The following is a 114,049-nucleotide window of genomic DNA, read 5'->3' as shown; positions in this document are numbered from 1 at the left end:
GAACTTGATGTTGCCCCGGGTCGCATTGGAGTACGGGCAGACCTCGTGCGCCTTCGCGACCAATTCCTCGGCGGCTGCGCGCTCGAGGGTCGGCAGGCTGACGACCAGGGCGACCTCGAGGCCGTAGCCGGTGCCGCCGTTGATCGGGCCGATGCCCACCTCGGCGGTGACGGTCGAGCCGTCGACGTCCTGCCGGGTCTTGCGCGCGACGGTCTTCAGCGCGCTGTGGAAGCACGACGCGAAGCCGGCGGCGAACAACTGCTCGGGGTTCGTCCCGTCGCCGGTGCCACCCAGCTCCTTCGGCGGCGCGACGGTGACGTCGAGCTTGCCGTCGTCGGTGGCGGTGCGGCCGTCCCGGCCGCCCTCGGCGGTCGCGCGGGCCGTGTACAGAACCTTCTCTACTGCAATCGTCATCTGTGGTGTCCTTGTCAGTGGGGCGGGTGTCAGTGGGGCGGGTGTCAGCGGGTCGGGTCGAGGGTGAGCTTGCCGACCGTCCGGCGGGCGCGCATGTCCTCGTGAGCAGTGGCGATGTCGGACAGCGCGTAGTCGCCGCCGACGATCGGGCGAAGCTTGCCTTCGGCAGCGAGGCCGAACAGTTCCTTCAGCGGATCGCCGAGCAGCGCCGGGGTCTTGAAGCAGTCCGCCAGCCAGAACCCGGCGATCGTCTTCGAGCCCTTCATCAACCGGCCGGGCTCGATCGCCTTCGCCGCCTGGCGCGAAGCCGAACCGAACGTCACCAGCCGGCCGAACCGACCCAGCGCGTCGAACGACTCGTCGAAGGTCGGCCCGCCGACCATCTCGAGCACGATGTCGACCGGCTTACCGCCGTTGGCCTCGATGATCCGGTCCTTCAGTCCCTCGGGCTCGCCGTCGATCGCGGCATCGGCACCGAGCTCCAGCGCCAGCTTGCGCTTCTCCTCCGACGACGCGGTGGCGATGACACGACCGGCGCCCCAGAGTTTCGCGAGCTGGATGGCGAGCGTGCCGACACCACCGGCACCGGCGTGAACGAGAACCGACTCGCCCGGCTGCAAGTGGGTCGAGGTCTTCAGCAGGTGCCACGCGGTCGTGCCCTGCAGAACCAGAGCGAGCGCGTCGCCGTCCTTGACGCCCTCCGGCACGTCGAACGCGTACGGCGCGTGTGCGACGGCCTTTTCGGCGTACCCACCCGAGCCGACCAGCGCGACCACCCGGCGACCGTCCGCGGTGTGACCGACGACCTCACCGCCAGGGATCAACGGCAGCTCCGTCTTCGACAGGTAGCTGTTCTCCACCTGGTGGGTGTCGGCGTAGTTGACGCCGGCCCGGTCGACGGTGATCAGAACCTGTCCGTCACCCGCGACCGGCTCGTCGACGTCGCTGACCTTGAGGACTTCCGGGCCACCGAACTCGGTGATCTGTACGGCTCGCACGCTGATCTTCCCTTCACGGTCTGATTTGCTTCTCTACGGTGTACTATACACCGTACGTTAGCGATTCCGATCGAGACCCTTTGTGACGTGGGAGACAGACCGATGCCAGCCAGCCGGGCCAGGACGCCGCGCAACACGCTCAGCCCCGAGCTGATCGTGCGCACCGCACTCGAGCTGATGGAGTCCGACGGCACCAGCGCCTTCAGCCTCCGCGGCCTGGCCGCCGAGCTCGGCGTCGGGCCGATGGCGCTCTACACCTATTTCCGCAACAAGGACGACCTGTACGACGCCGTCCGCAATCACCTGATGGGACTGCTTCCCCCGGTGCCCGACGGGGTGCCGTGGCAGGACCAGGTGCGCGCGGTGTGCCGGAGTCTGCGCTCGCTGATGCTCCAACATCCTTGCCTCGCGCAACTACTCGCCGGCCGGCCGCTGAGCGGCCAGGAGACCGCGCGGGTGGCGGAGGGCCTGCTCGGCGTACTGCGTTCTGCCGGCTTCGACAAGGAGACCGCGGCGCGAACGCACACCACCCTCTTCACCTACGTCCTCGGCTCGACCTCCTGGGAAATCCAGATGGCCGCCGAACGCCGAGACCCCGAAGCCTGGCGCCGCCTCCGCACCACCATGGAGTCTCTCTCAGCCACCGAGTTCCCCACCGTCGTCGAGCTAGCCCCCGAACTCTCCCGCACCACAGGCGGCGACCCCCAGTTCAACTACGGCCTCGACCTCCTCATCACCGGCCTAGAACCCCACACCACCTAACTCGTACGACAAGCACCCGCTCCGCCCCTCCTACGTCGGCGCTCGACCCACCCACACCACCACGCCGCTCCCCCGTCGCGGCTGAACAGCGAACGCGCACCGGATGGGTCGTGATCGCGTGGTTGCCCGTAGTTTGCGCCGCCCCATTCACCCATCGGTCCCGCCAGCCTCGCCCATCCGGCGTGCCCGCTCCGCCCATCCGGTCTGCCCGCTTCGCCCGTCCGACCTTGGCAGCTCCACCGGCCGCCGTCCTCCGCCTCGACCCCGTCTTCGAACCGTGGGCCGAGCGCACCTTCCCGGATGATCGTGTGATGGTCACCGGGTAGGCCCGCGTTGCAGCGCCTCCAGCCCGTCGAGGATGGCCTGGAGGCCGAGCTGGAAAGTGTTGTCGGGCGCCGCGCCGTAGTCGGCGCCGTCGGTGTCCAGGCGGGCGCGCAGCCGAGGGAATTGTGCGGCGATCTCGCGAGCCTCGGCCTGGGCGTCGCCGATGGCCTGTTCGGCGTCACCGCTACCTTCGCGCCGCAGTTTGCGGGTGAGCGAGGCTGTCGCGGCTGTGCCGAGGGCGTTGCCGAGGACGAAGGTGAAAACGGCGGCCGCGGCCTGGTCGGCTGCGGGGCCGGCGAATCCCGCGGTTTCGTAGATGGCGAGGAGGTGGTCGTCATGGCGGGCCTTGCCGGGGCCGAACATGAGGAGGGAGCCAAAGGCCTGCAGCAGCCAGGGGTGGCGGGTGAGCATCGCGTACAGGTCGCTGGCCATGACGGTGGCCGCCGTGCGCCAGCCGACCTCGTCGGGGGCGGGCAGCGCGATTTCGTGCCACAGTTGGTCGCCGGCGAGGGCGATGAGGTTGTCCTTGCTGCCCACGTGCCAGTAGACCGCAGTGGCCGCTGAGCCCAGCCGCTGGCCCAGAGCACGCATGTTCAGACCCTCCAGCCCTTCAGCGTCCAGCAGGCTGATGGCGGCAGTGAGGATCTGTTCGCGGGTCAGTGTGCTTCGGGGCATGGATTCACGATAGCCCTGGACTTGCACGCCGTTCAAGAAACTCCTTGCACTGTGTTCAAGTCGTTCGCTACTCTCCACTTGAACACAGTGCAAGTCGCCGCGACGCCCGGATGGGCAGCTCGGCGCCGAGCGCGAACCACACCGATCGAGGGGAAATCGAGATGTCACACGATGCGCTGGCGGAGTTCATCGAGGAAAAGGCCAAGGAGCTCGGCATCCCGGGTGCGGCGGTGGCAGTCCTGGTGGACGGACGGGAGTTGACCGTCTGCCACGGCGTGACGAGCATAGACAACCCGCTGCCCGTCGACCGGGACACGCTGTTCGTGCTGGGCTCGGTCACCAAGACCTACACGGCGACCGCGATCATGCGCCTGGTCGAGCAGGGGCGGGTCGAGCTGGAGGCGCCGGTGCGCCGCTACGTTCCCGAACTCCGGCTCCCCGATGAGGGCGCGGCCGCGCAGATCACCATCCTGAACCTGCTCAACCACACCGCCGGGCTGGACACCCGGATGGTCTTCGACAGCGGAGACGGAGACGACGCGCTGGCCCGCGAGGTGACCCACATGGCTGAGGTGGCGCTGATCGGCCCAGTCGGAGGCCGGGCCTCCTACAGCCAGCTCGGCTACAACCTGCTCGGCCGGGTCGTCGAGAACGTCACCGGTGAGACCTACGAGGCCGCTGTCGCCTCACTCGTCCTGGAACAGGCCGGCATGACCGACAGCGTCTTCACCGCCGGACAGGCCATCACCCGCCGGTTCGCCGTGGGCCACAACCTCAGCGAAGGGGCGCTCAAGGTCGCCCGGACGTGGAAGGACACGCGCGGCAACAACCCGGGCGGCGGCCTGGTGTCCTCGATCTCCGACCAGTTGCGCTGGGCCCGGTTCCACCTCGGCGGCGGTGACCTGGCGCGGCGCATGCAGGAGCCGACGGTGGAACTGCACGGCTCCACGCTCGGCGACGCCATCGGCCTCGGCTGGTTCCTGCGCGACGTGGACGGCGTGCGCACCGTCGGGCACGGCGGATCGACCAACGGCCAGTTCGCCAACCTGCTACTGGTTCCGGAGCGGGACTTCGCCGTCGTAGCAGCGTCCAACGCCGGGCCCGACAACGGGCTGGAGTTCAACCAGACCGTACTCCGCTGGACGCTCGAACACTACCTCGGCGTGGTCGAGCGGGACCCCGAGCCGCTCCCGTACGACCCGCAGCGCGCCCATGAGATCACTGGGCACTACGCGAACGAATTCATGACGCTGATCATCGACACCGACGGTGACACGATGACGGTTGAATGCCGGATCAAGCCGGAGATCCGCGCGGCGGCCGACCGGGAACTGCCGGCGGACCTGCCGCCAGCCGGCCTCGGCCTGCTACCCGGTTGCGGCGACGAGTACATCGTCACTGGTGGCGGCCTGATCGGCCAGCGCGGTTTCCTCACTCGCGACGCCGACGGCGCCGTCATCGGGGCCGACATGGCCGGACGGTTCTTCAACCGGGTCCCGACACCCGCCGAGTGAAACCTGGGAACCCCCGGAGAGCACCGTAGGCGGGGCCGGTGACAGCCTCGCCCAGGTCCACAACATTTGACAATTACTCCCGCGCACCTGCGTTGCAGGTGATCCCGATGCGAGCGCGGCGTGAAGTCCCCCGCTTCGAAAACTCAACCCGGTCGTACGACCGGGGGTCGCAGGCCGAGCCATTGTTCGGCGTTCCAGGCCTCGAAACGTTCTACCTCGGTGAAGCCCAGTTTTGCCGCGAGGCGCATGGAGTTGGTGTTGGCGGACTGGGTGGTGAGGACTACCGATTCGCCGGGAAGGGCGTCGGTGAGCCAGTCGAGTGCTGCTGCGCACGCCTCGGCGGCGTAGCCGAATCCCCAGGCCCGCGGCAGGAACAGGTAGCCGAGATCTGCCTTCCCCGCGGCGGCCGGACGACCGTTCGCCGGGTTTCTCCTGAGCAGGACGTGGCCGATCATCGACCCGTCGAGTTCGACGACGAAGCTCCCGGGCCAGTGTGCCGGTGTCTCGGACAGCTCGCGTTCGAGCTCGTCGCGAGCACGCGGGCCGCCGAGGTAGGTGTGTACCTCTGGCGACGCGAGGAGTTCGATGAACGTCGCACGATCCCGGGGCGCGGACTCACGGAGTACGAGCCTCTCGGTCCTGATCGGCTCAGGCGGCCAAGCCACGGATGCCAGCTCTTCCATCCGCCGCACGCTAACAGGTGGTCGCAGGGCGAAGCGGGCGAGACTCAGAAGACCATGGTGACGATGGCGGCTATGCCTATGACGACTATGAGGGCGCGGAGGGCGGCTGGGGGGAGTTTGCGGCCGTAGCGGGCGCCGGCGAAGCCGCCGATGGTGGAGCCTACGGCGATCAGGGCGGCGGCTAGCCAGTCGACGTCGGCGACGATGATGAACAGAATCGCGGCCACGGTGTTCACGACCGTGGCGAGGACGTTCTTGAGGGCGTTCATTCGTTGCAGGTTGGCGTCCATGCCGATGCCGAGGATCGCCATCAGCAAGACACCCTGCGCCGCGCCGAAGTAGCCGCCGTACACGCCGGTCGCGAAGACGGCGGGCATCACCCACCACGCGCCGCGATGGGCGTGGTCGGGGAGGTTGATCCGCTTCGAGAGCCACGGTTGCAGGGCGACGAGGACGCAGCCGAGCAGGATCAGGCCGGGGACGACAGCCTTGAAGGCCGAGTCGGGGAGTTTGAGTAGCAGTACTCCCCCGACGATGCCGCCGACGAGGGACGCGGGGATCAGGCGGATCAGACGGCCGCGTTGGCCTTCGAGTTCGCGGCGGTAGCCGATCGCTCCGGCCGCAGTACCGGGTGAGAGGCCGACGCTGTTGCTGACGTTCGCCAGGACGGGTGGGATGCCGACAGCAAGCAACGCCGGGAAGGTCAGCAGAGTGCCCGAACCCACCACCGCGTTGATCGTGCCCGCGCCCATGCCCGCCAGCAGGACGAACAGCGCCTCGAACCATGTCATCGCTGCCAGACTCTACGCACCTGACACGGCACGCGCTCACCGGTCCGACCCGTGAACGCCCAACTGCAGCCAACATCACACCGCACAAACAGCACGCGGGCCTCCCCGACCGGTACCGCGAACAGCACGCGGCCCGGCTCCAATGAGCCGGGCCGCGTGGCGTACGTAGTACTGGTTGTCAGCGCTCCTGCGTCGGACCGTCCTGCACCGGCGCGGTCTGCTCCGGAGCGGAAGTGACCGCCGGAGGAGCAGCCGCCTGGCTGCGCGAGCTGACGGCCGCGTTCTGCGCTGCGGCGATCGCTTCCTGTACTGCGTTGTCGGCCTCGGCTACCGCGGCGTCGGGAGTCACCGACGAGCCGCCACCGCTGTCGACCTCCACCGCGTGCGAGTCGCCCAGGTCCGGCTCCGGGAACGGGCCTTCGGCCTTCTGGGTGATGCCGGCAATCTGGCCGACGGCGCTGCCGAGACCCTCCATCGCCTTGCCGATCTCGCTGGGGATGATCCACAGCTTGTTCGAGTCGCCCTGCGCGATCGACGGGAGCATCTGCAGGTACTGGTACGCCAGCAGACCCTGGTCCGGCTTGCCGGCGTGGATCGCGTTGAACACCGTGGTGATGGCCTGCGCCTCACCCTGCGCCTTCAGGATCCGGGCTTCCCGCTCGGCCTGCGCGCGGAGGATGCGCGACTCGCGGTCACCTTGCGCGGTGAGGATCGCGGACTGCTTCTGACCTTCGGCCGACAGTACGGCGGACTGCCGCATGCCCTCCGCGGTCAGGATCGCCGCGCGCTTGTCACGGTCGGCGCGCATCTGCTTCTCCATCGAGTCCTGGATGGAGGGCGGCGGGTCGATCGAGCGGAGCTCGACCCGGTTGACCCGGATGCCCCACTTGCCGGTCGCCTCGTCCAGCACGTAACGGAGCTTCTCGTTGATCTCCTCGCGGCTGGTCAGCGTCTGCTCCAGGTCCATGCCACCGATGATGTTTCGCAGCGTGGTCATGGTCAGCTGCTCGATCGCCTGGATGTAGTTCGAGATCTCGTACGTCGCCCGGACCGGGTCGTTCACCTGGAAGTAGATGACGGAGTCGATCGACACCATCAGGTTGTCCTCGGTGATGACGCCCTGCGGCGGGAACGCGACCACCTGCTCGCGCATGTCGATCGTGTAGCGCACCTTGTCGACGAACGGAGTCAGCAGGTTCAGGCCGGGCTGCAAGCCGACCTTGAACTTCCCGAACCGTTCCACGATACCGACGGTCTGCTGTTGCACGACCCGGACTGACTTGATCAGTGTGACGACCACCAATAAGGCGACCAATGCCAGCACTACGAGGAACGCGGTCACTTGACCCTCCCACTCGACAGAACCCTCAGGACGGACAGTCTTTCCTATCGACGGGCCACTGACGACAACGGTTCCCTCACGATCCGGCTCCCTGATTCGGCAGCTTTCCAAGAATGCGCAGGGTCGTTGTCGGCAGAGTCGCCGGCGGCAACAAATGTCCGTACTTCCGACAGTACTTCGCGGTAACACCCGCACAACCCGCGCCACACCGCCACACCGGCGGAGTTGGCGGCTGTTCAGGAAGCGGGGTCGGGTTCGGTGAGGTGAATTCGGACGGCGCGGGCATCGACGCCGGCTTGTTCCAGAACCTTTTGTTTGGGGTCGGCCACGCCCAGGAAAGGCGGCCGAACCAGCGGGACGAGCGCTTTCAAGCGAGGGTCCTCGAGAACAGTGTCGACAGCTTTTCGGTCACCGCCGCAAACCAGTACGTCGAGTTTCGCAGGAGCAAGGATTCGTACGGCGACTTCGGTGGCGGCCGCGAATGCCTCGCGCGCCTGATTGTCCCGGCGACGGGCGAACCGCTGCTGCGACCATCCGCCCGCCTTCGTCGTTCCCTGCACGTGCCGCGACCCGACCTTCGAGGCCTCCAGCACTCCCCCGGCGAAAACGCCCGCGCCGTACCCACCTCGCCGTACCAGCAGCAGCCCTAGTCGGCGGTCCGCCAGAACGTGCGCGATCAACCCGGCCGGCGTGAGCTCGGACAGCGGGCCGAACGGCACCTCGATCTCAGCGACCGCCCCGTCCTCAGCCGACGCGGTCACCCGGAGCGGCGTCACGTCGTACGAGGTCGGCCCGTGACGCTCGCTGAAGCCGGTCAGCCAGCGCTCGAGGCGGTTCGGGCCGACGGAGAGGATGCGGGTCACCGCACCGACGCTAGTGCATCCGGACATGCGAAAGCCCGGGCCACCTGACCCGGGCTACCGCAGTACTGGAAATCAGCCGCAGTACGGGGAACTCAGACGTTGAAGCCGAGCGCGCGGAGCTGGTCGCGGCCGTCGTCGGTGATCTTCTCGGGACCCCACGGCGGCATCCAGACCCAGTTGATCCGGAAGTCGTTGACCAGGCCGTCGAGCGCCATCCGGGTCTGGTCCTCGATCACGTCGGTCAGCGGGCAGGCCGCGGACGTCAGCGTCATGTCAATGATCGCGGTGGTGGTGTCGTCCACGGTCACGCCGTAGATCAGGCCCAGATCGACGACGTTGATCCCGAGCTCGGGGTCCACGACGTCCTTCAAGGCCTCGGTGACATCTTCGACGGCAACGGTCGAGCCAGCCGGCTTGCCGGCGGCTTCGAGGTCGACCTCGGGCAGCTCGATCTTCTCGTCGGTCTGGTCAGACATTGGTTGCTCCTTCTTTCTTCGCGAGTGCTTGGGCGGTCGCGTCGCGCCAGGCCGACCAGCCCAGCAGCGCGCACTTCACCCGAGCCGGGAACTGCGCGACACCCGCGAAGGCGACGCCGTCTTCCAGAACCTCTTCGTCGGGTTCCACATTCCCGCGACCCTGCATCAGTTCCAGGAACTTCTCGTAGGTCGCCATGCCCTCGATGACCTGCTTGCCGATCACCAGGTCGCTCATCACCGACGTCGCCGCCTGGCTGATCGAGCAGCCGACACTCTGGTGCGTCACGCCGGTCACGACGTCGCCGTCGAGCTCGACCCGGAGGGTGACCTCGTCCCCGCAGGACGGGTTCACGTGGTGCACCTCCACGTCGTACGGGTCCGCCAGCCCCGCGTGGTGCGGGCTGCGGTAATGGTCCAGGATGATCTCCTGGTAAAGGCTGTCGAGCTGCATATCAGTCCACCTTGAAGAATGACCGGACGAATCCGAGGCCGTCGACGAGCGCGTCGATCTCCTCGGGTGTCGTGTACAGGTAGAAAGACGCTCTGGTCGACGATTGCATTCCGAACCGCTCGTGCACCGGCCGCGCGCAGTGGTGCCCGGCCCGTACTGCGATGCCGCGGGTGTCCAGCACCGTCGAGACGTCATGTGGGTGAACGCCGTCCAGCTCGAAGCTGATCGCTCCACCCCGGTCGACGGTGTCGGTCGGCCCGAGAATCTTCAGCCCCGGCACGGTTTGCAACCCCTCCAGCGCGTACGCCGTGATGGCTTGCTCGTGCGCCGCGATCTTGTCCATCCCGATGCCGGCCAGGTAGTCCAGGGCGGCACCGAGCCCGACGGACTGCGCGATCGGCGGCGTACCGGCTTCGAACCGGGCCGGCGGCGGCGCGTACGTCGAACCGGTCATCCGGACGACCTCGATCATCTCGCCACCACCGAGGAACGGCGGCAGCGACGCGAGCAGGTCGTACCGGCCCCAGAGCACGCCGATGCCGGTCGGGCCAACCGTCTTGTGGCCGGTGAAGGCGAGCAGGTCGGCGCCCAGCGTCGAGACGTCCACCGGGAACTGCGGCACGGCCTGCGAAGCGTCGACGACCATCACCGCACCCACCGCGTGCGCCTTCTCCGCGATCGAGGTGATCGGGTTGATGGTGCCGAGCGCGTTCGAGACCCAGGTCAGCGAGACGATCTTCGTGCGCTCGTTGATCAGTTCCTCGATGTTGCTCAGGTCGAGCCGGCCCTCGCCGGTGACGCCGAACCAGCGCAGTGTCGCGCCGGTCCGCTCACAGGCGAGCTGCCACGGGACGATGTTGCTGTGGTGCTCCATCTCGGAGATCACCACCTCGTCCCCCGGCTTCAGCGAGGCACCGAGGGTGTGCGCGGCCAGGTTGAGCGCCTCGGAGGCGTTCTTGGTGAAGACGATCTCGTCGCGGTTGGTCGCACCGATGAAGGCCGCCACCTTGTCCCGACCGCCTTCGTACGCCGCGGTCGCCTCGGCACCGAGCTGGTGCATGGCGCGAGCCACGTTCGCGTTGTGTTGGAGGTAGTGCTCCTCAAGAGCAGCTACCACCTGCCGCGGCTTCTGCGACGAGTTGGCCGAGTCGAGGTAGACGAGCGGGAAGTCGTTCGCCAGGACCCGCGACAGGATCGGGAAGTCCGCCCGGACCGACTGCGTGTCCAGGGGACTGCTGAAGGTCCGGGCGTCGCTCATGCCTTGGCGCCTGTCTTCAGGAAGCGCTCGTAGCCGTTGGCCTCAAGCTCGTCGGCCAGCTCCGGGCCGCCCTCCTCGGCGACCTTGCCGTCGACGAACACGTGCACGAAGTCCGGCTTGATGTAGCGCAGGATCCGCGTGTAGTGGGTGATTAGCAGAACGCCCTTGTCACCCTTCTCGGCGAACCGGTTGACGCCGGTCGAGACGACCTTCAGCGCGTCGATGTCGAGCCCGGAGTCGGTCTCGTCGAGGATCGCGATCTTCGGGTCGAGCAGCTCCAGCTGGACGATCTCGTGCCGCTTCTTCTCACCACCGGAGAAGCCCTCGTTGACGTTCCGGGTGCCGAAGTCGGCGTCCATGTCCAGGTCGGCGAGCGCCTTGTTGACGTCCTTGACCCAGGTCCGCAGCTTCGGGGCTTCGCCGTCAATGGCGGTCTTGGCGGTCCGGAGGAAGTTCGACACGGACACGCCGGGCACCTCGACCGGGTACTGCATGGCCAGGAACAGGCCGGCCCGGGCGCGCTCGTCGACGGACATGGCGAGCACGTCCTCGCCGTCCAGCGTCACGGTGCCGCTGGTGACGTTGTACTTCGGGTGGCCGGCGATCGAGTACGCCAGCGTGGACTTGCCGGAACCGTTCGGGCCCATGATCGCGTGCGTCTGACCACCGGCGATGGTCAGGTCGACGCCGCGCAGGATCTCCTTCGGGCCGTTCTCGGTGTCGACCGACACGTGCAGGTCGCGGATCTCGAGTGTCGCCATGGGTTTTCTTCTATCTCCGTCTGCTTTAGGAAGCTTGATTCAGGGGGTTCTTGACGTCGACCAGCAGGTCCTCGCCGTCCACCCGGACCGGATAGACCGGAACGGGGTCGTACGCCGGCAGGCTGGTCGGCTCGCCGGTGCGCAGGTCGAACCGGGAGCCGTGCAGCCAGCACTCGATCTCGCAGTTGCCGACGTCACCCTCGGACAGCTGGATCTGCGCGTGCGAGCACTCGTCGCGGACCGCGAAGTACTGGCCCTCGCTCTTCACGACGGCCACCTCCACGCCGCCGACCTCGGTGGCGACGACCCCTTCGTCGGGGACATCGGCCACCGCGCAGGCGCGTTCGAACGTGTCGCTCATGCTCAGGCCTTGGCCTGCTCGGTCAGCGCCGCCGTCCGGGCCAGCTTCTGCTCGATCACCTCGTGCAGGTGCTCGGCCACCTCCGGTACGCCGATGCGGCCGATGATGTCGTTGAAGAACCCGGACACCACCAGGCGACGGGCCTCGTCCTCGGGAATACCGCGAGCCTGCAGGTAGAACAGCTGCTCGTCGTCGAACCGGCCGGTCGCCGAAGCGTGCCCGGCGCCCTCGATCTCGCCGGTCTCGATCTCCAGGTTCGGCACCGAGTCGGCGCGCGCCCCGTCGGTCAGGACCAGGTTCCGGTTCAGCTCGAAGGTGTTCGTGCCCTCGGCCGCGGCCCGGATCAGCACGTCGCCGATCCACACCGAGCGGGCGTGGTCACCGGCGAGCGCGCCCTTGTAGAGCACATTGCTCTTGCAGTTGATCGCCTCGTGGTCGACGAAGAGCCGGTTCTCGTGGTGCTGGCCGGACTCGGCGAAGTACACCCCGAGCAACTCCGCGTCGCCACCGGGACCGGCGTACCGGACGTTGGTGGAGAGGCGGACGATCTTGCCGCCGAGCGTGACGGCGACGTGGTTCAGCTTCGCGTCGCGGCCGATCACGGCGTCGTGCTGGCCGACGTGGATCGACTCGGTGTCGCCCTGCTGGATCGACACGACCCGGAGGTCGGCGCCGTCGCCGACGACGATCTCCACGTTGGCGGCGTACTCACCGGCGCCGGTGTGGTCGACGATCACGGTGCCGCGGCTGTGCCGGCCGGCCTCGATCACCAGGTGGCCGAAACCGCGACCGCCGAGCGAGGCGACGTTCACGTGCACGGGCTCGGTGAGCTCGGCGTCGTTCGGGATGCGCACGGCGAGCGCCTCGGCGGCGTGGGTCCACGCGACGGCGGCGATCCGGTCCTGCGGCGTCAACGCCTTCACGGCGTCGGCGGCGATCGTCTCGATCACCACCCCGTCAGGCCCGTGCGCGTCCATCTTGGCGGTCTCGGTGCCGGCCTCGTCGGCGAACAGCGCCTTGAGCGCCTTGACCGGGGTGAAGCGCCACTCTTCCTCACGGCCGTTCGGCACGGGGAAGTCGGCCACGTCGTACGACGTGGTCCGCTCGCTACGGGCCTGCAACGGCACCGGCGAGCCCGGTCCGTGGGAGTGCGCCTGGTTGCCGGTGGCAACCAGGGTTTCGGTGGCTGACATCAGCCGACGGCCCCTTCCATCTGCAGCTCGATGAGCCGGTTGAGTTCCAGCGCGTACTCCATCGGGAGCTCGCGGGCGATCGGCTCGATGAAGCCGCGGACGATCATCGCCATCGCCTCGTCCTCGGCCATGCCCCGGCTCATCAGGTAGAAGAGCTGGTCGTCGCTGACCTTGGACACGGTCGCCTCGTGTCCCATCGCCACGTCGTCCTCGCGGACGTCGACGTACGGGTAGGTGTCGGAGCGGCTGATCGTGTCGATCAGCAGCGCGTCACAGCGGACCGTGGACTTGCTGTGGTGGCTGCCCGGCGCGACCTCGACCAGACCCCGGTACGACGTCCGGCCGCCACCGCGGGCGACGGACTTGGAGATGATCGAACTCGACGTGTACGGCGCGTTGTGCACCATCTTCGAGCCGGCGTCCTGGTGCTGGCCCTCGCCGGCGAACGCGATCGACAGCGTCTCGCCCTTGGCGTGCTCGCCCATCAGGTACACGGCCGGGTACTTCATCGTCACCTTGGAGCCGATGTTGCCGTCGATCCACTCCATCGTCGCGCCCTCTTCGCAGGTGGCGCGCTTGGTGACCAGGTTGTAGACGTTGTTCGACCAGTTCTGGATCGTCGTGTAGCGGCAGCGGGCGCCCTTCTTCACGATGATCTCGACGACCGCGGAGTGCAGCGAGTCCGACTTGTAGATCGGCGCGGTGCAACCCTCGACGTAGTGGACGTAGGCGTCCTCGTCGACGATGATCAGCGTCCGCTCGAACTGGCCCATGTTCTCGGTGTTGATCCGGAAGTAGGCCTGCAGCGGGATATCCACCTTGACGCCCTTGGGGACGTAGATGAACGAGCCGCCGGACCAGACCGCCGTGTTCAGCGCGGCGAACTTGTTGTCGCCGACCGGGATGACCGAGCCGAAGTACTCCTTGAACAGCTCCGGGTGCTCGCGCAGGCCGGTGTCGGTGTCCAGGAAGATGACGCCCTGCTCCTCCAGGTCCTCGCGGATCTGGTGGTAGACGACCTCCGACTCGTACTGCGCGGCGACGCCGGCGACCAGGCGCTGCTTCTCCGCCTCCGGGATGCCGAGCTTGTCGTAGGTGTTCTTGATGTCCTCGGGCAGGTCCTCCCAGCTGGTGGCCTGCTTCTCGGTCGAGCGGACGAAGTACTTGATGTTGTCGAAGTCGATGCCGGACAGGTCCGCACCCCACGACGGCATCGGCTTGCGGTCGAAGAGCTTCAGGCCCTTCATCCGCAGGTCGAGCATCCACTCCGGCTCACTCTTCAGCGTCGAGATGCCTTGCACCACCTCGGCACTGAGGCCGCGCTTGGCGACGGAGCCGGCGGCGTCACTGTCGGACCAGCCGAACTTGTACGTACCGAGCCCGTCGAGCTCCGGGTGAGCGGTTTGCGTCATCGTGCAGTCCTCGCAGATTCGCTGTCGGAAACAGAAGAGGTAACTGGCTGCGCTTTGGTGGCGTGGCCAGGGATGTGCGTAGTACAGACACCGTCACCGTGTGCGATGGTGGCGAGTCGCTGGACGTGCTTGCCGAGCAGGCGGGAGAACACCTCGGTCTCGGCCTCGCACAACTGGGGGAACTGCTCGGCCACGTGCGCGACCGGGCAGTGGTGCTGGCAGAGCTGCTCACCGGCCCCGGCTTGCAGGGTGGAGGCGGCATAGCCGTCGACGCTGAGCGCCTGGGCCAGCACCTCCGCCTTCTTGCCCTCCGGCGCCGCCTCGAGCAGCTGCCGGTATTTCGTCTCCACGTCGGCCACCCGGCGCCGGGCGAACTCCGTCACTGCCGCTTCCCCGCCGGCTTCGGCGATGAACTGCAGCGCGGTGGCCGCCAGGTCGTCGTACGCCTGGTGGAAGGCGTGCCGGCCGGAGTCGGTCAGCACGAACACCTTCGCGGGGCGGCCGCGGCCACGGGGGCCGTAGACGCGCTCCTCGCGGGCCTCGGCGAGGCCTTCCTCGAGCAGGTGGTCCAAGTGCCGGCGGACCGCCGCGGGGGTCAGCTTCAGACGCTCCGCGAGCACCGCGGCGCTGGACGGGCCGTTGGTCAGGATCGACCGAGCGACCCGGTCTCTGGTGGACTCGTCCCGCGCGGCAGCCGTGCCCGAAGGCACCTCACCGGTCGACGCGGAAGTTTTCACAACATCAGTGTCGCGTAATTACCGGGGCCCTTCAAATAAGGCTCCCCTTACCGCTCCCCGGAGCCTCGCTCACGCCCAGGGGTGACCGTGAGCAGCGTCACCCGGGGGCGTTTCCTACACTGCAGTCGTGCCAGTCGCAGTCGAGATCGACAACCTCGTCGTCCGGTACGGCGAGAAGACCGCGGTCGACGGCCTCACTCTCACCGTAACCGGCGGAACAGTGACGTCCGTGCTCGGCCCCAACGGAGCCGGGAAGACCACCACGGTGGAGAGCTGCGAGGGGTTCCGCCGGCCCGACTCGGGTCAGGTCCGGGTGCTCGGCCTCGATCCGATCGCGGACCACGACGAGCTGATGCCGCGGATCGGGGTAATGCTCCAGGAGGGCGGTGCCTGGTCCGGCGTACGCGCTCTCGAGATGCTCCGCTACGTCGCCGGCCTGCACGCTCATCCGCTGGAGCTCCCCGACCTGATCGAGCGGCTCGACCTGGGTACCTGCGGGCGTACGCCGTACCGACGGCTTTCGGGCGGTCAGAAGCAGCGGTTGTCACTGGCGATGGCGATCGTCGGGCGGCCCGAGATCGTGTTCCTCGACGAGCCGACGACCGGGCTGGACCCGCACGGGCGCCGGGAGATCTGGCAGCTGATCCGCGATCTGCGCGACGACGGCGTGACCGTCGTACTGACCACGCACGCGATGGACGAGGCCGAGCAGTTGTCCGACCAGGTGCACGTCGTCTCCGCGGGCAAGCTGATCGCCTCTGGGACGCCCGACGTACTGACGGAGCACGGGGCGAAGTCGCTCGAGGACGTCTACCTGGCGCTCACGGCCAAACCGGCCAAGGAGACTCGATGAGTACTACATATGCTCCGCAGCCGGGTTCTGCGCCCTGGACTCGCAAGGTGTTGTCGCACGCTCGGATGGAGTTCCGGCTGCTGATCCGCAACGGTGAGCAGCTGTTGCTCGCACTGGTGATCCCGCTGGGGCTGCTTTTGCTGCTCGGTGGCACCGGGCTGGGCGATCGGCTCCCGCTCGGCGACGGGCGAGCTGTGGACCTCGCAGTACCGCGTGTGCTCGCACTGGCCGTGCTGTCTTCGTCCTTTACTTCACTGGCCATCGCGACCGGCTTCGAGCGCCGGTACGGCGTGATCAAGCGTCTCGGCGCCTCTCCCCTGTCCCGGACCGGACTGCTCGCGGGCAAGATCGGCTCGGTCCTGGCCATCCAGGTGATCCAGCTCGCCGTACTAGTCGGCACCGGCTTCGCGCTCGGCTGGAAACCCGTCGGCGGCGCTTCGGCGGTCATCGGCGTCGTCCTGATGATCGTGTGCGGCACGGCAGCCTTCGCGTCGCTCGGTTTGCTCATGTCCGGCATCCTCCGAGCCGAAGCCACCCTCGCCGCCGCGAACCTGCTCTACCTGCTGCTGCTCGTCGGCGGCGGCCTGATGACCCCGGTCGACGAATACCCCGCCGGCATGCAGTCCGTAGTACGCCTGCTCCCCAGCGCAGCCCTGGCCAACGGCCTCGCCAACTCCACCATCGAAGGCGTGATCCCATGGGCCGCCGCCCTCTCCCTCGCTCTGTGGTCCGCCCTCCTCGCCTACCTCGTCTCCCGGACCTTCCGCTGGGACTGACGAGGCCTGTATCTAGAGTGTGCCGGTGACCACGGAGACCACGGTGCGTGAGGACGAGGGTGTGACTGGGTTCTGGCGGTTGGTGCCGGAGCCGAGTCTGGATGTCGTTCGGCGGTGGGGCTGGGCGTCGGTGGTGGCCAACATCGGCATCGTGGTGACCGGTGGGCTGGTGCGGTTGACGGGTTCGGGGCTGGGTTGCCCGACCTGGCCGTCGTGTACCGATGCGTCGTACGTGCCGCACAGCGCGCTCGGGATCCACGGGGCGATCGAGTTCGGCAACCGGATGCTCGGGTTCGTGGTCGGGGTGATCGCGATCCTGACCTGGCTCGTGGTCATGCGGTACCGGCCACGGCGTACGGACCTGCGTCGCCTGGCGACCGCGGCCGCGCTCGGGATTCCCTTGCAGGCGGTCATCGGTGGCATCAGCGTGCTGACCGGGCTGAACCCGTGGATCGTCTCCGCGCACTTCCTCGTCTCACCGATCATCATCACGCTGACCGTGTCGATGATGCGCCGCTCCCGCACGAGTCCCTATCCGCACACTCCCCCGGTCGTTCGCGCGCTCGCAACCGCTTGTGTGGTTGCGGTCTGGCTGGCCGTTGCCCTCGGCACCCTTGTCACCGGCGCCGGTCCGCACTCGGGTGATCCCGACACCGGGCGGAACGGTTTCGACGAGACCGTGATCAGTCAGCTGCACGCGGATGTCGTGTTCGGCCTGCTGGGCGTGACGATCGGTCTGGTGATCGCGACGCGAGTGACGGCGACGTCCCGAGCGCTGCGCAAGCTCGCCGCCTGGCTGCTGGCGATGGAGTTGCTGCAGGGCGCGGTCGGCTTCACGCAGTACTTCACGGGCCTGCCGTGGGGCCTCGTGCTCATCCACATGTTCTTCGCCGGCGTCCTGATCGCCCTGGTCACAGCCGTGTACGGCGAACGCGGCACGCCGGCTACCTGACAGTCACCGACGACGCGATCGGGCGTGGTACCCGGGGCGTCCGGCCAGGTGGACCAGACGCCCCGGGGTGTCCGTCAGTACCGGACTCTTGCGACTGAGCCTGGGCCGAAGATGGGCGAGGCGACGTACACGACGCCGCTCCTGCTGACGCCGACGCCGCCTGGCAGGTTGAGCTGCCCCTTCGCCAGCTCGTGCCGGTAGCCGCCGCGCTGGTGACCGCCGCGGTACTGCACGAACAGGGCTCCGGCGGTTGCGCCGTTGAGTTCGAACTGCAGCCAGCTCTTCCGGGCCAGCTCGACCACGTAGATCTTGTTGCCGGGACCGGCACCGAGATCGACGATCGAGGTGTAGCCGTCGGCGTACCGCTGGCAGTTGCCCCGGTACGGGTGGGCCGGGTCGCACACTGCGCCGACCGAACCCGGCTTGATCCGCCAGATCTCCGACGTACCAGGCGTGGCCGGGAACCCGCGCAGCTCACCGAGGTAGTAGTAGCCGTCCGAACCGACGGTCACCGAGGTCGCCACACCTTCGGCGAGGATCGGCGTACCGGCGGGCGGCAGCGGGTTGCCGTCGGGATCCTTGGCCGGCAGACCCGACGGCACCTTCACCATCCGGGGCTTGATCCTGGCGACGGTCTTGATGGAGCCGTTCGGCCACACCCTGAGCAGGTCGTTGCCCGCCGCGTCCGACACCAGCACGGTACGGTCCCGCAGCGCCGCCACGCCGAACGGATTCGACTCCGTCGGAGCGCTCTCCTGGTCGTACGGATCCGGGTCGTGCGCCTGGTACTTCGCGATGTCGGCGACCACCTGAGCAGACCTACCCGGGCGCAGCTTGTAGAGAGTCGCTCCACCAGGCGGGGAATCCCCTTCAGGCCCGCCGCCACCGGTGAGCGCGTACGTCACACCCCAGACGTTGGTGTCGATCGCCGGCGGGAAGCCGCCCGGGACCTGGCCGAGCTTCCGGATGTGCTTGTTCAGCCCGAAAGCCCAAGCCTCGTACACGGAGCCGTCGGTCACGCTGTAGATGACCTTCCGCCCATCGGCGCTGACAGCCACCCCGCGAGGCCCGTCCAGCCCGGTCACCACCGGCTGAAGACTGCTGTGACTCCCACCCGCATCGGCCGGCCCGACCGACAACGTCGTACCGAGCAACGCCACCACCGATACCGCTGCTATACGTGCTTTTCTGACCCCCACTGCGTCCCCCTGACGCGCCGTCCGCCCCAGCTGGAGCCACTCCACGGACTTCCCCCATGGCAACACTCACGCCGCACAAGGTCAACGGGACAACTCCCAGCCACCAGCTGTTCACTGGCAGAAACGGGTACCTAGGCAACTATCTGTGCCTCGCCAGCCACAACGCGTGCTTTCTCAGGCGAAATGGGCTCGATGCCGTTAGCAACTACTAGCGGAGAAGTGGGTCGATGGCTGCTGCGATGAAGAGGAGTGCCAGGTAGATGTTGGAGAAGTGGAAGAGGCGCATCGGGCGGAGGGCTGCGCCTTCGGCGCCGGTGTTGGCTCGGGCGAGGAGGGCGAAGGCTTCGCGGAGGAAGACGACGCCGAGGACGACGGCTGCGAGCGGGTAGACGAGGCCGGTGCCGCCGATCGGCCAGAGGGCGATCGAGGTGGCCACCATGACGAGGCTGTACGCCAGGATCTGGCGGGCGGTGGCGACCGGGGTGGCGACGACGGGGAGCATCGGCACGTCGACCGAGGCGTAGTCCTCGCGGTACCGCATTGCCAGGGCCCAGGTGTGCGGTGGGGTCCAGAAGAAGACCACGCCGAAGAGCACCAGCGGGGTCCAGGCCAGCGAGTTGGTGACGGAGGTCCAGCCGATCAGGGTCGGGAAGCAGCCGGCGATGCCGCCCCAGACGATGTTCTGCACGGTCCGCCGCTTCAGCACCATCGTGTAGCCGAAGACGTAGAAGGCGTTCGCGGCCAGCGCGAGCAGCGAGGACAGCCAGTTGACCAGCAGGCCGAGCTCGAGGGTGGCGAGAATCCCCAGCACGACGCCGAAAACCGTCGCCGAACGCGGGCTGACCGCGTGCCGCGGCAGCGGGCGACGGCGGGTCCGGCGCATCTGCTCGTCGATGTCGCGGTCGAGCACGCAGTTGATCGTGTTCGCGCTGCCGGCGGCGAGGATGCCGCCCAGCAGGGTCGCCGCGACGACACCGAGTCCTGGCACCCCACCCGCGGCCAGGAACATCACCGGCACGGTCGTGATCAGCAGGAGCTCGATGATGCGCGGCTTGGTCAGACCGACGTACGCCTTGATCACGTCGCGCACCGACGGGCCCGGAACCGGAGACTGATCGATCTCCAGGGCTGGGTCGGTCGGCAGCGGCGCCGGGTACGACGTCGTCGCGGCTGGACGCGGGTCGACGGCCGTCACGAACACCTCGAACTGAGTGGGTTGACGCCGGGTTCCGGCGCTGACGGTTCGACAGTCTACGACGCCCCGTAGGACTCCCCTGCACCCACCCGCACCGAGGTGTCGGCCGGGGTACCGGTGTGAGGTCCGAGACGTTCGGGAACAAGCAACCCGGATGTCCGGTTGGCGAGGTATGAAGGGCCTGAGACGGCCGGGCGAGTAGGCTCGCACACGGTGCAGCGCGGGGGCGCTCACGGCACGGGACCCACGGGTCCGGCCGGTCCCTCGGACACCGACAGAGCAGTGTTCGCAGCCATCGAGAGGAGCGCCGCCGGCGTGACGGAGAAGACCAGCCCCAAGCTTGACTGGACCGAGCTCGACAAGCGTGCGGTCGACACCGTACGCGTGCTCGCGCTGGATGCTGTGGAGAAGGTCGGTAACGGCCACCCCGGTACGGCGATGAGCCTCGCGCCGGCCGCCTATCTGCTGTTCCAGAAGGTGATGCGGCACAACCCCGCCGACCCGCACTGGGCCGGGCGGGACCGTTTCGTGCTGTCGGCCGGGCATTCCAGCCTGACGCTCTACATCCAGCTCTACCTGGCCGGCTTCGGCCTGGAGCTCGACGACCTGAAGTCCCTGCGGACGTGGGGCAGCGCGACGCCGGGCCACCCGGAGTACCAGCACACCCCGGGCGTCGAGACGACCACCGGTCCGCTCGGCCAGGGTGTCGGCAACGCGGTCGGGATGGCGATGGCCGCCCGCCGCGAGCGTGGCCTCTTCGACCCGAACGCCGGCGCCGGCCAGAGCCCGTTCGATCACCGCGTCTACGTGATCGCCTCGGACGGCGACCTGGAGGAGGGCGTCTCGTCGGAGGCCTCCTCGCTCGCGGGTCACCAGAAGCTCGGCAACCTGACGGTGATCTACGACGCCAACAAGATCTCCATCGAGGACGACACGAACATCGCGTTCTCCGAGGACGTGGCGGCGCGCTACGCGGCGTACGGCTGGGATGTCCACGACGTCGACTGGACCAACGGCGGCACCGGCTACGAGGAAGACGTGCAGGCGCTGTACGACGCGATCGAGGCCGGTCACGCGGTCACCGACAAGCCGACCTTCATCCGGCTGCACACGATCATCGGCTGGCCGGCCCCGAACGCGCAGAACACCGGCAAGATCCACGGCTCGGCCGCGGGCGCCGCCGAGGTCGCCGCGACCAAGAAGATCCTCGGCTTCGACCCCGAGCAGAACTTCGAGGTCGCAGCGGACGTCATCGAGCACACCCGCAAGGCCGTCGAGCGTGGCAAGGCGCTGCAGGACGAGTGGACCACCAAGTTCGACGCGTGGAAGACCGCGGCGCCCGAGGAGGCCGAGCTGTTCGACCGGCTGGGCAAGCGGGAGCTGCCGAAGGGCTGGCGGGACGCGCTGCCGAGCTGGGAGGCCGATGCGAAGGGCGTCGCCACCCGCGCGGCCTCCGGTGAGGTGCTGACCAAGATCGCGCCGGAGCTGCCCGAGCTGTGGGGCGGTTCGGCCGACCTGGCGGGCTCGAACAACACCACCCCGAAGGGGCAGCCGTCGTTCATCCCGGCCGAGCACGCCACCAAGGAGTTCCAGGGCAACGAGTACGGCCGGGTCCTGCACTTCGGGATCCGCGAGCACGGTATGGGCTCGATCCTGAACGGCATCGCCCTGCACGGCCGCACCCGCCCGTACGGCGGCACGTTCCTCGTCTTCAGCGACTACATGCGTCCGGCGGTCCGGCTGGCCGCGCTGATGAAGCTGCCCGTGACCTACGTCTGGACGCACGACTCGATCGGCCTCGGCGAGGACGGTCCGACGCACCAGCCGGTGGAGCACCTGGCCGCGCTGCGCGCGATCCCCGGCCTCGACGTGGTCCGGCCTGCCGACGCGAACGAGACGGCGGCCGCGTGGGCGACGATCCTCGAGCACACCGATCGTCCGGCCGGCCTGGTGCTGACCCGGCAGAACGTGCCGACCTACCCGCGCGGTACGGACGGCTACGCGACCACGGAGAACGTGCACAAGGGTGGTTACACGCTGCTCGACACCGAGGGCACCCCGGACGTGATCCTGATCGGCACCGGGTCGGAACTGCAGCTCGCCGTCGAGGCCCGCAAGACGCTGGCCGACGAGGGCATCAAGGCCCGGGTCGTGTCGCTGGTCTCCCGCGAGTGGTTCGACGAGCAGGACGACGCGTACCGCGAGTCGGTCATCCCGGCCGGCGTACGGGCCCGGGTCTCGGTCGAGGCCGGGATCAAGCTGGGCTGGCGCGAGATCGTCGGTGACGCCGGGCGGACCGTGAGCCTGGAGCACTACGGCGCCTCGGCCGACTACCAGCGGCTGTACACGGAGTTCGGCATCACCGCCGAGGCCGTCGTACAGGCAGCCAAGGACAGCATCGCGGCGGCCGCCGAACTCGGTGGCAGCGGTGTTGCGCCGAGCCGGGCAGCAGCCGGGCCGGTCGGACCGGCCGACACCTACGCCGCGCCCAAGAACTGAACATCCACAACAGAACATTTCGGAGGGCTTCGGACATGACCGATCGTTTGAAAGACCTCGCCGACGCCGGGGTTTCCATCTGGCTCGACGACCTCTCCCGGCAGCGGCTCACCAGCGGCAGCCTGGAAACCCTGATCCACGACCAGCACATCAGCGGGGTGACCACCAACCCGACGATCTTCGCCAAGGCCATCTCCGACGCGAACGCGTACGCCGACCAGGTGCACACCCTGGCTGCCGACGGCGTCTCGACCGACCAGGCGATCCGGGTGATCACCACCGACGACGTCCGGAACGCCGCCGACCTGTTCAAGCCGGTCTACGACGACTCCGAGGGGGTCGACGGCCGGGTCTCGATCGAGGTCGAGCCCGGGCTGGCCCGCGACACCGCCAAGACGATCGCCCAGGCCAAGGAGCTGTGGGACACCGTCGGCCGGGAGAACGTGTTCGTGAAGATCCCGGCCACCAAGGAAGGCATCCCGGCGATCGCCGAGACGCTTGCCCAGGGCATCAGTGTGAACGTGACGCTGATCTTCTCGCTGGAGCGCTACAAGGCGGTCGTGGACGCGTTCCTGACCGGCGTCGAGAAGGCGATCGACAACGGGCACGACGTCACCAAGCTCGGCAGCGTCGCCTCGTTCTTCGTCAGCCGGGTGGACACCGAGGTCGACAAGCGACTCGATGCCATCGGCACCGATGAGGCGAAAGCCCTGCGGGGCAAGGCGGCGATCGCGAACGCCCGGCTCGCCTTCGAGGCGTACGAGGAGATCTTCTCGTCCGACCGCTGGCGCGAGATCGAGACCGCCGGCGCCAAGCCGCAGCGCCCGCTGTGGGCCTCCACCGGCGTCAAGGACCCGGCGTACAAGGACACCATGTACGTCGAGCAGCTGATCACCAACGGCGTCGTCAACACGATGCCGCAGGCAACGATCGAGGCGTTCGCCGACCACGGCGAGGTGCCGGGTGACACGGTCCGCGGCGACTACGACGCCGACCGTAAGGTGATCGCCGACCTCGAGGCGCTGGGCATCTCGTACGACGAGGTCGTGCAGGTGCTCGAGGACGAGGGTGTCAGCAAGTTCGACGCCTCCTGGACCGAGCTGCAGGACACCGTCACGTCGGCCCTCAAGGCGGCCGCCAAGTGAGCACTCCGACCGTCACCGCAGTCAACGGCGAGTGGGCCGAGACGATCGAGCGGCTCGTCGCGGAGAAGATCGCCTCCCGGATCGCGGCCAAGGACGCCACCATCTGGGGTCCGGAGGCCGAGTCCGAGTCGGCGATCCGGCTCAACTGGGTCGACCTGCACGACACCTCGCGGCCGCTGCTGGCCGAGATCGAGGCGCTGCAGGCCGACCTGCGCGCCGAGGGCCTGGATCGGATCGTGCTCGCGGGCATGGGCGGTTCCTCGCTCGCTCCCGAGGTCATCACCAAGACGGCCGGCGTCGAGCTCGTCGTCCTGGACTCGACCAACCCGAGCGTGATCGCGCGGGCGCTGGCCGGCGACCTGCAGCGCACGGTGATCGTCGTGTCGAGCAAGTCGGGCGGCACGGTGGAGACCGACAGTCAGCGGCGCGTGTTCGTCAAGGCGTTCAAGGATGCCGGGATCGACGCGGCTTCGCGGGTCGTCGTCGTGACCGACCCGGGCTCGCCGTTCGAGAAGCTCGCGGCCGACGAGGGTTACCGCAAGACCTTCCTGGCCGACCCGAACGTCGGTGGGCGCTACAGCGCGCTCACCGCCTTCGGGCTCGTCCCGTCGGGGCTTGCGGGCGCCGACATCGCTGAGCTGCTGGACCAGGCGGCCGAGGCCGCTCCCGCGTTGCAGGCCGACTCTGCGGACAACCCGGCGCTCCTGCTGGGCGCAGTACTGGCCGGCAGTGCGGGCCGGGACAAGGCGATCATCACTGCCGACGGCACTGACATCGTCGGGTTCCCGGACTGGGCCGAGCAGTTGATTGCCGAGAGCACCGGTAAGAACGGCACGGGGGTGTTGCCCGTCGCAGTGAAGGGCCTGCACGCACCGGAGCTGCACAGCGACGCGCCCGACATCGTCAACGCGCTGCTGGCCGACAAGGCGACCAGCGACGTACCGACTGCTCTGACCTCCGGTTCGCTCGGCGGACAGATGCTGTTGTGGGAGACGGCCACTGCTGTGGCCGGTTACCTGCTCGGGATCAACCCGTTCGACCAGCCGGATGTAGAGAGCGCCAAGAAGGCCGCTCGTGGGCTGCTGGACGCGCAGCCGGAGCCCGAGGCCGCTGCCTTCACCGACGGAGCTGTAGAGGTTCGGGCGACCGAGGACCTGCTCGACGGCGTCGACACGGTCAAGGGTGCGCTCGACTCGCTGCTGAGCAAGCTCGGCGACGACGGCTACCTCGCCGTGATGGCCTACTTGGACTCCGAGCGCGACGAGAACCTGATCGCCATCCGGCCTGCTCTGAGCAGCCGTACCGGCCGTCCGGTCACATTCGGCTGGGGACCGCGATTCCTGCACTCCACCGGTCAGTACCACAAGGGTGGCCACCCGCAGGGCGTGTTCCTGCAGATCACCTCGTCGGAATCGGCCGACGTCGAGATCCCCGACCGCCCGTTCTCGTTCGGCACGCTGATCTCGGCCCAGGCCGCGGGCGACGCCGGCGTACTGGCCGACCGTGGCCGGCCCGTACTACGGCTGCACCTCACCGATCCCGCCGCCGGCGTGGAGCAGCTGATCTCCCTACTCGACGCACCTGACAAATCGGAGGACGGCGGCGCATGACCGCAGAGCTCGACGAGGAGCCCACCGCCCCGGTGAACCCGCTGCGGGATCCCCAGGACCGACGGCTCCCCAGGATCGCCGGGCCTTGCAGCCTGGTGATCTTCGGCGTCACCGGAGACCTGGCCCGCAAGAAGCTGATGCCGGCCGTGTACGACCTGGCGAACCGGGGCCTGTTGCCGCCCGGTTTCGCCCTGGTCGGCTTCGCCCGGCGTGACTTCAGCAACCAGGACTTCGCCCAGATCGTGCACGACTCGGTCAAGGAGCACGCGCGGACGCCGTTCCGCGAGGAGGTCTGGCAGCAGCTTGCCGAGGGATTCCGGTTCGTTCCGGGTGACCTCACCGACGACGAGGCGTTCAAGCGGCTGAAGGAAACCGTGGACGAGCTCGACGTCAACCGCGGTACGGGTGGCAACCACGCCTTCTACCTGTCCATCCCGCCGGGGCTGTTCCCGCAGGTCGTGCAGCAGCTGAACGAGCACGGGCTGACCAAGGAGACCCCGGGCTCGTGGCGCCGGGTGGTGATCGAGAAGCCGTTCGGGCACGACCTGAAGAGCGCCCGGGAACTGAACCGGGTGGTCGAGTCGGTCTTCCCGCCCGAGGCGGTCTTCCGGATCGACCACTACCTGGGCAAGGAGACCGTCCAGAACATGCTGGCGCTGCGGTTCGCCAACGCCATGTTCGAGCCGGTCTGGAACAGCCACTACGTCGACCACGTGCAGATCACGATGGCCGAGGACATCGGCATCGGCGGCCGCGCCGGATACTACGACGGCATCGGCGCCGCCCGGGACGTGATCCAGAACCACCTCCTCCAGCTGCTCGCGCTGATCGCGATGGAGGAGCCGGTCAGCTTCGACGCCTGGTCACTGCGCCAGGAGAAGAAGAAGCTGCTGGCAGCCGTCAAGCTGCCGGAGCGCCTCGACCTGCACACCGCCCGCGGTCAGTACGCCGCAGGCTGGGCCGGCGGCACCAAGGTGAAGGGCTACCTGCAGGAGGACGGGATCCCTGCCGACTCCGCGACAGAGACCTTCGCCGCGCTGCGCGTCGACGTGGACACCCGCCGCTGGGCCGGTGTTCCGTTCTACCTGCGGACCGGCAAGCGGCTGGGACGTCGCGTCACCGAGGTGGCCGTGATGTTCAAGCGCGCGCCGCACCTGCCGTTCACCAAGACGGAGACCGAGGAACTCGGCCAGAACGCCCTGGTGATGCGGATCCAGCCGGACGAGGGCATCACGATGCGGTTCGGGGCGAAGGTCCCCGGCACGATGATGGAGATCCGCGACGTGAACATGGACTTCGCGTACGGCGGGTCCTTCACCGAGTCCTCCCCCGAGGCGTACGAGCGGCTCATCCTCGACGTACTGCTCGGCGACCCGCCGTTGTTCCCGCAGCACACCGAGGTGGAGCTCGGCTGGAAGATCCTCGACCCGGTGATCAACTACTGGGCCGAGCACGGCAAACCGGAGCAGTACGCTTCCGGTGCCTGGGGACCCGACTCCGCTCACGAGATGCTCGCCCGCGACGGACGCGCCTGGAGGCGGCCATGATCATCGACCTCACCAGCACCACGTCGGCCGAGATCGCCTCGGCCCTGCTGAAGGCCCGCCGCAACGCCGGCTCCCCGGCGATGGGCATGGTCGGCACCATCGTGGTCGTCGTCGACGAGGCCTCCCACCACGACGCGATGAAGGCGGCGAACGAGGCCGGTCGCGAGCACCCGTCGCGGGTGCTCGTGGCGATCCTGCGGCCCGGGCGGGGCGCGGGTGGCCTCGACGCCGAAGTACGCGTCGGTGAAGGGATTCCGGGCGAGGCGGTGTTGCTGCGGCTGCACGGCGAGCTGGCCAAGGTGCCCGAGTCCGTCATCACCCCGCTGCTGCTGCCCGACTCCCCCGTCATCGTCTGGTGGCCAGGAGGCGGGCCGAAGGTTCCGAACGAGGACCCGCTCGGCGCACTCGGCCGTCGCCGGGTCACCGATGCGGCCGCGACCCGGCGAGGCTCGGCGGACTTCACCGCGCGGGCTGAGGGCTATGCGCCAGGCGACACCGACTTCGCGTGGAGCCGGTTGACGCCGTGGCGGGCCTTGATGGCCGCGGCGCTCGACCAGTACCCGACGAAGGTGACCGGTGCCGAGGTGGTGTCGGCCAAGGGCAACGCGAGTGCCGATCTGATGGCTGCCTGGCTGCAGTGCCGCCTCGGCGTACCGGTGGAGCAGCGGAACTCGCGAGGACCCGGCATCACCGCCGTACGGATGTTCACGCCGGCGGGTCCGATCGCGTTGACGCGACCGGACGGTGCGGTGGCGACGTTCAGCATTCCTGGCCAGCCGGACCGGCCCGTCGCGTTGAAGCGGCGGAACACCTCGGAGCTGCTGAGCGAGGAGCTACGGCGGCTCGACCCGGACGACGTGTACGCGCAAACGCTCGGATGCCTCGTCGAGCGGGAGAAGATGCCCGCGTCGGCGAAGACTGTCAGCGACGTCGACCGGCGATCCGCCCAGACCGCGGCCGAGAAGGCAGCGGCCCGTACGACGAAGGTCTCGGGCAAGGCCGCCTCGCCGGAGCTCGAGGCCGCCGCCCGGTCGGGTGGGGGCCAGGCGTCCTCGTCCGCTCAGAAGTCTTCTGCCGCCAAGAAGACGGCCGGACGGAAGACCGCGGCCAAGAAGACGCCTGCCAAGAAGGCCAGCGCGGCGGCGAAGTCGGCGCGCAAGTCGGTCACCGCCAAGAAGGCCGTCGCGAAGAAGGCGCCGGCCCGGAAGGCGGCGGCGAAGAAGGTGGCGGGCCGCTGATGAGTTCGCCCGAGATCCTGCTCAACCGCGACGCCGAGGGCCTGGTCCACGCCGTCGCGGCCAGGCTGATCACCCGGCTGATCGACGTCCAGGCCGCCGGCGACATCGCGCAAGTGGTGCTCACCGGGGGCCGCGTCGCGGCAAAGGTCTACGGAGCCGTGGCGGAGTCGCCGGCACGGCACGCGATCGACTGGCGCCGGGTGGAGTTCTGGTGGGGTGACGAACGCTTCTTGCCCGACGGCGATCCGGAGCGCAACGAAACCCAGGCTCGGGACGCCCTGCTGTCGCACGTCGACGTCGATCCGGCGCGGGTGCACCCGATGGCAGCTGACAGCGGCCAGGGGGCGGAGGCGGCGGCTGAGGCCTACGCATCCGAACTGGCGGCCAGCGGAGTGCGGACTTTCGACGTACTGATGCTGGGCGTCGGGCCGGATGGGCACGTGGCGTCGCTGTTCCCCGGCTACCCGGAACTGGCCGAGAAAGACCGGTGGGCGGTCGCGGTCCACGACTCCCCCAAGCCTCCGCCAACGCGAGTGTCACTGACCTTCGCGACGCTGGCCCGGGCACGCGAGGTCTGGTTCGTGGTGTCCGGCGAGGACAAGGCCGAGGCCGTCGCCAAGTCCGTCTCCGGTGCGGACCTTCCGGCTGCGATCCCAAAGGGCCACGACCGGACCCTGTGGCTGATCGACGACGCGGCAGCTTCCCAGCTGTCCTGACGATACCGGCTCACAAACTGCCCTTGAGGAGCAACAGGAACCCCGGGTGGGGGTTGGCCACGGTCGTCACGTTGGCGACCACGGCCAACAGCATGACCACGGCTGGCACTGCCGTGAGCAGGCTGACCCAGCGACGTCTGCGCCACGCCGCCACCGACAGGCCGATGAGCACGGCGCCCACGATGCAGGCCAGCACGGCCTTCACCACGTGCCACCGCACGTACTCGTCGAGCATCACGTCCAGGGCGGGCGACAGCCGGCCGGTCGAGAGCTGGTCGCGCACCTGGGTCAGGACGGCGGCCAGCTCGTCGGCGGGGCCGGACGCCAGATTCGGCAGCAGCGTGCCGAAGGGCGATACGAATCCCTGGACGTTCTCGATCAGCAGCACGGCCGTGACGAGCGCGAGCGCCCCGAGCGGCAGCCGGAACCGCCGGAGCCGGACCGCCGTTGCCACCAGCACCGCGAGCAGCGGCAGGGCGATCAGCACGCGCACAAGGTGGTAGCGGAACTGGTGGTCGACGAGGTGTTGGAGGTCAGGAGGGAAGTCCTTGCCACCGCCCGACGACCAATAGGCAGCAAATGCGCGAGGGAAATCGTCCACCCGGCCGGGGGCTAGCAGCGGCGGGACGATGAAGAACGCGACGACCAGCAAACCTGCGATCACGAGGAGCCCAGCGTCACGCCGCCGGGCGGTGGTGGTGATCACAACAGGACTCTTGGTCGGATCGGCACTGTCGCCGCCTGGAGCAGTGGCTGTCATGCGCTCAAGTTAGGCGACCGCCGACAGCCCCGACAGCGCGCTGGGTGTACCGCTGGGGTAGCGCAAGCGCTACCTGATCGGTGTCGTTCTCGATCAGCCCGGGTGCTCTCGGAGACACATCAAAAGCCCGGGTCTTCCTGAGGCACAACGAAACCCGGGCGGCCCTTCTCCAGGGTGCCCGGGTTTTGTCGTTGCTCAGAAGATGACTTCGCCGCGGGCGCGGCGAGCGCGGAGCTTCTCGAGGGCCTCTTCGAGGATCTCGGCCGCTTCGGTCTCGCTGCGACGCTCCTTCACATAGGCGAGGTGCGTCTTGTACGGCTCGATCTTGGTGGGCGGCGGCGGGTTGTTGACGTCGGTGCTGGTCGGCAGACCACACCTCGGACAGTCCCAGGCCTCCGGGACCGCTGCCTCGACCGCGAAAACCGTCGCGGTCTCGTGTCCGTTGGCACAGAAGAACACGACGCGCTGCCGGGGCGCGGTGTCGCCGCGCTCCGCCTCGCCCATCGGTCCGGCGCCGACCCGGCTACCTCGAATCGCACTGCCACCACCAGGCATGGGAGCTACTCCCCTCTCAGCCGAGCTTGTACAGCAGGCCGAGCGCGACGATGGCCGCGAACCAGATCAGGCCGACGCCGATCGTGATCCGGTCGAGGTTCCGCTCGGCGACCGAGGAACCGCCCAGGCTGGACGAGACCCCACCACCGAACAGGTCGGAAAGGCCACCACCGCGGCCTTTGTGCAGCAGCACGAGCAGCGTGAGGATCAGGCTGCAGATGACGACGACGATCTGAAAAGCGAGAATCACGAGGAGTAGCCTAACTGAAGGTCCAGGTAACGGCAGATACCGGCGAACTCGTCCACCTTAAGGCTTGCACCGCCCACCAGGCAGCCGTCGACATCCGGCTGGGCCATGATGCCACCTGCGCTGCTCATCTTCACCGACCCCCCGTACAGAATCCGTACCGAATCGGCCACGGACGGCGAGAAGGTCTCCTCCAGCCGGGCCCGGATCGCGGCGCAGACCTCCTGTGCGTCCTCCGGGGTGGCGACCTCGCCGGTACCGATCGCCCAGACCGGCTCGTACGCGATCACCAGTTTGCGCACGTCGTCCGCCTTCAGCCCGGCGAACGCGCCGTCGATCTGCTGCACGCAATGCGCCACGTGCCCGTCGGCCTTGCGGACCTCCAGCCCCTCACCCACGCAGACGATCGGCGTGATGCCGGCGGCCAGTGCCTTGACGGCCTTGGCGTTCACCAGCGCGTCGTCCTCGCCGTGGTACTGCCGGCGCTCGGAGTGCCCGACCAGCACGTAGCTGCAGCCGAGCTTGGCCAGCATCGCCGCCGAGATCTCGCCGGTGTAGGCGCCCTCGTCGTGCTGGGAGATGTCCTGCGCGCCGTACACGATCTTCATCCGGTCGCCGTCGACGAGCGTCTGCACGCTGCGGATGTCGGTGAACGGCGGCAGCACGGCTACCTCGACCCGCTCGAAGTCGTGCTTCTTGTCCTGCAGCGTCCAGCTCAGCTTCTGCAGCAGGTGCACGGCCTCGACGTGGTTGACGTTCATCTTCCAGTTGCCCGCCATCAACGGCGTACGGGCAGCGTTATCAGCCATCTTTAGTTCAGTCCTCTTCCAGCACAGCAAGACCGGGGAGCTCTTTGCCCTCCAGGTATTCGAGCGAAGCGCCACCGCCGGTGGAGATGTGCCCGAACTGATCGTCGGCGAAGCCCAGCTGCCGTACGGCGGCGGCCGAGTCGCCACCACCCACCACGCTGAGCCCGTCCACCTCGGTCAACGCCTGCGCGACGGCCTTGGTTCCACCGGCGAACGCCTCCAGCTCGAAGACGCCCATCGGGCCGTTCCAGAACACGGTCTTCGCAGCCGCGATCTGGGCGGCGAACGCGTTGCCGGAGTCCGGGCCGATGTCCAGGCCGAGCTGGTCGGCCGGGATCGCGTCGGCAGCGACCACGGTCGCGGGCGCGTCGGCCTTGAACTCGGGCGCGACCACGATGTCGGTCGGCAGCACGATCTCGACGCCCTTGGCCTTCGCCGTCTCCAGGTAGCCCTTGACCGCGTCGAGCTGGTCGTCCTCGAGCAGGCTCTTGCCGACCTCGTGGTCCTGCGCCTTGAGGAACGTGAAGACCATGCCGCCACCGATCAGCAACTTGTCGGCCTTGGCGATCAGGTTGTCGATCACGGCGAGCTTGTCGGAGACCTTCGCGCCACCGAGGACGACGACGTACGGACGGGCCGGGTCCTCGGTGAGCTTCTTCAGCACCTCGACCTCGGCGAGCACCAGGCCACCGGCGGCGTGCGGGAGCTTGCGGGCCACGTCGTACACGCTGGCCTGCTTGCGGTGTACTACGCCGAAGCCGTCACTGACGAACACGTCGGCCAGACCGGCGAGCTCGTCGGCCAGCGCACCGCGCTCGGCCTCGTCCTTGCTTTCCTCGCGCGGGTCGTACCGGACGTTCTCCAGCAGCAGGACCTCGCCCTCGTCCAGCTCCTGGACGGCTTCCTGCGCGCTGTCGCCGGTCACGTCGGCGGCGAAACGGACGGTGATGCCCTCGGGCTCCAGCAGCTCACCGAGCCGCTTGGCCACCGGGGCCAGCGTGAACTCCGGGTTCGGCTTGCCCTTGGGGCGGCCCAGGTGCGCGGTGACGATCACCTTGGCGCCCGCCTTGGCCAGCTTCACCAGGGTCGGCAGGCTGGCCCGGATGCGGCCGTCGTCACCGATCTTGTCGCCTTCGATCGGCACGTTGAGGTCGGAGCGCACCAGCACCCTGCGGCCCGCTACGTCACCGAGGTCTTCGATGGTCTTCACAGTTGCTGCTTCCTTCGCCAGAAATCGCTAACGTCCGAAGAACTGTGGGTCAGAGGGCACAGTTCTTCGGACGCAACGTCAGGAGTGGAACGTCAGAGCGAGGCGCCGACGTAGTTGACCAGGTCGACGAGGCGGTTGGAGTAGCCCCACTCGTTGTCGTACCAGCCGACGACCTTCACCTGGTTGCCGAGCACCTTGGTCAGGCCGGCGTCGAAGATGCAGGAGGCCGGGTCGGTGACGATGTCGGTCGACACGATCTCGTCCTCGGTGTACTTCAGGTAGCCCTTGAGCGCACCTTCCGCGGCGGCCTTGACGGCGGCGTTGACCTCTTCGACCGAGGTCTCGCGGCCCACGGTGATGGTCAGGTCGGTGGCGGAACCGGTCGGGACCGGGACGCGCAGCGCGTAGCCGTCGAGCTTGCCCTTGAGCTCCGGCAGCACCAGGCCGATCGCCTTGGCGGCACCGGTCGAGGTCGGCACGATGTTCAGGGCCGCGGCGCGGGCGCGACGCAGGTCCTTGTGCGGGCCGTCCTGCAGGTTCTGGTCCTGGGTGTAGGCGTGGATCGTGGTCATCAGGCCCTGCTGGATGACGAACTCGTCGTGGATGGCCTTGGCCATCGGGGCGAGGCAGTTCGTCGTACAGGACGCGTTCGAGATGACGGTGTGCTTGTCCGCGTCGTACAGCTCGTGGTTCACACCCATCACGACGGTCAGGTCCTCGTTCTTCGCCGGGGCGGAGATGATGACCTTCTTGGCACCGTTGTCGGCGTGCGTCTTGGCCTTGGTGGCGTCGGTGAAGAAGCCGGTCGACTCGATCACCACGTCGGCGCCCACATCAGACCACTTGAGGTTGGCGGGGTCCCGCTCGGCGAACGCCTTGAAGGTGTGGCCGCCGACGGTGATGTCATCCTCGGTGGCGGTCACGTCACCGGGGAAGCGGCCCAGGATCGAGTCGTACTTCAGCAGGTGGGCGAGGGTCTGGTTGTCGGTCAAATCGTTGACGGCGACGACCTCGATGTCGGCACCGGACGCCTGAACGGCGCGGAAGAAGTTACGGCCGATCCGGCCGAAGCCGTTGATACCTACGCGAACGGTCACGGGACTACGTCTCCTCAAACTAGCTTTCGAGCACTGCCGCTACACCCGAAACACTAGCCCAAGTGCCCACCCGGCTCACTGGTGCTATCCACAGCAGACCACCAGGACCGGCGAGTAGCTACCGGACCAGACCACCGAACGCGCGACGGCCCCGGGAATTCCCCGGGGCCGTCACGTGAAGACCAGTTGATGGACTGGTGCCTGCGGATCAGGCAGGGTCGAGCATGTCGGGGGTGAGGTTGGCCTCGGTGTTGGGGATGCCGAGGTCGGCGGCGCGCTTGTCGGCCATCGCCAGCAGGCGGCGGATCCGGCCGGCCACCGCGTCCTTGGTGAGAGCGGGCTCGTGCAGCTGGCCGAGCTCCTCGAGGCTGGCCTGCTTGTGCTCCAGCCGCAGCTTGCCGGCGACCTGCAGGTGGTCCGGTACGTCGTCGCCGAGGATCTCGAGCGCGCGCTCGACCCGGGCACCGGCGGCGACGGCTGCCCGCGCGGAGCGGCGCAGGTTCGCGTCGTCGAAGTTGGCCAGCCTGTTCGCCGTCGCCCGTACTTCGCGACGCATCCGGCGCTCCTCCCAAGCGAGCACCGACTCGTGCGCGCCGAGCCGGGTGAGCAGCGCGCCGATCGCGTCGCCGTCACGGATCACCACGCGGTCCACATTGCGGACCTCACGAGCCTTGGAACCGATCCCCAGACGACGAGCGGCGCCGACCAGAGCCAAGGCCGCCTCGGGGCCGGGACAGGTCACCTCGAGCGACGACGAGCGGCCGGGCTCGGTCAACGAGCCGTGTGCCAGGAACGCACCCCGCCAGGCGGCGACCGCGTCACAGGAGGCACCCGAGACAACCGCGGGAGGCAGTCCGCGTACCGGACGGCCACGGTTGTCGACGAGCCCGGTCTGCCGAGCCAGCGCATCGCCGTCCCGAACAACCCGTACGACGTACTTCGTCTGCTTGCGGATACCGGACGGGGAGATCACCACCACGTCCGACGGGTGACCGAAGATCTCGGCGATGTCCTTGCGAAGCCGGCGAGCCGCTGCGCCGCTGTCGAGTTCGGCCTCCACCACGATCCGGCCCGAGACCAGATGCAGTCCGCCGGCGAACCGTAGTACCGAAGACACTTCAGCCTTGCGGCAGCAGGGTTTCGTGACCTGAATACTGGTCAACTCGGACTTCACCTGTGCTGTCATCGCCATGTAGTGAATCCTCCCACTGCTGTCAAAGACCCTTGTCGATACCACCCGAAACGACCAACGGCGCGGAGACGGCGAGCTGTCAAAGACCCTTGTCGATACCACCCGAAACAACCAACGGCGCGGAGACGGCGAGCTGTCGGAAACCGTCGTGTCCGCATGGTTCCAACTCTTGGGTGCGGTCGCTCGTTACGGGGGGCGGCAACCTTTCCGGTGGGTGGTGTCGTTCCTTGGGGCGATGAGAGGAGTTGCCGAATGCGAAGACGTGACGAGGTGGACTTCACCGAGTTCGCGACCGCGGCCGTCCGCCGGCTCCGGCGTACGGCGTATCTGATGTGCGGCGACTGGCACCGAGCCGAGGACGCGGCCCAGGACGCGCTGGTCCGCGTCTACAAGGCGTGGAACCGCCTGGACCACGGCGGCGGCCTGAACACCTACGCGCACAAAGCCGTGGTGTCGGTCGTGCTCGACCAGGCCAAGAAGCCCTGGCGCCGGGAGCACGTCGTGGACCAACCGGTCGAGGAGTTGCTGGCCGACGCGGTCGGGACGATCGACGACCGCCTCCTGGTGGTGGAGGCCCTGACCCGGCTGCCACCACGCCAGCGCGCTTGCGTGGTGCTGCGGTACTACGCCGACCTCAGCATCGAGGACACCGCGACCGCCCTCGACATCGGCGCCGGTGCCGTCAAGAGCCAGAGTTCCCGCGGTCTTGCCACCCTGCGTCACCTGCTCAACCGTCCGGAGCTCGACGAGCCCGCCAACGACCGGGAAGAGGTCCTGTCATGACCACCGAGATCAAAGACCTGCTGGCCGACGCCGCCGACGACACCGCCCAGCCACTGGAGTACTCCATCGACGACGTCGTACGCCGGGGTCGGCGCGGGCAGCGTCTTCGCCGGGCCGGGGCGGTAGCAGCAGGTGCGGTCACCGCCGGCGCCTTCGTGACCGCTGTCGCCATCTGGACCGGCGGTGACGTGGCGAGGAACAACGGCGGCGGGATCCAGCCCGCCTCCGGCCCGACCGGCATGGTCACCGCCAAGCAGATCACTTGGGTGGCGCAACCACCTGCGGCGACCAACTTCACCACTGCCCAGATCCGGGCGCTCTGCAATGCCCAGGACTCCTCGGCCCGCGATGGGGTCGGGAACAAGGCTGGTGGTGGCACCGATCCCGTGACCAACTGGTCGGTCGAGGTCAGCCAGGGGCAGGCTCACTGGTTCAGAGCGATCCTGCTCTCCCCCGACCGTCTGCGGTACACCTTCTGCGCCTACAACAGTGACAAGGGCGAACCGCACGACACCTACAACCGCGAAGCGACCAAGTGGTTCGCGGAGCAGCCGTACCGGGTGACGACGTGGCCCAACGGCGCATGGGGCAAGGTGCCCGCGGGTGTGGACAAGATCGTTTTCGAGCTGCCTGACGGCACTCGATCCGTGGCCACCACCAAGAACGGCTGGTTCCTGTGGTTCACCCGGGAGCACGTGAACTACCTGCCGAACAAGCCGATCTGGGCGATCTACTACGGCGCCGACGGCAAGGAGATCGCCAGGTTCGACTCGAACCCGGAGAACCCCGCGCCCAAGCCACCGGTCTGCACGGGGAACGCGCACTGCCAGCTCGACCACATCGAGCCGCACCAGCCGGTGTTCCCGAAGTGACCTAGTCGAAGATCTCTCGGTAGACCTTCGCCAGCTTGGTTGGGTCGTGGTGGAGGTGGCGGTCGTCGGCGGCGATGTCGGCGATGACGAGGTCGGCGCCGAGGGAGTTCGCCGTACGGCGAAGGGAGGCCGGGTCGGGGACGTGGCCTTCGTCGGCCAGCACCACGTCGATGCGGAGTTCGGGGGCGTGGGCGGCGAGGACCTCCAGGTGGGTCTCCGGGGAGAAGCCGTCGGTCTCGCCCTTCTGCTCGCCGAGGTTCAGCGTCACCAGGCGGCGCGCGTTCGTCGCCTGCAGGCCGTGCGCGAGCGCCGGGACCAGCAGGTTCGGAATCACCGAGGTGAACCAGGAGCCGGGGCCGACCACCACCCAGTCGGCCTCGGCGATCGCGACCAGTGCCTCCGGGCAGGCCGGCGGATCGGCCGGGTCGAGCGCGACGTCGACCACCTTGCCCTCGGTCGTCGCCACCTCGGCCTGGCCGCGGATCTCGGTGATCACCTCGGGGTACAGCGGGTCGAGGCCGATCACCCGCGCGGTGATGTCGAGCGGAACGGCCGACATCGGCAGCACGCGCCCTTGTGCGCCGAGCAGTCTGCCCACCCAGTCGAGCCCGTCGACGGCTTCGCCGAGCAACTCCCACAGCGCGACGATGAGCAGATTGCCGACGGCGTGGTCGTGCAGTTCGCCGTCACTGCGGAACCGGTGCTGGAGCACGCTGGCCCACGTCCGGCCCCACTCGTCGTCGCGACACAACGCCGCCAGCGCCATCCGGAGATCACCGGGAGGCAGTACGCCGAGCTCGCGCCGGAGCCGCCCGGAGGAGCCACCGTTGTCGGCGACCGTGACGACCGCGGTCAGCTGGTCGGTGACGTGGCGCAGTGCGGACAGCGAGGCGGCCAGGCCGTGCCCACCACCCAGCGCGACGACCCGTGGAGCCCGTGACACTAAGCGTTCACTCCCGCCCGAGATCCCTGTGCACGACCAAGGTCGGTGAACCCTTCTCCCGCAGCCTCTTCGCGATCTCCTCGGCCATCGCGACGCTCCGGTGTTTCCCACCGGTGCAGCCGATCGCGACCGTGACGAACCGCTTGCCCTCGTTCAGATATCCGGTCCGCAGCGTGTCCAGCACGTCCACATAGTTCTGCAGGAACTGCTGGGCCAGCGGATGACCGAGCACGAAGTCTGACACAGGTTTGTCCTGCCCGGTCATCGGGCGCAGGTCGGGCTGCCAGAACGGGTTCGGTACGAACCGCATGTCGGCCACCACGTCGGCGTCGACCGGGATGCCGTACTTGAACCCGAACGACACCACGGTCGCCCGCAGCTCGATCTTCTCCTCGTCGCCGAAGGCGTTCACGATCCGCGCGGCGAGCTGGTGGATGTTCAGGTTCGAGGTGTCGATCACCAGGTCGGCGCCGGCCCGGATGTCGCCGAGCAGTTCGCGTTCGCGCTCGATCCCGGTCAGCAACCGGCCGTCGCCCTGCAACGGGTGCGGCCGGCGGACGCTCTCCTGCCGGCGCACGATCACGTCGTCGGAGGCCTCCAGGAACAGCGTCAGCGGCCGGTATCCCTTGGCCCGCAGGTCTTCCAGCGCCGAGCCGAGCTCGTCGAAGAACATCCCGGTCCGGACGTCGACGACGATCGCCAGCCGCGGCGACGCCCCGGTGCCGACCACCTGCTCGACGATGGTGGTCAGGAACATCGGTGGCAGGTTGTCGACCACGAACCAGCCGAGGTCCTCCAGTACGTCCGCGACCGAACTCCGTCCCGCGCCGGACATCCCGGACACGATGATGAGGTTGCCGCTCGACTCGTCCATCAGTTCTCAGTTCTCCCCGTGTCAATCCCCGTCCGGGCGATCCGCGGTCGCCAGATCCCCGTCGGTCACACCGGCCGGCGTGACGTCGTCGTCCAGTATCTCGCCCGTCGCCGTGTTCACCGACGGCGCCCGCGAGGTGTCGGCCTTCGTTGCCGCCGAGTTCACCGCGAGGACGACCGACTCCGCCGTACGACGTCCGAACCCCGGCAGCTCCGCGACCTCGTCCACCGAGGCCTGCCGCAGTTTCCGCAGCGACCCGAAGTGCCGCAGCAGCGTCTTGCGGCGCACCTCGCCGAGGCCGGGAACCTCGTCCAGCACGCTCTCGACCATCGACTTGGACCGGCGGTTGCGGTGGTGGGTGATGGCGAAGCGGTGCGCCTCGTCTCTCAGCCGCTGGAGCAGGTAGAGGCCTTCCGACGTACGGGAGAAGATCACCGGGTCCTCGTCGTCGGGGAGCCAGACCTCCTCCAGCCGCTTGGCCAGGCCGCAGACCGGGATGTCGCCGAGCCCGAGCTCGTCCATCGCCTGCCGCGCGGCCGCCACCTGTGGTGGACCACCGTCGACGACGACCAGCCCGGGCGCGTACACGAACTTCTTCGCGCGGCCGGTCTCCGGATCGATCAGGTTCGCGGTCGGGTCCTCGCCTTCCGGCGTCGCGGCGCGCTCATCCAGCAGCCGCTTGAACCGGCGGGTCAGCACCTCCGCGATCGAGGCGACATCGTTCTGCCCCTCGACTCCCTTGATGACGAACCGCCTGTACTCCGACTTGCGGGGCAGGCCGTCCTCGAAGACGACCATCGACGCGACCACCTCGGTCCCCTGCAGGTTGGACACGTCGTAGCACTCCAGCCGCAGCGGCGCCTCCGGCAGGTCGAGCGCCGCCTGGATCTCCTCCAGCGCCAGGTTGCGGGTGGTGAGATCGCTGGCCCGCTTGGTCTTGTGCATGGTCAACGTCTGCAGCGCGTTCCGCTCGACGGTCGCCATCAGGTCCTTCTTGTCGCCGCGCTGTGGCACCCGGATCGCGACCCGCGAACCACGCAGCCCCGACAGCCAGTCGGTGAGCGCGTCGAGATCCTCCGGCAACGTCGGCACGAGGATCTCGCGCGGAATGGTGTCGGTGGACTCCCCCGCATACATCTGCTGGATGAACCGCTCCACCAGGTCGGCGGTCGTCGCCGTACCGTCTGCCTTGTCGGCGATCCAGCCCCGCTGGCCGCGGATCCGGCCGCCACGGACGTAGAAGATCTGTACGGCGACCTCTAGCGGGTCTTCCGAAAGCGCGACCACATCCGTGTCGGTGCCATCACCGAGCACGACCGCGTTCTTCGCGAGCGCCTTCTCCAGCGCGCCGAGGTCGTCGCGGATCTTGGCGGCCCGCTCGTACTCGAGTTCGGCCGCGGCCGCCTTCATCTCCTTCTCCAGGCGGCGCACGTACGTCGCGGTCTGGCCGGACAGAAAGGCGGAGAAGTCCTCGACGATCTTGAGGTGCTCCTCCTGGCTCACCTGCCCCGTGCAGGGCGCGGCGCACTTGCCGATGTAGCCGAGCAGACACGGGCGGCCGATCTGGCGGTGCCGATTGAACACACCCTTGCTGCACGAGCGCATCGGGAACACCCGGAGCAGCAGGTCGACGGTCTCCCGAATCGCCCAGGCGTGGCTGTACGGACCGAAGTACCGCACGCCCTTCTTCTTGGGGCCGCGGCCGACCATCACCCGCGGATACTCCTCGTTCATCGAGATCGCGAGCCACGGATACGACTTGTCGTCGCGGTACTTCACGTTGAAGCGCGGGTCGTACTCCTTGATCCAGGAGTACTCCAGTTGCAGCGACTCCACCTCGTTGGCCACCACGGTCCAGTCGACCTTCGCCGCCGTCGTCACCATCGACTGCGTCCGCGGGTGCAGATTCACCAGGTCCTGGAAGTACGACGACAGTCGCGCGCGCAGGTTCTTCGCCTTGCCGACGTAGATCACCCGCCCGGACGCATCGCTGAAGCGATACACCCCAGGCGAATCAGGAATCGACCCCGGCGCCGGGCGATAGGAGGAAGGATCAGCCACGCACCAACCCTAGTTCGCCCCGCCGACAAGCCTCGAGGTGGTTTGCCCGCGCCATCAGTACTCGACGCTGGGGTGGTCGCGACGGTGGACACACGTCGTAGTACCGCTGGACAGCGCGGGCGTTGGGCGAGTGGCACCCGTCGAGCCGCAGTACTGATGGCGTGGAGCTCCGCCCCTTGCTGCCGCGTCAGGCACCGGCGAGCGGCCGGGGCTGGTGCGGTCAGGCGCCGAGGGCGTCGAGGGCGTCGAGGGCGTCGATCGTCGGTAGTGCGGCGCTCATGGCTGGTTCGCTTCTCGGTGGACCACGCGATAGCGCAGGTGGGTGGCGTCGCGACCTTCGAGCCGACGGATGGGCTCCAATTCGACGTGGCCGAGGCCGGTCGGCTCGAACAGGCGGCGGCCGCCTCCGAGCAGTACGGGGACGAGATGCAGTTCGAGCTCGTCGAGCTGATCGGCCGCGAGCAGCGCCCGTGCAGCACCCGCGCCGTGGACCAGCACGGCTCGACCCTTGGCCGCCTCTCGCGCGTCGGCGGCACAGGCATTGACGTCGGTGTAGAACTTCGCGCTGCCGGGTGGCTCGTCGTCCGGGTCGATGTGATGGGTGAGCACGTTGATCGGTACGCCGTCGTGGTGGTCGCCGTTCCATCGCTTGGCGAGCTCGAACGTACGCCGCCCGGAGATCACGGCGCCGGTGGCGACGGCCTCGGCGTACACCTGCCCGTTGACGCGCTCGGACATCCGGTCGTCGAGCCAGTTGAACAGCCGCCCGCCGTCGCGGCCGAGTTCCTGACCCGGCCGGTCGTCCGGCCCGGCGATGTACCCGTCGACCGACATCGACATGTAGAGCCGCAGGGGTGACCTATCCATCCTCGTTTCCCTTCGTCTGGAAGTCCGCGGGGGTCATCCGGTCGCCGTGCCCCGCGGGCCACTGGACGAGCTCGATCCGGCGGCCGTCCGGGTCGGCGATGAACGTGGTCTTCAAGCCGTCGTCGCCTTCGTGTCCAGGAGCGGTCGGCTCGATCCCGCGATCGGCCAGCCGACCGAGCGTGCCGGCCATCGACTCGACCTGTACGACGAGGTGGCTCAGGTCGGTGCCGCGTTCGACCGGCTCGGCGTCGTGAACGAGCTCGAGGGTGACGAACTCGTCGTCGGGGAGCTTGAGCATGGCCAGATGCCCGATCGGCGTTTCCGGCACGGCGCCGACGACCTCGTAACCGATGGCCTGGTAGAACGCCAGCGACAGCTCGAGATCGGTCACGCGCAGTCCTAGGTGCAACATCCTCATCGCGCCATCTCCATTTCGTCCTCCCCATGTGTCGAACAGCCGCGAGGCCTCCGGCGGACCATGATCCGAATCTACGAGCGGAGTGACGGATGGTCTTGAATAAAACGAGCACGGTCAGCCCCTGTTCCCGTGCTGTCGGCGCGTCTCGGGCGAGACCTTGCGATTGCGCGAAGGTCGTGTTGCGGGTTGTCCCATAGTCCTCGTTTGATCCCAGGCTGGGATGAGCGTCGGATCTAGCCTGTCACGCAGGGTGGTTGAGCACGACCGAGCGTGAGGCAACCGGGCCAAGCGCAGACTCGAGGGAGTTGCGCCCATGAACCCTTTGATCTCACCAAGACGAGTACTCGGCATCGCCGCGGCCACGAGCCTGGTTCTGACCGGCTTGGTCGCCACAGCAGCCGCAAGCGAGGCACCACCGGCCGCAGCCGGCGCGATCGTCCGCGGCGCCGGTAGCGCGACGGCGATTCCCGGGAGCTACGTCGTCGTCCTCGCGGGCAACCAGTCGGCCACGCAGACTCGGGTGACCACGCAGAGCCTGGCGACGTCGTACGGCGTGAAGGTGCGGCGGCAGTTCAGCTCGGCTCTCAAGGGCTTCTCGGCGGCGATGTCGGAGGAGCAGGCGAAGAAGGTCGCCGCTGACACCCGGGTTGCGTTCGTCCAGCAGAACCAGAAGGTCACGGCGTACCAGGACGACCCGCCGTGGGGCCTGGACCGGGTCGACCAGCGAGATCTGCCGCTGGACAAGAAGTTCGATCCTTCGGCGACGGCCGACAACGTCACCGTGTACGTCATCGACACCGGCATCTACGCCGAACACAAGGACTTCGGCGGGCGGGCGTCGGTCGGCACCGACACCCTGGGCGACGGCCAGAACGGCGTCGACTGCATGGGCCACGGCAGCCACGTCGCCGGCACCATCGCCGGGACGAGGTTCGGCCTCGCCAAGGGCGCCAAGATCGTCGCGGTCCGGGTGCTCGACTGCAACGGCTCCGGATCGACCGAGAGCGTCGTCGCCGGCATCGACTGGGTGACGAAGAACGCCAGGAAACCGGCCGTCGCCAACATGAGCCTCGGTGGCGGCGCGGACAAAGCGCTCGACGCCGCGGTGAAGGCCTCGATCGACTCCGGTATCACGTACGCCGTTGCTGCCGGCAACGACAATTCCGACGCCTGCACCGCCTCGCCGGCCGACCAGCCGGACGCGATCACGGTCGGCGCCACCGACGACAAGGATGCCAAGGCAACCTTCTCGAACTACGGCAAGTGCGTGGACGTCTTCGGACCGGGCGTCGACATCGAGTCGGTCGGCATCACCGCGCCGGACGCGACAACCAGAATGAGCGGTACGTCGATGGCCACGCCGCACGTGACCGGCGGTATCGCGCTCTACCTGAGCGAGCACCCGGACGCCAAGCCGGCCGAGGTGGCCACAGCGCTCGTCGCCGCGGCCACGCCGGACAAGGTCGCCAACCCGGGCACCGACTCGCCGAACAAACTGCTCTTCGTCGGCCAGGTGGATGCAGCGCAGCGCTGATCCGACAGACAGCACGGAAGCCCTCGGCCACCTGTCCGAGGGCTCCCGCAGTTGAGGGCTTCCGCAGTCGGTGGGTCAGGCCGCTGGGCCGACGATGTTGCCGCCCTTGACCGTAACGTTCACCGCGGCGAGCGGTGCCGGCGCAGGACCGTTCACGACGCTGCCGTCGGTGACGCTGTACTTGCTGCCGTGACAAGGACAGTTGATGGTCTTGTTCTCCACCGTGGCCACCAGACAGCCCGCGTGCGTGCAGACCGCCGTGAACGCCTTGAACTGACCGGCAGCCGGCTGGGTCACCACGATCTTCGCGTCGGTGAAGACCTTGCCGCCCCCGACCGGTACGTCCGAAACCGGACCGAGGACCGGTCCCGCGTCGCCAGTTGCCGGAGCGCTGGAAGACGGCCCGGAGGACGGCGCGGAAGACGGCGCCGAACTGGGCGCTGAGGTCGGATCCGAGGCGGCCTTGCTGTCGTCACCGCAGCCCGCGAGCACCGGCAGGGCGACCCCGGCCAGTCCGGCCACGGCCGCGCCGCGGAGCACCGCTCGCCGGTCCCGCAGGGTCTCGATCGCCCGGCCGAGTTCCGTCGTACTGTCGTCGCTCATGTATCTGGACCTCCAAGAGTCCTGGCCAAAGTAGTTGAACGCTCTGCTATTTGCTGTTCTACCCGAGGCCGCCAAATCGGGCCACGTCAGCAGGAACGTGCGGAACCGCCGATCGGTTCAGCGGGTGGCGCGTTGGACCAGCCGGGCAGCCAGTTCGAGCACCGCCCGGCGGGTGGCGGGCTCGAGGCGCTCCGGCTGGAGCGGCCAGGCGCGCGCCAAGTGGGCGTCGTACGGCAGTACTACGTACCCGAGGCCGCGGTCCGAGACGGCCGACTGCAGCCAGCGGACCGGCTCGGGATCGTCGGGCACGTTCTCGGCGATGATCACGAGACCCTTGTCGACCAGCATGTGCTGGCCGTCCGTCGTCAGTTGGTCGAGCAGGTTGATGCTGCTCAGCGCGTCCTCGCGCGCGGACGGGATGACGAGCGCGACGGCGTGCGCCGCGCCGGCGACGTACCCGGTGGCTTCCTCGAACAGACCTGCCGGGCAGTCGACCAGGGAGAGCGGGATCTGGTTGGCGCCGCCGACGTTCCGGGCGGCGAGGACGTCGCTGATCGCATCGGCGGTCGGTTCGGCGCGGGCGAGCTGGACCCGCGAGCCGGGCGTGTTGGCGATGCTCTGGTCGAGGCGGTGGGTGAGTTTGGCTTCGAGCGGAAAGGCGTCGACGGCGAGCACGATGTCGCCGCGCTGCGACGAGATCGCGTCCGCGAGCAACGCGGTGACGATCGACGTACCGCTCTGCGGAACGGGGCCGATGACGCCGATCATCCGGCCGATGCCGATCGGGCGGCGGATGATCGCGATGTTCTCCACGTCGCGCTGCATCCGGCCGGACGCACCGGCGATGTACGCCGCTTCGGCGGCGAACCGGCCGATCTTGCGGAAGAACCCGCCGGACGGATCCTCGTGCTGCAGGCCGACCGAACCAGTTGCCGCGGGCAACGGACCGGCCAGCGGGTCCTGGTAGGCGGGCGTGTAAGCGTGCGCGGCCGGACCGTCGTCCGCGGCGGGACCGTTCCATCCGCCGGCTTCGGGCTCGGACGGCGCGTTCCAACTGCCGTCTTCGGCCGGCGGTTGTTCCCACTGCTGCTGAGGTTGCTGCCACTGCGGGGGTGGCTGTTGTTCAGTTGCCGGCGGTTGGCCCCATTGCTGGGGCGGTGGCGGTTCGGCCGGTGGCGGCTGCACCCATTGTTGGGCAGGCGCCTGCTGGGGCGGGGGCGGCTGCTCCCACTGCGGCTGCTGGGGAGGCGGCGGCTGGACCCACTGCTGCTGTTGCTGTGGCGGTGGGGGTTGCTGCCAGCCCTGCTGCTGTGCCGGAGGTTCGTAGTACTGCGGTGGTGGCGGTTGGTACTGCGGTGCCTGGTAGGGCTGCGGCGGGTACTGCTCGGCGTACGGCTGCTGGTATGGCGCAGGCGGCACCTGCGGCGGCGGCCCGTACGGCGGCTGCTCGTACGCCGGCGGCGGGTACTGCGGCTGCTGCTGCGCCGGGTACTGCGGTTGCTGGTACGGCGGCGGCTGCTGCGGGTACTGCTGTCCGTACTGCGGCTGCGGCGCGTACTGCTGATACCCAGGCTGCTGCTGCGGGTATTGCTGCTGCGGGCCGGCCCACCCCTCCCCCGTCGCCGGAGGAGGCGGCGGCATCGTCGGCCCAGATGCCGGCGCGGCGGGCCGCGTCGGCACGGCCGACTGAGGCGCGGCCGACTGAGGCGCCGCCGGCTCAGGCGCGGTGGCCTGCGTCGGCTCAGCCGGCTCGGGTGTCGGAGCAACCGGGGCCGCGGCGGCCGGTGTGGGATCCGCCGCGGAATCGTCGTCGAGGCGGTTCATCAGCTCCGCCTGCCAGTTCGGCCCGGTCATACCATCCGATCAGAAGACTTTGAGCAGCCCGCTGAAGACCCCGAACGCTCCGAGGGTCAGCGGTACCAGCGCTACGACGGCCAGTACCTGGATCTGGTCCAGCACTTGGCCGAGCCGGACCTGCACGTGGTCCTGTGGCGTCCAGCTCAGGCCGAACGCACCGACCATCGCCACCACCACGAGTAGCCCGACTGCTACAAGTGTGCCACCCACCGACTTCTGCGACAGATCCTGGACCAGCGCGGCGACGATCACCCCCGCAGCGGTGAACAACCCGAGCACCTCAGCGGCCAACGGGTACAGGCGCGAACGCGCACACAGCAGCAGCGCCAGCAGCGCAGCGATCGACACTGTCCAGACCGACCCATGCAGCGCGAGCACGATCCCGGCAGCGGCGGACCACAGCGCGATCGCCGTCGCGGAGAGCGCCAGACCCACGTGTGCAGCGTTCAGCGCCGACTCGACGTCCGGCCGACCGATCTCGTTGCCGCTCGACCGCCGGTCGTCCAGCGCGGTGAGCCCGGACATCGACAGCGCGAGCCGCGGCAGTACGCCGAGCAGCAGCACCGCCACGACAGCCACCAGCGCGCTCAGCTTCTCGCTGGACACACCAGCTGCCACACCGACGATCCAGATCAGCGCGAAGATCATCGCCGTACCGCCGCCGACCAGACCGCCGCCGGCCAGGCCGGCCATCGCGAACAGCAGCGGACCGAGCGCCAGCCCGAGCGCGACGATCCCGGTCCGCATCGGCGTCGACCAGTCCTCCGAGCTGCCGAGCGACCAGGCCACGATCCCGAGCAATATCGGTGTCACGATGAGCAGAGTGATCGCGGTCGTCTTCTGTCCGGCGCGGCCGAGCACCACTCCACCGAGACCGGTGATGATCGCAACGACCAGCAACACGAAGGCTGCCACGTCACCGTCGACCGCCCGGGCCAGCGCGATCGCACCGGCGAGCAACGCGAAGATCAGCGCGGCACCGGCAGCCCAGTGCCGATGCTTGCGCTGGAAGGTGGTGCCGCGGCGCTCGAGGTCGTCGACGGCCTCCTCGACCACGTCGTACACGGTCGGTGGGGGTGGCACCTCGCCCTCGGCCGCCAGCCGCAGTACGGAACCGTCACCGATCTGCGCCGAGCCCAGGGTGAGCTCGAGCGAGACCGTCTGGCCGGTCGGCGTGGTCAGGTACCGGCGCCGCGGCGACGGGTCGATCGGCTCGCCGAGCATCCGCAACAGGTCCGGCATCAACCGGCCCAGCGGCTCGTCCACCGGCAGGACGGCGTCCATCTGGCGTTGCCGGCCGATGATGGTCACCCGGCTGTAGACCGCAGCCACCTGTACACCTCTCTGATCGTCGTTGCAGCGTTCACTTAGGCGGTCGGCAGACCGGTCGGCGTCCCCGGCGGCAGCAGCCGGCCGAGCAACGCACTGTAGATGTTCCAGTCGAGCTGGTTCTTGCCCTCACCGATCGGGTACCACACCGCCGGCGACGCGGTCGGGCCGATCTTGACCGGCGTGATGTCCGCGACACCCGTCATGTCCAGCGCCTTGGCCATCCCGTCACCGCGCAGCGCGTCGTTGCCGACGGCCATCGCCATCGGAACCGGTACGCCGACCCAGTGCGGCATCGCGTTCGTATCGGTGCCGCCGCGCGCACCCTGCGCGAAGAACGACACCAGCGTGAAGGCGTTCGCCAGCCGCTCGCCGACCTTCTGGATGGCGGCGGGAGTCGGCAGTCCGTCCGGCGTCGCCACGGCGAGGTTGATGATCTCCTCGAGCCCGGCCGGCCGCCGGTGGATCTCCACTGCACCCATCGCGCTCAGCCCGTCCTTGCCGCCGACAACCGAAAGCCAGGTCGGCTTCGGGGCACGCCGCCGGCAGTACGCCGTCAGCTGGCCCACGTTCCACGGCTGCGACACAGGCTCGGCAGTCCCCCACCCGGCCGGCTCGTCACCGGTCAGGTCCTTGAACAGCTGCTCGGCTGCCTTGCCGACGACCGTCGTCTCGAGGGCCTGGTACCGCACCCGCGCAGTGATCAGCAGCTGCGAGGGCAGCTCGAGGTCGACCGCGACGAAGGTCGGGCTCATGTCGACCTTGTCCTGCTCGCCCGCAGCGACGGCCTGGAACATCTGTCCGTCCCACTTGAGCTTCGAGCCGCCCAGCCCGTCGTACGCGCCCTCGCCATTCGGCTCGGTCACCACCCAGCGCGAGTCCCGCCCACTGAACAGAGTGGTCCGTACTGCGAAGGTCAGCCGCGTCGTCGCCGGCGTCACCAGCTGTACGCCGAGTCCCGCCACCTCGGCGGCCGCGAGCGCGTCCACCAGCCACGCGGACATGCCGACCACCGGGCGGTCCTGCATGATCACGACGACCTTGTCGGTGTGCAGGTCGATCCCAGGGCTCAGCTCGACCGGGTTAGGCATTGTTGCCTCCAGCAACATCGGCGACGGCGGGTCCGGTCGGCGGGTCGAACGGCGGCGGGGCGGGCTTCCACACCTGCCCACCGAGCCGCTTGACCAGCTCCGCGGCGTACCGGTCGGCCAGCTCCGGCCCACCGTTCTGCGGGTCGGCCCGGACCTCGGCCCACCACACCGGCGTCGGTACGCCGGCCAGCTCCGGCCCGAGCAGGCGTTCCACCTCGCCGGGCACCTGGATCAGGATCGGCACCTCCAACGAGGCCAGCGGCTCCCCTGCCGGGTTGCACAGCTGCAGTACCGCGCCGTCGGACACATCGCGCACCAGCCAGTCCGGCCCGGCGGCCATCATGCCCGCCAGCACGTCCTGGTACGACGGTCGCCCGTCGATCAGTGCCACCACGTCGTAGCTCACTGCTCTCCTCCGCCATCTGCGTCGTCGGTGGTCGGGGTTCCGTCCGCGAGGGCCGTCTGGATCAGCGACGGGCGTTCACCACGTCGTACGAACAATCCACGGCCGGACGGGAAGTTCCCGGGTGTCGCACCGGTGAACAGTGCGCCCTCTGCCCTGTCACCGGACAGCACCAGGCCGGCGGTGCCGGACTCCGTCACGGTGGTCAGGAACGGTTCGTACAGGGCCCTGCTCGCGCCGGCGGCCCGCCGGGCGATCAGGAAGTGCAGGCTGATGTCCCGGCCCGACGCGATGAACGGCAGGAAGGGATCCATCGGCGCCTGGCCACCAGTGGTCAGCAGGTCGTAGTCGTCGGCGACCACGACCACCCGAGGCCCGGCAACGGGCACCGGTGCGCCTTCGTTCGAGTCGTCCGGCAACCGCTTCTCGAGCTCACCGGCGACGCCCGCGGCCAGCCCAGCGCCGACCCGGCCGCTGGTCGCGTAGCCGCCGAGGTACGCGTCGGGCAGGAAGCCGCGCAGACCACGCCGCGGGTCCATCACCGCGAACACCAGCTCGTCGGAGCTGTACCGGTCGATCAGCTGCTGCATGATCAGTTTGAGCAGGTTGGTCTTGCCGGACTTGGTGTCGCCGAAGATCACCAGGTTGCCGTCGCGGTCGAACAGGTCCAGCAGGACCGGTGCCATCCGGGTCTCGTCCATCCCGATCGGCACGGTGACCGGCTCCTGCTGCGCGTTCGGCAGCGTCTTGCGCTCCAGTCGCAGCGGCAGCACCCGCACCTTGGGCGCGGTCGGTCCTTGCCACGCCGACGCCAGCGCCAAGGCCTGGCCCTGCATCGCCTCGGTCAGGTCGTCGTCCTGCAGCAGGCTGTCGACCCGCGGCAACGCGAGCTGCGCGAACAGCTTGGTGCGCGGCATCAGCACCCGGCCCGGGCCGGCGTTCCGCATCGTCTCCTGCAGCCTGCGCTCGATGTTGGAGTCGGACGGGTCGTTGATCCGCAGCTCCATCACCGTGCCGAACAGGGCCTGCGAGGCCATCCGTACGTCGGTCCACCGGATCATCGTCGTGACCACATGGATGCCGTAGCTGCTGCCCCGGCCGAGCAGGTCGGCGATCGGCTCCTCGAGATCGTCGAAGGTGGTCTTGATCGCGCCGTAGTTGTCCAGCACCAGCACGACGTCGGCCACCGGCAGCTCCGGGACCGCGCCCGCGGCGTGCATCGAGCGAAGCCGTTCCATGGTGTCGATCCCGCGGTCGCGGAACACGATCTCGCGATGGTCGAGCATGCCGCGGACCTCTTCGAGCGTCCGGCGGATCTTCTCCCGGTCGGTCCGGATCGCCACCCCACCCACGTGCGGCAGGTCGGCCAGCGGCTGCAGTCCACCACCGGCCAGGTCGATCGCGTAGATCGCGACCTCCTGCGGCGTGTAGCTGTGCGCCAGCGACGTCACCAGCGACCGCAGGAACGTGGTCTTGCCCGACTGCGGCCCACCGATCAACGCGGCGTGCCCACCGGCCTGGGTGAGGTCGAGCCGCAGTACGCTCTGCGTCTGTTTGCGCGGGTCGTCGATGACACCGATCGCGGGAGACATCGGCGGAGCCGGTACGGCGAACTGCAGCCCGCGCGGGCCGATGTCGACCGGCCCGCCGACCTGGTCCAGCGTGCAGACCTTCGGCAGCGGCGGCAGCCAGACCTGAGGCACCGGTGTGGCCGACGGCTTCACCTGGTCGACGAAGACCCCGAGCACCGTCGGACCGGTCGTCCGCTCGGTCGAGTCGTCCTCGTCCTCCTTCTCCTTGTCCGCGGCGGCCAGCTGGGCCAGCTCCGGCTGCTGGTAAGGCGTCACGAGGTACGGGCGTACGGCGGGACCGTCCTGCTCCTTGTCCTGGGTGAGCGCGACCGCGCCCTTGTACGGGCCGGAGACGTACGCCGCGCGGAACCGCTGGTAGACGGACGTGTCGACCTTGAGGTAACCGAAGCCCGGCAGCGGCGGCAGGTGGAAAGCATCCGGGGTGTTGAGGACGGTCTGACTCTCCTCCTCGGAGAACGTCCGCAGACCGAGCCGGTACGACAGGTAGGTCTCCAGTCCGCGCAGCTTGCCGCCCTCGACGCGCTGGCTCGCCAGCAGCAGGTGCACGCCGATGGACCGGCCGATCCGGCCGATCGACAGGAACAGGTCGATGAAGTCCGGCCGCGCGGTGAGCAGTTCGCCGAACTCATCGATCAGCACGAACAGGTGCGGGTACGGCGGCAGGGCGGGATTCTGCTTGCGCAGCAACCGGTAGTCGGTGATGTTGGCGACGTTGCCCGCGTCCTTCAGCATCTGCTGACGCCGCTGCACCTCGCCGGCGAGGCTGGCGTACGCGCGCTCGGTCAGGCTCGGGTCGTCGACCAGGTTGGTGATGATGCCGGCCACGTGCGGTACGCCGTCGAACGGCGCGAAGGTGGCGCCACCCTTGTAGTCGATCAGCACCATCGCCAGGTCTTCCGGCGAGTGCGTCGCGAGCAGGCCCATCACGAGCGTTCGCAGTACTTCGGATTTGCCGGAACCGGTCGCGCCGATGCAGAGGCCGTGTGGGCCCATACCCAGCTGCGCGGACTCCTTGAGGTCCAGCACGACAGGCTGGCCGGCGCTGTCGAGACCGAGCGGTACCCGCAGGAACGCCCGCTCGTTGCGCGGGGTCCACATCCGGGCCAGGTCGACGTTGCCTGGGTCATCGATCTGCAGCAGGCTCATGAAGTCGACCGTCTTGAGCGAGGCGTCCTCTTCGAGCGACTCCGCCGACAACCGCAACGGTGCCAGCGAGCGAGCCAATCCTTCGGCGGTGGCCAGCGGCGTGTCGTCGAGCTGCCCCTCGGCGGTCAGGTAACCGCCGCCGCGCAGGTCCTCGACCAGCACCTTGCCTTCTTGCACAGTGATCCGGATCGCGACGTTGCCGGGCTCCTGCATCCGGTCCGCGACCAGGTGCAGCACGGTGACGCCCACGTCCCCGACCGACAGCGTCTCGTCGTTGGTGACCACCTCGGTGGCGACCTCGCCGTACGTGTCGTGCAGGACCAGCATCCGCTGGATCATCCGGCGCGCGTCGCCGTTGCCGAGCGAACCCCGCTTCGCCTCACTGGCCAGCGTCGCGCGCGACGCCACGTCCTCGCTGATCAGCCCGGCCAGCTCGTCCGGCTTCTGCGCGATCCGGCGGAACGGGTGCGGGCCTTCCCGACGATCCGGGTCGCACGCATGCGGCAGCCAGCCGATCCACTGCCACTGGTCGAGCGACGCCGGTGGGAAACACGCCGCCAGCTCGAGATCCTCCGGCGCGTGGAAAACAGCCGCCTGCAGCAACAGAGCGCGAGCAATCCGTACGACGCCGTCGCGGTCGCCGACGATGCTGACGTTGCCGGCCAGGTCGAGCGGGATCGTCAGCGGCATGTCCGGCATCAACGCGAACCGGCGGGCCAGCGCCTCGGCCTCGGCCATCATGAACGGGTCCGGCGGATCCATCATCGAACCGGACGCGGCCAGCGTCGCCGGCACGACCGGCATCCGCCCGGTCGCGCAGCGGACCAGCAGGAAGTCGGGGTCGCTGCGGCGACGCTCCCACAGCCGGGCCGGATCGCGGACACAGTCGACCAGCGCGTCGGCCGGCGGGTTCAGCGCCAGCGCGGTCTTGCGGCTGGCACGTTCCATCTTGCCGAACTCCTCGCGGAGCCGTTCCAGGTAGTCCAGGTACCGGTTGCGCTGCTCGCGGCTCTCCTTGCCCGCCCGGCCGCGGGACGAGAACGCCATCCCGAACGTGCCGACCAGCGTGAGAAACAACACGCCGACACCGATCACCGCCGACGTACCGGTCCGCATCGTGCTCATCATCCCGACCGAACCGAGCACGCCGACCGCAGGCATCAAGGCCTGCATCGCATTACCGCCGGCCTTGCCGCGCGCGCCGGGCGGCGGGGTCTCGATCACCCGCGGTTGCCCGGTGTCGATGCTCCTGGTGCTCCGCGCCGGGCGGTGCACAAGTCGGGTCGACACTTTCTCTCCTCAGCTGAGCCGCTCGGCCCCTCGACTGAACTGTGTGAACGCCTCAGATGGCATGCTGCACCCGGACTCTAGTAGAGGCGGAGCTCACTACCGATGACCGATACACCGTTCGACGGCCAGCCACCGTTCGACGGCAGGCAGGTGCTGGACCTGGTCGCCGATCTGCTACCGGTGCTGTTGCCGGACGCCGAACTCGACCCGGCCGGCCCAATCGTCAAGCTGCGTTGGAGTCGCGGCGGATTGTCGTCCAGTGCCGAGGTCGGCCTGGTCGAGCTGATCGACCGATGCCGTGAGCAACCGAATTACCTGTGGCCGCGCACGGTCGACGACTGGCTGCGCGCCGTCGTCGACGAGATCGGTATCGCCACCGACGAACACCTGTACGGCGAAGTCGCCGCCCGGCAACGCGTTACGCTGCGACCGCGCGGCTGGTCCGATCCGAGCGGCAGCGTGCTCGCCGGCCTCAGCGTTCCGTTCGGCCGGTACTTCGAGATCGTGTTCGGCATCCAGAGCGGCTCGGACTGGCAGCGGCTGACCCAGGTCCGCCAGGTGATGCACGGACTGCACCTGCCGGACCGGCCGTCCGGACTCGACATGACGCTGAACGGCCTGACCGGCTTGACGTTCCAGCCCGTACCGGATGCACCCTGGTCCGTACTGCACCGGCCCGGCGACCAGACCGTCGGGATGGCCCTCGTCGACCACGACCGGCTGATGCCGCGAGCAGGCAACGGTCGCGGCACGCTGCTCGCAGTGCCGGCCACTGATCTGCTTGCGGCCTGTCCGGTCGACCGGCGCGAAGACATGCAGACCAGGGCCGACGAGTTCGCCCGCTGGGTCGCCAAGGCGCACGCCGACGCCGCAGACCCTTGTACAGCAGGGGTTTACTGGCTCGTCGGCGAGCTGCTCGCCGAGCTGCCGGTCGACCTCGACCGCTCCCCCGCCGTCGCGCTACCGAAGCCGCTCCGGACGCCCGCCTGGCGCCGCTGGCTGAACCGCTGACGGCTGGTTGCCCTCGGGCGGCCTTGTGACGGCGGACCGGCGCGACGACCTGGTCGTCATCGTCGCCGGGCAGGACTCAGTCGTCGTCCTCGTCGTCGTCATCCTCGTCGTCGTCATCCTCGTCATCGTCTTCGTCTTCGTCCGGGTCCTCCGGGCGGCGGGTCGCACCCGCTGCCTTCAGGGCCCGGGCCTCGGTCAGCGCGTCCTCGTACGACTGCCAGCCGGGTGACTCGTAGACCATCTCGTCGCTGACCAGGAACGTCTGGTTGGTGAAACCGTCCGCGGAGTTGAAGATCAGCCACTCCTCGTACGGCGTGACCTGGTACCCGGCGAACGTCTCAGCCGTCATCGCCGGTAGTCCGTCGGGCAGGTCCTCGTTGTGGTACTCGGCCAGCCGCGCGTACGCACGGTCCAGCGTCTCCTGGTCGATGCCCTCAGGCATGGCCTGTCCTTTCCTTCGCTGCTCTGGAAGTCACTTGGCCACCCAGTCCTGCCAGCGATCGGCGTGGGGCGCGTCCACCGAGGTGTCGGGGGGAAACTCGTGCACCCCACGACCCGGCAGATAGGCGGCGACCAGCCGGTCCAACGTGTGGCAGAGCAGCAGCGGCACGTCCGGGCGGCCCTCCACCAGCAGGTCGAAGACCAGCCTGGCCTCGTGCTCCTGGGCCGGCCCGCGGCCACCCAGCCAGATGTCGATCTGGACCGGGTAGCCGTCGAACGCCTGAACGTCCTCGGGGTCCGGGTCGACCTCGGAGTACGAGTTGGGCCGTACCTCGAAACCGAGCGTTCCGTCGACCGTCCGAGCCGGGCCGCGCAGACCGAACTCGTCGTCGGCCGCACCCGCCTGGTTCGGGATCGGCTCGAGTTCGAGCATCTCCCGCAGCAGCTTGGCTTCGTCCTCGACCGAGGCCGCGGTCTTCAGGAAGAGGATCTCCCGGTCGGCCATCAGCCCTCCTTCCGATAGGTCACGATGCGTCCGTCGCCGAGGATGATATGGACCTCCGCGGCGACCGCGCCCTTCGGCTGGCCGAGTGCCTTCTTGTACGCCCGCAGGACGTCCTCCTCGGTCAGCCCCGGGATGTTGCGGGTGTCGATCACGACCTCGCCGTTCGGCGGCACCTGGTGGCTGGCGTCGTTGATGTTCCGCTTGACCGCGTTCACCGGGTTGGAGCCCTGCTTCGGCGGGTCGAGCGTCTTGAACTCGGTGATCCGGCCGGCGTCGCCCGGGTCCTTGCGGACCATGCACTCGGGGTTCTTCAACCCCTCGACGGTGTGGTCCTCGAGCCGCCCGTCGAGCCGCCAGCCCTTCTCCTCGGCGAACTTGTCCGCGATCGCGCGCTCCTTGTCCTGGAACGCCCCGTCCGGATCGTGCACCCCGGGCGCGAATTCGTCACCGAGCGCCTTGTGATGGAACCCAGGATCGAACCCGTCCTTCCGGCTCTCCCCGAACGACGGATCCCCAGGCTCCCAATCGGACGCCCCAAAACTGTCACCAGCAGGGTGCGCCCCCAACTGCCCATCCCGCCACGCAACCCGCGGATCAACGGGCCGCTCCGGCGCAGGCGGGTCCACGCGATAGCTCTCTCGCGGGTCCACAGGCCGCTCAGGTGCCCGCTGCTCCACCCGATAGCTCTCCCGCGGGTCCACCGGCCGCTCAGGGTTGAGCCGACTGTCAATCCGGCCGGGATCGTGTGGCGCAGGCGGACCGTCCGGGTGCAGCGCGTTCTCGATCCGATTCGGATCATGCGGACGCGACGCAGGCGGCCCGTCCGGGTGCAGCGCATTCTCGATCCGGTTGGGATTGTGCGGCGCAGGCGGACCATCCGGGTGCAGCGCATTCTCGATCCGGTTCGGATCATGCGGCGCCGGCGGACCATCCGGGTGCAACGCGTTCTCAATCCGATTCGGATCATGCGGACGCGACGCAGGCGGACCATCCGGATGCAGCGCATTCTCGATCCGGTTGGGATCGTGCGGCGCAGGCGGACCATCCGGATGCAACGCATTCTCAATCCGGTTCGGATCGTGCGGTGCTGGGTGCTGGGCGTCCATCGGGTGGGCGTCCTTGGGCGGCGGCAGATCCCGGCGGGTCGACGGGTCCGGTGCGCGATCGTGCGCAGCTGGTACGTCGTGCGTCGGCTGATGCTGCGGATGCGCAGGATCAGCATGCGGATGTGCCGGATCCGCCAACGGGTGCGCAGGATCCGACCGCGGATGCGCCGCATCAGCCTGCGGGTGAGCCGGGTCCTGATGCGGATGCGCAGGATCGGAATGCGGCGACCGCGCCTCCGGCGTACCCGGACCATGCTCCGGATTCAGCCGCCGCCCGATCTCACCCTCACCCGGCACCTTCCCATCCTGATGCGGATGGGATGCCGGCGCGTCCGGCACGTGCTGGGTCGGATGCGGCGTGGCCGGCGTACCCGGACCATGCTCCGGATTCAGTCTCTGACCGATCTCACCTTCACCCGGCACCTTCCCATCCTGATGCGGGTGAGGTGCGGGCGCGTCCGGTGTATGGGTCGGATGCGGCGTGGTCGGCGCGTCCAGGACGTGCTGGGTCGGATGCGGCGTGGTCGGCGCCTCCGGGACGTGCTGGGTCGGCTGATTCGGCGCGTGCTGCGGCACCGGCGGCACCTGCTGGGTGGGCTGGTGTGGCGCAGGGTTGTGCGGCCCCGGCTGGTACGGGTTGTTCGGTACCGGCTGTTGTGGGGTCGGGTTGTGCGGGCCCGGCTGGTACGGGTTGTTCGGTACCGGCTGTTGTGGGGTCGGGTTGTGCGGGCCCGGCTGGTACGGGTTGTTCGGTACCGGCTGTTGTGGGGTCGGGTTGTGCGGGCCCGGCTGGTACGGGTTGTTCGGTACCGGCTGTTGTGGGGTCGGGTTGTGGGGCCCCGGCTGGTACGGGTTGTTCGGGACCGGGTGCTGGGGGGGCGGGGGGTTGTAGGGGCCCGGCTGGTGTGGGGGCGGTGGGGTGTGGGTTGGCATGGGCGGTGGGGTGGCGTTGACCGGGTGGCCGGGGGCCGCCGGAGACGTCCACGTACCGCCGGGCTCGCGTGTCATCACCTCGAGCTCGTCGAACGTCGCCTTGCCGTTGCCGTACTTCGGCGGCCACGGGCCGGTGTGCCCGCTCTGCGCGTCGGCCCAGCGGACCCGGCCCTTGTGGTCGACGTACGCGTTGAACCAGTGCCCACCGCCCGGCGGGATGGTGCCGTCCGGCAGCGGACCCTTGTGCCAAGCGCCGCCGACGATCGCGACCGTGCCCGGCGGCTTGCCCTTCAGGCTGTCCTCGATCTCCTTCAGTGCAGCGTCGGTGTACTCGCGGGAGTTCTTTGCCCCCGGCACCTTGATGGACTCCGGCCGTACGCCGGTGTTCTCGTACATCTCCCGCCGTTCGCCCGGCGGGATCTTGAAGTCACCGTTCGCCAATCGCGGCTCGCGACCCTGCAGCGTGTCGGCGAACGCACGGCTGGAGTCACCGCAGTTGTTGCGGAACGCCGGGTGCTTCGTCTTGAAGAACGGGTTCGCCGACTTGATCCATTTCTTGACGTTGCGGACCGGCGGATCGCCGACGGCCCGCTGGTGCCGATCGGTGAGCGAGCCGTCGTCGTCCCGGTTGTGGTACCGGTTCGGCTCGACCTCGTGCCGCGGCTGCCCGGGCGCACCGGACGGACCCTGCGGCGGGTGATGCGGCATCGGCGGCTGCTGCGGGGCATTCGGCTGATGCGGCGCGTTCGGTTGGTGCGGGGCGTTGGGCTGGTGCGGCGCGTTGGGTTGGTGCGGCGCGTTCGGTTGGTGCGGGGTGGTGCCGCGGGGTTCGTTCGCGTTGGTACGTGGCTCGTTCGGCGAACGGTCCGGGCCGTGGCCGCCGGGTGAGTGCGTGCCTGGCGTGTGCCCTGGTGCGTGCACGCCCGGCATGATCGGCGGTGCCATCGGAGGCGTTTCGGCGCCGCGTGGCGTCGTCGGTGCGTCCGGGGTGTGCGTCATCGGGTCGGGGTCGCGCGGGGTGCGCGGGCTGTCCGGGTTCAGGCGGTCGCCGATCCGGTTCGGGTCGTGCGGCGCAGGCGGACCGTCCGGGTGCAGCCGCGAGTCGATGGTGCCCGGCTCGTGCGGACGCCCAGGACCGTTCGAGTTCAGGCGGTCGCCGATCCGGTTCGGGTCGTGCGGAGCCGGCGGACCGTCCGGGTGCAGCCGCGATTCCACGTGCCCGGGCTGGTGCCCGGCCGGATCATGATGGGCCGCCGGGTGGTCCGGCGTGTGCGTGGTCGGGTGGTCCGGCGTGTGCGTGGTCGGGTGGTCCGGCGTGTGCGTCGTCGGGTGGTCCGGCGTGTGCGTGGTCGGACTGTCCGGCGAGTGCGTCGTCGGGTGGTCCGGCGTGTGCGTGGTCGGACTGTCCGGCGAGTGCGTCGTCGGGTGATCCGGCGTGTGCATGGTCGGACTGTCCGGCGAGTGCGTCGTCGGGTGATCCGGCGTGTGCATGGTCGGACTGTCCGGCGAATGCGTCGTCAGGGAATCCGGCGAGTGCGTCGTCGGGGAATCCGGCGTGTGCGTGGTCGGGCTGTCTGGGGTGTGGGTGCCGGGGGTGGTTTGGCCCTCGGGGTGGGTTGGGGTGGCGGGGTCGTGCGGCTGGGTGGGGCCGTCCGGACCGCCATGCGTGGCGGGAGAATCCGGGTGTCCGGTGGGCGCGTCGCCGTGGGACGACGGGGTGTCGCTGTGCCCGGCAGGAGTGTCCGAGTGGGCGGGGTTGTCCGAGTGCGACGCGGGGGTGTCGGAATGCGCGGGGCTGTCCGAGTGCGAGGCCGGACTGTCGGAGTGCGACGGGGTGTCGCTGTGCGGGGCGTCCGGGTTCGGCGCGTCCGAGTGGGCGGCCGGAGCATCGGAATGCGACGCAGGGCTGTCTGAGTGCGACGCCGGAGCATCCGAGTGGGAAGCAGGGCCGTCCGAGTGCGACACCGGGGCGTCAGAGTGAGGCGCCGGGGAGTCCGAGTGAGACGCCGGGGTGGAGTCGCCTGGGGACGACGGGGTGTGGTCGCCGCCGCCGGTGGTCGAGTGGGGTGTGGATGGGGCGTCCGAGTGGCCGGCGCTCGTCGTACCGGGGCTGCTGTCGCCGTGGTACGCGGGTGTGTGGTCGCCGCCGCCCACCGATACGGGCGTGTGGTCCGGTACGTGCGGGGCGTCGACGCCGACGTGGGCGCTGGGTAGGTCGATGCCGCGGCCGACCTTCGGGATGTCGAGGCCGCCGAGTTTGGCGATTCCGCCGATCACCGGTGCGTTGCCGACCTTGATCACCAGGTCGCTGACCTTCGGCAGTTTCAGCGCGAGGTCGAGCGCCGCCTGGCCCGGCCGGACGAACTTGCCGGTGACGTTGACGGCGATTTCGGCGCCCTTGGCAACCTTCGCCGCCACCGCGCCGTACTTGCCGGCCATCGCCGTGGCGCGCACGGCACCACCGGCGCCACCGGTGCCGACCGTGGTGATCACGTTGAAGCCGACCTGGCCGAGCGCGCGGCCCGGGTCCTCGCCCCACATGTCCCACGCGACCATGCCCTTCAGCACGGTCAGGCCGACGTTGTCCAGGTACGCCGCGGTCTCCGGGAAGGCGAGATGCATGAAGCCGGCCGCGCCCGGGATGGAGTACATCGCCGCGGACGCAAGCGTCAGGCCGACACCCTTCCAGGCCTCGCCGCACTTGTTCCAGTCCGGCAGCTCGTGCCCGAAGATGCTCTTCACACCCATCGAGTTCAGCAGTGGCTGGATCGGGATCAGCGTGGTCAGCGCGTCGAGGGTGCCGAGCAGGCCGTCGACGAAAACGCCCTTCAGGACACCACCGGCGAAGTCGAGCGCGTCCTCGTACCACGGCGCGTCGTACTCCAGCGGCTTACCCCACGGCGGCTCTTTGTCCTCGTCGGCCGGCGGCGGTTCCGGGTCGCCGTCGCGGTGGCCGGTCTTCTCGTCCCACTTGCGGCCGCCGTACAGCGAAGCGATCTTGTTCGCGCAGCGGTTCTCGGCCTCGCTGATGGCCTGCATCGAGTCCGAGATGTCCTTGTGGAGCTGGTTCTCTTCCTTGACCCAGTCCTCGTTGTCGTCGATCTCGTCCTCGGGCGTGTCGCCGACCTTGCGCTTCCACGCCTCGGCCCGGCCCTTGACGCCGTTCAGCTTGGTGACGTTGTCGCGGACCTCGTCGACGAACTTGCGCAGCGCGTCGGCGACCTGGCTGAGCTTCGGACCGAAGTCCTCGCCCTCCTTCTTGACCGGCAGCATCGCGTTCAGCAGCAACGGCTTCTCCGGGCCGTCGACGTAGTGCGCGTCCATCCCGCTGCGGAACTTGGACTCCAGGTCCTGCGCGATCGAGACGATGTTGTTGCCCGTCTTCACCAGGTTGTCGGCGGCGGTGATGACGCCGGCCAGATCACCCTCGAACTTCGGGATACCTTCGACCTTGATCATTGACTGGTCTCCCGTCTCAGACCGCGTGCGGCGGCGGCTTGGGCTGCGAGGCCTTGACTTCCGCCTCGTACGCAGCGGCGGCGGAGTTGATGATCGCCTTCGGGTCGACGTTCTCGGCGAGCTGGATGCCGCGCTGGGCGGCCAGCGCCATCTCCGTCTGCCCGTTCTCGAGCGCGGTGAGGGCGTTCGCCGACCCCTGCAGGACGTCGCTGGTGCGTTTGACCATGCCCGGCAGCGAGTTCTTCCACTTGTCGGCGAACTCGCTGATCGCCTGACCGATCACGCCACCCTTGCCGTTCATCGAGGACTTGGTGGCGGCATCCTGCAACGATTGCCCCAGCGTCGTCCCGATGCCCTCGAAGTCGCCCGCGCGGGTCTGAACCTTTGTCAGAGCATCCATCGCGGCAGCACCTTCGATGCTCCACTTGACCATTCTCGACCTCTCCGACGCCCGCGACGATCGGGCTCAACGATGTGTAGCTGGACAGCACGGGACCGCACCAGCGCGCGCCTGGCGCGCTGGTCGTCCGATCCCGGAACAGGCGGTGGCGGATCAGCCGCCGGTCATACCGCGTACGGCGGTGGATGCCGCGCTGTGCGCGGTCTCGCCGATGCCGTCGAACTGCTGCAGTGTCGAGGCCAGCGACTTGATGATGCTCTGTACCTCGGACGCCGCGGCGTTGAACTTCGCCTCGACCGCGTCGTAGTCGTCCATCACCTTGGTCATGCTGGCGTCGGCGCGCATCGCCTTCACGTTCGCCTTGTGCTGCGACAGCAGCGACTCGATCTGGGCGGACAGGTTCTTGATCTTGGTCTGGGTCTCACCGCTGGCGGTGCTGTCGAACCCGGTACGACCTGACATATCAGCTACTCCCCGTCTCAGCGATTGCCGAATTTGGCGGCGTCGAAGTTCGCCGCGCCTTCTGACTTCTTGGCGGCCTGGGTCATGTCGGTCTCCGCCGTACGGACCGCCTTGTCCATCCCCTGCTGGCCCTGGGCGATCGCGGACATCCCGGCGTTCAGGTCCGCGGCGATCTTGTCCACCCGGCCCTTGAAGGCCATGAACGCGTCGTGGCCACCACCTTGGAGCTTGCCCTCCAGCGGCTCGGCGGCCGCGGCGAGCTGCTTGACCAGACCACCGAGGTCCTGCGTGCCGGTCCCCGTCTTCTTGGCCAGAGTGCTCAGGGTGTCTTTACCCATGTCCCAACGTGTGCCCACAGCTGTCCCTTCGAAGATTTCGTTGCCTGCTCTCGACGTTCCCCACGATAGACGTGGCCGGGGTCGCTCCCGGTTCCCTCCGATCGGCGTCAGGAGGTCTTGGAAACAGGCGCTTTGGGTGTTTCGGCCGGCCGGCCGGACGGCGTACCGCTGGGCAGTGGCGTGACCGGGCCGGAGACCGTCGCACTGGGTGCGACCGGACCGCCAGGACCCTTGCCCCGCTGGCTTTGGATGAACGAGTAGCCGACGCATCCCGCGCAGACGACCGCTGCGATCGCGGCGCTGGCGAAGAGCTTCGTCACCCCTTCGTCCAGCGTGTTGCGCGATCGCGCCGAGCCGAACAGCCAGGCTTCCCGCAGCCGTCGACGGCGGACCGCCACCGACTCGATCAGCTGGGTGTCGTACTGGCGCGCCACAGGTATCCCCTCGGTCCGGAACGAACAACGCGCCTAATCTAAACGGTGGGAGGTTCGCCCCGACCCACCCCCACCGCCACAGCGATCAGTCCGTACTACGGAATCTCGCGAGATCAGTCCGTACTGCGGAATCTCGCGGCCAGCTCGTCGGTGAACGCCAGCCCGCCCTCACCGTTGGTCAAGGCAACTATCGCTTCGCCGGCCGCCGGATCGACGAGCGCCAGATGCTTGAAGCCGGGGTTGTCGCCGTTCTGGTGCAGCACGATCGTGCCGTCCACTCGGGACCAGCATCCCCAGCCGAGCGTGCGAGCACCCGCCGGTACGCCGTACGGGCCGGTCATGAGTGCACGGATCCTGCGCGCGGAGGGCGAATCCCAGCCCCAGAAGGCGGACTCCAGGAAGCGGGCGTAGTCGGGCAGGGTGATGTCGAGCGTGCCGTACGCGCCGAGCCGATCCCGCGGCCGCCTGACCAACGGCCGGCCGTCGGCATCGTGAGCTATCGCATACTCCACGGACCCGTCCGGGCGGGCAGCTCCTGCGGGAGAATCCCCAGACGAACTGCCGCCAGCTCCCGTGGGTGGGTCGACGAACGAACTGCTGGTCATCTCGAAACGGTCGAGTAAGTCCTGCAGTTCCGTCGCGACCTTGTCTGCGCCGCGCGTGTTCTGCAGTGACTTAAGCAGGAGCTGGAAGCCTTCGCCGGAGTACACGACCTGCTCCCCCGGTGTCGCCACCAGCCGGAGTGGTTCTCCGTCGGGACGCCAGTTCGGCAGACCGGTCTGATGGGAGAGCACCAGCGCGGGCGTGATCCGGCCGAGCCTGGGATCCGGCGCGGCGCCGATGGTGGCGTAGTCGATGGCGATCGGCGCGTACAGGTCCAACTCGCCCGAAGCGGCCAACTCCAGCACGTACCACGCGAATAGCGGTTTGGTCAGGGAGGCGGAGTCGAAGACGGCTGCGGAACTCATCGGTCGCCCGGCGGCGGCCAAGCCGAAGTACAGCTCGGTTTGCAGCACGCCACCGGTCAGGATCGCCACGGCCGCGCCGGGCGCTCCTGACCGATGCCAGGACTTCTCGAGCCAGTCGACGTCTATCCGGCGGCCCGCCTCGCCGCGACCTTCTTTGCCGGCGCCTTCTTGGCAGCCGCCTTGCCCGCGGTCGACTTCGCCGCAGTCGTCTTGCCCGCCGTTGTCTTTCCCGCAGTCGTCTTAGCCGCTGAGGCCGTCGTGGCGGTTTTCTTGGCGGCAGCTTTCTTGACCGCGGTCGACTTCTTCACCCCAGTGGCGGACGCGGTGATCGCAGCGGCCGTTGCCTTCTTCGCACTCGGCTTGGCAGCGCGACCGTGCAGGATCTCGGCCAGGAACTGCCCCGTGTACGACGCGGGGTTGGCCGCGACCTCCTCGGGGGTGCCCTCGGCAACCAGCGTGCCACCGCGGCGACCGCCGTCCGGGCCGAGGTCGATGATCCAGTCGGCGGTCTTGATCACGTCGAGGTTGTGCTCGATCACGAGCACCGAGTTGCCCTTGTCCACCAGGCTGCCGAGCACGCCCAGCAGCTTGCGGATGTCCTCGAAGTGCAGACCGGTGGTCGGCTCGTCCAGCACGTACACGGTCCGGCCGGTCGACCGCTTCTGCAGCTCCGACGCCAACTTGACCCGCTGCGCCTCACCACCGGACAGCGTCGGCGCCGGCTGACCGAGCCGGACGTAGCCGAGACCGACCTCGTTCAGCGTGGTGAGGTGCCGGGCGATTGCCGGGATCGCGGCGAAGAAGTCCGCCGCCTCCTCGATCGGCATGTCCAGGATGTCCGCCACCGTCTTGCCCTTGTAGTGGACCTCGAGCGTCTCCCGGTTGTACCGCGCGCCGTGGCAGACCTCGCACGGCACGTAGACGTCCGGCAGGAAGTTCATCTCGATCTTCAGCGTGCCGTCGCCGGAGCAGGCCTCGCAACGGCCGCCCTTCACGTTGAACGAGAACCGCCCCTGCTGGTAGCCGCGGACCTTCGCCTCGGGCGTCTCCGCGAACAGCTTGCGGACGTGGTCCCACACCCCGGTGTACGTCGCCGGGTTGGACCGCGGCGTCCGGCCGATCGGCGACTGGTCGACGTGGATCACCTTGTCGACGTGCTCCATCCCGGAGATCTTCGTGTGCCGTCCCGGGATGGTCCGCGCACCGTAGATCTGGCGTGCCAGCGACGTGTAGAGGATGTCGTTCACCAGCGTCGACTTGCCCGAGCCCGAGACACCGGTGACCGCGACGAAGACGCCGAGCGGGATCGTCACGTCGATGTCCTGCAGGTTGTGCTCGCGCGCGCCGTACACGGTGAGCTCGCGGCCCTCGGTGAGCGGTCGGCGTACCGCCGGGATCGGGATCTCCTTGCGACCCGAGATGTAGGCGCCGGTGATCGAGTCCGGATGGTTGCGCAGGTCCTCGACCGTGCCGGAGACGACGACCTGGCCACCGTGCTCGCCCGCGCCGGGGCCGATGTCGACCACCCAGTCGGCGTGGTCGATGGTGTCCTCGTCGTGCTCGACCACGATCAGCGTGTTGCCGAGGTCCTTCAGCCGGACCAGCGTGTCGATCAGCCGCCGGTTGTCGCGCTGGTGCAGACCGATCGACGGCTCGTCCAGCACGTACAGCACGCCGACCAGGCCGGAACCGATCTGCGTCGCGAGGCGGATCCGCTGTGCCTCACCGCCGGACAGCGAGCCGGCCGGCCGGTTCAGCGCGAGGTAGTCCAGACCGACGTCGAGCAGGAACTGCAGCCGCTCGCCGATCTCCTTGACCACCCGCTCCGCGATCTGCTTCTCCCGCGGCGACAGCTCCATGTCGGCGAGGAACGCGTGCACCTCGTCGATCGACATCGCGCCGATCTCGGCGATGTTCTTGCCGCCCATCGTGACCGCGAGCGAGATCGGCTTCAGCCGGGCGCCGTTGCAGGCCAGGCAGGGCACCTCACGCATGTAGCCCTCGAAGCGGTCCCGGCTGGTGTCGCTGGACGCCTCGGCGTGCCGGCGCTCGACGTACGGGATGACGCCTTCGAAGGTGGTGTAGTACGACCTTTCGCGGCCGTAGCGGTTCTTGTACGACACGTGGACCTGGCGGTCGTGGCCGGTCAGCAGCGACTTCTTCGCCTTCGCGGGCAGCTCGCCGAACGGCGTACTGGTCTTGATCTTGAGATCCTTGGCCAGCGCGCCCAGCAGACGTTCGAAGTACTGCGAGACGTTCGCTCCGGCCCAGGGCTGGATCGCGCCCTCGTCGAGGGACTTCGACGGGTCCGGGACGAGCAGCTCCGGGTCGACCTCCATCCGGGTGCCGAGGCCCGAGCAGACCGGGCAGGCGCCGTACGGCGAGTTGAACGAGAACGACCGTGGCTCCAGCTCGTCGATGGCGAGCGGGTGATCGTTCGGGCAGGCGAGCTTCTCGGAGAACCGGCGCTCGCGCAGCGGGTCCTTCTCGTCGAGGTCGACGAAGTCGAGCGTGACGATGCCGCCGGACAGGCCGAGCGCGGTCTCGACCGAGTCGGTCAGCCGCTGCTTCGCCGAGCCCTTCACCGCGAGCCGGTCGACCACCACGTCGATGGTGTGCTTCTTCTGCTTGTCCAGCTTCGGCGGCTCGGTGAGCTGGATCGTCTCGCCGTCCACCCGGGCCCGGCTGAAACCCTGGCCGGTCAGCTGCCGGAAGAGGTCGAGATACTCCCCCTTGCGGCCGCGGATCACCGGCGCGAGCACCTGGAACCGGGTGCCCTCGTCCAGGTCGAGGACCCGGTCGACGATCTGCTGCGGGGTCTGCTTGGCGATCGGCTCGCCGCACTCGGGGCAGTGCGGCCGGCCGGCCCGGGCGAACAGCAGCCGCAGGTAGTCGTAGACCTCGGTGATCGTGCCGACGGTCGAGCGGGGGTTCTTCGAGGTGGACTTCTGGTCGATCGAGACGGCCGGTGACAGGCCCTCGATGAAGTCGACGTCCGGTTTGTCCATCTGCCCGAGGAACTGCCGGGCATACGCCGAGAGCGACTCGACGTAGCGCCGCTGGCCCTCGGCGAAGATGGTGTCGAAGGCCAGGCTGGACTTGCCGGACCCGGACAGCCCGGTGAAGACGATCATGGCGTCGCGCGGCAGGTCGAGCGAGACGTCCTTCAGGTTGTGCTCACGCGCTCCACGCACGATCAGACGGTCAGACACAAGCTCACTCTCAGCCGTTCTCGAGGGTTTCTGGGGCGGACCCGTGGCCTCGCCGAGGCTCCGGTACCCACTCCTGGGACATGCCCGGTCATGCTAACGAGGCCCACCGACAAAAACTTCCTTCGGCGATCCGGACCGGATCCACGGCCTCTTTCGAAAGCATATTCGATACTCTCAGGCCATGGTCGCATCGGAGCAAACGAGCCGGCTGCTGGCGGAGTTACCGTCCGCCGACCGGCGCCTGCTGGACTCGCTCGCCCGGCTCACGGATGCCGACATCGGCCGCCCCTCGCTGCTGCCCGGCTGGACGATCGGGCACGTGCTGACCCACCTCGCCCGCAACGCCGACGCGCTCGTGAACTTGTGCGACTGGGCCCAAACCGGCGTCCGCAAGCCGATGTACGTGTCGCGCGAAGCCCGCGAAGCCGACATCGCCGAGGGGAAGGCGCGGCCGCTCACGGAACAGATCGACGATCTGGTGGCCGCGGAGGCGCGGCTCCGGGAGCGGTTCGAGGATCTGCCCGAGGTGGCGTGGCTCACAGAAGTCTCCTGGCCGAGCGGAGTCGTCCGTACTGCGGACCAGATCGTCGTGGCGCGTCTGAACGAGGTGGAGGTTCATCATGTCGACCTGGGGCTCGGGTACACCTTCGACGACGTGCCGGCTGAGCTGCGCGAGGTGCTGCTCACTTACGTGACGGCGCGCTGGCCGGACGACGTACTGGTCGTACTGCGTAGCTCCGACAGCGAGTGGACGTCGCCCGAGCGGCCGGCTGGTGCAAGGATCGTCAGTGGCGACACTGCGGCTCTGCTGAGCTGGGTGCTCGGCCGCGACGACGGGAGCACGCTCTCGGCGGACGGTGAGCTTCCCGGCGTACCGGCGTGGGGCTGAGAGGACTGACATGGGAGAACACATGACGGAGTACCACGGCAATGTCCACGTCGGTGGGCCGGTGCAGACGCACGAACTGGCCAAGCTGATGATCACCAAGGTCGCCGTGGGGCCGATGGACAACAACGCGTACCTGCTGCGCTGCCGGCAGACCGACGAGCAGGTGCTGATCGACGCCGCCAACGATGCCGAGACACTGCTGAGCGTGATCGGTTCCGGCGGTATCACCCGCGTCATCACCACCCACCAGCACGGCGATCACTGGCAGGCGCTGGCCGAGGTGGTCGCCAAGACGGGTGCGACGACGGTCGCCGGCCGCGAGGACGCGGACGGCATCCCGGTCCCGACCGACGAGGCCGTCGGCGACGGCGACGTGATCAAGTTCGGTGAGCTGGGTCTCGAGGTGATCCACCTCGTCGGGCACACCCCGGGTTCGATCGCCCTGCTGTACGACGACCCGACCGGCGCGCCGCACCTGTTCACCGGCGACTCGCTGTTCCCCGGCGGCGTCGGCAACACCCGCGGCAACAAGAAGAACTTCGAGTCGCTCATTCACGACGTCGAGACCAAGCTCTTCGACCGGCTCCCCGACGAGACCTGGGTCTACCCCGGCCACGGCGCCGACACCACCCTCGGCACCGAACGCCCCCACCTCCCCGAATGGCGAGCGCGCGGCTGGTGATCCCGGTACGCCGTACGCCCGGCCCGCGCATCTCGTACTCCGTGCGCTTCGCCTGAGGCGGCTACGGAGGTGACCCCGGGCCCGGCGAGCTCAGGTCAAGCCGGGCTCAGAGGTGGCGGCGGGGCTCAGCAGGACGCCGGGTCTCAGAGGTGGCGGCGGGCTTCGGTTAGTTGGGTGAGGATGTTGGTGGCGCCGGCGGACTCGGCGAGGGCGGTGGCTTCGTCGGCGAGGAGGTGGGCGTCGGCGGTGCGGCCTTGGGCGGCCGCGAGGTAGATGAGGCCGACCAGGTTGGCGGCGACGCCGGCGTGGAAGCCTAGGCCGCGGCGGAGGGTGGTGGACTCCTCGAGCAAGGTGCGGGCAGTGTCGAGTTGGCCGACTTGCTGGGCGGCGATACCCAGGTGGCGGAGGGCGTAGGACAAGGTCAGCTTGTCGTCTACTCCGCGCGCGAGTTCGGCGGATCGTTCCAGGGCCTCGACGGCTCCGTCGGCATCCTTCCAGACGACCTGGTAGAAGCAGCCGATCCAGAACAGCGCCTCGGCCTCACCACGCTGGTCGCCCAGCTTGCGGTACAGCTCGGCCGCCCGCTGGAACAACGGCAGCTCGGCCGGATCTTCCTTGTCGCAGGCAACGAATCGCCCGTGCAGCACCCGGCCGCGCGCGAGCGCGAGGTCCGCCTCGACGGCATCCAGTTCCGCGTCGGCCTGCGCGAGAACACCTTCTGCGCCGTTGAAGATGGCTTGTTCGTAAAGCTCCCGGGCCCGCACCACCCGCTCGTCCACACTGCCTCCTTCGCGGCTCTCGTCCCGGCGATCCTAGGTCGACCCGGTAACCAACTAGCCGGTCGACAGCGGAGGCGCCTCGTCGATTTGTTCTGTCTCTTACTTGTCCACCGCGATCTAGGCTGCTGCGCATGAAGGGTTTCGCTGACTACCGGCCGGACGAATCGCGGCGGCCCGCTGATACCGCGATCTCGATCCGGGGAGCGCTCTCCGACGATCTCGAGGCGTGTGCGCGACTGATCGTCACTCGCACCGGCGGCAGCGTTTCCGATCGCAGAGAGCGGTTGCTGAGCGATCTCGAGAATCCCGATCGGTACGTCGCTGTGGCGTGCGCGGGCGAGGAGGTCATCGGGTACGGCGGGGTTGTCCGGCACCAGCTGGTGCCCGGGATGCCGGCCGACACCGCGCCGTCGGGGTACTACCTGATCGGGCTGATCGTCGCACCGGCCTGGCGTCGGCACGGGATCGGCGAACTGCTCACCGCCGACCGGTTGCGGTGGACAGCCGAACGCGCCGACGAGGTCTACACCTTCGTGAACCTCGGGAACGCGGCCATCCTCGACCTCCACCAGAGGTTCAGGTTCGAGGAGGTCACTCGCGACTTCAGCTTCCCCAACGCTCCCCTTGAGCCTGGCACTTGCGCACTACTGAGAGCGAGGCTGAACGGTTAGACCCGATCATCGGTCGGTCAGCTCGGCAGGGGCGGCGACGACGTCTACCAGCGCGCCGTTGCGGATGGCGGTGATCTCCGTACGCCGGCCGATCGCGTCGGCGAAGAGCTGACGTTGGAGCGACTGAGCATCTCGTAGAGGTGTGCCGTCGACGGCCAGGACCAGGTCGCCCTCGCGCAAACCGGCGGCGGCCGCCGGGCTCCCGGAGATCACCTCGACGACTCTCAGCGCGGTCCGCTGACCGAAGCGCTCTACCAGCTGCGGCCGCAGCGGAGCGGGTTTCGTCACCAAGCCCAGGTAGGCGCGGCGGACGCGGCCGTCGTGCAGGAGCGCGTAGATGATCCGCCGCGAGGTAGGGTTCATCGGTACGGCGAGGCCGAGGCCGATCCCGGCGACCGCGGTGTTGATGCCGATCACGCGACCGTTGCCATCGGCAAGCGCTCCGCCGGAGTTGCCCGGGTTCAGCGCGGCGTCGGTCTGGATCACGTCCTCGATGATCCGCTGCGCTGAACCCGATCGCACCGGCAGAGAACGCCCGAGAGCGCTCACCACGCCCGCCGTCACGCTCCCGGCCAGTCCCAGTGGGTTGCCCACGGCAACTACCAGGTTGCCGACCTTGAGCCCGTCCGCGTCGCCGTACTCCGGCGGGTCCGGGATCTCGCGGTCGGCCCGCAGTACCGCCAGGTCGGAGAGCCGGTCCACGCCGATCACGGCCGCCTGCGCCGTCGTACCGTCGGCGAACTCGGCGGTGGCGCTGTCGCCGTCGCCGACCACGTGGGCGTTGGTGAGCAGGTGCCCGTCGCCGGTCAGCACGACCGCGGATCCGGACGAGTCACCGCGCCGGCCTTGCACCCGCAGGCTGGCCACCCGTGGGATCAGCTGTTCGGCCACTCCCGAGACCACCCGGGAGTAGGCATCCAGTACGTCGTCTTCCGCCATCTCGCGCCTCCTGATTACATCATTACAGCGCAATCAAGCGGCGGCCGATACAGCCCTGGACACGACAAAGGGGCACCGATCGAAATCGGTGCCCCTGACGTCGGGCTGGCGAGACTTGAACTCGCGATCTCCAGTCCCCCAGACTGGCGCCTTACCAACTAGGCCACAGCCCGAATGCTCACTCCCGAAGCAGCGAGCGGGTAAACCTTACCCCATCCCTAAGGGTGGTTTTTACCAGGTCCGCACGGTCCGGTGGGTCAGTTCTTCGGCTTCTTCACCCGCGGCCGGATCTGGACATGGACCGGGCTGCCGACGAAGCCGAAGTCCTCGCGCAGACGGCGTTCGATGAAGCGCTGGTACGACGGCTCGAAGGCGCCCGAGGTGAAGATCGCGAAGGTCGGCGGCATCGTGGTGGCCTGGGTCCCGAACAGGATCTTCGGCTGTTTGCCGGAGCGGACCGGGTGCGGGTGCGCCGCCACCAGCCGGCCGAGGAACGCGTTCAGCTGGCCGGTCGGGACGCGGGTCTGCCAGCCGTCCAGCGCCGCTTCGATGGCCGGCACCAGCTTCTCCATGTGCCGGCCGGTCATCGCGGAGATGTTCACCCGCGGCGCCCAGCGGAACTGGACCAGGTCCCGGTCGATCTCCTTCTCCAGGTAGTACCGGCGGTCCTCGTCGACCAGGTCCCACTTGTTGTAGGCGATGACGAGCGCCTTGCCCATCTCCTCGACCGTGTTCATGATCCGCAGGTCCTGCTCGGTCATCGGTTCGGACGCGTCGATCACGACGACGACGACCTCGGCCCGCTCGATCGCGCTGTTGGTGCGCAGGCTGGCGTAGTACTCGTGGCCCTGGACGTTCTTCACCTTGCGCCGGATGCCGGCGGTGTCGATGAAACGCCAGTGTTTGTTGCCGAGGACAATCAGTTCGTCGACCGGGTCGACCGTCGTACCGGAGACGTCGCTGACGACGACCCGGTCCTCCTTGGCGACCTTGTTCAGCAGCGAGGACTTGCCCACGTTCGGCTTGCCGACGATCGCCACCCGGCGCGGTCCGCCGACCTCGGGGTCGCGCTCGGCCGGCGCGTCCGGCAACGCGGCCAGGACGGCGTCGAGCATGTCACCGGTCCCCCGGCCGTGCATCGCCGAGATCGGGAACGGCTCACCGATGCCGAGGCTCCACAGGTTCATCGCCTCGGCCTCGACGCGCTGGTCGTCGACCTTGTTCGCCGCCAGGACGACCGGCTTGCCGGACTTGCGCAGCACCCGCACGACGGCCTCGTCGGAGTCGGTGATGCCGACGGTCGCGTCCACGACGAACAGCACGGCGTCCGCGAGGCTGATCGCGATCTCGGCCTGTGCGGCGACCAGCGCCGCGAAACCGACCGCGTCCGGGTCCCAGCCACCGGTGTCGACGAGCGTGAAGCCGCGGCCGGCCCAGTTGGCGTCGTACGAGACGCGGTCCCGGGTGACGCCCGGAGTGTCCTCGACCACGGCCTCGCGGCGGCCGATGATCCGGTTCACCAGCGTCGACTTGCCGACGTTCGGCCGGCCGACGATCGCCACGACCGGCAGCGGGCCGGTGTCGTCGCGGTCGTGGCTCGGCTCCGCGTCGAACTCGTAGCCGGTGGGCAGGTCACTCATCAGGATCCTTCTGGTCTGGCACGCCCGGAAGCGGGTTGCCGGTGGCTGCGACGGCCGCCTGCACATGGGCCCGCAGCACGTCGCCGATCTGGTCGGCAATCACGCGTAAATCCGAGTGCCTCCTCGGAAATGGTACGCGCTCGACGGTGAAAGGTTCGCCATACACCACATCCAGCCTCGTCCCACGGGGTGGAAAGCGCTCCACGTCACCGCCGGGCTGCCTGGTCCCGAGCAGTGCGACCGGCAGGATCGGCGTACCGGTGACGGCGGCCAGATAGGCCACTCCGGTCCGGATCCGGCGGAAGTCCCCTGGTCCGCGCCTGCCCTCCGGATAGATGGTCAGCACCCGGCCCGCACGCAGTACCTGGATCGCCCGGCGGACGGCCAGTACGTCGTACGCCGACCGGTCGATCGGGATCTGGCCGACCCGGACCAGCATCTTGCCCTGCAGTCCGGTGAAGGCCTCGATCTTGCCGAGTTGGTGCACCATCCGGGGCGCGATCGCACCCAGCAGCGGGCCGTCGAGGAGCCCCAGGTGGTTCGGGGCCATCAGGACCGGGCCGGTGCGCGGGAACAGGTCCTCGTGGTGCACGGTCAGGTCGTAGCGCCGACGGAAGTACTGGCGGACCACCAGGCGCAGCGGCACGCCGAGCCGGTACGGCAGCGGGGCCAGGTCGTCGGTCCGGGGCAGCTCCCGGTGCCCGGTGAGTTCGGCGGTCATGACTCCCGGTCGCGAGGGGCGGCCTCGGCCTCCTTCGCCAGGCGGCAGATCACGTCGATGACCTCCTCCAGAGACAGATGAGTGGAATCGACCGTGACGGCGCCGTCGGACGCCACCAGGAACTGGGCCACGGTCGAGTCGTCGGCGTCGCGGCGGACGATCTGGTCGCGAAGCTGCTCCGCCGAGACCGCTCCCTCGGCGAGTTCCGCCTTGCGCCGGGCCATCCGGGCCTCCTGGTCGGCGGTCAGCACGACCTTCAGCTCGGCCTCCGGCGCGACCACGGTGGCGATGTCCCGGCCCTCGACGACGATGCCGCCGGTCTGCTGGGCAGCGGCGATGATCGCCTGCTGACGCCTGATCAGCTCGGCCCGGACCGCCAGGTTGGTGGCGGCCACCTTGCTCACGCTCTCGCTGATCCGCGGATCACGGATGGCTTCGGTGATATCGGTCCCGTCGGCGCCGACGGTCTGGTGCTGCGGGTCCGTCGAGATCGCGAGCTGGAGGTCGCGGGCGCGCGCGGCGGCCGTCTCGGTGTCCGCCGGATCGATCCCGTGCTCCAGCACCGACCAGGTGACGGCGCGGTACATCGCACCGGTGTCGAGATATTGCAGGCCCAACCTGGTGGCGACCCCACGGGCCGTGCTCGATTTACCGGAACCGCTCGGGCCGTCGACAGCGATGATCATGGCCCAGAGGTTACCGGTGTACGGCCCAGCCTCGCTCGGTCAGTACCCGGACCAGCTGGTCGACCGAGTCCGGCTTCACGTCCAGCTCGACCTCACCGACCGGACGGCCGGGGCTGTGGTCGATCCGCAGGTCCTCGACGTTCGCGCCCGAAGCGGCCGCATCGTTGAACAACCGGGCCAGCTGACCGGGCCGGTCGGGGATCGTGACGAGTACGGCGACGAGCTCGATGTGCGGGGCGCCGTGCTTGCCCGGCACGCGGACCGCGCCGGACACACCCCGGTTCAGTACGGCGGTGACCTCGTCCGCGGCTTCTTCCTTGCCCAAGGCAATGAGTAGCCGGTCCAGCTCGTCCCGGATGCCTTCCAGCAGGCCACTCAGGGCCGGCGAGTTGGCCGAGACGATCTGTGTCCACAGTCCGGGATCGCTGGCCGCGATACGGGTGACGTCGCGAACGCCCTGGCCGGACAGCTCCAGATGCGCCGCCGGGGCGTCGACCAGCGTGCCTGCCGCGAGCGACGACATCAGCTGCGGCAGGTGCGAGACGCGGGCCACCGCGAGATCGTGGTCCTCGACGGACAGCTCGACCGTGCGCGCACCGGCCGCCTCCGCGAGCCGACGTACCAGCTCGACGGCGTCCGGGGCGCTGGTCTCGTGCGGGGTGACCGCCCAGGTCGCGCCGTCGAAGAGATCGGCGCGGCCGGCGAGCGGGCCGTTGCGCTCGGACCCCGCCATCGGGTGGCTGCCGACGTACCGGGTCAGGTCCTCGGCCGAACTGAGTGTGCGAGCCTCGGCCAAAGGTTTCGACTTCACGCTGGCCGCGTCGGTGACGATCGCGTCGGTCTGCTTGAGCTGCTCGGCGACGACTGCGCCGACGTGGTCAGGCGGTACGGCGACGACCACGAGCTGCGGCTCGAGCTGCACCAGCCGCGAGCCGGCACCGATCCGCTCGGCCATCAGCGCGTTGTCGGGATCGGCGTCCACCAGCTCCACGACGACACCGAGCCGCGCGAGCGCGAGGCCGATCGACGTACCGATCAGTCCGGTGCCGACGATCCGGACCGGTCCGCGCAGCTCGGTCACTGGGCACCCGTGAGGTCGGGACGCAGGCTGGTGGCGCCGTGCAGGTAGACGTGCTGGATCTTCTCCCGCGACCGCGGCGACTCGGCGTGCACCATCATCCGGACCACCCGCGGCAGCGCGTGCGGCACGTCGATCTCCTGCATGCACATCAGCGGTACGTCGGTCAGCCCGATCTGCCGGCCGGCCACCGCGGGGAACTCCGAGTGCAGGTCGGGCGTGACCGTGAAGAGGATGCTGATCAGGTCCTCGGACTCCAGATCGTTCGCCTCCAGCACTGCCCGGACCAGCTCGGCGGACCGCTCGAGCAAGTGCTCGCGCTCATCCTTCTCGAGCTGGGTGGCTCCCCGGATCGCCCGTACCGCCACAGTGCCTGCCTCCTCGTTCGCGGCCATTTGCCGACAACAACCCTAGCCAGTTCCCCGCGCGGGTGCCCGGTCGTCTCGCATTCTGCCCCTACCGCAGCCGTTCGGCGGCGTCGACAGTCTGCTCGAGCAGGAGTGAGATCGTCATCGGGCCGACGCCGCCCGGTACGGGGGTGATCAGGCTGGCCACCTGGGCTGCCTCCTCGAAGTGGACGTCGCCGACGTTGCCTTCGTTGTATCCGGCATCGATCACGACCGCGCCCGGCTTCAGCCAGTCGCCCCGGACGAAGTTCGCCTTGCCTACCGCCGCTACAACGATGTCTGCCGTGCGCACGATGTCCGCGAGATCGCGGGTCCTGGAGTGCGTGTAGGTGACGGTCGCGTTGGATGCCAGCAGCAACATTCCGACCGGCTTGCCGAGGATCGGGCTGCGGCCGATGACGACGGCGTGCGCGCCTTCCAGCGGTACGTCGTACGCCTCGAGCAGGCGCAGGATGCCGCCCGGCGTACAAGACCGGAAGCCCGGTTCGCCGAAGGCCATCGCCGCGAACGCGTGCATGGTGACGCCGTCGACGTCCTTGGCCGGGGCGATCGCCTCGAACGCGGCCCGCTCGTCGATCTGCGCCGGCACCGGGTGCTGGAGCAGGATCCCGTGCACCTCAGGGTCTTCGGAGAGCTTGGTCAGCTCGGCGACGAGTTCCTCGGTCGTGGTCTCGGCGGGCAGCACGACGCTCCGCGAGCCGATGCCGGCCTTCTTGCTGCGGTTCTGCTTCATCCGGACGTAGGTGGCCGAGGCCGGGTCGTCGCCGACCAGCACGGTCGCGAGGCAAGGCTGTACGCCGGTCTCGTCCTGCAACTTCTTGGCCCGCTCGGCCGCCTTGGCCACCATGTCGGCGGCGAGGTCGGTGCCGATCATCAGCCGGGCAGTGGCTCCGGTCGAGTGGCCGGTGGTTCCGGTCGGCTGGGTGGTGGTTCCGGTCGAGGTCATGCGCGCTCCTTCGGGCGTCGACGAACAGGTCGGTTGCCCAGGCGCGCGGCTTCAGGTCGGCGAGGCCGACGGACCGTTCCCCGGTGGTCTTCCACCTCAACGCCAGTAGCGGTCCGCGACCGAGTTTACCGGTCCTCCCCCGGAGTCGCCGCCGCTGCGCGACCGATGTCAGCCTTGGCAGCCCGGAACACCAGCAATCGCGAGGTTTCAGTCACTGGCTCGCCACGCCAGCCACCGTGTACTTCGATTTCGCCGAAGCCGGCCTGATCGAGAGCGGTGGTGAGTTGGTCGGTGGTCCGGTAATGGAGGATGTTCGTGAACACGGCGTCGCGACCGTCGTCGAAGACGTTGTGCGCGTCGAACACCACCCGGCCGTGATCGACCTCGGTGACCTCGATCCACTCCCGCAGATGACCGGCCGGCGTGTCACGTTCGCCGTACGTCGCTTCGCGGATCCACTGCTCCCAAGCGCGCGTGGTGGGGTTGCGACTCTCGAAGCTGATGACGCCACCTGGCTTGAGGGCTCCATGGAGGGCTCTCAGGGCGGCGGGGAGATCGCTCACGTACATCATCGTGTTGCCGCTGCTCAGCACCAGATCGGCGTCGCCGGACTGCTCGACCACGGTCAGATCACCGTCGATCCAGGTGACGCTGTCCGCACCGGGTTGTCTGCGGGCGTAGTCGAGCATCGTCTTGCTCGGGTCGATGCCGATGACGTCGCGACCGGCCTTCGCCAAGGTGCGAGTCAGCAGGCCCGTGCCGCAGCCGAAGTCGACGATCTTGCTCGCGTCGAGTTCGTCGGCGAGGGCGCGAAAGTAGTCGTGGTCGATGCCGGACGGATTGTCCAGGTCGTACAACTCCACCAGCCGCTCATCTCCGAACGGGTCCTCAGTCACCCACGCACGCTAGAGCGCGCTCACACGATCACACAACGCAATTACGTCCAGGGTCCTCGCGGCTGGTCCAGACGACCCAGTGCGGCGGGCGGCCCAGAGCAGCCGCTGCGGTTCAGAACGACGCCGTACGCCGGGCGGCCCAGAGCGGCCGCTGTGGTTCAGAACGACGCTGTACGCCGGGCGGCCCAGAGCAGCCTGGCCCACTGCGACGTAGTACGCCCGGTGGCTCAGAGGAGGTCGGCGTGGTCGAGGGCGATGTAGGCGGCGTCGGTGCCGGTCATTTGGCCGGGGGTGCGGAGTTCGGCGCGGAACTCTTCGACGGTGAGCTCCACGGGGACGCAGTCCTCGGTCTCGTCGAGATGCTGTTGGCCGTCGGGACGGCAGCCGCGGGCGATCGCCACGTACTTGCGGAAGACCGATGACGAGGCTGCCCAGATCCAGCCGACGACCTCGATGGACTCGCAGGTGTAGCCCGTCTCTTCTTCCAGCTCGCGGCGACCGCCGTCGGCCGGTTCCTCGCCCGGGTCCACCAGACCGCCGGGCAGGTTGGTGACGACCTGATCGGGTCCGGCGCGGAACATCCGGACCGTGACGATCCGGCCCTCCGGCGTCAGCGGCAGCACGGTCACACCCGAACTGAACCCGGCATCGAGCTCCGGACCGAACACGTCCCAGTCCACTTCCCGGCCGTCCGGCAGGCGATACCGCCGGCGCTTGACGGTGAGAAACCCGTCGTATCCCGGCTTCTCCTCCAGCAACACCCACGGCTCAGGATCGGCAGCACGCGGGACCGACGAACCAACTCCCCCGGCAAGATCAGCAGCAGCCGCTGGGGAGGTTGGTTTCGCGGGATGAGCAGGGCCCGCCGGGGAGGTTGGTCGCCCGGCGGGTGTCGGGTCTGCTGTCACAGCGGGTTGCTGGTGTCCGGGTCCTCCGGCGGGGCGACTGGGGTGTCGTCCTCGACCGGCGGAGCGACCGGGGCGTCGTCAGCGGCGTCCGTGGACGAATCCGGTGTGGCGTCACCGCTTTCGTAGTTGCCGCCGTTGACCGACTCGGCCGCGGGCTCGGTGTGGGTGCCGGCGTCCGTCGTCGGCGAGGACTCCGGCCTCGACTCGGACAGGATCCGGGCCAGCGTCTCCTCCGAGATCCGCTTGAACTTGCGCATCTGGCTCCTGGTCCGGTCCAGGACCGCGACCTCGAGCTGATCCGGCTCGAGCTGCCGGACCTCGGTGCCGTCGTGGCCGAGGGCGTCGACCGCGAGGCGGAGCGCCCCGGCCAGCGAGATGCCCTCCGCATAGTGCTCGCCGATGTAGTCGGCGACCTGCTCGGCCGGACCACCCATCACGGCGTACCCACGCACGTCGGCGATCGAGCCGTCGTAGGTGAGCCGGTAGATCTGGTCCTGGGCGGTGTTGTTGCCGATCTCGGCGACCAGGATCTCCACCTCGAGCGGCTTCTCGCCACCGGAGGAGAAGATCGCACCGAGCGTCTGCGCGTAGGCGTTGGCCAGCGCCCGGCCGGTCACGTCGCGCCGGTCGTAGGAGTACCCACGCATGTCGGCCAGCCGCACGCCGGCGATCCGCAGGTTCTCGAACTCGTTGTACCGCCCGACGGCGGCGAACGCCATCCGGTCGTAGATCTCGGCCACCTTGTGCAGGGCTGGTGACCTGTTCTCCGCCACGAACAGGATGCCGTCGGCGTACTGCAGTGCGATCGCGCTGCGGCCCTTGGCGATGCCCTTCCGGGCGAAGTCCGCCCGGTCCCGCATCAACTGTTCGGGAGAGACGTAGAACGGAACGCTCATGGAAATCCTTGTCTTCGAAGCGCGGGCAGACTCAGGTCAGCGAACGGCTCAGGTCAGCGAGGACGCGGGGCCGTCGGGACGCTCGTGCCGCGCGGCCCACACGCTGTCGACGATCGAGGCGACCTCGTCCTCGGGCAACCGCTGGTAGCCGTCGGCGGTGACCACGCCGATCACCGGGAAGATCCGCCGCAACATGTCCGGCCCACCGGTGGCGGAGTCGTCGTCGGCCGCGTCGATCAGGGACTGGACCGCGACCGTCGCGCACTCCGTCGCCGACAGGTCCTCGCGGTACAACTTCTTCAGCGCGCCCCGGGCGAACAACGACCCCGAACCGACGCTGTGGAAGTGGTGCTCCTCGTAACGACCACCGGTGGCGTCGTAGGAGAAGATCCGGCCGCCCTTGATGTCCTCGTCGTAGCCCGCGAACAGCGGAACCACGGCCAGGCCCTGCATCGCCATCGCCAGGTTGCCCCGGATCAGCGCGCTCAGCCTGTTCGCCTTGCCGTCCAGGCTGAGCGTGGTGCCCTCGAGCTTCTCGTAGTGCTCCAGCTCGACCTGGAAGAGTCTGACCATCTCTATCCCGAAACCGGCCGAGCCCGCGAAGGCGACCGCGGAGTACTCGTCGGCGGGGAAGACCTTCTCGATGTCACGCTGGGCGATGATGTTGCCCATCGTGGCCCGCCGGTCACCGGCCATCACGACGCCACCGGGGAAGGTGGCCGCGACGATCGTCGTACCGTGCGGGACGTCGGCGGAGAAATCTGCCGATCCCAGGGAGCGTCGTCCGGGCAACAGGTCGGGCGCGTGCCCGGCCAGGAAGTCCATGAAGGACGAGCCACCTGGGACCAGGAAGGCTTCCGGCAACCGGCCGGAGGCATCGAATGTCATCTAGCGGTTCACTCCCCACCCTTTTGCACGAAACCGCGGACGAACTCTTCCGCGTTCTCCTCCAGCACCTCGTCGATCTCGTCGAGGATCGAGTCCACGTCGTCGTCGAGCCGTTCCTTGCGCTCGGCGGCGTCCTCGGTCGACTTGACCTCGGTGACCTCTTCCTCGGTCGTCGAACGCTTCGGCTGCTTGTGCTGCTGTCCGCCGTCCTTCGCCATGGCACACACCTCCTAGAACCGCAGTGGAGAGCCGCCCAACCGACCCTCTAGTGCGACCCTACCCGGCGGCGCCCCCAGTAATGGTGCGAACCAGGTCACTCGCGGTGTCGCACTGGTCAAGTAAGGCCCCAACGTGAGCTTTGGTACCGCGCAGCGGGTCCAAAGTAGGGATGCGTTGCAACGATTCCTTGCCGGGCAGATCGAAGATCACCGAGTCCCAGGACGCGGCGGCCACCTGGCCGGCGTACTGCTGCATGCAGCGGCCGCGGAAGTACGCCCGGGTGTCCGTCGGCGGGTGCGAGACGGCCATCCGGATCTCCTCGTCGCTGACCAGGCGCTGCATCCGGCCGGCCTTGACCAGCTTGTAGTACAGGCCCTTGTCCGGGCGGAGATCGGCGTACTGCAGGTCGACCAGGTGCAGCTTGGAGTCGTCCCAGTCGAGGCCGTCACGATCGCGATACGACTGCAGCAACTTGAGCTTGGCGACCCAGTCGAGCTGGTCGGACAGCTTCATCGGGTCGATCGCCAACTGGTCGAGCACGCTCTCCCAGCGCTGCAGGACGTCCTTGGTCTGCCGGTCCGCGTCGTCGCCGTACTTGTCCTCGACGTACTTGCGGGCCTGCTCCAGATACTCCACCTGGAGCTGGACGGCGGTGAGCTTGCGGCCGTCCTTCAAGGTCAGCAGGTGGGTACAGCTCGGGTCGTGGCTGACCTCGTGCAGCGCGGTCACCGGCCGGTCGACACTGAGGTCGTCGGTGAGCCAGCCGTCCTCGATCATCGCCAGCACCAGCGACGTCGTCCCGACCTTCAGGTAGGTCGAGATCTCGGACAGGTTCGCGTCGCCGATGATCACGTGCAGCCGCCGGTACCGGTCCGGGTTCGCGTGCGGCTCGTCGCGGGTGTTGATGATCGGGCGCTTCAGCGTCGTCTCCAGGCCGACCTCGACCTCGAAGTAGTCCGCCCGCTGGCTGATCTGGAACCCGTGCGCGTTGCCGTCCTGGCCGATCCCGACCCGGCCCGCGCCGGTGACCACCTGGCGGCTGACGAAGAACGGCGTCAGGTGCCGCACGATCGACGCGAACGGCGTGGACCGGCGCATCAGGTAGTTCTCGTGCGACCCGTACGACGCGCCCTTGTTGTCGGTGTTGTTCTTGTACAGGTTCAGCGGGGGCGCGCCGGGGATCTGCCGCGCCTGCCGGGCGCCTTCCATGATCACCAGCTCGCCGGCCTTGTCCCAGACCACCACGTCGCGCGGGTTGGTGCACTCGGGCGCCGAATACTCCGGGTGGGCGTGGTCGACGTACAACCGCGCGCCGTTGGTCAGGATGACGTTGGCCAGCCCGGTCTCCTCGTCGGTGAGCTGGCTGGAGTCGGCCACCTCCCGGCTGAGGTCGAAGCCGCGCGCGTCCCGCAGTGGGTGCTCCTCGTCGAAGTCCCACCTCGTCTTGCGCGCCAGCGGCTGCGTCTGGGCATAGCCGTTCACCACCTGGCTGGAGGTCAGCATCGGGTTCGCCCCGGGCTGGCCCGGCACCGAGATCCCGAACTCGGTCTCGGTGCCCATGATCCGCCGAACACTCATACGATCGAGCCTACGCGGTCAGGCCGACTAAATGCGTTGAAGTGTCCACAGGGTTCCGTGTGAGACTGCCCAAATGGACGAACTCGTGGCGTTGCTGGACTCCGACGGCCGAGTATGCGGCAGCGCGCCGCGGTCAGTGATGCGGCGCGACAACCTCCGCCACGCCGCCACCGGCGTACTGGTCCGCAACAGCGCCGGCGACATCTACGTCCACCGCCGGACCGCCACGAAGGACGTCTACCCGTCGTACTACGACTTCATGGCCGGCGGCGTGGTCGCCTTCGGCGAGGACCCGTACGACGCGGTGGTGCGCGAGCTGGCCGAGGAGCTCGGGATCAGCGGGGTCGAGCTGGTGAAGCTGCCCGAGGGCGACTATGCCGACGACGCCACGTCGTACCACGCCTATCTCTACAGCTGCGTCTGGGACGGGCCGGTCGTGCACCAGCCCGAGGAGGTCGCCTGGGGCGCCTGGATGTCGCCGGCCGAGCTGATCGCGAAGCTGGACGATCCTTCCTGGCCGGTGATGCCCGACACGGCCGCTCTGGTCGGCCCGCTGGTGAGGTCGTTCGTGTGACGATCACCGACAACGGTTGGGACAGCCGCGCCTGGCTGGACGGCGACTGGCTGCACCGCGCCCCCCGTCGCGAGGAGGTCCGTCCGCGTCTCTTGGCCGAGGCGCGCCTCCTCCCTTGGCTCGCGCCGCAACTCCCGCTCCCGGTTCCGATTCCGGAGCTGACCGAGGACGGCGTACGGCATCGTCTGCTCGTCGGTGAGCCGCTGACAGAAGCCAGTAGTGCGCTGGGCCGCGAGCTCGGGTCGTTCGTCAAAGCGCTCCACGAGATGGACCCGGTCGCGGCTGCGAAGCACGGGGCCCTGGATCCGGCAACTGCCGCGACCGAGCGGGCCGAGGTGATGGCCGAGATGCGCGAGAAGGTTCTGCCGCTGCTGCCGGAGCGGGAGCGCACGCGCGGGGCATCGTTGCTCGACGGCATCGGCGGCATCAACAGCGCGCTCGTGCACGGCGATCTGGGGCCGGATCATCTCCGCGTCCACGAGGGTCGCGTCACTGGCGTCATCGACTGGACGGACGCGCACATCGGCGACCCGGCGATGGACCTCTGCTGGCTGCTGCACGGCGCTCCGAAAGCGCTCTCCGAGGGCGTCGCCGAGACCTACCGCCCGAGCGACGAGCTGATCCGCCGTGCGTACGACTGGCACCGCCTCGGCCCGTGGTACGAGGTCGTCCACGGCCTCACCACCGATCGACCGGAGTTCGTGGAGAGCGGTCTGTCCGGCGTCCTGGCCCGGCTCTGATGCAACCATCGGGTGGGTGAGCGGCCACTCCCCGATGTGAAGATCATCCTGACCGACGAGACGGAGTCGCCGATGGCCGCCCGAGCTCCAGAGCCGACCGGGCCGAGCCCCGGCAGCATCTACCCCGGGCCGAGCCGCGGCAGCACCTCGCCCGGGCCCAGCCCCGGCAGCGCCTCGCCCGAGGCGGCCTCCAGCGGTAGTTCCGACTCCGGCGTGTGGGAGCGGCTGCGCTCTGGCGACCAGTCCGCCCTCGGCGAACTGTTCGACCGGTACGCCGACGACGTGTACGCCTTCGCGTTCCGGCGAACCGCCTCCTGGACCACCGCCGAGGACGTCGTCCAGGCAACCTTCCTGAGCACCTGGCGACGATTCCAGCGCAACCCGCCCGGCCCACTGACCGCCCCCAGCGCTCGCGGCTGGCTGCTCGTCGTCGCCTGCAACGAATGCCGCACCCTCTTCCGGACCGTTCGACGGTTCCGGAACCTGGTGGAGCGCTTACCTGATCCGCCACCGGAGACCGACCACGCCGCCGAAGTCGCCCGCCGGCTCGACGACGAACGCCGGATGTCCGCCATCCGCCAAGCACTGGCGAAGCTGCCCAGGCACGAACGGGAGACGCTCGAACTGGTCGTCTGGTCCGGCCTCACGCTGGCCGAGACCGCCGACGCGCTCGGCGTACCGGTCGGCACCGTCAAGGCCCGCCTGCACCGCACCCGCCGCCGCTTCCCCGACCTGCTCTCCCGCACCGCCCTCTCCGAGGAGCTCTCATGACCACACAGCTGGAGCCGCCCTCGGTACCGCCGCTGTCCGTGGACCAGCGCGCCCGGTTGCGCCGTCGCGTCATGCAATCCCCCGCACGGCGTACGCGACGTCGCTGGGCCACCCCGGTTGCCGCCGTGACCGCGGTCGCCGCCGTCATCGCCGGAGCGACCTTCGCCACCCACCAAGGCGACAACAGCCGCCCCCCGGTCAGCGAGTCGGTGGTACCTGACGCGATCAAGGTCGATCTCGGCCCAGCAAGCCCCGCCGAGTTGGCCAAGCTGCGGCAGACCTGTCGGACCGGTCTGCAGCAACCCGGGGACGAAGTCCTCTGGAGCCGGAAGGTGAAGCGGTTCGCGACTCTCACCAACGAGAAGAACCTCACCGGCGTGGTGGCTTTGATGAGGGTGGCACAGCCCAAGGCTCATCCCGGCCACAGCCTGGGGATCCTCTTCTGCACCGCTACTGGTGATGGCCAGGATGTCCTGGACAGTGGCTGGGTAGCGAGGCCGACGCCGGCTCAGGGGATGTCGGTCATCGACGAGTTGACCTACGGGATCAGCGGTCTGCCGCCGAACGGCGCTCCGGTGATCGAGTTCGACGAGGTCCTTGGGGTCTACCGCGTTCGGCCCGAGATCGCCCGGCTGCAGTCACGAGTGGTGTGGCCGGGCGGCGCGAGCCCGTGGTACGAGGGCGTGGTCCAGGACGGGATCGCCTACACGACTGCCACCGACGGTCTCACTCGATCACCCAAACCGCACAAAACGCCCGAATTCCGGGCCTTCGACAAGCACGGTCATCCCGTGCCCCTGAACAAGTAGCCGCGGTACTAGGGCTGGCGGCTGATGAAGCGGGAGATGGAGCGGGCCAGGTTGATGCCGACCAGGCCGCCCCAGCAGATGATGATGGCGAAGGCGCCTTCCTGGGTGGCGGCGATCGCGGTGATCGGGATACCGGCGGTGACGGACACGATGGCGAGCGCGAGACCGCCTGGGTCGCCTTCCCTGCTCGGCTTCGGCGCCTGCACTGGCGGCGTGGCGAGGTGCTGGGCGGTGTGCGCGTCGAGCTTCGCGAGGAACCCCTCGATGATCTCGGGCTCGTAGTCCGGCCCCAGCTCCTGCCGCGCCGCCACTGCCGCCCGCAGGTCCTTGCGGATCTCTTCCGTCGCCATAGGCCGACCGTACGCCGGTACAGGCCTCCGCGGGATAGGGGGAAACCCTGACCCCCGCCCCGTCCTCCACTCAGGGCTCCGGTAGACCCACCGCCCTGGCAACCACACCACGTTCGGTGGTACAAGCCAGTACGCAGGCAACGGAGGAGCTGCGCGGGCGGGCTTTCCGGCGTACGAAGGTCAGCGGGTATGGCGGTGTGGTGGTTGGCCGTTGCCGGAGGCGGTGAACTTGGTGGTCAGGACGGTTCGCGACGAGCCGTCGTCGGCGGTGAGGACGACTCGATGGTCGCCCTCGAAGTCGAGGAGCTCGGCGAAGACCTCCGTACCGGTTCCGGCTGGTTGCCCGTCGAGCTCCCATCGCAGCTGTTCGCCCGACAACGGCCTGCCGCTTGCGTCGCTCGCGAGCGCCCATAGGCGGATCAACGAGCCGGCCCGGACAGTGGCTCCGGAAGCAGGGGCAAGGATCGCCGCGTCCGGAGCCCGCCACGGTACGTCGACCCGCACGCTGTCGCTCACCACTGTATGGAAGCCGTCCGAGATCATCAGCTGCACCAGCGCGGAGCCGGCCGACATCGGCGTCACCGACACCGTCGCCTCACCTGCCCCCAGACCGGCCGCGAGGCTCTGCCAGGTCTGCCCGTCATCGCCCGACCACCGCAGCAGCCGCAGCGGCTTGTCGACGTACACCTCTTCGTGCCAACTGACCCGCAACGCATCCGGGGTCGCCTCGGCCTGCAGACCTTCGATCCACGGCGGCGCGTCAGCGGGCTCGCGCATCCAGACCTCCTCGTCGTCCCGCACGATCCGCAGCGTCCCGCCCTCCGGCGCCACCGGGACCATCGCGCGGATAACCCCTCGGTCCAGAGCCGCCTTGTCCCCGCACCCACCACATCCACCGCCGCCGCAGCCACCGCAGGCCAGCGTCTCGACCAGGTAGACCGGAGCCTGGGCGAGCAGCTGTCCCTGCCCGTCGATGAGGTGCACCGAGGTGCCTGGCAGCCGGATGCCGTCCTGCGACGGCGTCGTGTCAAGAGTGATGACGTGGTGAACCTCCAGTTGCCCTTCGACCATCCGGCCCAGCAGCACGAGCATCGGCCTGACCTGCGCACTCCCCCAGTCCGGCGGCGGATCCGGGATGTAGTGCGGGATCGGCCCGTCCAGGTCGAGCTGGACGTTCGGCGGCCGCGCGTCTGCTGGTCCTTGTACCCAGCTCGGGTTGAGGTGTTCGTGCTGCAGCATCCGCTGGTACTGGTACAACGACGGCCAGCGCGGGAAGCAGTACGACATGAAGTCGCGGCCGATGCCAGGCCTGAGCACGGTCGGCCCGGTGATGTCGAACCCGTACTCCCCGATCGAGGCCATCCGATTCTGGGCAGTGTCGTACGGCTCGTACGCCGGGTAGTTCGGGTCGATGTACGGATCGTTGGTCTGACCGCAGGGTGAGTGCTGGAACGACAAGACGTGCCCCAACTCGTGGCCCATGCTGCTGCTCTGGCCGACCGGTCCGGTCCCGACGCCGGCTCCGCCACCACCACAGCCACCAGTGCCGTCGAGCGGAATCGCGCTCGGCAGCATCCCGTAGTACAGCCAGCCCGGTTTGTCGCCGTCGGCAAGCTTCACCAGGTACATCCAGGCGAGGATGCTGTTCCACACGTCCGGGCACTTGCCGTTGAGGATCGCGCCGGACAGGGGGACGAACCAGTTCATCTGGCCGGCGACCGACAGCTCGGGGACATGGGAGACCGGATACCAGTTCACGGTGTCGACGACGGTCGACTGCAGATCTGCGAGCGTCGGCAACGGCAGGTCGACGTGGTTGCCGTTGAGGTCGTCCCCGGAGTACTTGATCGGGATCATCCGCACCTTGAGCTTCTGCAGCAGGCTGGCGTCGACGGTCTGGAAGTGCTCGGCCCGGTACCGATTGTTGCTCGCGGCCTGGACGGTCACCCGCAACCGGAACGTGCCGCGCATCAGCGCAGCCGGTATGACGAAGTTCAGGCTGTTGCCCAACGACCGCCGTTCGGTCGCGTAGTCGGGATTGGCCGGCGCGGTCACCACTCCGGGGTACTGCGCGACCAGCGTCCCGCTGTCCACCCAGACGCCGTACTTCATCCGCTGCATCACCACAGTGCCCTGTACGCCGTACACGTCGGCGAAGAGCGCATGCACATAGACCCGCACGTACGCCGGTTTGTCGGCGACCAGCCGGATCGAGTTGTCCGCTCCCCGATCGGCCGGATCGGTCAGATGCTCGGCCGCCTTGCGATACTGGATCACCTGGGTGACCTCGACGCCGTCGATGTAGATACCCGCCAGGAACGGGTTGAGCCAGTCCGCATCGGCCAGCCGCTGAAAGACACTGGAAACGTTGAATCTGGGCACGCGCCCACCCCCTGCCGCCACGCGCCCAGTTCCCCCCGAGCGCTCCCCTGCAGCAAGGCAAGCACGGCTCCCCGCCGCTGTCGACACCTCGGCGACAGGCGCCCGCAGTACAAGGACGTTCGAACAGGCCGGACAAGCACCAGCCGCCCCGGTCCGAGGTGGACCGGGGCGGCTGGGGTTACGTTGTTACAGGTACTGGCCGGTGTTGGTGGCCGTGTCGATGGAGCGGCCCGGCTCGGTGCCCTGCTTGCCGGAGATGAGCGTGCGGATGTAGACGATCCGCTCGCCCTTCTTGCCGGAGATCCGGGCCCAGTCGTCCGGGTTGGTCGTGTTCGGCAGGTCCTCGTTCTCCTTGAACTCGTCGACGCACGCCTGCAGCAGGTGCTGCACCCGCAGACCCTTCTGGTTGTCGTCCAGGAAGGCCTTGATCGCCATCTTCTTGGCCCGGTCGACGATGTTCTGGATCATCGCGCCCGAGTTGAAGTCCTTGAAGTACAGGACCTCCTTGTCACCGTTGGCGTAGGTGACCTCGAGGAAGCGGTTCTCGTCGGCCTCGGTGTACATCCGCTCGACCGTGCGCTGGATCATCCCGTTGACGCATTCGGCCTTGTCCCCGCCGAACTCGGCGAGGTCGTCGGCGTGCAGCGGCAGCGTCGTGGTCAGGTACTTCGAGAAGATGTCGCGCGCGGACTCCGCGTCCGGCCGCTCGATCTTGATCTTCACGTCGAGCCGGCCCGGCCGCAGGATCGCCGGGTCGATCATGTCCTCGCGGTTGGAGGCGCCGATGACGAGCACGTTCTCCAGGCCCTCGACACCGTCGATCTCGCTCAGCAACTGCGGAACGATGGTGTTCTCGACGTCGGAGGAGACACCGGAGCCGCGGGTACGGAACAGCGAGTCCATCTCGTCGAAGAACACGATCACCGGCATGCCCTCGGAGGCCTTCTCCCGGGCCCGCTGGAAGACCAGGCGGATGTGCCGCTCGGTCTCACCGACGTACTTGTTCAGCAGCTCGGGACCCTTGATGTTGAGGAAGAACGACTTCTGCCCCTCCACCCCGGTCCGCTCGGCGACCTTCTTGGCCAGCGAGTTCGCCACCGCCTTGGCGATCAGCGTCTTGCCACAGCCCGGCGGGCCGTACAGCAGGACGCCCTTCGGCGGCTTGAGCTCGTGCTCCAGGAACAGGTCCTTGTGCAGGTACGGCAGCTCGACCGCGTCGCGGATCTGCTCGATCTGCCCGGCCAGGCCACCGATCTGGGTGTAGTCGATGTCCGGGACCTCTTCGAGGATCAGCTCCTCGACCTCGGACTTCGGGATCTTCTCGTAGACATAGCCGGAGCGGGGCTCCAGCAGCAGCGAGTCACCGGCCCGAAGGGCGATGTCGAGCAGCGGTGTGGCGAGCCGGACGACGCGTTCCTCGTCCGCCTGCGCGATCACCAGAGCCCGCTCGCCGTCGGCCAGCAACTCCTTCAGCATCACCACGTCGCCCACGACCTCGAAGTCGCAGGCCTCGACCACGTTCAGCGCCTCGTTCAGCATCAGTTCCTGGCCGAGCTTCAGCGCGTCCAGGTCGACTGAGGGGCTTGCAGCGACCCGGAGCTTACGTCCCCCGGTGAACACGTCCAGCGTGTCGTCGTCGTTGCGGCCCAGGAAGGTCCCGAAACCGGACGGCGGTTGCGCCAGCCGGTCGACCTCCTCCTTCAGGGCGATGATCTTCTCTCGGGCCTCGCGCAGCGTTTCCGCCAACCGCTCGTTCTGTGCGGTCACGCTCGCCAAGGACGCCTGGGTTTCGGACAGTCTGCTCTCGAGCGACCGGCTGTCCGCCGGGTGCTCCAACAACCTCCGCCGCAACGCTGCGACCTCGGCCTCCAGGTACCTGACCTGATTACGCAGCTCTGCCGCGGTAGGACTCTCGTCTCCAGCCACGATCATCACCTCACCATGTGGGGCTCGACCCTATGGACCTTACCCAGAAAACCTCACTGAGCAAGCTGAATCCCATCACGTGTCGGTTGCGGATGAATCCGTTGCCCGCGGCGTGTCTTCGGGTGTATCGGACTTCCGGGGCCCGGAATAGTCGTCGCCGTACGCGCCCGGGGCCGGCCGGCGCTTCTTCCGGGGTGCCTGTACGCCGTGCGCCATCCGCCGAGCGGTCACCAGGAACGCCGTGTGCCCCTGCATCCGGTGCCCCGGCCTAACGGCCAGTCCCTCGACGTGCCAGTCGCGCACGAGCGACTCCCAGGCCCTGGGCTCGGTGAACTCGCCATGAGCCCGCAAAGTCTCCACGACACGGCTCAGCTGGGTCGTAGTGGCGACGTACGCGCAGAAGACCCCGCCCGGCACCAGGGCACCCGCCGCGGCGTCCACGCACTCCCAGGGGGCGAGCATGTCGAGTACGACGCGATCCACGTCCTCCTCGTCCAGCGACTCGACCAGGTCACCCACCTGCAGCCGCCAGGCCGGGTGCTCGGCACCGAAGAACCCGGTGACGTTCTTCCGGGCCACCTCGGCAAAGTCCTCGCGGCGCTCGAACGAGATCACCTGGCCGTGGATTCCGACAGCTCTGAGCAGCGCAGTGGTCAGCGCACCCGATCCGGCACCGGCCTCGACCACCTTCGCACCCGGGAAGATGTCGGCCATGGTGACGATCTGGGCGGTGTCCTTCGGGTAGATCACAGCCGCACCCCGCGGCATCGACACCGAGTAGTCGGCCATCAACGGCCGCAGCGCGAGGTACTCGACGCCGCCCTTCGAGCGTACGACCACCGCATCCGGGCCGTCGATCAACTCGTCGTGCTCGATCCCACCCTTGGTGGTGTGAAAGATCTTCCCCCGCTCCAGGAACACCGAGTGCCGGCGCCCCTTCGAGTCGGACAAGGTGACCCACTCGCCCGCCTGCAACGGACCATGGTGCACCCCGGAGAACGAGGCATCAGGAAAATCACGAAGATCAGACATAAGGCGCTCACCTTAACTTCCACCCCCACGCCACCCCCGCATCGCGCCCACCTCCGGAGCGGCCGGCCGAGCTGCACCCCCACCGGAAGAGACGGGCTGACTCCCCGTCGGAGGGTTCCCCCACTGTTCTAGCAATGGGGGAACCCTCCGACGGGAGTCAAGCCCACCGAGCTCGGGACCGTGGATGACGGGCGAGGTACTAGCGGGTGCGGAAGGCTGCTTCTACGTCGGCGGTGGCCAGGACGCCGTAGACCTGGCCGTGGGGGTCGAGGACCAGGTACTCCGTGGCCGGGTTCTGGCGGAGGGTGGTGAGGATTTCTTCGCCGGTGTCGTTGATGCCGATGATGTGGCCGGCGGCGATTCGGGTGGAGACTTCGCCGACGGTGGTCCACGGGCGCTGGTTGGGGGCGACCGCGTTGACGGCTGCCTCCGAGACGAGTGCGTGTGGCCGTCCTTCGCCGTCCATCACGACGACCGCGCCGGCTCGCTGTTCAGAGGCGAGGCGGACGGCTTCCGATACTGGCGTACCGGCGTGTACTGCGATCGCTCGGCGGGCCAGGGCGCGGACCTGCAGGGCGGGCAGTTTGCGGCGCAGGCGAGCCTGCATGAGGGACGCCGTGGAGCCCATCCAGAGGAAGAACCCGACCAGCAGGGCGATCACGAAGTCGATGAAGGTCGGCTGGCGGTCGAAGACCTCTTCCAGTACGACGGGGGCGGCGAGCACCGAGATCGCGATCAGCCGGCCGGCCCAGGCGGCGGCGATCGTGCCGGTGTGCATGTTGCCGGTCAGCTTCCAGACGAAGGCTCGCAGTACCCAGCCGCCGTCCAGGGGCAGACCGGGCAGCAGGTTGGTGACGCCGACGATCAGGTTCGCCAATGCGAGCTCGAACAGCGCGACGTAGCCGACGCCCTCGTCGATCGCCCGCGCGCCGAGGTACGCGAGTCCGCCGACGACCAGCGAAGCGAGCGGGCCGACGATCGAGATGGCGAACTCCTCGAACGGCGTCTTCCGTTCGCCCTCGATGTGCGTACCAGCCGCGAAGAAGCCGAGGTTGATCTCGGTCACCGGGATGTCGTACCGCATCGCCACCAGCGCGTGGGCCAGTTCGTGGATCAGGATCGAGACGGTGAAGGCGACCACGAAGGCGAACGACGCGACGTACCGCCAGCTACCCAGTTCCGGGAACTGCTCGCCGATGACGGTCGAGAAGCCGAGTGCGAGCAGTACGGCGACCGGGAGCCAGGTGACCCGCATGGTGAGCCGCACCCCTTTGACACGGCCGAGCACCCAGGTGCCGGGCGGTGGACCGGCAGGCTGAGCGGGACTCTGGGGATCATGCGACTCCGACATCGAGGTAACGCTACTGGTCCACCGGTAACACCGCGCTACACGCCCACAGTTAGCTGAGCCAAGTACCCGTCCTGCACGCTGCCGGTGACCGCTGCGAGCTGATGTACGCCGCTGTCGTCACCGAACACCATGTCGCGCTGCAGCGAGGTCTGCGCCAGGTTCTGCGTGCTCCCGTCGTAGCCACTCGTGGCGTAGACCGTCTTGCAGACGTCCTCCGGCAGGGCGAGCTGTGAAGTGGCGCTGATCTTCCCTGCAGCAGTCGCCTCGGACAGCGACGCGTACACCTCGAAGTGGATGTGCGGCCAGCGCCCTTGGTACGCCGCGGGGAACACCGTCGTGAAGGTGACCTTGCCCTGGGCACCGGCTGCCTGTACGCCGCGGAGGTAGTTCTCGTCGCTGATCTCGTCGTCGTACATCGAGTACCGCCCCAGCGCGTCGCAATGCCACACGTAGACAGCGGGGTACGGCCCGGCCGTCTCCTCGGGGATGTCCTGGACGCAGTCGGACGGAGTACTGGCCGAGGTGGACGGTGTTGTCGAGGTGGACGGTGTTGCTGAGCTGGACGTCGTACTGGTGGTCGGTGTGGTCGGCTTGTTCGCAGTACCGGTCGTGTCGGCGGCGCAACCGGCGACGGCGGCGATCCCGGCGCCGGCGAAGAGGCGGAGGACGTTGCGGCGGCGAAGGGTGCCGAGGTCGTGGACCAGGCCCAGATCGTGTTCGTGATCGTGCGTCATCTCTTGGTCTCCTCGATCGGCTGTTCTCCAAGAATGACGAGTGGTTCCGATCGTTTCCCCGGAGCCCGCTGGGAGTTCGCTGTGAGGTCAGGGGCGAGTTGTCCACAGGTGGGGTGCGGCGTGCGAGCGGAGTGTCGGTGGTCTCGCCTAGCCTTCCGGGTATGAGTGTTGCAGCGGCAGTCGATGTGCACGGCCACCCTCGCGGGGCGCTGTCCCCGTCCCGGGCGGCGGATTTCATGAGCTGCCCGCTCAAGTACCGGTTCCGGGTGATCGACCGGTTGCCGGAGAAGCCGTCGTCGGCCGCCGTTCGCGGGACTGTCGTGCATGGCGTGCTGGAGCGCCTTTTCGATCTGCCGGCCGGCGAGCGGACGCTGGAGCGTGCCGCGGAGATGCTCGAGCCGCAGTGGCAGCACGTGCTCGAGGCCGAGCCCGAGGTGGCCGAGTTGTTCGCCGAGGATGCCGGTGGTGAGGAGCTCGCGAAGTGGCTCGCGGAGGCCCATCAACTGCTCGGCAAGTACTTCACGCTGGAGAATCCGAACGCGCTGGAGCCTGCCGAGCGGGAGCTGTACGTCGAGACCGAGCTCGACTCCGGCCTGACCTTGCGCGGGTACGTCGACCGTCTCGACGTCGCGCCGACCGGGGAGATCCGGGTCGTCGACTACAAGACCGGCCGGTCGCCGTCGGAGTTCTTCGAGGCGAAGGCGTTGTTCCAGATGAAGTTCTACGCGCTGGTGCTGTGGCGGCTGCGCGGCGTCGTACCGGCGATGCTGCAACTGGTGTATCTGGGCAACGGCGAGATCGTCCGCTACGTCCCTGACGAAGCGGATCTGCGGGCCTGCGAGCGCAAGGTCACCGCGTTGTGGAGCGCGATCACGAGGGCGCTGGAGTCCGGCGACTGGCGGCCGAGCCCCGGCCCGTTGTGCGACTGGTGCGACCACAAGGCGCTCTGCCCGTCCTGGGGCGGCACTCCCCCGCCCCTGCCGTCCCGCTCGGTCGAAGAGGTCGCCCAGGAATCAGCCGGCGTCGACCTCGTCGGAGTCGACGGCTGACACCCGCCAGGGCACGACAGACGCGCCGGCGGGGTACGTGGTGGGGGCTGGGTGGGGTGTTAGCAGAGCGGGTTGAGGTCGGGTTCACACCGGTCGGTGCCAGGGGCGGGCACTGGTCTCGGATACCGTCCAGGGTATGAGTCACCCGCATCCCGACCTGGGAACACCGCCCCGCCTGCCGGACAACGCCCTGCGCATCGTCGCGCTCGGTGGGCTCGGTGAGATCGGCCGCAACATGACCGTGTTCGAGCACAAGGGCCGGCTGCTGGTGGTGGACTGCGGTGTGTTGTTCCCGGAGGAGCACCAGCCGGGCGTCGACGTGATCCTGCCCGACTTCAGCTGGATCCGGGACCGCCTGGACAAGATCGACGGCATCGTGTTGACCCACGGCCACGAGGACCACATCGGCGGCGTGCCGTACCTGCTGAAGGAACGCGGCGACATCCCGCTGATCGGATCGAAGCTGACCTTGGCGTTCATCACCGCCAAGCTGAAGGAACACCGGATCAAGCCCCAGACGATCGAGGTCAAGGAAGGCGACCGGCGCAAACTCGGCCCGTTCGAGTGCGACTTCTTCGCCGTCAACCACTCGATCCCCGACGGCCTCGCCGTGGCGATCCGGACCAGGGCCGGTGTCGTCCTGCACACCGGCGACTTCAAGATGGACCAGTTCCCGCTCGACCGCCGGCTCACCGACCTGCGCGGTTTCGCCAAGCTCGGCGAGCAGGGTGTCGACCTGTTCATGACCGACTCCACCAACGCCGAGGTGCCCGGCTTCACCACCGCGGAGAAGGATCTCGGTCCGGCCATCGACACGGTGTTCCGGACCGCGCCGGGCCGGATCATCGTCTCCAGCTTCGCCAGCCACGTGCACCGCATCCAGCAGGTTCTCGACGCGGCCAAGGCCGGCGGCCGCAAGGTCGCCTTCGTGGGCCGCTCGATGGTCCGCAACATGGGTATCGCCGGCGACCTGGGCTACCTGAAGATCCCGAAGGGCCTGATCGTCGACCTGAAGGAGCTGGAGAAGCTCCCCGACCGCAAGGTCACCCTGGTCTGTACGGGTTCGCAGGGCGAGCCGATGGCCGCGCTGTCCCGGATGGCCAACCGCGACCACATGATCCGGATCGGCGAGGGCGACACGGTCCTGATGGCCAGCTCGCTGATCCCCGGCAACGAGAACGCGATCTACGCGGTCATCAACGGCCTGATCCGCTGGGGCGCGAACGTCGTACACAAGGGCAACGCGAAGGTGCACGTGTCCGGCCACGCCAGCGCGGGCGAGCTCGTCTACTGCTACAACCTGGTGAAGCCGCGCAACGTGATGCCGATCCACGGTGAGTACCGGCACCTGAAGGCGAACGCCGCACTCGCCGTCGCCACCGGCGTACCGGCTGATCGGGTGATCATCGCCGAGGACGGTGTGGTGGTCGATCTCGACCAGGGCCGCGCCAAGATCACCGGCAAGGTCGACGCGGGCTACGTGTACGTCGACGCGATGACGGTCGGCGGGGTCACCGAGGCGAACCTCAAGGACCGCCGCGCGCTGGCCGAGGAGGGCGTCGTCACCGTCGTCCTGCTGGTTGACGCACACACCGGCAAGCTGGCCGAGCCGCCGGACTTCCTGGCCCGCGGCTTCGTCCACGACGACACCACCTTCAAGGCGGTCGAGCCGATCATCGAGGACACCCTCGCGAAGGCTGCCCGCGAAGGCATCGGCGAGGTGCACCAGCTCGAGGAGCTGGTCGGCCGCGCCGTCGGCAACTGGACCTACCGCCACTGGCGCCGCCGCCCGGTCATCATCCCGGTCGTCATCGACGCCTGACCCACCCGCCGGTCCTCAACGCCTGACCGCGCGACGAGCGAGACGGTGCCGGATGCACTTGTACTACGTGCGCCCGGCACCGCACTCATTCAGCGGTAGACGTTCACCCCGACGGCGTGAGGACGACGCTGATCATCGTCGCCCGGCTGGCCGCGTTCGTAGTGGCGGTCAAACCACCGGCGCTCCCCGTGGGCACCGGCGCGCCGCTGTCAGCGACCAGCGCAGCGATCAGTCCGCTGCCCGACCCGATCCGCACATCTCTGGTCACGGAACCAGCCGGCGCCGTCCAGTTCGTAGTTGTCGAGGACTTGTCCGCCCAGTAGGACAACAGCCACGAGCCAGCACTGCCCACGTTCACAGTCGGTGTCACATGCGCAGTCGTAGTAGTGGCGTCCGACCGCTGACTCACCACACCCAACGACGCACCGCTGTACGCCGTCAACTGCATCGCCACCTTCGTATACACGTCGAACGTCAGCCGCACAGCCTGGCCGGCGTCCGTCGAAGACGCGACCTTCGACCAGGCCATCGTCCGCTGCGATCCGGACACGACGTTCTCGATCGGAGTCCAGCCCGTGACCCCCGTCGGCCCGGTGACCGACGACGTCGTCAGATTCAGCGTCGCGAACAACACCATCACGTCGCCCGCGACCACAGTGCTCGGTATGGCGAAGGCCGGCGCCGTCGTGTTGCCGACGTACCCGATCCCGCCGTGGAAGCCGATCCCGGTGGACGTCGACCCCACTGTGACCTGATGCATGACGCGGTTGGTGAGCCCTCCGCCGTCGGTCACAGTGAGCGCGACCGTATAGGTGCCGGCCACTCCGTAGCTGTGCGACGGCTGCACTCCCGACCCAGTCGCGCCGTCTCCGAAGTCCCAGGCATACCCAGCAATGGGCCCCTCTGCATCTGACGACCCCGAGCCGTTGAAGCCGCAGGACAAGCCCGTGCAGTTGGACGTGAACGCAGCGGCCGGCGCTGTGTTCCCAGAGGGCACGGTGTAAGCAACGTGCAGCACCGGAGTCGCCGGGCCGTCATGCGACGACGCTCGCCGCTCCCCTGTGCCACTCAACGACAAGCCCAACGCATTACCCCTGCGCCAACCAGGCCGGCTGACAATTTCCTGCGCCACAGCACGGATGTCAGCTGTGCGCTGAGCTGTCCCCGCTTGCCCGGTCCCTGTCCACGCCACCGGGTTCCAGGTAGTGCGTGCCGAGGTTCGTGGACGTGAAGTCACAGTCGTCGGAGAGGTAGTGAAGGCGGCCGTGTCGTTCTCCGCCACCCCGTAGATCTGCACCGCGCTCGTCCCCGAATTGGCCCCTGCCGAAGTGAACTGCACCCACGCTTCGGTGATCGTCGCGCCCTGCGGCACCTCGAGATTGTCGAAGCGCAGCCCGATCGTCTGCGTGGTCGTACCGGCGTTGGGGATGTTCAGCGTCGTGCCGACCCAGTCCGCATAGCCAGTAGGACGTTGCTCGACATCGTCGAACGCCCGCTGCACCGGAGTGTCGAGCGGAAGCGCCCCACCCGCCGCGACAACCGACACAACCAGGTCATCGGATCCGGACAGCGCAGAGTCGCTCCCCACCGCCCGTACGACGTACGTCCCCGCGCTACTGAAGTTTGCAGACGTCTGCGGCGACTGTGGTGAGCCGAACGTCACGGTGCCCGGCCCACTCACCACCTGCCAACTGACCGTCGTCGATGCCGTCGGCAACCCGTCGTCCCGTACGACGGCTTGCAGGGTCAGCGGTTCGCCCACGTGTGTCGGCTGGTCGGGTCCTACCGAGACGACCGGAGCGAGGTTCCCGATCGGCGGCAGCGCGACCGACATCTCGTACAACTTGCCGTCGTTCTCCGACGGGGTCGTGTCGTTGTCCACGCCGCGGTCGACGATGTACAGATCCCAGCGACTCGGATCGTTGGTCGCCGGCGCGACGGTGATGCCGGCCGCGAACACCTGGTTCGAGGCGGCGATGTTGATCTTGTTCACCAGTTGCATGTTGCGGTTGAACTCGTACGCCGTCTCCGAGGCGCTGTCGACGACGAGCAGCGTGTTGCGGCCCGGGTAGAACCCGATCCCCTCCGGGTCGTCCACGCCGTACCGGCCGATGTCGAACTCCGTGTCGATGTCGTCACCGGTCGGGGCGACCCCGTTGAAGAGTCCATCCGGACCCGGCGAGACCCGATGGACATCGGTGTCCGCGCCCTCGAGCACGAACACCTCGTTGGTGGGCGGGAAGTACTCGACATCCTCGGAGTCCCCACCGCCGAAGGCCGCAGTACTGAAGGTCGTGCGGATGTCGTCGCTCGTTCCGTAGCGTCCGTCCGGGCCGCCTGCCAGTTCGTACACCCGCGCCTGGTCGTCGTCCGAGAGGAAGACGTGCTTGTTGGCGGGGTTGTAGCCGATGCCGGCCGGCTCGTGGGTGTAGCTGGTGGTGACGCCGGTGTCCTGCAGGACACCGGTACGGCTGGTCTCGTACAGGTTGACGTTGTGGAAGATGCTGACCTCGTCGACCTCGGCATCGGAGATCAGCAGGGTGTCGCGGTCGCTGTTGTAGGTGATCCCGGACGGATCCGGCGACGGCGGGTTGAAGTTGGACGTCAGCACGGTTCGGACCAGACTCGCGGTCAGGTTCGCTGCTGAAGCCTGCGGCGCGGACCAGACCAGCACCACTGGCATCACCAGCAGGACCGCGACCGCGCCGGAGACCAGCCGGCGTCTTCTCCGCGGTAGCTCGACGTGACGTCGCCTCAAATCGGACATGCTCATGAAAGCCCCCCAAGGCCACCCTGGCGACCCCTCGCCTGTTCCCGTCGGTGGCCTGTCACCCCCGAAGGTGCTCCTCGGTGACTGACGTGTCAACGGCTCGGCCCGGGTGGCGGTGGCCTCGACCGGACCGTCCTACGGATAGCGTTCGGGGCGTGACTGTGGACGGTTTCGCCGGCTCGGACCAGCCCCTCGACTCAGCGCCCGGCCCGGGGATCGCGATCCGGACGCTGGAGGTCGGGAAGAGCTACGGCCGCGGAGAGACCCGGATCGACGCGCTGGCCGACGTCAGTGTCGACTTCGGCAAGGGCCGGTTCACCGCGATCATGGGTCCGTCCGGCTCGGGGAAGTCGACCCTGCTGCACTGCCTCGCGGGTCTCGACCGCCCCACCACCGGCCAGGTGCTGCTCGGCGACGTGGACCTGACCCGGTTGCCCGAGAAGGCGCTCACCCACCTGCGCCGGGACCGCGTCGGGTTCGTCTTCCAGGCGTTCAACCTGGTACCGACGCTGACCGCGCTGGAGAACATCACGCTCCCCCTCGACCTGGCCGGGCGCAAACCAGACCAGGCCTGGCTCGACACCGTGATCGCCACCATCGGCCTGGGCGACCGGCTCACCCACAAACCGGCCGAACTTTCCGGCGGTCAGCAGCAGCGGGTCGCCTGCGCCCGCGCGCTCGTCTCCCGGCCCGACGTGGCGTTCGCCGACGAGCCGACCGGCAACCTCGACTCCCGATCGTCCGCCGATGTACTCGGCTTCCTGCACCGCTCCGTCCGCGACTTCGGCCAGACCGTCGTGATGGTCACCCACGACCCCACCGCGGCGTCGTACGCCGACCGGGTGCTCTTCCTCGCCGACGGCCGGCTGCGCTCGGAACTGCTCGATCCGACCGCCGACTCGGTCCTGGACGCGATGAAGCAACTCGAGGTCGGCTGATGCTCAAGCTCGGCCTCAGGTCGGTCCTCGCCCACCGGCTCCGCTTCGTCCTGTGCACGGTCGCCGTCCTCCTCGGCGTCGCCTTCGTGGCCGGCGCAATGATCTTCACCGACACCCTCTCGGCCGCACTGAAGAAGAACTTCGCCGGCAGCACCGCCGACATCACCATCACCCCGGTCACCGCACTCGACACCACAGCCGGTACGACGAGCGCCGAACCGCCGACGCTCAGTTCCGGCCTCGCCGACCGCATCGCCGCCGTCCAGGGCGTCGCCGGGACCGACCCGCAACTCCTCGTCGGCGGCATCCAGATCCTCGGCTCGGACGGCAAACACACCGCCACGTACGGCGTACCGATCTTCGCCTCCGCCTGGCCGCACGATCCCCGGACCGCGCCGTTCAAGCTGCTCGACGGCAACCAGCCGTGGGGCCAGAAGCAGCTCGGTCTCGACCAGTCGACCGTCGAGCGCGAAGGCTTCCAGCTCGGCGACCAGATCAAGGTGATCACCCCGACCCGAGCCGTGACCGCCACCCTCGCGGCAATCACCACGCCGATGCTCTCCGGTTCGTCAGCCGGAGCCCCGCTCGTCACGTTCGACGCAGCGACTGCTCAGCTCTTTCTCCTCGGCCACCCTGGTTGGACCTCCATCGGCGTCGCGGTTCACCCGGGTCAGGACCCACAGGCGGTCAGCAATGCGATAGCGGCCCTGGCCGGCCCGGATGTCCGCGTCCGCACAGCGGCTCAGGTCTCCGAAGAGGGCAAGAGCGCGCTGAGCGACACGTTCGGCGGCTACAGCGCAGTACTGCTGCTGTTCGCCGCGCTCGCTCTCTTCGTCGGCGCGTTCCTGATCGTGAACACCTTCGCCATGCTCGTCGCCCAGCGCTCACGCGAGCTCGCGATGCTGCGCGCCATCGGCGCCTCGCGCGGCCAAGTCACCGGCACGGTCCTCGCCGAAGCACTCGTGATCGGTGCGATCGGGTCGACCCTCGGGCTGCTCCTCGGCGCCGGCGTGGCTGCGGGACTGCAGTTCTCCTACCAGCACCTGGATCTCGCCGTTCCCAGTTCGGGCCTCAAGATCAGCGTGGCCACGATCATCGCGGCGTACGTCGTGGGCATCGGCGTCACCCTCGCCGCGGCGTACCCGGCCGCTCGTCGGGCCGGCAAGCTGCCGCCCGTCGCGGCGATGCGCGATGACGCCACGATCCCCGAGCGTTCGCTGCTGGTCCGCGTGATCATCGGCGGCTTCATGTTCCTGATGACGGCCACGCTCTACTTGATCGCCCAGAAGGTCCGCGGCCTGCCCGCCGCCATCCTGTTGAGCCTCGGCGCCGCCGTCGCCCTGCTGGCCGTGGTGATGACCAGCCCCCTGATCAGCCGGTACGCCGTACGCGGGCTGATGTCGCCGTTCGGCCGTCAGGCCCCGGTCACCCTCGGCCGGCGCAATGCCGAACGCAACCCCCGCCGCACCTCCGCGACCGCGTCCGCGCTGATGATCTCCGTCGCTCTGATCAGCGGGCTGGTGGTGATCGCCGCCTCGGCCAAGGCCTCCGTCGACCGCAACATCGCCGACGCGATCGGCACGTCGGAGCTGGTCGTCAGCAACGACGGCGGCGGCGCGTTCGCCGGCCAGGTCGGCGACCGGATCAGCGCCGTACCGGGTGTCTCGGCCGTGCACCGGGTCCGGCAGATGCCGGCCAAGGCGGACACCCGGATGTTCGACCTCCGCGGCGTCGACGACGGAAGCCTCGAGGGGCCCATCACGACGAAGGTCGAGTCCGGTTCGCTCGACGCGCTCGAGAGCGGCCAGGCGGTCATCCCTCGCAACGTCGCCCGGACCCTCGACCTGACCGTCGGCAAGAGCTTCCAGCTCACCACCGGAAGCGGCAAGCACCCGGTGACGGTCGGTGCCGTGATCGCCCCCAACCGCCAGCTCAACGGCATCGTGGTCTCCCTCGCCAGGTTCACCGAACTCGGCGGTGCCCCGACCGACACCACCCTGTACGTCGAAGTTGCCCAGGGCACCGATCTCGCCCCGGTTCGGCTCGCCGTCCTCGGTCAGCTGCACGACTACCCGACGCTGCTCGTCCGGGACCAGCAGGCGTACGCCCAAGGCGAGCGCAGGCCGATCAACGCCGCCCTCGGAGTGATCGGGATGCTGCTGGCGCTCGCCGTACTGATCGCCGTGCTGGGCATCGTCAACACGCTGGCCCTCGCGGTCGTCGAGCGGACCCGGGAGATCGGACTGCTGCGCGCGATCGGGATGGACCGGCCGCAGCTGCGCCGGATGCTGCAGGTGGAATCGATCGCCATCAGCCTGCTCGGCGCCTTGCTCGGCGTCGTCATCGGGGTACTTTTCGGCGCCTCGATCCAGGCCGTGATGGTCGACGACGGGCTCAGCGTGCTCGATGTCCCGGTGCTCCAACTGCTCGTCACCGTGGTGGTCGCGGCAGCGGTCGGCGTACTCGCTGCTGTTTGGCCGTCACGCCGCGCAGCGCGCCTCGACGTACTGCGGGCGATCGCCACCGAATGAGCCGGTAGATCGGGCCCGTGAACCGAAGCCACTCAGCGGTTTCACAGGTAGCCTGCGGGGTGTGCCGGGCAGTGTGCAGTCCATCGAGCGAGCTGCCGCAGTGCTGCGGCTGCTCGCGGCGGCGCCGAACGGCCTCGGGGTCGCCGATCTCGGCAACGCGCTCGGCCTGGCCAAGACGACCGTGCACGGCATCCTCCGCACCCTGCATCAGGTCGGTTTCGTGGAACAGGACCACAGCGGCGCGCACTACCACCTGAGCGACGCCTTCGGCCGGCTCGGCGAGACCTACCTGGACCCGAACGAATTGCGCAGCCGCGCGATCAACTGGGCCGACTCACTGGCTTCCCGCAGCGGCGAAGTGGTCCGCGTCGGCCGCCTGGTCGAGGGCAAGGTCGTCGTCGTCCACCACGTCTTCCGCCCCGACGACAGCGACCAGAACCTGGACGTCGGTACGACGTTGCCGCCGCACGCCTGCGCGCTCGGCAAGGCGGTGCTCGCGTTCGATGCCGGCGGGACGGCCAAGCCGCGCAAACTGGACGCCTACACGACCCGGACGATCGTCGAGCCGGCCAAGTTGCTCGACGAACTGGCCGCCGTACGGGCCAGGGGCTGGGCGGGTGAGTTCGAGGAGCACACCATCGAGCTGGCCGGGATCGCGGCGCCGATCCGCGGCCTCGGTGGGCTCGTGGTCGGAGCGGTCGGGCTCACCGGCCGGATCGAGCGCATCTGCGACAGCCGGCTGCGGCACCGGGCCGACCTGGTGACGATGGTCCGGGCCACCGCGGAGGCCATCGGCCGGGACCTGCGGGAGGATCGCTGATGGCTGAGCAGTACGTCGCGGCTGTGGACCAGGGCACCAACTCGACCCGCTGCATCCTGTTCGACCGGCGCGGGCGGCTGGTGTCGGTGGCGCAGCGCGAACACAAACAGCACTTCCCCCGGCCGGGCTGGGTCGAGCACGACGCGGCCGAGATCTGGCGCAACGTCACCCGGGTGGTGCCGTCCGCGATCCGTCAGATCGGCGCCGAACCCTCCCAGATCGTTGCCATCGGCATCACCAACCAGCGCGAGACCAGCCTGCTCTGGGACCGCCGGACCGGCCAGCCGATCGGACATGCGGTGGTCTGGCAGGACACCCGGACGGACCGGCTGATCAAGGAACTCGCCGGCACCGAGGGCGCGGACCGGTTCGCCGACCTCTGCGGGCTTCCGCTCACGACGTACTTCTCCGCGCCCCGGCTACGCTGGATGCTCGATCACACCCCTGGGCTGCGGGCTCGTGCGGAGCGGGGTGAGGTGCTGTTCGGCACGATGGAGTCCTGGCTGATCTGGAACTTCACCGGCGGTCCGGACGGCGGGTTGCACGCGACCGATGTGACGAATGCCAGCCGCACGATGTTGATGAACATCGAGACGTTGGAGTGGGACGACCAACTGCTCGCGGCCTTCGATGTGCCCCGGTGCGTGCTGCCGGAGATCCGGCCGTCGTCGGGGGTCTTCGCGACGGCAACCGAGGTGCTGCCCGGCGTGCAGATCGGGGCGGCGCTCGGGGATCAGCAAGCCGCGTTGTTCGGCCAGACCTGTTTCAGCCCGGGCGAGGCGAAGTGCACCTATGGCACCGGGTCGTTCCTGTTGCTGCACACGGGGAAGGAGATCGTCCGGTCGACGCACGGGATGCTGACGACGGTCGCCTACCAGATCGGGTCCGAGCCGGCGGCGTACGCGCTCGAAGGGTCGATGGCGGTGACCGGCTCGCTCGTGCAGTGGTTCCGTGACGGGCTGGGGCTGATCCACACGGCGGCCGAGATCGAGACGCTGGCGCGGACCGTCGAGGACAACGGCGGTGCGTACATCGTGCCCGCGTTCTCCGGGTTGTTCGCGCCGCACTGGCGCAGTGAGGCGCGCGGGGTGATCGCGGGGCTCACGTCGTACATCACGAAGGGCCATCTGGCCCGGGCGGTGCTGGAGGCGACCGGGTTCCAGACGCTGGAGGTCGTCAACGCGATGAACGCGGACTCCGGGATCGCGCTCACCGCGTTGAAGGTGGACGGCGGGATGACCGCGAACAACCTGCTGATGCAGTTCCTCGCGGACCTCCTCGATGTCCGAGTGGTCCGGCCGATGGTCACCGAGACCGTTTCCCTCGGCGCCGCGTACGCCGCCGGGCTCGCCGTCGGCTACTGGCCCGACCTCGAGGGCCTGCGCAGCAACTGGCATCGCGCCGGCCAATGGCTCCCCAACATGGACCCCGACCGCCGCGCCACGGAGTACGCCAACTGGCAGGCGGCAGTCGAGCGCACGTTCGGCTGGATCCGCCCCGATCAGTAACGTCAGACCGCAGCCGGTACTTCGTCCGTGATCGGCGCGGCGTGCGCCTCCTCGATCCCGGCCGCCGCGAGCCGGTCCAGCGCGCGCTCCAGTACTGCGGTGTCCTCCAGCGTCCGCACCTCGGTGATCTTGCCCCAGCGCATGGTGACGAACTGGTGGACGACGTTCTGATACCGCGTTCCGTCGACGAGCCCGACGTCCACGGTGACAGCGGTCGCCACTCTGGTGTGCCACGGCCAGCCGGCGACGAGCACGTCCCGCACCTCGAACGTTGTCTCAGGCAACAACCTGAAACAGCGCTGCCACCAGCGCCGCAGCGCCTCGTGCGTGTGCCGCTCGCCGGCCAGCGCATGATCGCCGTAGAACCGGTAGGTGAACTCGGGCGCCATCCCCGCCACCATCGCCTCCCAATTGCCCGCGCTGATCTCCGCGAAGACCTTCCGCACCTTGCCGGCCACGATCCGGTGATACATCCGCCCATCCCCTCGTCGGTGAGCTTCCGAGCCTAGGCCTAGTGAGTTCAATGACGCAACTGACTAGAATGCGGGCATGCGGAACACGAGCTTCGCCGGGATGCACTGCTCACTCGCCCAGTCCCTGGAGGTGATGGGCGACTGGTGGAGTCCGCTCGTACTGCGTGATCTCTACCTCGGCCTGGACCGCTTCGACCAGCTCGTCACCGACCTGGGCATCTCGCGCAACCTGCTCACCGACCGGCTGAACACGCTGATGGCCGCGGGCCTCGTAGCGCGTACGCCGTACCAGGAGAGCCCGGTGCGCTACGCCTACTCGTTGACCGAGGCCGGCAGGGAGCTGATCCCGGTCCTGATCGCTCTCACTGCGTGGGGCGACCGCTGGGCCACTCCACCCGCAGGTCAGCCGATCCGCTTCACCCACACGACCTGCGGCAAGGTCACCACCCCGACCGTCTGCTGCTCCGAATGCGGCGATCCCCTCACCACCGAAACCACCACCCCCTCCCCCGGCCCCGGCGGCCGCACAGCCCCCGGCACCGCCCTCATCGCCACAGTCATGACCCGTTGAACAGCAACGTCCGAAGAGCCGAGGGTCAGAGCCCTCGGTTCTTCGGACGCAAGCAGGTTGGTCAGGCCGGCGAGACGATGTCGGGGGCGCCGAGGCGGACCTTGTCGGCGGATTCGTCGTCGGGTTGGTCCTGGGAGTCGCGTTCGGACTGGACGCGTTGCTGGTAGAAGGAGACCTCGCGGTCAATGGTCTCCTCGTCCCAGCCGAGCACCGGGGCCATCAGCCGGGCCGCCGCTTCGGCGGCCTCGACGCCGCGGTCCCAGGCCTCGATCGAGATCCGGGTCCGGCGCGCCAGGACGTCGTCGAGGTGGCGAGCGCCTTCATTGGTGGCGCCGTACACGATCTCCGCCTTCAGGTAGTCCTGCGTACCGGGCAGTTGCTCGCCCAGTGACGGATCCTTCTCGACGAGCGCGAGCACCTCGTCGATCAGCGCGCCGTACCGGTTGAGCAGGTGCTCGATCCGGGCCACGTGCAGCCCCGAACGCTGGGCAATCAGGTGCCGCTGGTTCCACATCGCGTGGTACCCGTCGGCGCCGACCAGCGGCGTGTTCTTGGTGACCGACTTCGGGACCCGGCCGTCGAGGGCATTCGCGGCCGCGTCGATGGCATCCTTGGCCATCACCCGATACGTCGTGTACTTGCCACCGGCAACCACCACGAGCCCCGGCGCCGCATGTGCGACGACGTGCTCGCGGGAGAGCTTCGACGTACTCTCCGACTCCCCCGCCAGCAGGGGCCGGAGACCGGCGTACACGCCCTCCACGTCTTCCCGCGTCAACGGGGTGGTCAGTACCGCGTTGACGTGGTCGAGCAGGTACTCGATGTCCTTGCTGGTCGCGGCCGGGTGAGCCTTGTCGAGGTTCCAGTCGGTGTCCGTCGTCCCGATCAGCCAGTGCCGGCCCCACGGGATGATGAACAGCACCGACTTCTCGGTCCGCAGGATCATCCCGGTGCTGGACTGGATCCGGTCCTTCGGTACGACGAGGTGGATCCCCTTCGAGGCACGGACGTGGTACTGCCCGCGTTCGCCGACCATCGCCTGGGTGTCGTCGGTCCACACCCCGGTCGCGTTGACGACCTGCTTGGCCCGTACTTCGAACTCGCGGCCGCTCTCCAGATCCTTCGCCTGAACCCCGGTCACGCGCTCGCCCTGCCGAAGGAACCCGGTCACCTTGACCCGGTTGGCGACATGAGCGCCGTACGACGCCGCAGTACGGGCCAACTCCATCGTGTGACGCGCGTCGTCCACCTGCGCGTCGTAGTACTGCAGTGCGCCGACCAGAGCGGACTTCTTCAAGCTGGGCACCAGTCGCATCGCACCGCGGCGGGTGAGGTGCTTGTGGATCGGCAGACCCGCGCCGAGCCCGGAGCTGAGCGCCATGGCGTCGTACAGCGCCACACCTGAGCCGGCGTAGAACCGCTCCCACCACCGGTGCTGCAGTGGGTAGAGGAACGGCACCGGCTTCACCAGGTGGGGTGCGAGACGCTGCAGCAGCAGACCGCGCTCCTGCAGCGCCTCGTGCACCAGACGGAAGTCGAGCATCTCCAGGTAGCGCAGACCGCCGTGGATCAGCTTGCTGGACCTGCTGGAGGTGCCGCTCGCGAAGTCGCGAGCCTCCAGCAACCCCGTGGTCAGACCCCGGGTGGCGGCGTCGAGGGCCGACCCGGTGCCGACCACCCCGCCACCGATCACCAGGACGTCCAGTTCCCGGCCGTCCGCCATCGCGTCGATGGCCTCGGACCTCGCTTGCGGTGACAGAGCCACTGCGCCCACTGTGCTTTCCTTCCGTTGCCTTGCCTCTACTACCTCGTACTACGTGCCGCTGCCGGACTAGTCGACGTCCACCCAGTCGAGCGTGCGCTGGACGGCCTTCTCCCAGCCCTTGTACCCCTCAGCACGCTGCTCGTCGTTCCACTCCGGGTTCCAGCGCTTGTCCTCGTTCCAGTTCTGCACGAGTTCTTCCTTGGTCTTCCAGAACCCGGTCGCCAGGCCGGCCGCGTATGCCGCGCCCAGTGCGGTGGTCTCCGCGACGACCGGCTTGCTCACCGGTACGCCGAGGATGTCGGCCTGCATCTGCATGCACAGCTCGTTCGCCGTGACACCGCCGTCCACCTTCAGCACGTCGAGCTTCACGCCCGAGTCCTTCTCCATCGCGTCCGCCACGTCCTTGCTCTGGTAGCAGATCGCTTCCAGTGTTGCGCGCGCCAGGTGAGCGTTGGTGTTGAAGCGGGACAGGCCGACAATGGCACCGCGCGCATCGGACCGCCAGTACGGCGCGAAGAGCCCGGAGAACGCCGGTACGAAGTACACGCCGCCGTTGTCCGCGACCTGACGGGCCAGGGTCTCGGTCTCGGAGGCACCGGAGATGATGCCGAGCTGATCGCGCAGCCACTGGACCGCGGAACCGGTGACCGCGATGGATCCCTCCAGCGCGTAGACCGGGTCCTCGTCGCCGAACTTGTAGCACATCGTGCTGAGCAGACCGGCCTTCGAGCGGACCAGTTCGGTACCGGTGTTCAGCAGCATGAAGTTGCCGGTGCCGTAGGTGTTCTTGGCCTCGCCCGGCTTGAAGCAGACCTGGCCGACCGTGGCCGCCTGCTGGTCGCCGAGGTCACCCGTCAGCGGCACCTGACCGCCGAGCGGGCCGTTGGTGAGCGTCTCGCCGTACGTGTTCGGGTCCGACGACGGCCGGATCTCGGGCAGCATCTGCCGCGGGATGTTGAAGAACGAGATGAGCTCGTCGTCCCAGTCGAGCGTTTCGAGGTTCATCAGCATGGTCCGGCTGGCGTTCGTCACGTCGGTGACGTGCGAACCGCCGTCGGTGCCGCCGGTGAGGTTCCAGAGCAGCCAGGTGTCGGTGTTGCCGAAGACGGCGTCACCGGCCTCCGCGGCCTCGCGCACCCCGTCGACGTTCTCCAGGATCCACTGCACCTTGCCGGCCGAGAAGTACGTCGCCGGCGGCAGACCGGCCTTCTGCCGGATCACGTCGCCCTTGCCCTCACGGTCCAGGGCCGAGGCGATCCGGTCGGTCCGGGTGTCCTGCCAGACGATCGCGTTGTAGTAGGGCCGGCCGGTCTTGCGGTTCCACACCACGGCCGTCTCGCGCTGGTTGGTGATGCCGAGCGCCGCCAGGTCGCTCGCCTGCAGTCCCTGCGCGTTCATCGCGGTCCGGATCACCGAGCTGGTGCGCTCCCAGATCTCCACCGGGTTGTGCTCCACCCAACCGGCCTGCGGCAGGATCTGCTCGTGCTCCAGCTGGTGCTTGCCCACCTCGTTGCCGGAGTGGTCGAAGATCATGAAGCGGGTACTCGTGGTGCCCTGGTCGACGGCACCTACGAAGTCAGCCATGGATAGTCCTCTCCTCACACTTGGTGGTCATGCGGTGGCGGCCCTGGTCTCGGCCTCGGGATCGCCCTCGGGAATCCGGCCCGGCTCCTCGTCCTCGTCCGAGATCGGCAGGTAGCGGCCGACCAGCAGGTCGTACAGGGCCGCGCCGACCAGCGCGCCGATGATCGGTGCCACGATCGGCACCCAGAAATAGACGTCCCCGAACTGGTCCTTCATCGCTCCGCCGTAGCCGGTGAAGAACGATGCCAGCCGCGGGCCGAAGTCGCGCGCCGGGTTGATCGCGTACCCGGCGTTGGTGCCCCACGCCATCCCGATGCCGACCACCAGCAGGCCGACGATGAACGGCGCCAGGTTGGCCGCCGGGGAGGTGTTGCGCAGGTCGGTGATGGCCAGGATGACCATCATCAGAATCGCGGTACCGATGATTTGGTCGCGGAAGCCGCCCCACATGTGGACGCCGAGATCCATGCTGCCGTTGCCGGGCAGCGTCGAGAACACGCCCTGGGTCTTGATGGTCAGGCCCGGGTCGACCTTGTGCAGTGCCTCGGTGTAGTTCCAGCGAACCACGAGCGCCGCCAGGAACGCTCCGAGGAACTGTGCCACCGAGTACGGCAGCACCTTCTTCCAGCTGAACCCGCGGAACGCCGCCAGCGCGATCGTCACCGCCGGGTTCAGGTGCGCGCCGGTCATCCGGCCCGCCACGTAGATGCCCAATGTCACACCGAGTCCCCAGGCCCACGCGATCGAGTCGTGGTTCCCGATCCCGCCCGCGACCACCTGGGCCACGACGCCGACGCCGAACAGGATCAGGATGAACGTGCCGGCGAGCTCGGCGGAACACTCCCCCAGAAGGGTTTTCGCCTTGACCGCCTCAGTCGTAGCCATGCTTGGTCTCCCTTCCACCCCGTGACGACCACGGAGAACTGGAATCTAGGAGGGTCTGCGAGGCGGCACAACAACTCTCGTTCGACATTGTCGAACGCGGTGGTTGAGTGCCGGGCCGCGACACCCCGAGGCTCCGGCTACGTCTTTGGATGTACGGCGCGCGCCGGTGGAGTAGACGTCCGCCGGACGCCTGGGTACAGCCACGTTTCCTAGCGTCTGACCCATGATCGAGATCGAGGAGTTGACGAAGAAGTACGGCAACGCGGTGGTGGTCGACGGGCTCACCTTCACCGTACGGCCGGGCCGGGTGACCGGGTTCCTGGGCCCCAACGGAGCCGGGAAGTCCACGACGATGCGCATCCTGCTCGGGCTGGCCAAGGCGTCCAGCGGGACCGCGAAGATCGACGGACAGCCGTACGCCGCGTTGCCTGCCCCGCTGCGCCAGGTCGGGGCGTTGCTCGAGGCAACTCCGGTGCAACGCGGGCGTACGGCGTACCGGTATCTGCTGGCGTTGGCACAGACTCATGGGATCGCGCTCTCTCGGGTGGAGGAGGTGCTCGACGCGGTCGGGCTGACCTCGGCGGCGGGGCGGTCCACGGCGGAGTACTCGCTCGGGATGCGTCAGCGGCTCGGGATCGCGGCGGTGCTGCTGGGCGAACCGTCGACCTTGGTTCTCGACGAGCCGACGAACGGGCTCGATCCGGCGGGCGTGCACTGGTTACGCAATCTGCTCCGGGCTCAGGCGGCGGAGGGTCGGACGGTGCTCGTGTCGTCGCACCTGATCAGCGAGATGGCGCTCACTGCGGATCAGCTCGTGGTGGTCGGGCGCGGGCGCCTGCTCGCCGATCTGCCGATGGCCGAACTCACCTCCGGCCACGCCTCCCTCGAAGAGGCCTATCTCCAGCTGACCGGTGACGCGGTCGAGTTCTCAGGCGGTCTGCGATGAGCGGCGGCACTGTTGACCCGCGACGTGGTCGCGCCCTTGGGCAGTCTGCGATGAGCGACGGCGAGCAGGACGGGGTGACCTTCCGGCGCGTACTCCGATCCGAGTGGACCAAGCTGTCGTCGACGAACTGGAGCGTGCTGATCGCGCTCCCCGTGGTCTTCAGCGCTCTCTCCGGCTGGATCGGCCACACGAACCACGACCGGCCGACCGATCCGACGCTCAGCGTGGGCGGTGGCTTCCTGCTGTTCGCGATGGCGGTCGGGGTGTTCGGGCTGACGATGATGACCGGAGAGTTCCAGTCCGGCGTGATCCGGGCGACCTTCACCGCAGTACCGCGGCGCCTGCCGGTGTTGTGGGCGAAGGCGGTGGTCCTCGTCGTCGTGGCGACGCCTTCCTTGCTGGTCGCGTACTTCGGCGCGTTCCTCACGTATCAGGCGTTCACAGACAGCGCTCTCCGCGCTTCTTTGGGGGATCCGGGGATCACCCGGTCCTTGTTCGGAGCGGCCGGTGCCAGCGTGGCGGCCGGGTTGATGGCACTCGCGCTGGGAACGCTGCTGCGCAGTACGGCGGGCGCGCTTTCGGCGTACGTGCTCGGTCTGGTCGTTCTCCCGTCGGTGCTGCTGTCGGCGTTGCCCACCTCGTTCCACAGCGCATTGCCGTACTTCCCGACCCTCGCGCTGCAGGGCATGTTCCGGAACGCCTCCGAGGCGATGGTCCAGGTCGGCGACGCCCCCGACGTGATGCTCTCCCCGGGCCTCTCCGCCGTGGTGGTCCTCGGCTGGGTCATCCTGATGCTGACCTGGTCCGCAACCCTCCTCCACCGCCGCGACATCTGACCCGAACGAAGGTGACCCGTTGATCAGCCACGCAACCTGCCGGGCGTTCGGTGAGCTGATGAGGCGCGGATGGCGCGATTCGTTGCGCAGGCGGTGGGAGTGGGTGGAGCGGCGGTTCGTGATTCAGCCGCCGCGGCTGGTAGACGCGTGTCTGACGGTGCTGGTGGCGCTCATCGTCTTGCCCGCGAGCGTCGGCGCGCAGACCGAACCGGCGACGATCGGCTCGAGGCCAGGGATCGCCGCGGCGACGTGGCTGTTGTTCGCCGCCGTCCAGTTGCCACTGTTCTGGCGGCGGCGCGCCCCGGTCGCGGTCTTCTGGTCGATCCTCGCCCTCGTCGGCCTCTGCGTTCTGCTCGACGTCGCGGGTGTCTATCTCGTCTTCGCCCCGCTGTTCGCCCTCTACGGCCTCGCTCGGTACGCCCGACTGATCCATCTGGTGCCCGCGCTGGCCACCGTGCTGACCGCGGTCGTCGTCGCGATTCTCACCAGCAACGGCCACCTGCCGACGTTGATCGGAATCTGCTCGATCGTCGCCGTCATCTGCCTCCTCGCGATCTCGCTTCGCCTGCGGGAGAAGGCCGAACTGGAACGGATCCGCCACCGGCAGCAGGAACTCGAAACCCAGGCGAGAATCGCGATCGCCGCCGAGCGAACCCTGCTCGCCCGAGAGGTACACGACGTCGTCGCGCACAACCTCGCCGTGATGGTCGCGCTCGCCGACGGCGCCGCCGCGACGGCCGGCACCGATCCGGACCAGGCAACCGAGTTGATGCGCCAGTCGTCGACCACGGGCCGCGCGGCACTCTCGGAGATGCGGCGAATGGTCGGCGTACTCCGAGACGGCCAATCCCTGGCCCCTCAGCCCGGTATCGCCGACCTCGACGACCTGGTCGCCCAGGTCCGCGACGCCGGCTTGCAAGTAGAACTCACGATCGAAGAACCTCAGAGAGCGGTCTCCGCCGGCGCCGGCCTGATCATCTACCGGATCGTCCAGGAAGGACTCACCAACACCCTCAAACACGCCGGCCCCACCGCCCATGCCTCGGTCCACCTCCGCCACACCCCCACCGGAATCACTGTCGACATCACCGACGACGGCGCCGGCACGACCGCCCCCACTCCCGTCCCAGGCGGCCACGGCCTCCTAGGCATCACCGAACGCGCCACCGCCTACGGCGGCACCATCCACTGCGGCCCCCACACCCCCACCGGCTGGCGCCTGACCGCCCACCTCCCCCTGGATCCCACCTCCAATCGCGCCGAGCTGCCGCTCCCGGCTGAGCAGGAAGTGATGGCGTGATCAAGGTTCTGCTGGCGGATGATCAAGCGCTGCTGCGGCTGGGGTTCCGGGCGTTTCTCAACCAGGAGCCCGATCTCGAGGTGGTCGGAGAAGCCGGGAACGGCGAGGAAGCGCTCTCTCTGACCAGAACGCTCGACCCCGACGTCGTCCTGATGGACGTGCGAATGCCGGTGCTCGACGGGATCGAAGCAACCCGCCGGATCGTCGCCTCCGGTTCCCCCGCGAAGATCCTGGTACTGACCACGTTCGATCTCGACGAATACGTGTACGCCGCGCTGCGGGCCGGCGCCTCCGGATTCCTCATCAAGGACGCTCTCCCGGCCGACCTGATCAACGGCATCCGCGTGGTCGCCGGCGGCGCCGCGGCGGTCGCTCCAGCTGTCACCCGTCGGCTGATCGAACAGTTCACCCCGCACCTCCCCGAGCCACTCCAGCCACCCGCCGAACAGCCGCTGGAAGGCCTCACCGACCGCGAACGCCAGATCCTCCTCGAAATCGCCCGCGGACGATCCAACCGGGAGATCGCCGAGCAACTCCACATCTCCGAGCCCACGGTGAAGGTGCATGTCAGCCGCATCCTCACCAAACTCGACCTCCGCGACCGAGCCCAGGTCATCGTCCACGCCTACGAAACCGGCATCGTCCGCCCCGGCGCCCGATGATCCGACCAACCATTCGCGGGTCTCATCGCGTCACGGGGTGCACAGACGAGGTACCACCGGGTGCCTGACCAGCTGAGGGGAACGGGATGGCCGACGAATCTGGGGGATTCGCTCAATTCGCCACCAGCAGACATCGAGCGCTGTATCGCTACGCGTACCTGCTCGCCGGTGAACGAGGGCTCGCCGAAGATCTGGTCCAGGAGGCGTTGACCAAGACGTATGTCGCCTGGCGGCGGCTGCACGACTCCGCCAACGCCGACGCGTACACCCGCAAGGTGATCACGAACACCGCGATCACCTGGTGGCGGCGAAAGTCCTGGCATTCCGAGCGACCGCGGGACGACGTGCCGGAACTGCCGACCGGGCACCACGACGACAACGTGACGGCGCGACTGTGGTTGTGGGAGGAGCTCCAGGCGCTGCCGCCCCGACAACGTGCCGTCCTGGTCCTGCGGTACTACGAAGACCTCACGGAACGCGAGGCCGCCGCTCTACTGGGATGCTCGATCGGCACCGTGAAGTCCCAGACCGCCCATGGGCTGAAGAAACTCCGCGCCCGGCTCGGCCCCGACGCGGTACTGATCATGGAAACGGTGGTGGCGAAGTGACCGGCCTGTTGAAGGAGACCCTGACCGAGCGTGCCGGCGCCGTCCAGGAACCGCACCTCGACCTGGACGCCATCATCGGCACCGGCAACCGGCGGATCCGGCGCCGCCGAAGTACTGCGATCGCCGCCGTCGCCATCGCGAGCGCGTTGATTCTCGCGGGCGGAGTCGTCACCGCCAGGCACCTCGCCGACTCGGCGCAACCAGCCGGCGGCGTACCGACCTTCAAGGAGCGCCGGCCGACGTACTCGACGGGCGACAAGATCCATTACGGGCGGGACATCATCAAGGTGGGTCCGGAGAAGATCAGCTCGTTCGTCCAGATCGACACCGGCTTCGTCTACGCGGCCGACAGCGGCGCCGTCTACTTCACCGACGGCAGTGGCGACGGCCGCAGCGACGCCAAGCTCGGCACCGGCAGCTCGGGTGACCTGGCCGCGGACGACAGCGGCACCCTGGTCGGCTGGGTCGACGACAACGGCCCGGCGACCGACGAGTTCGTCCTGTACGACGTGGGCACCCGGCACGAGATCGCACGGACCACGCTCGGCAACGAGAAGAAGCCGGTCGAAGAGGGCCTGATCCCCCAGGTGCTTGCCATCGACAACGACATGGCGTACTTCGCCGCCAACGACGGTCTGCGCAGCTGGGACATCGGCGACGGAAAGGGCACTCTGCTCAAGGCCGGAGCCCTGCCGAGCGAATTGTCAGACGCTGCCAACGGCAAACTCGCCTATCCAGTGATCCAGCCCGGCGGGGCGATCGAGGGCATCGGAGTCGCCCGGACGCTCGGCCCGCGCAACGTCATCGTCCCCGGCGCCATCGACAGCGCGAACCTGTCTCCCGACGCCGCCCACGTCTTCACCGAGTCCACCGACACCAGCCGGCTGTTCCGGTCGGACGGCTCGGGCGAGATCAAACTCAAGTCCGACCATGCGCTGCTGGTACAGGCCGTCTGGCTCGACAACGACCGGTTCGTCACGCTGGGCATCAAGACCCTGGAGAGTCCGGAGAAGAACCCACTCGACCTCGTCACCTGCTCGGTCAGGACCGCCACCTGCACCACGGCGGTCAAGGCCTTCAGCCCCTATCCCCCGGACGACGGCAACCCGCCGCCGTTCCAGATCCCCACCGGCCACCGCCTGCCCTGATCGCCGAAGAACCGTCGAGGAGATTTTCTTCTCGACGGTTCTCGTCGTCTTGGCGCTACTCGGCAGGCGGCGTGTCGACCGGCCGGGCGGTATCGGTGCGCGCCTCGGTCCGGGGAGCTTCGACCGGGCGCGCAGTGTTGACCGAACGGGCCGTGCCGACCCGGGGCGCCTCGCCGCCGGGCTGGTTCTCCGGGAAGTGGCACGCCGTCTGGTGGCCGGGCGCCAGTTCGAGCAGGGGCGGTTCGACCGTCTTGCAGATTTCCTGGGCTTTCCAGCAGCGGGTGTGGAAGCGGCAGGCCGGCGGTGGGTTGATCGGGCTGGGCACGTCGCCGGTGAGCCGGATGCGTTCGCGGCCGCCCTTGCCCTTGGTGTCCGGGATCGGTACGGCGGACAGCAGCGCCAGCGTGTACGGGTGCATCGGCGACTCGTACAGGCTGACCCGGTCGGCGATCTCGACGATCTTGCCGAGGTACATCACCGCGACCCGGTCCGACACGTGCCGGACCACCGACAGGTCGTGCGCGATCATCACGTACGTCAGGTCGAACTCGTCCTGCAGGTCCTCCAGCAGGTTGACGACCTGGGCCTGGATCGACACGTCCAGCGCCGACACCGGCTCGTCGGCCACGATCAGCTTCGGCCGCAGCGCAAGGGTTCGGGCGATCCCGATCCGCTGCCGCTGACCACCGGAGAACTCGTGCGGGTACCGGTTGTAGTGCTCCGGGCTCAGGCCGACCAGTTCGAGCAGCTCCTGGACGGCCTTCTTGGTGCCGTTCGGGGTCTTCACGTGCTGC

The 114,049-nt window shown here is 68.5% G+C and carries 105 protein-coding genes, 1 tRNA gene and 1 riboswitch (2 of these 107 only partly in view); of the genes, 35 read left to right on the top strand and 71 right to left on the bottom strand.

From position 1 onward, the window contains the following. Nucleotides 1-414 carry the 5' portion of an organic hydroperoxide resistance protein gene (locus DIZ26_RS07840; RefSeq protein WP_112239010.1) on the bottom strand. It extends 18 nt beyond the left edge of the window, so the window shows 414 of its 432 coding nt (coding positions 1-414); the start codon lies at nt 412-414; its stop codon lies off the left edge, out of view. A 44-nt stretch (nt 415-458) separates the two neighbouring features. Next, nucleotides 459-1,412, bottom strand: coding sequence for a quinone oxidoreductase family protein (locus DIZ26_RS07835; protein WP_112239009.1), 954 nt, complete (start codon nt 1,410-1,412; stop codon nt 459-461). Nucleotides 1,413-1,514: 102 nt separating this feature from the next. Between DIZ26_RS07835 and DIZ26_RS07830 the strand changes: the two genes are divergently transcribed. Next, nucleotides 1,515-2,174 (top strand): TetR/AcrR family transcriptional regulator, encoded by a 660-nt coding sequence (locus tag DIZ26_RS07830; protein WP_112239008.1) that lies wholly within the window; start codon nt 1,515-1,517, stop codon nt 2,172-2,174. A 315-nt stretch (nt 2,175-2,489) separates the two neighbouring features. On the opposite strand, the gene DIZ26_RS07825 is transcribed toward DIZ26_RS07830, so the two are convergent. After that, the gene (locus DIZ26_RS07825; RefSeq protein ID WP_112239130.1) at nt 2,490-3,173 is read right to left on the bottom strand and encodes a TetR/AcrR family transcriptional regulator; all 684 of its coding nucleotides are present in this window, start codon (nt 3,171-3,173) and stop codon (nt 2,490-2,492) included. A 161-nt stretch (nt 3,174-3,334) separates the two neighbouring features. Between DIZ26_RS07825 and DIZ26_RS07820 the strand changes: the two genes are divergently transcribed. Beyond that, nucleotides 3,335-4,687 (top strand): serine hydrolase domain-containing protein, encoded by a 1,353-nt coding sequence (locus tag DIZ26_RS07820; protein ID WP_112239129.1) that lies wholly within the window; start codon nt 3,335-3,337, stop codon nt 4,685-4,687. Between the two features lie 143 nt (nt 4,688-4,830). Here DIZ26_RS07820 and DIZ26_RS07815 read toward each other — a convergent pair whose 3' ends face one another. The 12 genes from DIZ26_RS07815 to DIZ26_RS07760 form a co-directional block, all read right to left on the bottom strand. Then, nucleotides 4,831-5,370 carry a GNAT family N-acetyltransferase gene (locus tag DIZ26_RS07815; protein WP_112239007.1) on the bottom strand — a complete coding sequence of 180 codons (540 nt, stop codon included), beginning with the start codon at nt 5,368-5,370 and terminating at the stop codon, nt 4,831-4,833. 44 nt (nt 5,371-5,414) lie between these two features. Then, nucleotides 5,415-6,161 carry a sulfite exporter TauE/SafE family protein gene (locus DIZ26_RS07810; protein WP_112239006.1) on the bottom strand — a complete coding sequence of 249 codons (747 nt, stop codon included), beginning with the start codon at nt 6,159-6,161 and terminating at the stop codon, nt 5,415-5,417. A 178-nt stretch (nt 6,162-6,339) separates the two neighbouring features. After that, nucleotides 6,340-7,503: an SPFH domain-containing protein gene (locus DIZ26_RS07805; protein ID WP_112239005.1), complete on the bottom strand. Its 1,164-nt coding sequence runs from the start codon at nt 7,501-7,503 to the stop codon at nt 6,340-6,342. A gap of 236 nt (nt 7,504-7,739) precedes the next feature. Beyond that, complete coding sequence (locus DIZ26_RS07800; RefSeq protein WP_232828182.1) at nt 7,740-8,366, bottom strand: acVLRF1 family peptidyl-tRNA hydrolase; 627 nt, start codon at nt 8,364-8,366, stop codon at nt 7,740-7,742. Between the two features lie 92 nt (nt 8,367-8,458). Continuing rightward, nucleotides 8,459-8,842 carry a metal-sulfur cluster assembly factor gene (locus DIZ26_RS07795; RefSeq protein ID WP_112239004.1) on the bottom strand — a complete coding sequence of 128 codons (384 nt, stop codon included), beginning with the start codon at nt 8,840-8,842 and terminating at the stop codon, nt 8,459-8,461. Continuing rightward, nucleotides 8,835-9,293 (bottom strand): Fe-S cluster assembly sulfur transfer protein SufU, encoded by a 459-nt coding sequence (gene sufU / locus DIZ26_RS07790; RefSeq protein ID WP_112239003.1) that lies wholly within the window; start codon nt 9,291-9,293, stop codon nt 8,835-8,837. The genes DIZ26_RS07795 and sufU overlap by 8 nt, the downstream gene beginning before the upstream one ends. Nucleotide 9,294: 1 nt before the next feature. After that, nucleotides 9,295-10,551, bottom strand: coding sequence for a cysteine desulfurase (locus tag DIZ26_RS07785; RefSeq protein WP_112239002.1), 1,257 nt, complete (start codon nt 10,549-10,551; stop codon nt 9,295-9,297). Continuing rightward, a complete protein-coding gene (sufC, locus tag DIZ26_RS07780) occupies nt 10,548-11,312 on the bottom strand; it encodes a Fe-S cluster assembly ATPase SufC (RefSeq protein ID WP_112239001.1) in 765 nt (254 codons plus the stop codon). The genes DIZ26_RS07785 and sufC overlap by 4 nt, the downstream gene beginning before the upstream one ends. 25 nt (nt 11,313-11,337) lie before the next feature. Continuing rightward, a complete protein-coding gene (locus tag DIZ26_RS07775) occupies nt 11,338-11,673 on the bottom strand; it encodes a non-heme iron oxygenase ferredoxin subunit (RefSeq protein WP_112239000.1) in 336 nt (111 codons plus the stop codon). A 2-nt stretch (nt 11,674-11,675) separates the two neighbouring features. Next, entirely contained in the window at nt 11,676-12,866 is a 1,191-nt protein-coding gene (sufD, locus tag DIZ26_RS07770; protein ID WP_112238999.1) for a Fe-S cluster assembly protein SufD, read from the bottom strand. After that, entirely contained in the window at nt 12,866-14,278 is a 1,413-nt protein-coding gene (gene sufB, locus DIZ26_RS07765) for a Fe-S cluster assembly protein SufB (RefSeq protein ID WP_112238998.1), read from the bottom strand. Before sufB ends, sufD begins: the two co-directional genes overlap by 1 nt. After that, entirely contained in the window at nt 14,275-14,988 is a 714-nt protein-coding gene (locus DIZ26_RS07760; RefSeq protein ID WP_112239127.1) for a helix-turn-helix transcriptional regulator, read from the bottom strand. The genes sufB and DIZ26_RS07760 overlap by 4 nt, the downstream gene beginning before the upstream one ends. A gap of 154 nt (nt 14,989-15,142) precedes the next feature. Here DIZ26_RS07760 and DIZ26_RS07755 point away from each other — a divergent pair, with 154 nt between their 5' ends. The 3 genes from DIZ26_RS07755 to DIZ26_RS07745 are packed head-to-tail and all read left to right on the top strand — an operon-like array spanning nt 15,143 to nt 17,596. Continuing rightward, nucleotides 15,143-15,868 (top strand): ABC transporter ATP-binding protein, encoded by a 726-nt coding sequence (locus DIZ26_RS07755; protein ID WP_112238997.1) that lies wholly within the window; start codon nt 15,143-15,145, stop codon nt 15,866-15,868. Beyond that, nucleotides 15,865-16,644 (top strand): ABC transporter permease, encoded by a 780-nt coding sequence (locus DIZ26_RS07750; protein WP_112238996.1) that lies wholly within the window; start codon nt 15,865-15,867, stop codon nt 16,642-16,644. Before DIZ26_RS07755 ends, DIZ26_RS07750 begins: the two co-directional genes overlap by 4 nt. A 25-nt stretch (nt 16,645-16,669) precedes the next feature. Further along, nucleotides 16,670-17,596 (top strand): COX15/CtaA family protein, encoded by a 927-nt coding sequence (locus DIZ26_RS07745; protein WP_232828181.1) that lies wholly within the window; start codon nt 16,670-16,672, stop codon nt 17,594-17,596. Between the two features lie 74 nt (nt 17,597-17,670). On the opposite strand, the gene DIZ26_RS07740 is transcribed toward DIZ26_RS07745, so the two are convergent. Next, the gene (locus DIZ26_RS07740; protein WP_157979640.1) at nt 17,671-18,759 is read right to left on the bottom strand and encodes a ScyD/ScyE family protein; all 1,089 of its coding nucleotides are present in this window, start codon (nt 18,757-18,759) and stop codon (nt 17,671-17,673) included. Nucleotides 18,760-19,003: 244 nt separating this feature from the next. Further along, nucleotides 19,004-19,939 carry a heme o synthase gene (locus DIZ26_RS07735; protein WP_198675981.1) on the bottom strand — a complete coding sequence of 312 codons (936 nt, stop codon included), beginning with the start codon at nt 19,937-19,939 and terminating at the stop codon, nt 19,004-19,006. Between the two features lie 366 nt (nt 19,940-20,305). On the opposite strand from DIZ26_RS07735, the gene tkt reads away from it, so the two are divergent. The 6 genes from tkt to pgl are packed head-to-tail and all read left to right on the top strand — an operon-like array spanning nt 20,306 to nt 28,745. Then, nucleotides 20,306-22,489 carry a transketolase gene (gene tkt / locus DIZ26_RS07730; RefSeq protein WP_112239125.1) on the top strand — a complete coding sequence of 728 codons (2,184 nt, stop codon included), beginning with the start codon at nt 20,306-20,308 and terminating at the stop codon, nt 22,487-22,489. A gap of 35 nt (nt 22,490-22,524) precedes the next feature. Next, nucleotides 22,525-23,634, top strand: a complete 1,110-nt coding sequence (gene tal, locus DIZ26_RS07725; RefSeq protein ID WP_112238993.1) for a transaldolase — start codon at nt 22,525-22,527, stop codon at nt 23,632-23,634. Further along, a complete protein-coding gene (locus DIZ26_RS07720) occupies nt 23,631-25,244 on the top strand; it encodes a glucose-6-phosphate isomerase (protein WP_112238992.1) in 1,614 nt (537 codons plus the stop codon). The genes tal and DIZ26_RS07720 overlap by 4 nt, the downstream gene beginning before the upstream one ends. Continuing rightward, the gene (gene zwf, locus DIZ26_RS07715; RefSeq protein WP_112238991.1) at nt 25,241-26,791 is read left to right on the top strand and encodes a glucose-6-phosphate dehydrogenase; all 1,551 of its coding nucleotides are present in this window, start codon (nt 25,241-25,243) and stop codon (nt 26,789-26,791) included. Before DIZ26_RS07720 ends, zwf begins: the two co-directional genes overlap by 4 nt. Beyond that, on the top strand, nt 26,788-28,029 hold the full coding sequence (locus DIZ26_RS38575) for a glucose-6-phosphate dehydrogenase assembly protein OpcA (protein ID WP_112238990.1): 1,242 nt from the start codon (nt 26,788-26,790) through the stop codon (nt 28,027-28,029). Before zwf ends, DIZ26_RS38575 begins: the two co-directional genes overlap by 4 nt. Then, complete coding sequence (gene pgl, locus DIZ26_RS07705; RefSeq protein ID WP_112238989.1) at nt 28,029-28,745, top strand: 6-phosphogluconolactonase; 717 nt, start codon at nt 28,029-28,031, stop codon at nt 28,743-28,745. The genes DIZ26_RS38575 and pgl overlap by 1 nt, the downstream gene beginning before the upstream one ends. 10 nt (nt 28,746-28,755) lie before the next feature. Here the strand turns inward: pgl and DIZ26_RS07700 are convergent, their stop codons facing one another. From DIZ26_RS07700 to whiA, 7 genes are all read right to left on the bottom strand, one after another. After that, nucleotides 28,756-29,451: a hypothetical protein gene (locus DIZ26_RS07700; RefSeq protein ID WP_157979639.1), complete on the bottom strand. Its 696-nt coding sequence runs from the start codon at nt 29,449-29,451 to the stop codon at nt 28,756-28,758. Between the two features lie 249 nt (nt 29,452-29,700). Then, nucleotides 29,701-30,060: an RNA polymerase-binding protein RbpA gene (locus DIZ26_RS07695; RefSeq protein ID WP_112238987.1), complete on the bottom strand. Its 360-nt coding sequence runs from the start codon at nt 30,058-30,060 to the stop codon at nt 29,701-29,703. A 16-nt stretch (nt 30,061-30,076) separates the two neighbouring features. After that, nucleotides 30,077-30,310 (bottom strand): preprotein translocase subunit SecG, encoded by a 234-nt coding sequence (secG, locus tag DIZ26_RS07690; RefSeq protein WP_077013974.1) that lies wholly within the window; start codon nt 30,308-30,310, stop codon nt 30,077-30,079. Further along, the gene (tpiA, locus tag DIZ26_RS07685) at nt 30,307-31,116 is read right to left on the bottom strand and encodes a triose-phosphate isomerase (protein WP_112238986.1); all 810 of its coding nucleotides are present in this window, start codon (nt 31,114-31,116) and stop codon (nt 30,307-30,309) included. The genes secG and tpiA overlap by 4 nt, the downstream gene beginning before the upstream one ends. Nucleotides 31,117-31,123: 7 nt before the next feature. Then, nucleotides 31,124-32,326 carry a phosphoglycerate kinase gene (locus tag DIZ26_RS07680; protein ID WP_112238985.1) on the bottom strand — a complete coding sequence of 401 codons (1,203 nt, stop codon included), beginning with the start codon at nt 32,324-32,326 and terminating at the stop codon, nt 31,124-31,126. 92 nt (nt 32,327-32,418) lie between these two features. Continuing rightward, a complete protein-coding gene (gene gap / locus DIZ26_RS07675) occupies nt 32,419-33,423 on the bottom strand; it encodes a type I glyceraldehyde-3-phosphate dehydrogenase (RefSeq protein ID WP_112238984.1) in 1,005 nt (334 codons plus the stop codon). A 208-nt stretch (nt 33,424-33,631) separates the two neighbouring features. Further along, a complete protein-coding gene (gene whiA, locus DIZ26_RS07670; protein WP_112238983.1) occupies nt 33,632-34,615 on the bottom strand; it encodes a DNA-binding protein WhiA in 984 nt (327 codons plus the stop codon). Between the two features lie 252 nt (nt 34,616-34,867). Between whiA and DIZ26_RS07665 the strand changes: the two genes are divergently transcribed. Continuing rightward, on the top strand, nt 34,868-35,398 hold the full coding sequence (locus tag DIZ26_RS07665) for a SigE family RNA polymerase sigma factor (RefSeq protein ID WP_112238982.1): 531 nt from the start codon (nt 34,868-34,870) through the stop codon (nt 35,396-35,398). Continuing rightward, on the top strand, nt 35,395-36,270 hold the full coding sequence (locus DIZ26_RS07660; protein WP_112238981.1) for a hypothetical protein: 876 nt from the start codon (nt 35,395-35,397) through the stop codon (nt 36,268-36,270). Before DIZ26_RS07665 ends, DIZ26_RS07660 begins: the two co-directional genes overlap by 4 nt. A gap of 1 nt (nt 36,271) precedes the next feature. Here DIZ26_RS07660 and DIZ26_RS07655 read toward each other — a convergent pair whose 3' ends face one another. The 5 genes from DIZ26_RS07655 to DIZ26_RS07635 all read right to left on the bottom strand — a co-directional run bounded on the left by DIZ26_RS07655 (nt 36,272) and on the right by DIZ26_RS07635 (nt 41,433). Then, a complete protein-coding gene (locus tag DIZ26_RS07655) occupies nt 36,272-37,213 on the bottom strand; it encodes a gluconeogenesis factor YvcK family protein (protein WP_112238980.1) in 942 nt (313 codons plus the stop codon). A 7-nt stretch (nt 37,214-37,220) separates the two neighbouring features. Beyond that, complete coding sequence (rapZ, locus tag DIZ26_RS07650; RefSeq protein WP_112238979.1) at nt 37,221-38,087, bottom strand: RNase adapter RapZ; 867 nt, start codon at nt 38,085-38,087, stop codon at nt 37,221-37,223. Between the two features lie 21 nt (nt 38,088-38,108). Beyond that, nucleotides 38,109-40,148 carry an excinuclease ABC subunit UvrC gene (uvrC, locus tag DIZ26_RS07645; protein WP_112238978.1) on the bottom strand — a complete coding sequence of 680 codons (2,040 nt, stop codon included), beginning with the start codon at nt 40,146-40,148 and terminating at the stop codon, nt 38,109-38,111. A gap of 276 nt (nt 40,149-40,424) precedes the next feature. After that, nucleotides 40,425-41,015, bottom strand: a complete 591-nt coding sequence (locus DIZ26_RS07640; RefSeq protein ID WP_112238977.1) for a dihydrofolate reductase family protein — start codon at nt 41,013-41,015, stop codon at nt 40,425-40,427. Further along, nucleotides 41,008-41,433, bottom strand: coding sequence for a VOC family protein (locus DIZ26_RS07635; RefSeq protein WP_112238976.1), 426 nt, complete (start codon nt 41,431-41,433; stop codon nt 41,008-41,010). The genes DIZ26_RS07640 and DIZ26_RS07635 overlap by 8 nt, the downstream gene beginning before the upstream one ends. A gap of 313 nt (nt 41,434-41,746) precedes the next feature. Here DIZ26_RS07635 and DIZ26_RS07630 point away from each other — a divergent pair, with 313 nt between their 5' ends. Continuing rightward, nucleotides 41,747-42,967, top strand: a complete 1,221-nt coding sequence (locus DIZ26_RS07630; protein ID WP_112238975.1) for a S8 family peptidase — start codon at nt 41,747-41,749, stop codon at nt 42,965-42,967. Between the two features lie 75 nt (nt 42,968-43,042). On the opposite strand, the gene DIZ26_RS07625 is transcribed toward DIZ26_RS07630, so the two are convergent. From DIZ26_RS07625 to eccCa, 6 genes are all read right to left on the bottom strand, one after another. Next, nucleotides 43,043-43,570, bottom strand: a complete 528-nt coding sequence (locus DIZ26_RS07625) for a Rieske (2Fe-2S) protein (protein ID WP_112238974.1) — start codon at nt 43,568-43,570, stop codon at nt 43,043-43,045. A 117-nt stretch (nt 43,571-43,687) separates the two neighbouring features. Further along, a complete protein-coding gene (locus DIZ26_RS07620) occupies nt 43,688-45,424 on the bottom strand; it encodes a MinD/ParA family ATP-binding protein (protein ID WP_112238973.1) in 1,737 nt (578 codons plus the stop codon). Between the two features lie 9 nt (nt 45,425-45,433). Then, nucleotides 45,434-46,759, bottom strand: a complete 1,326-nt coding sequence (gene eccD / locus DIZ26_RS07615; protein ID WP_112238972.1) for a type VII secretion integral membrane protein EccD — start codon at nt 46,757-46,759, stop codon at nt 45,434-45,436. Between the two features lie 35 nt (nt 46,760-46,794). Further along, a complete protein-coding gene (locus DIZ26_RS07610; RefSeq protein WP_112238971.1) occupies nt 46,795-47,847 on the bottom strand; it encodes a DUF6177 family protein in 1,053 nt (350 codons plus the stop codon). Further along, complete coding sequence (locus tag DIZ26_RS07605) at nt 47,840-48,253, bottom strand: hypothetical protein (RefSeq protein ID WP_112238970.1); 414 nt, start codon at nt 48,251-48,253, stop codon at nt 47,840-47,842. Before DIZ26_RS07605 ends, DIZ26_RS07610 begins: the two co-directional genes overlap by 8 nt. Continuing rightward, on the bottom strand, nt 48,250-52,278 hold the full coding sequence (eccCa, locus tag DIZ26_RS07600) for a type VII secretion protein EccCa (RefSeq protein ID WP_112238969.1): 4,029 nt from the start codon (nt 52,276-52,278) through the stop codon (nt 48,250-48,252). Before eccCa ends, DIZ26_RS07605 begins: the two co-directional genes overlap by 4 nt. A gap of 102 nt (nt 52,279-52,380) precedes the next feature. Here eccCa and DIZ26_RS07595 point away from each other — a divergent pair, with 102 nt between their 5' ends. Then, nucleotides 52,381-53,289: a hypothetical protein gene (locus DIZ26_RS07595; RefSeq protein WP_112238968.1), complete on the top strand. Its 909-nt coding sequence runs from the start codon at nt 52,381-52,383 to the stop codon at nt 53,287-53,289. A gap of 76 nt (nt 53,290-53,365) precedes the next feature. Here the strand turns inward: DIZ26_RS07595 and DIZ26_RS07590 are convergent, their stop codons facing one another. The 9 genes from DIZ26_RS07590 to uvrA all read right to left on the bottom strand — a co-directional run bounded on the left by DIZ26_RS07590 (nt 53,366) and on the right by uvrA (nt 65,547). Then, nucleotides 53,366-53,731, bottom strand: a complete 366-nt coding sequence (locus DIZ26_RS07590) for a hypothetical protein (RefSeq protein ID WP_112238967.1) — start codon at nt 53,729-53,731, stop codon at nt 53,366-53,368. 30 nt (nt 53,732-53,761) lie between these two features. Further along, nucleotides 53,762-54,235: a hypothetical protein gene (locus DIZ26_RS07585; protein ID WP_112238966.1), complete on the bottom strand. Its 474-nt coding sequence runs from the start codon at nt 54,233-54,235 to the stop codon at nt 53,762-53,764. After that, nucleotides 54,235-59,733 carry a toxin glutamine deamidase domain-containing protein gene (locus DIZ26_RS07580; protein ID WP_112238965.1) on the bottom strand — a complete coding sequence of 1,833 codons (5,499 nt, stop codon included), beginning with the start codon at nt 59,731-59,733 and terminating at the stop codon, nt 54,235-54,237. Before DIZ26_RS07580 ends, DIZ26_RS07585 begins: the two co-directional genes overlap by 1 nt. 16 nt (nt 59,734-59,749) lie before the next feature. Then, entirely contained in the window at nt 59,750-60,166 is a 417-nt protein-coding gene (locus DIZ26_RS07575) for a DUF6507 family protein (RefSeq protein WP_112238964.1), read from the bottom strand. A 120-nt stretch (nt 60,167-60,286) separates the two neighbouring features. Further along, the gene (locus tag DIZ26_RS07570; protein WP_112238963.1) at nt 60,287-60,595 is read right to left on the bottom strand and encodes a hypothetical protein; all 309 of its coding nucleotides are present in this window, start codon (nt 60,593-60,595) and stop codon (nt 60,287-60,289) included. Nucleotides 60,596-60,612: 17 nt separating this feature from the next. Further along, nucleotides 60,613-60,933, bottom strand: coding sequence for a hypothetical protein (locus tag DIZ26_RS07565; protein ID WP_112238962.1), 321 nt, complete (start codon nt 60,931-60,933; stop codon nt 60,613-60,615). Nucleotides 60,934-61,040: 107 nt separating this feature from the next. Continuing rightward, the gene (locus DIZ26_RS07560; RefSeq protein ID WP_112238961.1) at nt 61,041-61,367 is read right to left on the bottom strand and encodes a hypothetical protein; all 327 of its coding nucleotides are present in this window, start codon (nt 61,365-61,367) and stop codon (nt 61,041-61,043) included. Nucleotides 61,368-61,480: 113 nt separating this feature from the next. Continuing rightward, nucleotides 61,481-62,461 carry a serine hydrolase domain-containing protein gene (locus DIZ26_RS07555; RefSeq protein ID WP_112238960.1) on the bottom strand — a complete coding sequence of 327 codons (981 nt, stop codon included), beginning with the start codon at nt 62,459-62,461 and terminating at the stop codon, nt 61,481-61,483. Continuing rightward, a complete protein-coding gene (gene uvrA / locus DIZ26_RS07550; RefSeq protein WP_112238959.1) occupies nt 62,458-65,547 on the bottom strand; it encodes an excinuclease ABC subunit UvrA in 3,090 nt (1,029 codons plus the stop codon). Before uvrA ends, DIZ26_RS07555 begins: the two co-directional genes overlap by 4 nt. 181 nt (nt 65,548-65,728) lie before the next feature. Between uvrA and DIZ26_RS07545 the strand changes: the two genes are divergently transcribed. Continuing rightward, nucleotides 65,729-66,436: a maleylpyruvate isomerase family mycothiol-dependent enzyme gene (locus tag DIZ26_RS07545; RefSeq protein ID WP_112238958.1), complete on the top strand. Its 708-nt coding sequence runs from the start codon at nt 65,729-65,731 to the stop codon at nt 66,434-66,436. 22 nt (nt 66,437-66,458) lie between these two features. Further along, nucleotides 66,459-67,118 carry an MBL fold metallo-hydrolase gene (locus DIZ26_RS07540; RefSeq protein WP_112238957.1) on the top strand — a complete coding sequence of 220 codons (660 nt, stop codon included), beginning with the start codon at nt 66,459-66,461 and terminating at the stop codon, nt 67,116-67,118. Between the two features lie 143 nt (nt 67,119-67,261). On the opposite strand, the gene DIZ26_RS07535 is transcribed toward DIZ26_RS07540, so the two are convergent. After that, a complete protein-coding gene (locus DIZ26_RS07535) occupies nt 67,262-67,897 on the bottom strand; it encodes a tetratricopeptide repeat protein (RefSeq protein WP_198675966.1) in 636 nt (211 codons plus the stop codon). Nucleotides 67,898-68,028: 131 nt separating this feature from the next. On the opposite strand from DIZ26_RS07535, the gene DIZ26_RS07530 reads away from it, so the two are divergent. Then, nucleotides 68,029-68,568 carry a GNAT family N-acetyltransferase gene (locus DIZ26_RS07530; protein WP_112238956.1) on the top strand — a complete coding sequence of 180 codons (540 nt, stop codon included), beginning with the start codon at nt 68,029-68,031 and terminating at the stop codon, nt 68,566-68,568. Nucleotides 68,569-68,574: 6 nt separating this feature from the next. On the opposite strand, the gene DIZ26_RS07525 is transcribed toward DIZ26_RS07530, so the two are convergent. From DIZ26_RS07525 to dop, 14 genes are all read right to left on the bottom strand, one after another. Continuing rightward, entirely contained in the window at nt 68,575-69,507 is a 933-nt protein-coding gene (locus tag DIZ26_RS07525) for a S1C family serine protease (RefSeq protein ID WP_112238955.1), read from the bottom strand. 100 nt (nt 69,508-69,607) lie between these two features. Beyond that, nucleotides 69,608-69,680, bottom strand: a tRNA-Pro gene (locus DIZ26_RS07520). 84 nt (nt 69,681-69,764) lie between these two features. After that, nucleotides 69,765-71,147 carry a ribosome biogenesis GTPase Der gene (gene der / locus DIZ26_RS07515; protein ID WP_112238954.1) on the bottom strand — a complete coding sequence of 461 codons (1,383 nt, stop codon included), beginning with the start codon at nt 71,145-71,147 and terminating at the stop codon, nt 69,765-69,767. After that, nucleotides 71,140-71,868, bottom strand: a complete 729-nt coding sequence (locus tag DIZ26_RS07510) for a lysophospholipid acyltransferase family protein (RefSeq protein WP_112238953.1) — start codon at nt 71,866-71,868, stop codon at nt 71,140-71,142. Before DIZ26_RS07510 ends, der begins: the two co-directional genes overlap by 8 nt. Then, nucleotides 71,865-72,554, bottom strand: coding sequence for a (d)CMP kinase (cmk, locus tag DIZ26_RS07505; RefSeq protein WP_112238952.1), 690 nt, complete (start codon nt 72,552-72,554; stop codon nt 71,865-71,867). The genes DIZ26_RS07510 and cmk overlap by 4 nt, the downstream gene beginning before the upstream one ends. Nucleotides 72,555-72,564: 10 nt before the next feature. Continuing rightward, nucleotides 72,565-73,635 carry a prephenate dehydrogenase gene (locus DIZ26_RS07500; protein WP_112238951.1) on the bottom strand — a complete coding sequence of 357 codons (1,071 nt, stop codon included), beginning with the start codon at nt 73,633-73,635 and terminating at the stop codon, nt 72,565-72,567. Beyond that, on the bottom strand, nt 73,632-74,027 hold the full coding sequence (gene aroH, locus DIZ26_RS07495; RefSeq protein ID WP_232828179.1) for a chorismate mutase: 396 nt from the start codon (nt 74,025-74,027) through the stop codon (nt 73,632-73,634). Before aroH ends, DIZ26_RS07500 begins: the two co-directional genes overlap by 4 nt. 61 nt (nt 74,028-74,088) lie before the next feature. After that, the gene (locus DIZ26_RS07490) at nt 74,089-74,985 is read right to left on the bottom strand and encodes a bifunctional 5,10-methylenetetrahydrofolate dehydrogenase/5,10-methenyltetrahydrofolate cyclohydrolase (protein ID WP_112238950.1); all 897 of its coding nucleotides are present in this window, start codon (nt 74,983-74,985) and stop codon (nt 74,089-74,091) included. A gap of 28 nt (nt 74,986-75,013) precedes the next feature. Continuing rightward, a riboswitch (ZMP/ZTP riboswitch) is annotated at nt 75,014-75,105 on the bottom strand. Nucleotides 75,106-75,110: 5 nt separating this feature from the next. After that, nucleotides 75,111-75,881 carry a class I SAM-dependent methyltransferase gene (locus DIZ26_RS07485; protein ID WP_112238949.1) on the bottom strand — a complete coding sequence of 257 codons (771 nt, stop codon included), beginning with the start codon at nt 75,879-75,881 and terminating at the stop codon, nt 75,111-75,113. A 227-nt stretch (nt 75,882-76,108) separates the two neighbouring features. After that, a complete protein-coding gene (locus DIZ26_RS07480) occupies nt 76,109-76,642 on the bottom strand; it encodes an NUDIX hydrolase (protein WP_157979637.1) in 534 nt (177 codons plus the stop codon). Nucleotides 76,643-76,785: 143 nt separating this feature from the next. Continuing rightward, nucleotides 76,786-77,685 (bottom strand): proteasome subunit alpha, encoded by a 900-nt coding sequence (gene prcA, locus DIZ26_RS07475; RefSeq protein ID WP_112238947.1) that lies wholly within the window; start codon nt 77,683-77,685, stop codon nt 76,786-76,788. Nucleotides 77,686-77,733: 48 nt separating this feature from the next. Then, nucleotides 77,734-78,573, bottom strand: coding sequence for a proteasome subunit beta (gene prcB / locus DIZ26_RS07470; RefSeq protein WP_112238946.1), 840 nt, complete (start codon nt 78,571-78,573; stop codon nt 77,734-77,736). A gap of 8 nt (nt 78,574-78,581) precedes the next feature. After that, nucleotides 78,582-78,791, bottom strand: coding sequence for a ubiquitin-like protein Pup (locus DIZ26_RS07465; protein WP_112238945.1), 210 nt, complete (start codon nt 78,789-78,791; stop codon nt 78,582-78,584). A 58-nt stretch (nt 78,792-78,849) separates the two neighbouring features. Beyond that, the gene (dop, locus tag DIZ26_RS07460; protein ID WP_112238944.1) at nt 78,850-80,370 is read right to left on the bottom strand and encodes a depupylase/deamidase Dop; all 1,521 of its coding nucleotides are present in this window, start codon (nt 80,368-80,370) and stop codon (nt 78,850-78,852) included. 73 nt (nt 80,371-80,443) lie between these two features. Here dop and DIZ26_RS07455 point away from each other — a divergent pair, with 73 nt between their 5' ends. The 4 genes from DIZ26_RS07455 to DIZ26_RS07440 are packed head-to-tail and all read left to right on the top strand — an operon-like array spanning nt 80,444 to nt 83,264. Further along, nucleotides 80,444-80,944 carry an NUDIX hydrolase gene (locus DIZ26_RS07455; protein ID WP_112238943.1) on the top strand — a complete coding sequence of 167 codons (501 nt, stop codon included), beginning with the start codon at nt 80,444-80,446 and terminating at the stop codon, nt 80,942-80,944. Continuing rightward, the gene (locus DIZ26_RS07450; RefSeq protein WP_112238942.1) at nt 80,941-81,684 is read left to right on the top strand and encodes a phosphotransferase; all 744 of its coding nucleotides are present in this window, start codon (nt 80,941-80,943) and stop codon (nt 81,682-81,684) included. The genes DIZ26_RS07455 and DIZ26_RS07450 overlap by 4 nt, the downstream gene beginning before the upstream one ends. A gap of 36 nt (nt 81,685-81,720) precedes the next feature. After that, entirely contained in the window at nt 81,721-82,455 is a 735-nt protein-coding gene (locus tag DIZ26_RS07445; protein ID WP_232828178.1) for an RNA polymerase sigma factor, read from the top strand. Then, entirely contained in the window at nt 82,452-83,264 is an 813-nt protein-coding gene (locus tag DIZ26_RS07440) for a hypothetical protein (RefSeq protein WP_112238941.1), read from the top strand. Before DIZ26_RS07445 ends, DIZ26_RS07440 begins: the two co-directional genes overlap by 4 nt. An 8-nt stretch (nt 83,265-83,272) precedes the next feature. Here the strand turns inward: DIZ26_RS07440 and DIZ26_RS07435 are convergent, their stop codons facing one another. The 6 genes from DIZ26_RS07435 to DIZ26_RS07410 all read right to left on the bottom strand — a co-directional run bounded on the left by DIZ26_RS07435 (nt 83,273) and on the right by DIZ26_RS07410 (nt 91,039). Next, a complete protein-coding gene (locus DIZ26_RS07435) occupies nt 83,273-83,614 on the bottom strand; it encodes a hypothetical protein (RefSeq protein ID WP_112238940.1) in 342 nt (113 codons plus the stop codon). Between the two features lie 180 nt (nt 83,615-83,794). Continuing rightward, nucleotides 83,795-85,996, bottom strand: coding sequence for a M66 family metalloprotease (locus tag DIZ26_RS07430; RefSeq protein WP_112238939.1), 2,202 nt, complete (start codon nt 85,994-85,996; stop codon nt 83,795-83,797). 186 nt (nt 85,997-86,182) lie between these two features. Next, entirely contained in the window at nt 86,183-87,928 is a 1,746-nt protein-coding gene (arc, locus tag DIZ26_RS07425; protein WP_112238938.1) for a proteasome ATPase, read from the bottom strand. Between the two features lie 69 nt (nt 87,929-87,997). Further along, a complete protein-coding gene (locus DIZ26_RS07420) occupies nt 87,998-88,954 on the bottom strand; it encodes a tRNA (adenine-N1)-methyltransferase (protein WP_112238937.1) in 957 nt (318 codons plus the stop codon). Between the two features lie 199 nt (nt 88,955-89,153). Further along, nucleotides 89,154-90,305 (bottom strand): site-2 protease family protein, encoded by a 1,152-nt coding sequence (locus DIZ26_RS07415; RefSeq protein WP_232828177.1) that lies wholly within the window; start codon nt 90,303-90,305, stop codon nt 89,154-89,156. A gap of 35 nt (nt 90,306-90,340) precedes the next feature. Next, nucleotides 90,341-91,039: a peptidase associated/transthyretin-like domain-containing protein gene (locus tag DIZ26_RS07410; protein ID WP_112238936.1), complete on the bottom strand. Its 699-nt coding sequence runs from the start codon at nt 91,037-91,039 to the stop codon at nt 90,341-90,343. A gap of 161 nt (nt 91,040-91,200) precedes the next feature. On the opposite strand from DIZ26_RS07410, the gene DIZ26_RS07405 reads away from it, so the two are divergent. Further along, complete coding sequence (locus DIZ26_RS07405; RefSeq protein ID WP_112238935.1) at nt 91,201-92,088, top strand: RecB family exonuclease; 888 nt, start codon at nt 91,201-91,203, stop codon at nt 92,086-92,088. Between the two features lie 136 nt (nt 92,089-92,224). Continuing rightward, nucleotides 92,225-93,910: a ribonuclease J gene (locus DIZ26_RS07400; protein ID WP_112238934.1), complete on the top strand. Its 1,686-nt coding sequence runs from the start codon at nt 92,225-92,227 to the stop codon at nt 93,908-93,910. 103 nt (nt 93,911-94,013) lie between these two features. On the opposite strand, the gene DIZ26_RS07395 is transcribed toward DIZ26_RS07400, so the two are convergent. Continuing rightward, nucleotides 94,014-96,683: a PKD domain-containing protein gene (locus DIZ26_RS07395; protein WP_157979636.1), complete on the bottom strand. Its 2,670-nt coding sequence runs from the start codon at nt 96,681-96,683 to the stop codon at nt 94,014-94,016. Nucleotides 96,684-96,841: 158 nt separating this feature from the next. Between DIZ26_RS07395 and DIZ26_RS07390 the strand changes: the two genes are divergently transcribed. From DIZ26_RS07390 to glpK (DIZ26_RS07375), 4 genes are all read left to right on the top strand, one after another. Continuing rightward, nucleotides 96,842-97,618 carry an ABC transporter ATP-binding protein gene (locus tag DIZ26_RS07390; protein ID WP_112238932.1) on the top strand — a complete coding sequence of 259 codons (777 nt, stop codon included), beginning with the start codon at nt 96,842-96,844 and terminating at the stop codon, nt 97,616-97,618. Beyond that, entirely contained in the window at nt 97,618-100,149 is a 2,532-nt protein-coding gene (locus tag DIZ26_RS07385; protein WP_112238931.1) for an ABC transporter permease, read from the top strand. Before DIZ26_RS07390 ends, DIZ26_RS07385 begins: the two co-directional genes overlap by 1 nt. 61 nt (nt 100,150-100,210) lie before the next feature. Next, complete coding sequence (locus DIZ26_RS07380; protein WP_112238930.1) at nt 100,211-100,969, top strand: IclR family transcriptional regulator; 759 nt, start codon at nt 100,211-100,213, stop codon at nt 100,967-100,969. Further along, entirely contained in the window at nt 100,969-102,477 is a 1,509-nt protein-coding gene (glpK, locus tag DIZ26_RS07375) for a glycerol kinase GlpK (protein ID WP_112238929.1), read from the top strand. Before DIZ26_RS07380 ends, glpK (DIZ26_RS07375) begins: the two co-directional genes overlap by 1 nt. 2 nt (nt 102,478-102,479) lie before the next feature. Here glpK (DIZ26_RS07375) and DIZ26_RS07370 read toward each other — a convergent pair whose 3' ends face one another. Continuing rightward, a complete protein-coding gene (locus DIZ26_RS07370) occupies nt 102,480-102,950 on the bottom strand; it encodes a nuclear transport factor 2 family protein (RefSeq protein ID WP_112238928.1) in 471 nt (156 codons plus the stop codon). Between the two features lie 76 nt (nt 102,951-103,026). On the opposite strand from DIZ26_RS07370, the gene DIZ26_RS07365 reads away from it, so the two are divergent. Beyond that, the gene (locus tag DIZ26_RS07365; protein ID WP_112238927.1) at nt 103,027-103,521 is read left to right on the top strand and encodes a winged helix-turn-helix transcriptional regulator; all 495 of its coding nucleotides are present in this window, start codon (nt 103,027-103,029) and stop codon (nt 103,519-103,521) included. Nucleotides 103,522-103,582: 61 nt separating this feature from the next. Here the strand turns inward: DIZ26_RS07365 and DIZ26_RS07360 are convergent, their stop codons facing one another. Genes DIZ26_RS07360 through DIZ26_RS07350 form a run of 3 tightly spaced genes read right to left on the bottom strand, consistent with a single transcriptional unit; the run spans nt 103,583 to nt 107,755 of the window. Continuing rightward, nucleotides 103,583-105,295, bottom strand: a complete 1,713-nt coding sequence (locus DIZ26_RS07360) for a glycerol-3-phosphate dehydrogenase/oxidase (RefSeq protein WP_232828176.1) — start codon at nt 105,293-105,295, stop codon at nt 103,583-103,585. A gap of 57 nt (nt 105,296-105,352) precedes the next feature. Continuing rightward, nucleotides 105,353-106,870 carry a glycerol kinase GlpK gene (gene glpK / locus DIZ26_RS07355; protein ID WP_112238926.1) on the bottom strand — a complete coding sequence of 506 codons (1,518 nt, stop codon included), beginning with the start codon at nt 106,868-106,870 and terminating at the stop codon, nt 105,353-105,355. A 27-nt stretch (nt 106,871-106,897) separates the two neighbouring features. Then, nucleotides 106,898-107,755 (bottom strand): MIP/aquaporin family protein, encoded by an 858-nt coding sequence (locus DIZ26_RS07350; protein WP_112238925.1) that lies wholly within the window; start codon nt 107,753-107,755, stop codon nt 106,898-106,900. A gap of 223 nt (nt 107,756-107,978) precedes the next feature. Between DIZ26_RS07350 and DIZ26_RS07345 the strand changes: the two genes are divergently transcribed. The 6 genes from DIZ26_RS07345 to DIZ26_RS07320 all read left to right on the top strand — a co-directional run bounded on the left by DIZ26_RS07345 (nt 107,979) and on the right by DIZ26_RS07320 (nt 113,255). Beyond that, on the top strand, nt 107,979-108,701 hold the full coding sequence (locus DIZ26_RS07345) for an ABC transporter ATP-binding protein (protein ID WP_112238924.1): 723 nt from the start codon (nt 107,979-107,981) through the stop codon (nt 108,699-108,701). 50 nt (nt 108,702-108,751) lie between these two features. Next, nucleotides 108,752-109,537 carry an ABC transporter permease subunit gene (locus tag DIZ26_RS07340; protein ID WP_157979635.1) on the top strand — a complete coding sequence of 262 codons (786 nt, stop codon included), beginning with the start codon at nt 108,752-108,754 and terminating at the stop codon, nt 109,535-109,537. 58 nt (nt 109,538-109,595) lie between these two features. Then, nucleotides 109,596-110,837, top strand: coding sequence for a sensor histidine kinase (locus tag DIZ26_RS07335; RefSeq protein WP_157979634.1), 1,242 nt, complete (start codon nt 109,596-109,598; stop codon nt 110,835-110,837). Then, nucleotides 110,834-111,499 carry a response regulator gene (locus DIZ26_RS07330; RefSeq protein ID WP_112238921.1) on the top strand — a complete coding sequence of 222 codons (666 nt, stop codon included), beginning with the start codon at nt 110,834-110,836 and terminating at the stop codon, nt 111,497-111,499. The genes DIZ26_RS07335 and DIZ26_RS07330 overlap by 4 nt, the downstream gene beginning before the upstream one ends. Nucleotides 111,500-111,585: 86 nt before the next feature. Next, complete coding sequence (locus tag DIZ26_RS07325; RefSeq protein ID WP_112238920.1) at nt 111,586-112,107, top strand: SigE family RNA polymerase sigma factor; 522 nt, start codon at nt 111,586-111,588, stop codon at nt 112,105-112,107. Beyond that, nucleotides 112,104-113,255 (top strand): hypothetical protein, encoded by a 1,152-nt coding sequence (locus DIZ26_RS07320; RefSeq protein WP_112238919.1) that lies wholly within the window; start codon nt 112,104-112,106, stop codon nt 113,253-113,255. The genes DIZ26_RS07325 and DIZ26_RS07320 overlap by 4 nt, the downstream gene beginning before the upstream one ends. 55 nt (nt 113,256-113,310) lie before the next feature. On the opposite strand, the gene DIZ26_RS07315 is transcribed toward DIZ26_RS07320, so the two are convergent. Continuing rightward, nucleotides 113,311-114,049 carry the 3' portion of an ABC transporter ATP-binding protein gene (locus tag DIZ26_RS07315; RefSeq protein WP_232828175.1) on the bottom strand. It continues 407 nt past the right edge of the window, so 739 of the gene's 1,146 nt are visible here — the last part of the coding sequence; its start codon lies beyond the right edge, outside the window — the gene reads right to left on this strand; it ends in the stop codon at nt 113,311-113,313.

The sequence above is a fragment of the Kribbella monticola genome, assembly GCF_003261635.1.
Classification (GTDB): domain Bacteria; phylum Actinomycetota; class Actinomycetes; order Propionibacteriales; family Kribbellaceae; genus Kribbella; species Kribbella monticola.
Note: the sequence above shows the minus strand (reverse complement) of the source record. Positions and strands in the feature narration are given on the sequence as shown.

Excerpts from the sequence above, each read along its gene's own strand:
- DIZ26_RS07595 (WP_112238968.1), top strand. The coding sequence starts at position 52,381 with ATGACCGATACACCGTTCGACGGCCAGCCACCGTTCGACGGCAGGCAG.
- DIZ26_RS07400 (WP_112238934.1), top strand. The coding sequence starts at position 92,225 with ATGAGTCACCCGCATCCCGACCTGGGAACACCGCCCCGCCTGCCGGAC.
- DIZ26_RS07810 (WP_112239006.1), bottom strand. The coding sequence starts at position 6,161 with ATGACATGGTTCGAGGCGCTGTTCGTCCTGCTGGCGGGCATGGGCGCG.
- DIZ26_RS07590 (WP_112238967.1), bottom strand. The coding sequence starts at position 53,731 with ATGCCTGAGGGCATCGACCAGGAGACGCTGGACCGTGCGTACGCGCGG.
- DIZ26_RS07635 (WP_112238976.1), bottom strand. The coding sequence starts at position 41,433 with ATGAGGATGTTGCACCTAGGACTGCGCGTGACCGATCTCGAGCTGTCG.
- DIZ26_RS07820 (WP_112239129.1), top strand. The coding sequence starts at position 3,335 with ATGTCACACGATGCGCTGGCGGAGTTCATCGAGGAAAAGGCCAAGGAG.
- DIZ26_RS07525 (WP_112238955.1), bottom strand. The coding sequence starts at position 69,507 with ATGGCGGAAGACGACGTACTGGATGCCTACTCCCGGGTGGTCTCGGGA.
- prcB (WP_112238946.1), bottom strand. The coding sequence starts at position 78,573 with ATGACATTCGATGCCTCCGGCCGGTTGCCGGAAGCCTTCCTGGTCCCA.
- DIZ26_RS07630 (WP_112238975.1), top strand. The coding sequence starts at position 41,747 with ATGAACCCTTTGATCTCACCAAGACGAGTACTCGGCATCGCCGCGGCC.
- glpK (WP_112238926.1), bottom strand. The coding sequence starts at position 106,870 with ATGGCTGACTTCGTAGGTGCCGTCGACCAGGGCACCACGAGTACCCGC.
- DIZ26_RS07420 (WP_112238937.1), bottom strand. The coding sequence starts at position 88,954 with ATGTCTGATCTTCGTGATTTTCCTGATGCCTCGTTCTCCGGGGTGCAC.
- DIZ26_RS07815 (WP_112239007.1), bottom strand. The coding sequence starts at position 5,370 with ATGGAAGAGCTGGCATCCGTGGCTTGGCCGCCTGAGCCGATCAGGACC.
- DIZ26_RS07370 (WP_112238928.1), bottom strand. The coding sequence starts at position 102,950 with ATGTATCACCGGATCGTGGCCGGCAAGGTGCGGAAGGTCTTCGCGGAG.
- whiA (WP_112238983.1), bottom strand. The coding sequence starts at position 34,615 with ATGGCGATGACAGCACAGGTGAAGTCCGAGTTGACCAGTATTCAGGTC.
- rapZ (WP_112238979.1), bottom strand. The coding sequence starts at position 38,087 with ATGGACGAGTCGAGCGGCAACCTCATCATCGTGTCCGGGATGTCCGGC.
- DIZ26_RS07750 (WP_112238996.1), top strand. The coding sequence starts at position 15,865 with ATGAGTACTACATATGCTCCGCAGCCGGGTTCTGCGCCCTGGACTCGC.
- DIZ26_RS07410 (WP_112238936.1), bottom strand. The coding sequence starts at position 91,039 with ATGACGCACGATCACGAACACGATCTGGGCCTGGTCCACGACCTCGGC.
- tpiA (WP_112238986.1), bottom strand. The coding sequence starts at position 31,116 with ATGGCTGATAACGCTGCCCGTACGCCGTTGATGGCGGGCAACTGGAAG.
- DIZ26_RS07325 (WP_112238920.1), top strand. The coding sequence starts at position 111,586 with ATGGCCGACGAATCTGGGGGATTCGCTCAATTCGCCACCAGCAGACAT.
- DIZ26_RS07610 (WP_112238971.1), bottom strand. The coding sequence starts at position 47,847 with ATGCCTAACCCGGTCGAGCTGAGCCCTGGGATCGACCTGCACACCGAC.
- zwf (WP_112238991.1), top strand. The coding sequence starts at position 25,241 with ATGACCGCAGAGCTCGACGAGGAGCCCACCGCCCCGGTGAACCCGCTG.
- DIZ26_RS38575 (WP_112238990.1), top strand. The coding sequence starts at position 26,788 with ATGATCATCGACCTCACCAGCACCACGTCGGCCGAGATCGCCTCGGCC.
- DIZ26_RS07455 (WP_112238943.1), top strand. The coding sequence starts at position 80,444 with ATGGACGAACTCGTGGCGTTGCTGGACTCCGACGGCCGAGTATGCGGC.
- DIZ26_RS07565 (WP_112238962.1), bottom strand. The coding sequence starts at position 60,933 with ATGGGTAAAGACACCCTGAGCACTCTGGCCAAGAAGACGGGGACCGGC.
- tal (WP_112238993.1), top strand. The coding sequence starts at position 22,525 with ATGACCGATCGTTTGAAAGACCTCGCCGACGCCGGGGTTTCCATCTGG.
- DIZ26_RS07575 (WP_112238964.1), bottom strand. The coding sequence starts at position 60,166 with ATGGTCAAGTGGAGCATCGAAGGTGCTGCCGCGATGGATGCTCTGACA.
- sufD (WP_112238999.1), bottom strand. The coding sequence starts at position 12,866 with ATGTCAGCCACCGAAACCCTGGTTGCCACCGGCAACCAGGCGCACTCC.
- DIZ26_RS07340 (WP_157979635.1), top strand. The coding sequence starts at position 108,752 with ATGAGCGACGGCGAGCAGGACGGGGTGACCTTCCGGCGCGTACTCCGA.
- DIZ26_RS07785 (WP_112239002.1), bottom strand. The coding sequence starts at position 10,551 with ATGAGCGACGCCCGGACCTTCAGCAGTCCCCTGGACACGCAGTCGGTC.
- DIZ26_RS07580 (WP_112238965.1), bottom strand. The coding sequence starts at position 59,733 with ATGATCAAGGTCGAAGGTATCCCGAAGTTCGAGGGTGATCTGGCCGGC.
- DIZ26_RS07490 (WP_112238950.1), bottom strand. The coding sequence starts at position 74,985 with ATGACCTCGACCGGAACCACCACCCAGCCGACCGGAACCACCGGCCAC.
- DIZ26_RS07465 (WP_112238945.1), bottom strand. The coding sequence starts at position 78,791 with ATGGCGAAGGACGGCGGACAGCAGCACAAGCAGCCGAAGCGTTCGACG.
- DIZ26_RS07365 (WP_112238927.1), top strand. The coding sequence starts at position 103,027 with ATGCGGAACACGAGCTTCGCCGGGATGCACTGCTCACTCGCCCAGTCC.
- sufB (WP_112238998.1), bottom strand. The coding sequence starts at position 14,278 with ATGACGCAAACCGCTCACCCGGAGCTCGACGGGCTCGGTACGTACAAG.
- DIZ26_RS07510 (WP_112238953.1), bottom strand. The coding sequence starts at position 71,868 with ATGACCGCCGAACTCACCGGGCACCGGGAGCTGCCCCGGACCGACGAC.
- DIZ26_RS07570 (WP_112238963.1), bottom strand. The coding sequence starts at position 60,595 with ATGTCAGGTCGTACCGGGTTCGACAGCACCGCCAGCGGTGAGACCCAG.
- DIZ26_RS07345 (WP_112238924.1), top strand. The coding sequence starts at position 107,979 with ATGATCGAGATCGAGGAGTTGACGAAGAAGTACGGCAACGCGGTGGTG.
- DIZ26_RS07830 (WP_112239008.1), top strand. The coding sequence starts at position 1,515 with ATGCCAGCCAGCCGGGCCAGGACGCCGCGCAACACGCTCAGCCCCGAG.
- sufC (WP_112239001.1), bottom strand. The coding sequence starts at position 11,312 with ATGGCGACACTCGAGATCCGCGACCTGCACGTGTCGGTCGACACCGAG.
- DIZ26_RS07585 (WP_112238966.1), bottom strand. The coding sequence starts at position 54,235 with ATGGCCGACCGGGAGATCCTCTTCCTGAAGACCGCGGCCTCGGTCGAG.
- DIZ26_RS07530 (WP_112238956.1), top strand. The coding sequence starts at position 68,029 with ATGAAGGGTTTCGCTGACTACCGGCCGGACGAATCGCGGCGGCCCGCT.
- arc (WP_112238938.1), bottom strand. The coding sequence starts at position 87,928 with ATGATCGTGGCTGGAGACGAGAGTCCTACCGCGGCAGAGCTGCGTAAT.
- DIZ26_RS07825 (WP_112239130.1), bottom strand. The coding sequence starts at position 3,173 with ATGCCCCGAAGCACACTGACCCGCGAACAGATCCTCACTGCCGCCATC.
- DIZ26_RS07540 (WP_112238957.1), top strand. The coding sequence starts at position 66,459 with ATGACGGAGTACCACGGCAATGTCCACGTCGGTGGGCCGGTGCAGACG.
- der (WP_112238954.1), bottom strand. The coding sequence starts at position 71,147 with ATGAGTGACCTGCCCACCGGCTACGAGTTCGACGCGGAGCCGAGCCAC.
- DIZ26_RS07620 (WP_112238973.1), bottom strand. The coding sequence starts at position 45,424 with ATGACCGGGCCGAACTGGCAGGCGGAGCTGATGAACCGCCTCGACGAC.
- DIZ26_RS07660 (WP_112238981.1), top strand. The coding sequence starts at position 35,395 with ATGACCACCGAGATCAAAGACCTGCTGGCCGACGCCGCCGACGACACC.
- cmk (WP_112238952.1), bottom strand. The coding sequence starts at position 72,554 with ATGATCATCGCTGTCGACGGCCCGAGCGGTTCCGGTAAATCGAGCACG.
- DIZ26_RS07405 (WP_112238935.1), top strand. The coding sequence starts at position 91,201 with ATGAGTGTTGCAGCGGCAGTCGATGTGCACGGCCACCCTCGCGGGGCG.
- glpK (WP_112238929.1), top strand. The coding sequence starts at position 100,969 with ATGGCTGAGCAGTACGTCGCGGCTGTGGACCAGGGCACCAACTCGACC.
- DIZ26_RS07545 (WP_112238958.1), top strand. The coding sequence starts at position 65,729 with ATGGTCGCATCGGAGCAAACGAGCCGGCTGCTGGCGGAGTTACCGTCC.
- DIZ26_RS07440 (WP_112238941.1), top strand. The coding sequence starts at position 82,452 with ATGACCACACAGCTGGAGCCGCCCTCGGTACCGCCGCTGTCCGTGGAC.
- DIZ26_RS07385 (WP_112238931.1), top strand. The coding sequence starts at position 97,618 with ATGCTCAAGCTCGGCCTCAGGTCGGTCCTCGCCCACCGGCTCCGCTTC.
- DIZ26_RS07695 (WP_112238987.1), bottom strand. The coding sequence starts at position 30,060 with ATGCCTGGTGGTGGCAGTGCGATTCGAGGTAGCCGGGTCGGCGCCGGA.
- sufU (WP_112239003.1), bottom strand. The coding sequence starts at position 9,293 with ATGCAGCTCGACAGCCTTTACCAGGAGATCATCCTGGACCATTACCGC.
- DIZ26_RS07640 (WP_112238977.1), bottom strand. The coding sequence starts at position 41,015 with ATGGATAGGTCACCCCTGCGGCTCTACATGTCGATGTCGGTCGACGGG.
- DIZ26_RS07415 (WP_232828177.1), bottom strand. The coding sequence starts at position 90,305 with ATGTCGGAGTCGCATGATCCCCAGAGTCCCGCTCAGCCTGCCGGTCCA.
- DIZ26_RS07625 (WP_112238974.1), bottom strand. The coding sequence starts at position 43,570 with ATGAGCGACGACAGTACGACGGAACTCGGCCGGGCGATCGAGACCCTG.
- aroH (WP_232828179.1), bottom strand. The coding sequence starts at position 74,027 with ATGGCCGCGAACGAGGAGGCAGGCACTGTGGCGGTACGGGCGATCCGG.
- DIZ26_RS07795 (WP_112239004.1), bottom strand. The coding sequence starts at position 8,842 with ATGTCTGACCAGACCGACGAGAAGATCGAGCTGCCCGAGGTCGACCTC.
- DIZ26_RS07395 (WP_157979636.1), bottom strand. The coding sequence starts at position 96,683 with ATGAGCATGTCCGATTTGAGGCGACGTCACGTCGAGCTACCGCGGAGA.
- DIZ26_RS07335 (WP_157979634.1), top strand. The coding sequence starts at position 109,596 with ATGAGGCGCGGATGGCGCGATTCGTTGCGCAGGCGGTGGGAGTGGGTG.
- DIZ26_RS07665 (WP_112238982.1), top strand. The coding sequence starts at position 34,868 with ATGCGAAGACGTGACGAGGTGGACTTCACCGAGTTCGCGACCGCGGCC.
- dop (WP_112238944.1), bottom strand. The coding sequence starts at position 80,370 with ATGAGTGTTCGGCGGATCATGGGCACCGAGACCGAGTTCGGGATCTCG.
- pgl (WP_112238989.1), top strand. The coding sequence starts at position 28,029 with ATGAGTTCGCCCGAGATCCTGCTCAACCGCGACGCCGAGGGCCTGGTC.
- prcA (WP_112238947.1), bottom strand. The coding sequence starts at position 77,685 with ATGAGCGTTCCGTTCTACGTCTCTCCCGAACAGTTGATGCGGGACCGG.
- DIZ26_RS07775 (WP_112239000.1), bottom strand. The coding sequence starts at position 11,673 with ATGAGCGACACGTTCGAACGCGCCTGCGCGGTGGCCGATGTCCCCGAC.
- DIZ26_RS07435 (WP_112238940.1), bottom strand. The coding sequence starts at position 83,614 with ATGGCGACGGAAGAGATCCGCAAGGACCTGCGGGCGGCAGTGGCGGCG.
- DIZ26_RS07350 (WP_112238925.1), bottom strand. The coding sequence starts at position 107,755 with ATGGCTACGACTGAGGCGGTCAAGGCGAAAACCCTTCTGGGGGAGTGT.